At 58.9% G+C, this 112,618-nt stretch carries 111 protein-coding genes, 1 tRNA gene and 7 pseudogenes (2 of these 119 running past the window's edge); 49 read left to right on the top strand and 70 right to left on the bottom strand.

Features of this window, described 5'->3' with window-relative positions:
- The 3 genes in view from MHH62_RS14645 to MHH62_RS14655 are tightly spaced (each overlapping or abutting the next) and all read left to right on the top strand, a layout consistent with a single transcriptional unit that may run on beyond the window.
- On the top strand, positions 1-618 hold the 3' portion of the coding sequence (locus MHH62_RS14645; protein ID WP_020302464.1) for an ABC transporter substrate-binding protein. 393 nt of this gene lie to the left of the window's left edge; only the last 618 of its 1,011 coding nucleotides appear in the window; the start codon falls outside the window, past its left edge; its stop codon occupies positions 616-618.
- The gene (locus MHH62_RS14650) at positions 615-1,619 is read left to right on the top strand and encodes an iron ABC transporter permease (RefSeq protein WP_003192595.1); all 1,005 of its coding nucleotides are present in this window, start codon (positions 615-617) and stop codon (positions 1,617-1,619) included. Before MHH62_RS14645 ends, MHH62_RS14650 begins: the two co-directional genes overlap by 4 nt.
- Complete coding sequence (locus tag MHH62_RS14655; RefSeq protein ID WP_014719176.1) at positions 1,616-2,380, top strand: ABC transporter ATP-binding protein; 765 nt, start codon at positions 1,616-1,618, stop codon at positions 2,378-2,380. Before MHH62_RS14650 ends, MHH62_RS14655 begins: the two co-directional genes overlap by 4 nt.
- Positions 2,381-2,532: 152 nt before the next feature.
- On the opposite strand, the gene MHH62_RS14660 is transcribed toward MHH62_RS14655, so the two are convergent.
- From MHH62_RS14660 to MHH62_RS14670, 3 genes are read right to left on the bottom strand one after another with little or no spacing between them, the layout of a single operon-like run.
- Positions 2,533-3,024, bottom strand: coding sequence for a GNAT family N-acetyltransferase (locus MHH62_RS14660; RefSeq protein WP_137204280.1), 492 nt, complete (start codon positions 3,022-3,024; stop codon positions 2,533-2,535).
- The gene (locus MHH62_RS14665; RefSeq protein ID WP_014719178.1) at positions 3,014-3,943 is read right to left on the bottom strand and encodes an alpha/beta hydrolase; all 930 of its coding nucleotides are present in this window, start codon (positions 3,941-3,943) and stop codon (positions 3,014-3,016) included. The genes MHH62_RS14660 and MHH62_RS14665 overlap by 11 nt, the downstream gene beginning before the upstream one ends.
- The gene (locus tag MHH62_RS14670; RefSeq protein ID WP_014719179.1) at positions 3,943-4,383 is read right to left on the bottom strand and encodes a TspO/MBR family protein; all 441 of its coding nucleotides are present in this window, start codon (positions 4,381-4,383) and stop codon (positions 3,943-3,945) included. Before MHH62_RS14670 ends, MHH62_RS14665 begins: the two co-directional genes overlap by 1 nt.
- Before the next feature lie 165 nt (positions 4,384-4,548).
- Here MHH62_RS14670 and chrA point away from each other — a divergent pair, with 165 nt between their 5' ends.
- Complete coding sequence (chrA, locus tag MHH62_RS14675; protein ID WP_339231208.1) at positions 4,549-5,745, top strand: chromate efflux transporter; 1,197 nt, start codon at positions 4,549-4,551, stop codon at positions 5,743-5,745.
- Positions 5,746-5,874: 129 nt separating this feature from the next.
- Here the strand turns inward: chrA and MHH62_RS14680 are convergent, their stop codons facing one another.
- The 5 genes from MHH62_RS14680 to MHH62_RS14700 form a co-directional block, all read right to left on the bottom strand.
- Positions 5,875-6,387 (bottom strand): hypothetical protein, encoded by a 513-nt coding sequence (locus MHH62_RS14680; protein ID WP_060767750.1) that lies wholly within the window; start codon positions 6,385-6,387, stop codon positions 5,875-5,877.
- Between the two features lie 156 nt (positions 6,388-6,543).
- Positions 6,544-8,076: a hypothetical protein gene (locus MHH62_RS14685; RefSeq protein WP_103452327.1), complete on the bottom strand. Its 1,533-nt coding sequence runs from the start codon at positions 8,074-8,076 to the stop codon at positions 6,544-6,546.
- A 164-nt stretch (positions 8,077-8,240) separates the two neighbouring features.
- Positions 8,241-8,804: a nucleotidyltransferase family protein gene (locus MHH62_RS14690; protein WP_014719181.1), complete on the bottom strand. Its 564-nt coding sequence runs from the start codon at positions 8,802-8,804 to the stop codon at positions 8,241-8,243.
- A gap of 192 nt (positions 8,805-8,996) precedes the next feature.
- Positions 8,997-9,518, bottom strand: a complete 522-nt coding sequence (locus MHH62_RS14695) for a DUF2846 domain-containing protein (RefSeq protein WP_106111511.1) — start codon at positions 9,516-9,518, stop codon at positions 8,997-8,999.
- 63 nt (positions 9,519-9,581) lie between these two features.
- Entirely contained in the window at positions 9,582-10,184 is a 603-nt protein-coding gene (locus MHH62_RS14700; protein ID WP_339231210.1) for a hypothetical protein, read from the bottom strand.
- Positions 10,185-10,697: 513 nt separating this feature from the next.
- On the opposite strand from MHH62_RS14700, the gene MHH62_RS14705 reads away from it, so the two are divergent.
- The gene (locus MHH62_RS14705) at positions 10,698-10,931 is read left to right on the top strand and encodes a DUF6124 family protein (protein ID WP_072433770.1); all 234 of its coding nucleotides are present in this window, start codon (positions 10,698-10,700) and stop codon (positions 10,929-10,931) included.
- Positions 10,932-11,322: 391 nt separating this feature from the next.
- A complete protein-coding gene (locus tag MHH62_RS14710; RefSeq protein ID WP_232964678.1) occupies positions 11,323-11,775 on the top strand; it encodes a hypothetical protein in 453 nt (150 codons plus the stop codon).
- A gap of 295 nt (positions 11,776-12,070) precedes the next feature.
- On the opposite strand, the gene MHH62_RS14715 is transcribed toward MHH62_RS14710, so the two are convergent.
- The 3 genes from MHH62_RS14715 to MHH62_RS14725 all read right to left on the bottom strand — a co-directional run bounded on the left by MHH62_RS14715 (position 12,071) and on the right by MHH62_RS14725 (position 15,534).
- Positions 12,071-13,108: a GGDEF domain-containing protein gene (locus MHH62_RS14715; RefSeq protein ID WP_339231213.1), complete on the bottom strand. Its 1,038-nt coding sequence runs from the start codon at positions 13,106-13,108 to the stop codon at positions 12,071-12,073.
- A gap of 180 nt (positions 13,109-13,288) precedes the next feature.
- On the bottom strand, positions 13,289-14,557 hold the full coding sequence (locus MHH62_RS14720) for a PAS domain-containing methyl-accepting chemotaxis protein (RefSeq protein WP_034136217.1): 1,269 nt from the start codon (positions 14,555-14,557) through the stop codon (positions 13,289-13,291).
- A gap of 83 nt (positions 14,558-14,640) precedes the next feature.
- Complete coding sequence (locus MHH62_RS14725; RefSeq protein ID WP_103452324.1) at positions 14,641-15,534, bottom strand: hypothetical protein; 894 nt, start codon at positions 15,532-15,534, stop codon at positions 14,641-14,643.
- A 298-nt stretch (positions 15,535-15,832) separates the two neighbouring features.
- On the opposite strand from MHH62_RS14725, the pseudogene MHH62_RS14730 reads away from it, so the two are divergent.
- A pseudogene (locus MHH62_RS14730) lies at positions 15,833-15,934 on the top strand (VOC family protein); the annotation flags it as partial.
- A gap of 120 nt (positions 15,935-16,054) precedes the next feature.
- Here the strand turns inward: MHH62_RS14730 and MHH62_RS14735 are convergent.
- Entirely contained in the window at positions 16,055-16,570 is a 516-nt protein-coding gene (locus tag MHH62_RS14735; protein WP_336827482.1) for a GNAT family N-acetyltransferase, read from the bottom strand.
- A gap of 118 nt (positions 16,571-16,688) precedes the next feature.
- On the opposite strand from MHH62_RS14735, the gene MHH62_RS14740 reads away from it, so the two are divergent.
- Complete coding sequence (locus MHH62_RS14740) at positions 16,689-17,183, top strand: GNAT family N-acetyltransferase (RefSeq protein WP_336827481.1); 495 nt, start codon at positions 16,689-16,691, stop codon at positions 17,181-17,183.
- Positions 17,184-17,189: 6 nt separating this feature from the next.
- Here MHH62_RS14740 and MHH62_RS14745 read toward each other — a convergent pair whose 3' ends face one another.
- Positions 17,190-17,423, bottom strand: a complete 234-nt coding sequence (locus tag MHH62_RS14745) for a hypothetical protein (RefSeq protein WP_336827480.1) — start codon at positions 17,421-17,423, stop codon at positions 17,190-17,192.
- 160 nt (positions 17,424-17,583) lie between these two features.
- Here MHH62_RS14745 and MHH62_RS14750 point away from each other — a divergent pair, with 160 nt between their 5' ends.
- From MHH62_RS14750 to MHH62_RS14760, 3 genes are all read left to right on the top strand, one after another.
- The gene (locus tag MHH62_RS14750) at positions 17,584-18,123 is read left to right on the top strand and encodes a GNAT family N-acetyltransferase (RefSeq protein WP_336827479.1); all 540 of its coding nucleotides are present in this window, start codon (positions 17,584-17,586) and stop codon (positions 18,121-18,123) included.
- A 28-nt stretch (positions 18,124-18,151) separates the two neighbouring features.
- Positions 18,152-18,394 carry a hypothetical protein gene (locus MHH62_RS14755; protein WP_057700787.1) on the top strand — a complete coding sequence of 81 codons (243 nt, stop codon included), beginning with the start codon at positions 18,152-18,154 and terminating at the stop codon, positions 18,392-18,394.
- Between the two features lie 840 nt (positions 18,395-19,234).
- A complete protein-coding gene (locus MHH62_RS14760; RefSeq protein WP_339231218.1) occupies positions 19,235-19,600 on the top strand; it encodes a hypothetical protein in 366 nt (121 codons plus the stop codon).
- Between the two features lie 25 nt (positions 19,601-19,625).
- Here MHH62_RS14760 and MHH62_RS14765 read toward each other — a convergent pair whose 3' ends face one another.
- Complete coding sequence (locus MHH62_RS14765) at positions 19,626-20,342, bottom strand: class I SAM-dependent methyltransferase (protein WP_339231219.1); 717 nt, start codon at positions 20,340-20,342, stop codon at positions 19,626-19,628.
- Positions 20,343-20,527: 185 nt separating this feature from the next.
- On the opposite strand from MHH62_RS14765, the gene MHH62_RS14770 reads away from it, so the two are divergent.
- Complete coding sequence (locus tag MHH62_RS14770) at positions 20,528-20,896, top strand: cupin domain-containing protein (RefSeq protein ID WP_005789834.1); 369 nt, start codon at positions 20,528-20,530, stop codon at positions 20,894-20,896.
- Between the two features lie 72 nt (positions 20,897-20,968).
- Here MHH62_RS14770 and MHH62_RS14775 read toward each other — a convergent pair whose 3' ends face one another.
- The 7 genes and pseudogenes from MHH62_RS14775 to MHH62_RS14805 form a co-directional block, all read right to left on the bottom strand.
- Positions 20,969-22,054, bottom strand: coding sequence for a GlxA family transcriptional regulator (locus MHH62_RS14775; RefSeq protein WP_339231221.1), 1,086 nt, complete (start codon positions 22,052-22,054; stop codon positions 20,969-20,971).
- 22 nt (positions 22,055-22,076) lie between these two features.
- Positions 22,077-23,483, bottom strand: a complete 1,407-nt coding sequence (locus MHH62_RS14780) for an amino acid permease (RefSeq protein ID WP_019817557.1) — start codon at positions 23,481-23,483, stop codon at positions 22,077-22,079.
- A 138-nt stretch (positions 23,484-23,621) separates the two neighbouring features.
- Positions 23,622-24,362 (bottom strand): BPL-N domain-containing protein, encoded by a 741-nt coding sequence (locus MHH62_RS14785; RefSeq protein WP_014719200.1) that lies wholly within the window; start codon positions 24,360-24,362, stop codon positions 23,622-23,624.
- Positions 24,363-24,472: 110 nt separating this feature from the next.
- Positions 24,473-26,203: pseudogene (locus MHH62_RS14790) on the bottom strand (OPT family oligopeptide transporter).
- A 242-nt stretch (positions 26,204-26,445) separates the two neighbouring features.
- Positions 26,446-27,072 carry a glutathione S-transferase gene (locus MHH62_RS14795; RefSeq protein ID WP_339231222.1) on the bottom strand — a complete coding sequence of 209 codons (627 nt, stop codon included), beginning with the start codon at positions 27,070-27,072 and terminating at the stop codon, positions 26,446-26,448.
- Between the two features lie 220 nt (positions 27,073-27,292).
- Entirely contained in the window at positions 27,293-27,988 is a 696-nt protein-coding gene (locus tag MHH62_RS14800) for a tRNA (adenine(22)-N(1))-methyltransferase TrmK (protein ID WP_032904114.1), read from the bottom strand.
- 10 nt (positions 27,989-27,998) lie between these two features.
- On the bottom strand, positions 27,999-28,712 hold the full coding sequence (locus MHH62_RS14805; RefSeq protein WP_014719204.1) for a FadR/GntR family transcriptional regulator: 714 nt from the start codon (positions 28,710-28,712) through the stop codon (positions 27,999-28,001).
- 336 nt (positions 28,713-29,048) lie between these two features.
- On the opposite strand from MHH62_RS14805, the gene MHH62_RS14810 reads away from it, so the two are divergent.
- Complete coding sequence (locus MHH62_RS14810) at positions 29,049-30,398, top strand: MFS transporter (protein WP_339231225.1); 1,350 nt, start codon at positions 29,049-29,051, stop codon at positions 30,396-30,398.
- Between the two features lie 19 nt (positions 30,399-30,417).
- Complete coding sequence (gene gudD / locus MHH62_RS14815) at positions 30,418-31,743, top strand: glucarate dehydratase (RefSeq protein WP_014719206.1); 1,326 nt, start codon at positions 30,418-30,420, stop codon at positions 31,741-31,743.
- A 196-nt stretch (positions 31,744-31,939) separates the two neighbouring features.
- On the opposite strand, the pseudogene MHH62_RS14820 reads toward gudD, so the two are convergent.
- From MHH62_RS14820 to MHH62_RS14835, 4 genes and pseudogenes are all read right to left on the bottom strand, one after another.
- Positions 31,940-32,941: pseudogene (locus MHH62_RS14820) on the bottom strand (chitinase); the annotation flags it as partial.
- A 40-nt stretch (positions 32,942-32,981) separates the two neighbouring features.
- A complete protein-coding gene (locus MHH62_RS14825; RefSeq protein ID WP_103452429.1) occupies positions 32,982-33,617 on the bottom strand; it encodes a lytic polysaccharide monooxygenase auxiliary activity family 9 protein in 636 nt (211 codons plus the stop codon).
- A 209-nt stretch (positions 33,618-33,826) separates the two neighbouring features.
- Positions 33,827-34,210: an addiction module antidote protein gene (locus tag MHH62_RS14830; RefSeq protein WP_056785934.1), complete on the bottom strand. Its 384-nt coding sequence runs from the start codon at positions 34,208-34,210 to the stop codon at positions 33,827-33,829.
- A gap of 1 nt (position 34,211) precedes the next feature.
- A complete protein-coding gene (locus tag MHH62_RS14835) occupies positions 34,212-34,514 on the bottom strand; it encodes a type II toxin-antitoxin system RelE/ParE family toxin (RefSeq protein WP_014719210.1) in 303 nt (100 codons plus the stop codon).
- Between the two features lie 627 nt (positions 34,515-35,141).
- Between MHH62_RS14835 and MHH62_RS14840 the strand changes: the two genes are divergently transcribed.
- The 3 genes from MHH62_RS14840 (at position 35,142) to MHH62_RS14850 (ending at position 37,442) form a co-directional block, all read left to right on the top strand.
- On the top strand, positions 35,142-35,477 hold the full coding sequence (locus tag MHH62_RS14840; RefSeq protein WP_019817546.1) for a DUF6124 family protein: 336 nt from the start codon (positions 35,142-35,144) through the stop codon (positions 35,475-35,477).
- 191 nt (positions 35,478-35,668) lie between these two features.
- Positions 35,669-36,409, top strand: coding sequence for a type 1 glutamine amidotransferase domain-containing protein (locus tag MHH62_RS14845; protein ID WP_038450951.1), 741 nt, complete (start codon positions 35,669-35,671; stop codon positions 36,407-36,409).
- A gap of 106 nt (positions 36,410-36,515) precedes the next feature.
- Entirely contained in the window at positions 36,516-37,442 is a 927-nt protein-coding gene (locus MHH62_RS14850; RefSeq protein WP_198833597.1) for an acetoacetate decarboxylase family protein, read from the top strand.
- Positions 37,443-37,456: 14 nt separating this feature from the next.
- Here the strand turns inward: MHH62_RS14850 and MHH62_RS14855 are convergent, their stop codons facing one another.
- A complete protein-coding gene (locus MHH62_RS14855) occupies positions 37,457-37,915 on the bottom strand; it encodes a MerR family transcriptional regulator (RefSeq protein WP_014719214.1) in 459 nt (152 codons plus the stop codon).
- Between the two features lie 177 nt (positions 37,916-38,092).
- Here MHH62_RS14855 and MHH62_RS14860 point away from each other — a divergent pair, with 177 nt between their 5' ends.
- The 3 genes from MHH62_RS14860 (at position 38,093) to MHH62_RS14870 (ending at position 40,257) form a co-directional block, all read left to right on the top strand.
- The gene (locus tag MHH62_RS14860; RefSeq protein WP_103452478.1) at positions 38,093-38,923 is read left to right on the top strand and encodes an alpha/beta hydrolase; all 831 of its coding nucleotides are present in this window, start codon (positions 38,093-38,095) and stop codon (positions 38,921-38,923) included.
- A gap of 94 nt (positions 38,924-39,017) precedes the next feature.
- Complete coding sequence (locus MHH62_RS14865) at positions 39,018-40,043, top strand: alpha/beta fold hydrolase (RefSeq protein ID WP_339231231.1); 1,026 nt, start codon at positions 39,018-39,020, stop codon at positions 40,041-40,043.
- A 43-nt stretch (positions 40,044-40,086) separates the two neighbouring features.
- A complete protein-coding gene (locus MHH62_RS14870) occupies positions 40,087-40,257 on the top strand; it encodes a DUF2986 domain-containing protein (RefSeq protein WP_014719217.1) in 171 nt (56 codons plus the stop codon).
- On the opposite strand, the gene MHH62_RS14875 is transcribed toward MHH62_RS14870, so the two are convergent.
- The 5 genes from MHH62_RS14875 to MHH62_RS14895 all read right to left on the bottom strand — a co-directional run bounded on the left by MHH62_RS14875 (position 40,229) and on the right by MHH62_RS14895 (position 44,932).
- On the bottom strand, positions 40,229-41,224 hold the full coding sequence (locus tag MHH62_RS14875) for a helix-turn-helix domain-containing protein (protein WP_339231232.1): 996 nt from the start codon (positions 41,222-41,224) through the stop codon (positions 40,229-40,231). The two genes, MHH62_RS14870 and MHH62_RS14875, sit on opposite strands and share 29 nt — an antisense overlap.
- 4 nt (positions 41,225-41,228) lie before the next feature.
- Positions 41,229-41,771 carry an isochorismatase family protein gene (locus MHH62_RS14880; protein ID WP_019817539.1) on the bottom strand — a complete coding sequence of 181 codons (543 nt, stop codon included), beginning with the start codon at positions 41,769-41,771 and terminating at the stop codon, positions 41,229-41,231.
- 91 nt (positions 41,772-41,862) lie between these two features.
- Positions 41,863-42,396, bottom strand: a complete 534-nt coding sequence (locus MHH62_RS14885; RefSeq protein WP_339231235.1) for a GNAT family N-acetyltransferase — start codon at positions 42,394-42,396, stop codon at positions 41,863-41,865.
- Positions 42,386-43,597, bottom strand: coding sequence for a YeeE/YedE family protein (locus MHH62_RS14890; RefSeq protein ID WP_019817537.1), 1,212 nt, complete (start codon positions 43,595-43,597; stop codon positions 42,386-42,388). The genes MHH62_RS14885 and MHH62_RS14890 overlap by 11 nt, the downstream gene beginning before the upstream one ends.
- Before the next feature lie 717 nt (positions 43,598-44,314).
- A complete protein-coding gene (locus MHH62_RS14895) occupies positions 44,315-44,932 on the bottom strand; it encodes a TetR/AcrR family transcriptional regulator (RefSeq protein WP_014719222.1) in 618 nt (205 codons plus the stop codon).
- Between the two features lie 134 nt (positions 44,933-45,066).
- On the opposite strand from MHH62_RS14895, the gene MHH62_RS14900 reads away from it, so the two are divergent.
- Together MHH62_RS14900 and MHH62_RS14905 are read left to right on the top strand one after the other, a co-directional pair.
- Positions 45,067-45,507, top strand: a complete 441-nt coding sequence (locus MHH62_RS14900; RefSeq protein ID WP_003192702.1) for a hotdog fold domain-containing protein — start codon at positions 45,067-45,069, stop codon at positions 45,505-45,507.
- A gap of 512 nt (positions 45,508-46,019) precedes the next feature.
- Positions 46,020-47,882 carry a DUF3857 and transglutaminase domain-containing protein gene (locus MHH62_RS14905; RefSeq protein WP_339231237.1) on the top strand — a complete coding sequence of 621 codons (1,863 nt, stop codon included), beginning with the start codon at positions 46,020-46,022 and terminating at the stop codon, positions 47,880-47,882.
- 126 nt (positions 47,883-48,008) lie between these two features.
- On the opposite strand, the gene MHH62_RS14910 is transcribed toward MHH62_RS14905, so the two are convergent.
- The gene (locus MHH62_RS14910; RefSeq protein ID WP_339231238.1) at positions 48,009-49,319 is read right to left on the bottom strand and encodes a HAMP domain-containing sensor histidine kinase; all 1,311 of its coding nucleotides are present in this window, start codon (positions 49,317-49,319) and stop codon (positions 48,009-48,011) included.
- On the bottom strand, positions 49,312-49,986 hold the full coding sequence (locus MHH62_RS14915) for a response regulator transcription factor (protein WP_019817535.1): 675 nt from the start codon (positions 49,984-49,986) through the stop codon (positions 49,312-49,314). Before MHH62_RS14915 ends, MHH62_RS14910 begins: the two co-directional genes overlap by 8 nt.
- 135 nt (positions 49,987-50,121) lie before the next feature.
- Between MHH62_RS14915 and MHH62_RS14920 the strand changes: the two genes are divergently transcribed.
- Both MHH62_RS14920 and MHH62_RS14925 read left to right on the top strand, forming a co-directional pair.
- Positions 50,122-50,295 carry a hypothetical protein gene (locus tag MHH62_RS14920; RefSeq protein WP_014719228.1) on the top strand — a complete coding sequence of 58 codons (174 nt, stop codon included), beginning with the start codon at positions 50,122-50,124 and terminating at the stop codon, positions 50,293-50,295.
- Positions 50,276-50,623 carry a hypothetical protein gene (locus MHH62_RS14925; protein WP_339231241.1) on the top strand — a complete coding sequence of 116 codons (348 nt, stop codon included), beginning with the start codon at positions 50,276-50,278 and terminating at the stop codon, positions 50,621-50,623. The genes MHH62_RS14920 and MHH62_RS14925 overlap by 20 nt, the downstream gene beginning before the upstream one ends.
- 27 nt (positions 50,624-50,650) lie before the next feature.
- Here MHH62_RS14925 and MHH62_RS14930 read toward each other — a convergent pair whose 3' ends face one another.
- Positions 50,651-52,150, bottom strand: coding sequence for a PLP-dependent aminotransferase family protein (locus tag MHH62_RS14930; RefSeq protein WP_014719230.1), 1,500 nt, complete (start codon positions 52,148-52,150; stop codon positions 50,651-50,653).
- Positions 52,151-52,245: 95 nt separating this feature from the next.
- On the opposite strand from MHH62_RS14930, the gene MHH62_RS14935 reads away from it, so the two are divergent.
- The 4 genes and pseudogenes from MHH62_RS14935 to MHH62_RS14950 all read left to right on the top strand — a co-directional run.
- The gene (locus tag MHH62_RS14935; protein ID WP_339231243.1) at positions 52,246-53,469 is read left to right on the top strand and encodes a benzoate/H(+) symporter BenE family transporter; all 1,224 of its coding nucleotides are present in this window, start codon (positions 52,246-52,248) and stop codon (positions 53,467-53,469) included.
- Positions 53,470-53,754: 285 nt separating this feature from the next.
- Positions 53,755-54,120 (top strand): annotated as a pseudogene (locus MHH62_RS14940) (BrnA antitoxin family protein).
- A 211-nt stretch (positions 54,121-54,331) separates the two neighbouring features.
- The gene (locus MHH62_RS14945; RefSeq protein ID WP_019817530.1) at positions 54,332-54,883 is read left to right on the top strand and encodes a hypothetical protein; all 552 of its coding nucleotides are present in this window, start codon (positions 54,332-54,334) and stop codon (positions 54,881-54,883) included.
- A gap of 80 nt (positions 54,884-54,963) precedes the next feature.
- Positions 54,964-55,490: pseudogene (locus tag MHH62_RS14950) on the top strand (NAD(P)-dependent alcohol dehydrogenase); the annotation flags it as partial.
- Here the strand turns inward: MHH62_RS14950 and MHH62_RS14955 are convergent.
- Complete coding sequence (locus tag MHH62_RS14955; protein WP_322255497.1) at positions 55,487-55,621, bottom strand: transposase domain-containing protein; 135 nt, start codon at positions 55,619-55,621, stop codon at positions 55,487-55,489. The pseudogene MHH62_RS14950 and the gene MHH62_RS14955 sit on opposite strands and share 4 nt — an antisense overlap.
- A gap of 254 nt (positions 55,622-55,875) precedes the next feature.
- Positions 55,876-56,469: an SH3 domain-containing protein gene (locus MHH62_RS14960; protein ID WP_306372330.1), complete on the bottom strand. Its 594-nt coding sequence runs from the start codon at positions 56,467-56,469 to the stop codon at positions 55,876-55,878.
- Positions 56,470-56,964: 495 nt separating this feature from the next.
- Here MHH62_RS14960 and MHH62_RS14965 point away from each other — a divergent pair, with 495 nt between their 5' ends.
- The 5 genes and pseudogenes from MHH62_RS14965 to MHH62_RS14985 all read left to right on the top strand — a co-directional run.
- Positions 56,965-57,297 (top strand): carboxymuconolactone decarboxylase family protein, encoded by a 333-nt coding sequence (locus tag MHH62_RS14965; RefSeq protein WP_014719234.1) that lies wholly within the window; start codon positions 56,965-56,967, stop codon positions 57,295-57,297.
- 45 nt (positions 57,298-57,342) lie between these two features.
- A complete protein-coding gene (locus MHH62_RS14970) occupies positions 57,343-58,449 on the top strand; it encodes an alkene reductase (protein ID WP_108538346.1) in 1,107 nt (368 codons plus the stop codon).
- Positions 58,450-58,479: 30 nt separating this feature from the next.
- Positions 58,480-58,698, top strand: a complete 219-nt coding sequence (locus MHH62_RS14975) for a 4-oxalocrotonate tautomerase family protein (RefSeq protein WP_014719236.1) — start codon at positions 58,480-58,482, stop codon at positions 58,696-58,698.
- Between the two features lie 107 nt (positions 58,699-58,805).
- Positions 58,806-59,012 (top strand): annotated as a pseudogene (locus MHH62_RS14980) (NAD(P)H-dependent oxidoreductase); the annotation flags it as partial.
- Between the two features lies 1 nt (position 59,013).
- Positions 59,014-59,344, top strand: a pseudogene (locus tag MHH62_RS14985) (glutathione-regulated potassium-efflux system protein KefC); the annotation flags it as partial.
- 31 nt (positions 59,345-59,375) lie between these two features.
- On the opposite strand, the gene MHH62_RS14990 reads toward MHH62_RS14985, so the two are convergent.
- From MHH62_RS14990 to MHH62_RS15030, 9 genes are all read right to left on the bottom strand, one after another.
- Positions 59,376-59,705 (bottom strand): thioredoxin family protein, encoded by a 330-nt coding sequence (locus MHH62_RS14990; protein WP_103452251.1) that lies wholly within the window; start codon positions 59,703-59,705, stop codon positions 59,376-59,378.
- Between the two features lie 65 nt (positions 59,706-59,770).
- A complete protein-coding gene (locus MHH62_RS14995; RefSeq protein WP_014719238.1) occupies positions 59,771-60,469 on the bottom strand; it encodes a DsbA family oxidoreductase in 699 nt (232 codons plus the stop codon).
- A 168-nt stretch (positions 60,470-60,637) separates the two neighbouring features.
- Positions 60,638-60,865: a hypothetical protein gene (locus MHH62_RS15000; RefSeq protein ID WP_224796956.1), complete on the bottom strand. Its 228-nt coding sequence runs from the start codon at positions 60,863-60,865 to the stop codon at positions 60,638-60,640.
- A gap of 93 nt (positions 60,866-60,958) precedes the next feature.
- The gene (locus tag MHH62_RS15005) at positions 60,959-61,732 is read right to left on the bottom strand and encodes an SDR family oxidoreductase (protein ID WP_019817523.1); all 774 of its coding nucleotides are present in this window, start codon (positions 61,730-61,732) and stop codon (positions 60,959-60,961) included.
- A gap of 72 nt (positions 61,733-61,804) precedes the next feature.
- Complete coding sequence (locus MHH62_RS15010; RefSeq protein ID WP_014719240.1) at positions 61,805-62,359, bottom strand: OsmC family protein; 555 nt, start codon at positions 62,357-62,359, stop codon at positions 61,805-61,807.
- Between the two features lie 697 nt (positions 62,360-63,056).
- Positions 63,057-63,617: a TetR/AcrR family transcriptional regulator gene (locus MHH62_RS15015; protein ID WP_038450970.1), complete on the bottom strand. Its 561-nt coding sequence runs from the start codon at positions 63,615-63,617 to the stop codon at positions 63,057-63,059.
- Positions 63,618-63,975: 358 nt separating this feature from the next.
- Positions 63,976-65,070, bottom strand: coding sequence for an HlyD family secretion protein (locus tag MHH62_RS15020; protein ID WP_038450971.1), 1,095 nt, complete (start codon positions 65,068-65,070; stop codon positions 63,976-63,978).
- Positions 65,063-66,700 (bottom strand): hypothetical protein, encoded by a 1,638-nt coding sequence (locus tag MHH62_RS15025; RefSeq protein WP_019817521.1) that lies wholly within the window; start codon positions 66,698-66,700, stop codon positions 65,063-65,065. The genes MHH62_RS15020 and MHH62_RS15025 overlap by 8 nt, the downstream gene beginning before the upstream one ends.
- Before the next feature lie 39 nt (positions 66,701-66,739).
- A complete protein-coding gene (locus MHH62_RS15030) occupies positions 66,740-69,076 on the bottom strand; it encodes a membrane-bound PQQ-dependent dehydrogenase, glucose/quinate/shikimate family (RefSeq protein WP_339231246.1) in 2,337 nt (778 codons plus the stop codon).
- Between the two features lie 92 nt (positions 69,077-69,168).
- Here MHH62_RS15030 and MHH62_RS15035 point away from each other — a divergent pair, with 92 nt between their 5' ends.
- Entirely contained in the window at positions 69,169-70,074 is a 906-nt protein-coding gene (locus tag MHH62_RS15035) for a LysR family transcriptional regulator (RefSeq protein WP_014719245.1), read from the top strand.
- 93 nt (positions 70,075-70,167) lie between these two features.
- A complete protein-coding gene (locus MHH62_RS15040) occupies positions 70,168-70,842 on the top strand; it encodes a MarC family NAAT transporter (protein ID WP_137270653.1) in 675 nt (224 codons plus the stop codon).
- A 191-nt stretch (positions 70,843-71,033) separates the two neighbouring features.
- Here the strand turns inward: MHH62_RS15040 and MHH62_RS15045 are convergent, their stop codons facing one another.
- The gene (locus MHH62_RS15045) at positions 71,034-71,933 is read right to left on the bottom strand and encodes a LysR family transcriptional regulator (protein ID WP_166405927.1); all 900 of its coding nucleotides are present in this window, start codon (positions 71,931-71,933) and stop codon (positions 71,034-71,036) included.
- Between the two features lie 183 nt (positions 71,934-72,116).
- Here MHH62_RS15045 and MHH62_RS15050 point away from each other — a divergent pair, with 183 nt between their 5' ends.
- Positions 72,117-73,127, top strand: coding sequence for an NAD(P)-dependent alcohol dehydrogenase (locus MHH62_RS15050; RefSeq protein WP_014719248.1), 1,011 nt, complete (start codon positions 72,117-72,119; stop codon positions 73,125-73,127).
- Between the two features lie 178 nt (positions 73,128-73,305).
- Here MHH62_RS15050 and MHH62_RS15055 read toward each other — a convergent pair.
- Positions 73,306-73,381, bottom strand: a tRNA-Asn gene (locus tag MHH62_RS15055).
- A gap of 33 nt (positions 73,382-73,414) precedes the next feature.
- Positions 73,415-74,338 carry a LysR family transcriptional regulator gene (locus tag MHH62_RS15060; protein ID WP_103452180.1) on the bottom strand — a complete coding sequence of 308 codons (924 nt, stop codon included), beginning with the start codon at positions 74,336-74,338 and terminating at the stop codon, positions 73,415-73,417.
- Between the two features lie 100 nt (positions 74,339-74,438).
- Here MHH62_RS15060 and lldD point away from each other — a divergent pair, with 100 nt between their 5' ends.
- Positions 74,439-75,569 (top strand): FMN-dependent L-lactate dehydrogenase LldD, encoded by a 1,131-nt coding sequence (gene lldD / locus MHH62_RS15065; RefSeq protein ID WP_014719250.1) that lies wholly within the window; start codon positions 74,439-74,441, stop codon positions 75,567-75,569.
- 413 nt (positions 75,570-75,982) lie between these two features.
- The gene (locus tag MHH62_RS15070; RefSeq protein WP_014719251.1) at positions 75,983-76,909 is read left to right on the top strand and encodes a GGDEF domain-containing protein; all 927 of its coding nucleotides are present in this window, start codon (positions 75,983-75,985) and stop codon (positions 76,907-76,909) included.
- Positions 76,910-76,953: 44 nt separating this feature from the next.
- On the opposite strand, the gene MHH62_RS15075 is transcribed toward MHH62_RS15070, so the two are convergent.
- The 7 genes from MHH62_RS15075 to MHH62_RS15105 all read right to left on the bottom strand — a co-directional run bounded on the left by MHH62_RS15075 (position 76,954) and on the right by MHH62_RS15105 (position 84,635).
- Positions 76,954-77,760 carry an iron-containing redox enzyme family protein gene (locus tag MHH62_RS15075; RefSeq protein WP_014719252.1) on the bottom strand — a complete coding sequence of 269 codons (807 nt, stop codon included), beginning with the start codon at positions 77,758-77,760 and terminating at the stop codon, positions 76,954-76,956.
- Between the two features lie 45 nt (positions 77,761-77,805).
- Entirely contained in the window at positions 77,806-80,268 is a 2,463-nt protein-coding gene (locus MHH62_RS15080) for an EAL domain-containing protein (RefSeq protein WP_020302253.1), read from the bottom strand.
- Between the two features lie 71 nt (positions 80,269-80,339).
- Positions 80,340-82,142 carry an ABC transporter ATP-binding protein gene (locus MHH62_RS15085; RefSeq protein ID WP_019817586.1) on the bottom strand — a complete coding sequence of 601 codons (1,803 nt, stop codon included), beginning with the start codon at positions 82,140-82,142 and terminating at the stop codon, positions 80,340-80,342.
- A complete protein-coding gene (locus MHH62_RS15090; protein WP_014719255.1) occupies positions 82,135-82,770 on the bottom strand; it encodes a DsbA family protein in 636 nt (211 codons plus the stop codon). The genes MHH62_RS15085 and MHH62_RS15090 overlap by 8 nt, the downstream gene beginning before the upstream one ends.
- A 3-nt stretch (positions 82,771-82,773) precedes the next feature.
- Positions 82,774-83,715, bottom strand: coding sequence for a rhodanese-related sulfurtransferase (locus MHH62_RS15095; RefSeq protein ID WP_014719256.1), 942 nt, complete (start codon positions 83,713-83,715; stop codon positions 82,774-82,776).
- A gap of 101 nt (positions 83,716-83,816) precedes the next feature.
- The gene (locus MHH62_RS15100; RefSeq protein WP_038450988.1) at positions 83,817-84,110 is read right to left on the bottom strand and encodes a BolA family protein; all 294 of its coding nucleotides are present in this window, start codon (positions 84,108-84,110) and stop codon (positions 83,817-83,819) included.
- Between the two features lie 6 nt (positions 84,111-84,116).
- Entirely contained in the window at positions 84,117-84,635 is a 519-nt protein-coding gene (locus MHH62_RS15105) for a DUF2059 domain-containing protein (RefSeq protein WP_014719258.1), read from the bottom strand.
- A gap of 196 nt (positions 84,636-84,831) precedes the next feature.
- Between MHH62_RS15105 and MHH62_RS15110 the strand changes: the two genes are divergently transcribed.
- A complete protein-coding gene (locus tag MHH62_RS15110) occupies positions 84,832-86,214 on the top strand; it encodes a class II fumarate hydratase (protein WP_014719259.1) in 1,383 nt (460 codons plus the stop codon).
- On the opposite strand, the gene MHH62_RS15115 is transcribed toward MHH62_RS15110, so the two are convergent.
- The 3 genes from MHH62_RS15115 to pap all read right to left on the bottom strand — a co-directional run bounded on the left by MHH62_RS15115 (position 86,211) and on the right by pap (position 90,141).
- Complete coding sequence (locus tag MHH62_RS15115) at positions 86,211-87,167, bottom strand: DMT family transporter (protein WP_014719260.1); 957 nt, start codon at positions 87,165-87,167, stop codon at positions 86,211-86,213. The two genes, MHH62_RS15110 and MHH62_RS15115, sit on opposite strands and share 4 nt — an antisense overlap.
- 188 nt (positions 87,168-87,355) lie before the next feature.
- On the bottom strand, positions 87,356-88,540 hold the full coding sequence (locus MHH62_RS15120; RefSeq protein WP_192001673.1) for a thiolase family protein: 1,185 nt from the start codon (positions 88,538-88,540) through the stop codon (positions 87,356-87,358).
- A gap of 92 nt (positions 88,541-88,632) precedes the next feature.
- The gene (pap, locus tag MHH62_RS15125) at positions 88,633-90,141 is read right to left on the bottom strand and encodes a polyphosphate:AMP phosphotransferase (protein ID WP_137270655.1); all 1,509 of its coding nucleotides are present in this window, start codon (positions 90,139-90,141) and stop codon (positions 88,633-88,635) included.
- Positions 90,142-90,295: 154 nt separating this feature from the next.
- On the opposite strand from pap, the gene mnmC reads away from it, so the two are divergent.
- The 5 genes from mnmC to MHH62_RS15150 all read left to right on the top strand — a co-directional run bounded on the left by mnmC (position 90,296) and on the right by MHH62_RS15150 (position 97,574).
- On the top strand, positions 90,296-92,296 hold the full coding sequence (gene mnmC, locus MHH62_RS15130; RefSeq protein WP_339231254.1) for a bifunctional tRNA (5-methylaminomethyl-2-thiouridine)(34)-methyltransferase MnmD/FAD-dependent 5-carboxymethylaminomethyl-2-thiouridine(34) oxidoreductase MnmC: 2,001 nt from the start codon (positions 90,296-90,298) through the stop codon (positions 92,294-92,296).
- Between the two features lie 136 nt (positions 92,297-92,432).
- Positions 92,433-94,205: an N-acetylglutaminylglutamine amidotransferase gene (locus tag MHH62_RS15135; RefSeq protein WP_201914618.1), complete on the top strand. Its 1,773-nt coding sequence runs from the start codon at positions 92,433-92,435 to the stop codon at positions 94,203-94,205.
- A 3-nt stretch (positions 94,206-94,208) separates the two neighbouring features.
- Entirely contained in the window at positions 94,209-95,954 is a 1,746-nt protein-coding gene (gene ngg / locus MHH62_RS15140; protein WP_014719265.1) for an N-acetylglutaminylglutamine synthetase, read from the top strand.
- Between the two features lie 135 nt (positions 95,955-96,089).
- Positions 96,090-97,274 (top strand): osmoprotectant NAGGN system M42 family peptidase, encoded by a 1,185-nt coding sequence (locus MHH62_RS15145; protein WP_014719266.1) that lies wholly within the window; start codon positions 96,090-96,092, stop codon positions 97,272-97,274.
- Between the two features lie 72 nt (positions 97,275-97,346).
- Positions 97,347-97,574, top strand: a complete 228-nt coding sequence (locus MHH62_RS15150; RefSeq protein WP_003192759.1) for a YheU family protein — start codon at positions 97,347-97,349, stop codon at positions 97,572-97,574.
- Positions 97,575-97,581: 7 nt separating this feature from the next.
- Here the strand turns inward: MHH62_RS15150 and csrA are convergent, their stop codons facing one another.
- Together csrA and MHH62_RS15160 are read right to left on the bottom strand one after the other, a co-directional pair.
- Complete coding sequence (gene csrA / locus MHH62_RS15155) at positions 97,582-97,785, bottom strand: carbon storage regulator CsrA (protein WP_014719267.1); 204 nt, start codon at positions 97,783-97,785, stop codon at positions 97,582-97,584.
- A gap of 127 nt (positions 97,786-97,912) precedes the next feature.
- Entirely contained in the window at positions 97,913-98,728 is an 816-nt protein-coding gene (locus MHH62_RS15160; RefSeq protein WP_014719268.1) for an SDR family oxidoreductase, read from the bottom strand.
- Positions 98,729-99,057: 329 nt separating this feature from the next.
- Between MHH62_RS15160 and MHH62_RS15165 the strand changes: the two genes are divergently transcribed.
- Positions 99,058-99,210, top strand: coding sequence for a DUF3309 family protein (locus MHH62_RS15165; protein WP_003192767.1), 153 nt, complete (start codon positions 99,058-99,060; stop codon positions 99,208-99,210).
- A gap of 99 nt (positions 99,211-99,309) precedes the next feature.
- On the opposite strand, the gene MHH62_RS15170 is transcribed toward MHH62_RS15165, so the two are convergent.
- The 5 genes from MHH62_RS15170 to MHH62_RS15190 all read right to left on the bottom strand — a co-directional run bounded on the left by MHH62_RS15170 (position 99,310) and on the right by MHH62_RS15190 (position 105,086).
- Positions 99,310-101,397, bottom strand: a complete 2,088-nt coding sequence (locus MHH62_RS15170) for an LTA synthase family protein (protein ID WP_014719269.1) — start codon at positions 101,395-101,397, stop codon at positions 99,310-99,312.
- Between the two features lie 409 nt (positions 101,398-101,806).
- Complete coding sequence (locus tag MHH62_RS15175; RefSeq protein ID WP_003192770.1) at positions 101,807-101,998, bottom strand: PLDc N-terminal domain-containing protein; 192 nt, start codon at positions 101,996-101,998, stop codon at positions 101,807-101,809.
- A gap of 67 nt (positions 101,999-102,065) precedes the next feature.
- Positions 102,066-102,596 (bottom strand): hypothetical protein, encoded by a 531-nt coding sequence (locus tag MHH62_RS15180; protein ID WP_103451993.1) that lies wholly within the window; start codon positions 102,594-102,596, stop codon positions 102,066-102,068.
- A gap of 41 nt (positions 102,597-102,637) precedes the next feature.
- Positions 102,638-103,153, bottom strand: coding sequence for an ankyrin repeat domain-containing protein (locus MHH62_RS15185; protein WP_060767627.1), 516 nt, complete (start codon positions 103,151-103,153; stop codon positions 102,638-102,640).
- A 106-nt stretch (positions 103,154-103,259) separates the two neighbouring features.
- Positions 103,260-105,086, bottom strand: coding sequence for a long-chain-acyl-CoA synthetase (locus MHH62_RS15190; protein ID WP_198833583.1), 1,827 nt, complete (start codon positions 105,084-105,086; stop codon positions 103,260-103,262).
- Between the two features lie 466 nt (positions 105,087-105,552).
- Between MHH62_RS15190 and MHH62_RS15195 the strand changes: the two genes are divergently transcribed.
- The gene (locus MHH62_RS15195) at positions 105,553-105,831 is read left to right on the top strand and encodes a DUF3509 domain-containing protein (RefSeq protein WP_003172952.1); all 279 of its coding nucleotides are present in this window, start codon (positions 105,553-105,555) and stop codon (positions 105,829-105,831) included.
- 59 nt (positions 105,832-105,890) lie between these two features.
- Here the strand turns inward: MHH62_RS15195 and MHH62_RS15200 are convergent, their stop codons facing one another.
- The 4 genes from MHH62_RS15200 to aroC all read right to left on the bottom strand — a co-directional run bounded on the left by MHH62_RS15200 (position 105,891) and on the right by aroC (position 109,228).
- Positions 105,891-106,160, bottom strand: a complete 270-nt coding sequence (locus MHH62_RS15200) for a helix-turn-helix transcriptional regulator (RefSeq protein ID WP_014719273.1) — start codon at positions 106,158-106,160, stop codon at positions 105,891-105,893.
- A gap of 209 nt (positions 106,161-106,369) precedes the next feature.
- On the bottom strand, positions 106,370-106,900 hold the full coding sequence (locus tag MHH62_RS15205) for an acireductone dioxygenase (RefSeq protein WP_032903740.1): 531 nt from the start codon (positions 106,898-106,900) through the stop codon (positions 106,370-106,372).
- Positions 106,897-108,060 (bottom strand): MFS transporter, encoded by a 1,164-nt coding sequence (locus MHH62_RS15210; RefSeq protein ID WP_103451994.1) that lies wholly within the window; start codon positions 108,058-108,060, stop codon positions 106,897-106,899. The genes MHH62_RS15205 and MHH62_RS15210 overlap by 4 nt, the downstream gene beginning before the upstream one ends.
- A gap of 76 nt (positions 108,061-108,136) precedes the next feature.
- Positions 108,137-109,228 carry a chorismate synthase gene (gene aroC / locus MHH62_RS15215; RefSeq protein ID WP_014719276.1) on the bottom strand — a complete coding sequence of 364 codons (1,092 nt, stop codon included), beginning with the start codon at positions 109,226-109,228 and terminating at the stop codon, positions 108,137-108,139.
- 143 nt (positions 109,229-109,371) lie between these two features.
- Between aroC and MHH62_RS15220 the strand changes: the two genes are divergently transcribed.
- Together MHH62_RS15220 and MHH62_RS15225 are read left to right on the top strand one after the other, a co-directional pair.
- Positions 109,372-110,334, top strand: coding sequence for an alpha/beta fold hydrolase (locus tag MHH62_RS15220; RefSeq protein WP_019818577.1), 963 nt, complete (start codon positions 109,372-109,374; stop codon positions 110,332-110,334).
- Between the two features lie 99 nt (positions 110,335-110,433).
- Positions 110,434-111,237, top strand: coding sequence for a hypothetical protein (locus tag MHH62_RS15225; protein ID WP_019818578.1), 804 nt, complete (start codon positions 110,434-110,436; stop codon positions 111,235-111,237).
- Between the two features lie 128 nt (positions 111,238-111,365).
- Here MHH62_RS15225 and prmB read toward each other — a convergent pair whose 3' ends face one another.
- Positions 111,366-112,274: a 50S ribosomal protein L3 N(5)-glutamine methyltransferase gene (prmB, locus tag MHH62_RS15230; RefSeq protein ID WP_014719279.1), complete on the bottom strand. Its 909-nt coding sequence runs from the start codon at positions 112,272-112,274 to the stop codon at positions 111,366-111,368.
- Positions 112,275-112,514: 240 nt separating this feature from the next.
- Here prmB and MHH62_RS15235 point away from each other — a divergent pair, with 240 nt between their 5' ends.
- Positions 112,515-112,618 carry the 5' portion of a cysteine hydrolase family protein gene (locus MHH62_RS15235; RefSeq protein WP_014719280.1) on the top strand. 487 nt of this gene lie beyond the right edge of the window, so only the first 104 of its 591 coding nucleotides appear in the window; it begins with the start codon at positions 112,515-112,517; its stop codon lies off the right edge, out of view.

Raw genomic sequence — 112,618 nt, forward strand, 5'->3', positions numbered from 1 at the left:
ATCCCCACCTACCTGTTGCCGTCCGACTGCGAAGGCAAGGACAACCTGGTGGGCGCCGATGGCACGCGATTGGAGCCCTTTCGCATCGAGACGATCTACCAGAGCCTCCAGCAACTGGCGCAGATTTTCGACGTGCAGGATCGCGGCCAACAACTGACCGACGAACTCAAGGCGCGCCTGGCCAAGTCCGTCGCCACGGCCCAGGGCAAGGGCTTGCAGCAAGCCAGTGCACTGGTGTGGTTCTCCAGCGCCGAAATGGCCAGCGACCCTTACGTAGCCGGCCACAAAGGCGTGCCGCAATTCATGCTGCAAACCCTTGGCCTGCGTAACGTGGTGCAGTCCGATGAGGAGTGGCCTGCCGTCGGCTGGGAAACCATCGCCAAGGCCAACCCCACCTTCCTGGTGATCGCACGCATGGACCGCCGCCGCTACCCGGCCGACGACCATGAAAAGAAACTCGCCTTCCTGCGCAGCGACCCCGTGACCCGCAACATGGACGCGGTGAAGAACAACCGCATCATCATCCTCGACGCCCTTGCCTTGCAGGCGAGCCTGCGCACCTTCGAGGGCCTTGAACAACTGGCGGCCGCCATCGACGGCTACCACCTGGGCAAATGATGCGCACCCTACTCGCCCTGGCGCTGCTGTTGCTCGCCCTGCTCGCTGGCGTCGCCATCGGTGAAACCGCCATCGAACCGCAGGTGGTGCTGCAGGTGCTCGCCAATAAACTCTGGGCCGCCGGCTACGTACTGGACCCCATCGACGAAGGCGTGGTGTGGAACTACCGCCTCACCCGCGCCCTGGTGGCCGCAGCCTGCGGCGCAGGGTTGGCAACGTGCGGCGTGATCCTGCAATCACTGCTGCGTAACCCGCTGGCCGACCCGTACCTGCTGGGCATCAGCGCCGGCGCGTCAACCGGCGCAGTGCTCGTCGCCTTGATCGGCGTGGGCGGTGGCTTGGTGTCGTTGTCGGCGGGCGCGTTTGTGGGGGCGATGGCGGCATTTGCGCTGGTGACGCTGCTGGCGCGGGCCAGCGGATCGTCCAGCGGTACCGGGCAGATCATCCTCGCGGGCATCGCCGGTTCACAGTTGTTCAATGCCCTGACCGCCTTCCTGATCACCAAGTCGGCCAGTTCCGAACAAGCCCGCGGCATTATGTTCTGGCTGCTGGGCAACCTCAGCGGCGTACGCTGGCCGTCGGTGTGGTTGGCGGTGCCGGTGGCGGTCGTGGGGCTCGCGGTGTGCCTGTGGCACCGGCGTGCACTGGATGCGTTCACCTTCGGCAGCGACTCGGCGGCCTCCCTCGGCATCCCGGTGCGCCGCGTGCAATTTGTGCTGGTGGCCTGCGCCGCGCTGGTGACGGCGGTGATGGTGTCCATCGTCGGCTCCATCGGGTTTGTCGGCTTGGTGATTCCCCATGCGGTGCGCCTGTTGCTTGGCACCGGGCATTCGCGCTTGCTGCCGGCCAGCGCCTTGGGGGGCGCGCTGTTTCTGATCGCTGCAGACGTGCTGTCGCGCACCTTGATCAAGGGCCAGGTGATTCCGGTGGGGGTGGTGACCGCATTGGTAGGCGCGCCGGTGTTTGCGCTGATCCTGATTGGCCGGAGGAATGCGCGATGAGCGTGCTCAGTTGCCGCGGCCTGGGCTTCAAAGTGCGTGACGCGCAGTTGCTGCGCGACATTGACCTGGACGTGCAGTTGGGTGAGACCCTGGGTATCGTCGGGCCCAATGGTTCAGGCAAATCCACCCTGCTCAAATTGCTGGCTGGTTTGCGTGTGCCGGCCAGCGGTGAGGTTCGCCTGGGTGGCAAGCGGCTCGGTGAGTTGTCGCGCCGCACCATCGCGCAGCAATTGGCGGTCGTGGAGCAACAGGCCGACACCGACGACGCGATCCGCGTGTTCGATGCCGTGGCCCTGGGCCGCACGCCATGGCTGTCGGCGTTGAGCCCGTGGTCACGCGAGGACGACGCCATCGTGCACCAGGCCCTGCATGACGTAGACGCCACCCACCTGAGCCAACGCGCCTGGCGCAGCCTCTCGGGGGGCGAACGCCAGCGCGTGCACATCGCCCGCGCCCTGGCGCAACGCCCGCAGATTTTATTGCTGGATGAGCCGACCAATCACCTGGATATCCAACATCAACTGGCGATCCTCAAAGGCGTGCAAGGCTTGCCAGTGACCACCTTGATTGCGCTGCATGATTTGAACCAGGCGTTGACCTGTGATCGCCTGGCCGTGCTGGATCGCGGGCAACTGGTGGCCCTGGGCGCGCCGCTGCAAGTGCTGACGCCACAGCGCTTGCAGGAGACCTTCGGCGTGCAGGGGCATTACCTGACGGACCCGTTCGACGGCGCGCAAATCCTGCGCCTGCGCTCCAACTGAATCCGTAGGTTGGGGCAGCTTGCTCTGGTGACGGTCTGACGGCCAACTGTGGTCCAAATGTGGGAGGGGCTTGCCCCTGATGAGGGAGTGTCAGCAAATACATCGGTGATTGGCCGACCGCTATCGGGGGCAAGCCCCCTCCCACACTTCACCTACAGAGGCCGATGCATGTGGGTGGTTTGCCATATCGGGTCGGCCTCGACATCCACCACCTCAAACCCCTGCCTGCGCCAGAAATCAATCGCACCGGGCAGAAACGGATGGGTATGCAAGTACATCATCTCTACGCCATCGGCCCGCGCCAGCGCCTCCAGCGAGCGGTATAACCGGCCCGCCAGGCCCAAGCGTCGCGCTGCCGGGAGCACATACAGGCGCACCACTTCCACCGTCTTGCGCCCCTGGTAGTTCAACTGCGGGAAGCGGCCGTCGTAGGGCCGATAAGCCACCGAGGCAACGATCCGGCCTTCGGCACGAGCAATCAAAAACCGCCCGCCCCCCTCAAGGTAGATCGCTTCAAACTGCGCCAGATCGTGGGGGACGCCGGTGGCACTGAGCGTGGGAAACAGTTCATCCCGCGCCAGCAAAGCGAAGCTCAGCACCTGGGGAATGTCAGCGGCCTGCACCGCCTCGATACTAACGCTCATCGCCAAGGATGCGGCTCGTTATCCACTGGCGAGCGTAAGCCAACACGCGATCGGCCATCGCCACCGGAAAGTGAATAAACCCGTGGGCCGCTTCTGGCAGCAAATGAGCCTCCACCGTTGGCCATCGCTCGGCAATCAGCAGAGTGTCATCCTTGAGCGGGTCCAGTTCACCCACAAACATCAACGCGGGCGGCAGCCCTTCAAAGTCCCCATACAAGGGCGACAACGGTGGCTGACGGCGCGTCTCGTCGCTGATCCCCGGCGTCAGCAGGCGCAGCGCCTGGACCATGCCCGGCCCGTCCAGCAACAAGGTGTCCGGCCCGGCCGTGCGCACACTGGGCGTGCCGGTCAAATCGTAGACGCCGTAATACAACACCGCGCCGCTCACCCGCTGGAGCAACTCGGGCCATTGCTTGAGCGCCAACAAAGTGGCCGCCGCCAGGTGCCCGCCGGCCGATTCACCGACAAAAAACACCGGCAGGCCGGCAAACTCCGGGCAGTCCGCCAAAAGCCAGCGCGCAGCCGTCAGGCAGTCATCCAACAGCCCTTCAATTGGCGTATCCACCGCCAGTCGATAATCCACCGACACTACGGCCACGTCGCACGCATTCACCATGCCGAGGTTAAGGTCGTCATCCATTTGCGCATTGCCAATCACCCAGCCACCGCCATGGATGTCCAGCACTACGCCTCTGGGCGGGCCTGCCGGGCGCAGGATGCGCAAGGGGATCGCCCCGAGCATTTTGCGTTCCGCCAGGGGCGCCTTCTTGAAGGTCTGGCTGGCACGCAACAGCGCCTGGATCAGACGCGGCATCACGCGGTTGCGGACCTTGAAGCGCGGCATCCACGCCAGTGTGCGATTGAAGCGCCGCATCTGGGCCAGTTCGGGCTCGCTGGCAGGCCAATGCTGGTAGGCCATCAGCGGTTATTACGCAGGATCGAGAAGTTCAACGCCGCGGCCACGCACAGCCACACCAGATACGGAAACAGGATCAGGCCGGTAATCAAATCCAGGCGCACGGCCAGCAGCACCATCGCTGCCACGGTGAGCCACAAGAGCACGATAATCACCATCCCGGCGAACAACCGATGGGCACCAAAGAACACCGGCGTCCACAGGGTGTTCAACGCAATTTGCGCCGCCCACAGGGCCAACACCATTTCGCTGCCGGGGATCAGGGTCAAGCGGTAACCGGCCCAGGCCAGCAGCAGGTAGATGATCGTCCAGGCCACTGGGAACAGCCAATTGGGTGGGGTGAAACTGGGCTTGACCAGGGATTCGTACCAGGCGCCCGGTTTGAAGATCACGCCAGTGCTGGCGGCGGCGGCGCAGGCAAGCAGGAAGATGAAAAAGGTCATGATCGGTCCTTGAGGTCCAGTGGATGGAAAACAGTACACTGCTTTTAAGTGACTCAAGCAACCGCGGATAAATTCAATGGGGGGCGGCGAAATACCCGCGCTTCTACGCGTCATGAAAATTGGTTATGGTCGGCAACATCCAGCACCGTTGCCCGAGACATCCCCTTGCCCCAGCTTACCGATCACCGCAGCCGCCCCTGGTCAGTGTTCCTGATCTTCCTGCGCCTGGGCCTCACCTCTTTCGGCGGGCCGATTGCGCACCTGGGCTATTTTCGCCAAGAGTTCGTCACCCGCCGCAGCTGGCTCAGCGAGCGCAGCTATGCCGAACTGGTCGCCCTGTGCCAGTTCCTCCCAGGCCCGGCCAGCAGCCAGGTCGGTATCGCGTTGGGCCTGTCCCAAGCAGGTTACCGGGGCGCGGCGGCAGCCTGGGCCGGGTTCACCTTGCCGTCGGCCATCGCCCTGATTCTGTTTGCCCTGGGGCTGGCCCACTACGGCGGCGCCCTCCCCCATGGCGCGCTGCACGGCCTCAAGGTTGTCGCCGTGGCGGTGGTGGCCCAGGCCGTGTGGGGCATGGCACGCAACCTGTGCCGAGGCGTTTTACGGGTGGCGTTGATGTTGATCGCCGCCTGCGTGGTGCTGCTGCAACCCTCCGCCTGGGCTCAGGTCGGGGTCATGGTGGCTGCAGGCGTGGCTGGCCTGCTGTTGTTCAAGCCCGAGAGCAGTGCCGAGCCCGACGCCCTGCCCATCGCCATCAGCCGCCGCACCGGAGCCCTGTGGTTGATGCTGTTTTTGCTGTTGCTGGTGGCCTTGCCACTCCTCGCCGCATGGGCGCTCAACCCCACGCTGGCGCTGGTGGACGCCTTCTACCGCACCGGCGCGCTGGTATTCGGCGGCGGCCACGTGGTGTTGCCATTGCTGCAAGCCGAAGTGGTGCCCAGCCAATGGGTCAGCAACGATGTATTCCTCGCCGGTTACGGCGCCACTCAAGCTGTGCCCGGCCCACTATTCACCTTCGCCGCCTTCCTCGGCGCCTCCATGACCCACGCCCCGAGCGGTTGGCCTGGCGGGGTGATCGCGCTGCTGGCGATCTTCGCCCCGTCGTTCCTGCTGATCTTCGGCGCCTTGCCCTTCTGGGCCAACCTGCGCAAAAGCCCGCGTACCCAGGCGGCGCTCGCCGGGGTGAACGCGGCGGTGGTTGGCCTGTTGTTGGCGGCGCTGTACCAGCCGGTGTGGACCAGTGCGGTTTTCAACGGCTATGACGTGGCGTTGGCGTTGCTCGCACTGGTCGCGTTGATGGTGTGGAAGCTGCCGCCATGGCTGGTGGTGATAGGTTGCGGCGCACTGGGCGGCTTACTGGGCTAGCGCAGGCCTGTGTGGAGGATGATCGTTAACACCCGCCCCCCATCAGAGATTCAATGAAAGCCCGAATGACGAGAGCGGCAATTGCGTTCGACCTGTTCCGTCATGCCAAGAGCACGGCATCTGCTGTCGTTACTCCACCTCCCAAAGTAACAAGCACACTTCTCCCTGCTCACCATCACTAAAGTCTTTTTTCGAGTCTGGCGCGGCCCAAAAGGGCATATCCTCAAACCAGTAGGCCCACTGGGTCTGAAGGTCTGTTTCTACATCACTGCACAACAACATTAGCTGAACCTTGCGAACCCCTTGTGCAACGGCGCCTTGGAGTTTTGCCCGATCTTCTGTGATTTTGGCTTTCCATTTGTTTTGCGTATAGGCATGCACCAACGACGTTTCCACCAACCAGGTTGTGCCATCCTTCGCCGAAATCGCGATGTCACCCAATTGGCCGGATGCGTGGCCAGTAAAGTGTGTCCTGTAGCCAGGTTTGGGATTGCACTCGAACGCTAGAGCGGTAAACGCGCTGAATTGTTCCCAGTTGAACCACTCTTCAAACGAGTAGCCGGTGCCTGCAAAGCGCGTGATGTCACGGGCCTTGGGCCTGAAGTGGTCTTCCAGAATCTGAGCGAGATCGCCTAGGGTCATGTGCATCGTCCTTGTATTGCCAATGGGGTAACACCCAGCGTGCGCCTAAAGGTGCCGCCTTGTGGAACCCATTAACTATTTTGTAAGGCGCGGCACACAGCCGCTACCTCATAGGTCGGAAAGAACCAGGCCCCAAAAGATTATTGGCGTGGTAGATCAGTTCACCGCCGCCTTGCTCAACCGCACCAGTCCGAGGATGGCTTCGCTTAGGCTGGTCGCGCCTTTGTTGCTTTGGGTCAGCACCACATCCACATTGGTTCCGTCACGCTTGGCCATCGTCAGCTTTTTATTCATTAGACCGCTGATGGTCACGTCGGCAATATCGGCAAGTGCCACGCGGTGCGACTCCTTGAATTGCAGGCGCACGTATACGTACTCAAGATCAACCAGTACGCCCTTGTCGCCAGAGCCGAACACTGTTTCGTCGAAGAAGAACACCACCTCGTCCTTGGCAATGTTCAACGCGTTCTTGGATTCGAAGGTCAGGACCTTCTTCGTCGGCAAGTCCGGCGCCACATAGAACTTGTGATCGGCGTTGGACCTGAAACCTTGGGCGGCAGTCGCCACGGTCAACCCGCAGCCGCCGCGTTTCGCTGAGCCTGGTAGTACAGGCGTAACAACCGATAGCGCGCTTGCCTGCGTCTCGCGCGCCACGATTTTCTCGATCACTCGCTCACAGTGTTCATCGAAACGTTCATAATTGATAAATTGCGCATAGCGCTCGATGTCCGGGCGACTGGCGCTGAAACTTTCCACAGTGCTGAGGTCGCACTGGCGCAATTGCTCCTGGATCAGAGCTTGCTTTTCCTTGAGCAGGCCGCCCATACCGAAGTACTCCACAACACCATCGAGTCGCCCTTGATCACCCCCAAACTTTCGTAGCAGGATCGGATAGATACGCTCGTTGTAGGGATAAGCGCTGATCGCCTTGACCGCCGACGGCAACACGGCCTCGTCGGGGATCAGGCCTTTTTCAATATTCTCGGTAATCGCCTGGGACTTTCTGATCTCGTCCTTTGAATAGCTGTGCAACTTACCGGGCGAATCGGCATTGATGGCATCGAGGGTCGCAAGGTAGGCCGCATTAACGATATTGCTGGCACCGTCTGCGAACGCCTTGACCGTTGCCGGGCGCTTGAAAATCTCGTCTTTCTTAAACGAGTCGCCGAGTGCGCTGACCCCTTTGGCCATCAGGTTGAATACCCCATGACCAATATTGGACATCAGGTTTTTGGCGTCGGCATCGTATACCGCCTTCTCTGAACCATAGCCTACCCATTGGCGACGACCACGGCGACGATTGGTGCGATGCGCATCCACCTCGGCTGAACGCTCGACAATGGCTTCGTATTGCTCGGCCAATACGCCGAAATCTTCATCCCATGAGTCGTAGCGCTGCATGAACGCGTCGTAGAAGCGCTCTTCGTCGATATCGTAGATCCCGTGGGCCACGGTGAGCTTGATACTTTGGCCTATTGCCTGGAGGCGGATCTTATCTGCTAGATCATCGCCGCCTTCGTAGACGCTATCCAGGTTGGAAAACAGATCGTAAAAGCCCGCATTGATTTTCTGCGACCACGTCGCGGCAATCGTCGAGAATGCTTGCCTGACCTGGTTTGTATCAAGCTTGCTTTGCGGTGTCTCAAGGGTGTGGCCGTAAAGTTCAATCGGCTGAATGCTTGCATCCATTGCGTGTCACCGTTCCAAGATCGCGGGTAGAAGGAGGGAGTAAGTCAGCTTCATCAAAGGCGAGGTGCAGCCCTCAATAAAGGTAGCACAGAGCCACTATATGATACCTGTATTACTCCCCGTCCCCTTTTCCGCGCTGCGTCTTAACTGGCCGGCATTGGGGCTCAGCCCGGCTCGACAATCTTGAGCCACGGCCAACGCGCCTGATAACTCCTGGCCTTGTGCAAAAACAGCGCCGGCTCCGGATGCAAAGGGTTGATGCGCAAGACACCCTGCTCCACATCCTCCAAGCCATAAGGCGCATACACCTCGCCCGAGGCAATATCCAGCGCAATGCACGTACCCGCCACCAGGTAACGGTCAACCCCCTGCCGAGCCGAATGCAACTGCGGGTAAGGCCGGCCAAACCGCTGCCCATACCAAAGGTGCACCCGCGCCTGATTCCTGACCTCCACATTCACCCCCAGGTCTTGGAATAGCACCTGCGCCGCACGAATTACCGCGTCTTCCGCCTCGTAGGACAGGTCCTCGTCAAAGTAAAAAACGTCATAGTCCTTCACGCCCTGAGCCGCCGGCAGATTCGCCTGATGGTTCCACACCGCCTGGAACAAACAGCCCGCCGTGAGCAAGCACTGCTGCACACCAAGCTCCGGCAGGCGCGCGGTGATGTGCGCATTGATAGGGTTGGCCATGGCCAATTCGAGCAAGGTGTCGACAGTCAATGTCATGTTCAGTCCTCCATCGTCAGCGCCAACCATAACACCTGAATATGGCCCTCCTGTAGGAGCAAGCTTGCCCGCCAAGCGCCCTGCCCTGGCTGATGATTATCCCTTCACACAATAGCTCGGCCACTCGCCGCGTCTTCCTAATCCACGTAAAACGACTCGGCGAGTTGGATGTTGATGAAGTGGGGCGGGGGGTTACCGTGCGGTTGCCGGCAGCTCCTGGCACCACTTGATAGAACGCAGCGCTTCCTCGGCAGGCACAAGCGCATAGCGCGAGTAAAACATTGTTCCGCTGAAACGACGGCCGTCGACTTCACCCAAGGTCTGCCCATCCTTGTAGTCAGAGGTGCTGAGTTGATCGGCGATGTAATACACCTTGCCATTCTCGACGGTGATATCGAAACGCTGGTTAACCATACCGCTGATGATCGGTGGCGAAGTGGAGGCGACGCTGTGCTTACCAGCGGGAATGCCGGCCTTGAAAAAACTACCGGAAGGCAAGCTGCCGACGGTGCGGCCATCGACCTGAATAGTCGGGGCGACCCCGCTACCGATGCTCGCCGCCGTGCGATAAAAGTAAACCGTGGCCTCATCCGCACGAGGTTCCGCCGGTGACGTGAAGAACGGTTGGCCTTTGAGGTCCGGACCGCTGATGCAACCGGTCAGTGAGGCCAGGGCTGCGAACAGGCCGACCCAGAGTAGCGTAGAGCGCTTCATGCATGAATTCCTTGAACGTGGATCAATGGGCGTCGGGTTTGATGACTGTCACCGGTACCGGCTTCAAATCGTGCACAACCCTTTACCGAAGTCAGTGGCATCAGAACTCGGCCAAGGCGCAAAACCACTCTTCGGTGTCAGATTCACGATGTTCCGGTCCTTGAGCATCGGGTACTTGCGCTTGAGCGCCTGCACCGTGTCATCGGCATTGTTCACGTTTGACAGGCAAAAGCGCAGGGCATCGACGCGCAGATCACCGATATAGAGAGTTTCCCCGGCCTTCACCGAGAAAACCGCAGGCACCGGGCGCGGCATCGACTTACCCGCGTAATACACGTAATGCCACTGCGTGTACTCATACTCACCCGGTGGCACTTCATACATGAAGTAATGGCCCAGCAAATGGAGTGATGGCTGATCATCTTCATTGCCCAGCGTCGTCAGCCGTAATACGGTGCCCGGGGCTCCCTGTTGCTTGATCTCAACCACCAGCCCATGGGGCTGCATCATCGGAAAGCTCTCACCAACCGAACCCACGATGATCGCCTTACTTGGGTCCGGTGCGTGCTTGCCGTCGTAGCGTGACGTCGCGCAGCCGGACAAAAGGGTCGCGCAAAGTGCGACTGCGCCCCAGACGAGATGTTTACTGCTGACTTTCCCTAGCATTGGTTTTTTTCCGATCAGTAATCTTGCAGTTCGTGGAGCCCAGCCGAGCGAACCAAACGTTCGCACATCTGATGCTTCGTTGCTGGCTCGTCGGCCTCTATTGTCCAGCTACCCGCACCCTGATAACAACCCACTCCTGTAGGAGCGAGCTTGCTCGCGAAAAACCCAAACGATCACGCAGCGCCTGAAGGCAAAATCCGATTCCCCTGCCGCACCTTGCTCCATTGCCTACGCCTGCGTCAGAATCCGCCGGCTTGTGCGCTGAGGTGGCCGTCTCTAAGGTGGCTCGGTCGCTGAATTGTTCAGTGATTCGGGTTTAGTAGCCTGAGCTTGGGTATCTATTAGTGCATGAGTTTCATCAATCAGACAGTGCGTCTGTGCTTGATGGTGGCTGTGCGTAGGGCGTCTTCGGGCGCGCCGGCTTTAGATATCCACCGGTCTACTAACCTGCGTACAGCTGCCACCCACTGTTTAGTAGCGGAAAGGTGGTGGCATCACTCAGGATGTCTACTCATGCCAAAAGCAGATTCAACAACGCTCTTCACCGTCGCCCCCAACACCAGCAACGAAACCCTCATCACCAACAGCTACGAAACCTTCACCAGCGTCAGCACCCTGCTGCTCGACCTGTCCGAAGACCTCAACGGCAAACACCGCGACATCGCCCTCGCCATACACCAACTGAGCGAACTGGGCGTACTCCTCACCGCCAGACTCCTGGACCGCGAAGCGCCCTGCCCTGGCTGATGATCAGCTCTTCAATTCATTAGATCGATGATCTCGTCGCGTCGTTGTAAGCCACATACAACGACTCGACGATTTGGCGCTTGATGGCTTTGGTGGATTCAGCCTCAGCACAAAGCCCTCTGCGATGACGAGAGCGACGACTGCTTTAAAAGTGCGCTTGTACTTTCGCTGGCTCGAAACTGATGGGCGATGAGTTTCCTAATCCGCTCAAGTACTAGCTGGCTTCGCGATGCGGTATCCTAACCAACTCGTTAAACAAGGAAGAATAACGCGCTCGTCGTCATTTCTGTCGTATCTCAAACTCCCAGCTGTTCTGCTGATTGCCGGTCTCACAACCGCTTGTTCCAACTACCACTACAAGGATTACCAAGGCGATTGGGCACCGGAGTTGATGACGCCATATGACCTGTCCAATAACGCGGCCAATGCGCCAGTGGTGTATTTCGCCACCACCCGTTTTCGCGGATTGGGAGTAAAATTCCATCGATTGCTGCTGGCCACGCATGTGGACGACCAACTACTAGAGGGTTCCGGGCGGCGCTCAATCCTTGACGTTTCCGGCAAGCAGGCACTGCGCTTGACCCCAGGCAAACACTCCTTGAGCTGGTGTTGGGTATCGATGAATGCCTTGGGTACCGGTGGCGCCAAGTGCGGCTTCGGTGCTCGCGATGTGGAATTCCGCGCAGGCCAGCGATATGTCGTGGACTTCACCACCCGCGACGACATCAATGGGCCCCCGGGGCGTCAGGTCTCGACCATTACTATCGAATCCGAGATTCGAAATCTGGACACCCATGAAGTGATCTATCCGGTGAGAGGTATTGCAGAGCTGGAGAAGGAATAACGATTGCGACGATCACCGTCACAAACTGAGTTGGGCGGTGATCGAATGCTACGTGGCAAAGGAGAGCATCCGACACTAACCTGCCCTCCACGAAGGGCAGCAATCGGCCAGAAGCAGACGTTCAGCGATTGGGGCTAAACGATGTCTGCGCCCCCATCAGGAGCTTGAGAAAGCTTTCAGCCTCTGAGCGGTTCTGGAACATTAAAGTGAAGGTGCCCAGAGTAAGCAAGCAGCAAGGGGGAGATTCGATTTCTTCGAAAACGATTTTCACAGACGTCCTCCAGTCAAACCTTAATTACGTAGTTACAGGACGTAGCGGTTTGACCTGCCTTCCATCCTGAAACACCCGATCCTTACCATCATGCTTCGCTTTATACATATTGCTGTCGGCGCATTTGAGCACTGCGGACATGTCCGATGTCGCTCGGAACTGCGCGACGCCCGCGCTGCAAGTGAACTGATGCGGAGGCAATACACTGCAACGGATGTTGCCCAGCAGGCGCAATGCGTACTCATGAGCAACCGCATCATCTTCGCCCAACAACAAGACACCGAATTCCTCACCTCCAATCCGCCCGACACTGTGGCTGCCAGGGGTGGATTTCAGGCACGCGGCCATGGCACACAAAATCTTGTCACCGACATCGTGACCGTACTGATCGTTTTTTAATTTAAATTCGTCAATGTCTAACATTATAAAGTAGCCGCTGCGGCCTTCTGCCAATGCATTTTGGAAGAACCCCATAAAGGCCCGTCGATTAAGTAAGGAGGTGAGAAAATCTGTCTCCGCCAATGTCCTGAATTCACTTTCGACCAACAACACTGAGCGCATGTTTCTTAGATAGGTAAAGCTGAGAGTAAACCCTATGGACATGGAAGCAACGCAAAAAATGACCAGATAAACTTCCAGTTCCCGGTAAAAGCCAACGTCCAAATTGGGCCACATCAGTATCCAGACCAGCAATGTAGAGAGAAGATAGTCCTGAACCGTGACGAATAAGATAGCACTGCTTACCACGATGATCACAGCTAGGGGCAGCGTAAAGACGCGCAGCTGCACATTGGTGTCAATCACATGCGCAAAGCCGAGTGATAAAATCAATATATACACGCCGCCGAGCATTCTCCATATGCGAAAATCAGCAACTACGCGATGAACGTACCATATAATCAACAACGATGCTGTAACCAACATATTTAACAGATTTAACGTTGTCGCAGGCTCAATCAGCAACACACAAAGCCAGGAAACAATTCCCGCCATTTCAATCTTGGTTACCGCTGGTGACAGCAGTGTTCGCATTCTTGGTCTGATTTTGAAATTCGCCGGCATCCCTAAACTCCTTTTCCGAAACGGCCTGAATGTGATGTCAACGTCTGGGCAATACCTAATCAATGAATTAAGTGTGCTTTGGCATCCAAATTCCTGTTATCAATCGGAAAAACCGTACGCAAAAACTTCCATATTGCTTTCACCAAAGGAGGAGGCGTTACCGCGACGCAGATAAAGCGTTCAATGCAGATCGCTGGTGACTCTACCAATGGCTTTCACTACTTGCTTTGCGCCTGACTGGATAGCTGCCATCGCCATACCTGCCTGTTCGGACAGTTCCAATAAAACGTTGGCTTGGTCTCTGCTGCACTGGACATGCAACGCGGCTTCGCCGGCCAATTCTCGATTTTGCCTGACCACACCGTTAATCTCCTGGGTGGCCGCACTGGTACGGCCGGCGAGCTTGCGCACTTCATCCGCCACGACAGCGAATCCTCGTCCATGCACTCCAGCGCGTGCAGCTTCGATAGCGGCGTTAAGCGCCAAGAGATTGGTCTGGGTGGCAATGGCGCCGATCGTGTCGACGATGGAAGCGATCAACTGCGACTGCGATTCAAGCGCGGTCATGCTGTCGGTCACCAAGGCCATCTGTTGGGAAATATTCTGTGTGCCGAGCACGGAGTCGGCGACCAGTTCCATCCCTCGGTTAGCTTTCACATCGGTATCTAGCGACACGTCGTAAGCCATGGTCGCTGCTTGTTTGATTCCGTCGGCTTTTTCAACTTGCTCGGTCACTACGCTGGCGAATTTGGCAATTTTATAAACCCGACCGGAAGCGTCTCTGATGGGATTGTAAGTGGCCTCCAGCCAAACCACTTTTCCGCTTTTATCTACCCGGCGAAAGCGACCAGCGTTAAACACGCCCTTGTTCAGACTCCTCCAGAATTCGTCGTAATGCGCCGACGCCACGTCCTCCGCCAGGCAGAACAGACGGTGATGCTTGCCCTGTATCTCCGCAAGGCTGTAACCCATCGCTTGGACGAACGATTCGTTGGCGTAGACGACCTCACCCGCGAGACTGAACTGGATCATCGCCATCGAGCGGTTCAGTGCGCTGAACATTTCGATAATCTCCTGTTCGTCCCGCGCCAGCGCAGGTGCAACCATGCCGTAGCCTTGAAACGTCCGGTTCGCTGCAGCGATCCAGCCTATATTGAGTGTCACAGCACGGCCGTCGGAGGCACGATAGCGTTGCCGTTCGATGGCGCACAGGTTGGGTGCAAAATCATTCTGCGGTTGCGCGTTGATGTTACTCATTACCATTTTTGAAAGCTGTTCCAGCGAGTATCCCAGCGTTTGCGCAAACCGCTGGTTGGCCGAGATAATCCGGCCAGCTCCATCGACACGAACTGAAAGAAACACCGCTTCGACGTCGGCGACTGTCCCGAGCGCCAGGCACAATTGCTCTTGGCAGGTAAAAAGAGCATTCTTCAACTGGCGATTAAACACGCTGAACTCCGGCATAAAAATTACAACAAAAAGGACATTGCTTAGTGATGAAATCGCTCCCCAAAATAACAAGCGAACTCGCGCTAACGTTCACACACACAGCGAATACCGCCAGGCTCGTTTCCTACTTCGCTCTCATCAACTCCCAACTCCATGCTGACACGGGCAATTGCAAAGTAGATTGACATGGCCCGCCGCATCAATTCGAGAAAGGCCGGACTCAACCCCACCAAACGTTTGTCGCATTTGAAATAGCCCTGTAACTGGCCTTCTTTGATCATGCGCTGCATGTGTGTTTTGGACACGCCCAGACGCGATGAAAGCTCCACGTAAGAGGATACGTTGTAGCCGGTCTCTAACGAGCCGGTGCGCAGGGCATCGGCATAGAGTGCGAGCATCGGCAGATGACCGCCGTCCCGATTGAGAATCCATTTCGCTTCAGGCAACAGCTTGTCGAGCAGGAAGTCCCCTTCAAGTATCTTGGCAAACCCTCGAAAAAATACGCGCAATAGATCAACATTCTTCCCCACAACCGATAACCCACTGTCGTATGGAGAGATCATCTGCGAAGGCAGCAAATAAGATTTGATTAGCTGCACGGTATTGCTTAGCGCTTTTTCCGTAGGTCGGAAACTACGTTGACGCCCGTCCTGCACATGTAACCGAACATCCAGATATCCGGCAAGGGACAAAAATGAACAATAAGAATCCAGGCTATTTCGAGACATATAGCCACGTTCGTAGCAGAATGCCTTTACTCTGGATAAAGGAACTTTCTCGTCTTTGTAGCTGAAGCTCAATAAAGACAGGGCAACCATGAATCGGTCATATTTCAACAAATTTTTATAAAACGAAGGCTTTTCTCGATAGCTTTCCATGACCAAATCGAAATGCAGCAGAACAGCTTCATCTATATTGGCTCGGGTCATTTCCGAACTGGTCTCTTTCAAATACTCAAGCAGATCAGTCTTGTTCATCGAAGTTACACAACCTTTAGCCGGCAATATCAAACTGCTACCATTCGCACTACGCACAGTATATGCGTATTCGAACCGCTGGCAGGTTCACCCCAAAAATGTTTTATGACCTGACGCGCTTCGATCGCAGCTCACCCGAGCGTGTCTGATCGATGCCCACCGGCCTAAAGGTGAGCTGCGTGCAAGAATCTCTTCGACCAATAGCAGCCATCAACGCGTCACTATAATTCCCGCCCTTGCATCATGATGCTCGCCACGATCCCCTCGTGGCACCGAACTATAGTTGGTGCATCTAACCCATCTTGGAGTGGGCCAGCGCGAATTCATCGTCCAGGATCCCGACGGTTATCTCATCAGGTTGGTAGAGCGGTTGGGTGAGAGGCGGATTTGCTCAATCTGAATTTGAATCTGAGCCAAGCCGATATTCAGGTTTGGGGTTCAGCGGACGTAGTTCAACGTCCGCTAATGGCCGATTTCTGCCGTTCGTGCAGGCCAGCAATCGCAAACCCGATGCCCAGAGCTAACCCCCCGGTATCTGATACACAACCGAATCATATTTTTCCGCCGTCCGCCTTTCGATGACGACTCCCCCCAGAGCTTCAGCAATACGTCGACTCGCACGGTTCTGCATCGCAACAGGGTAAATGAAGTGCTTTGCTGCCACCCACTGGCTAGCCCATTGAACAACCGCCCGCACCGCTTCCCCCCCAAAGCCCAACCCATGTTTATCTTCACGGATCCAGATCCCCAACTCCGGTGTTTCACTGCCGGTATGGTGCAGCCCGACCAAGCCGGTAAAACGAGCACCTACCCGCTCCCTGACCGTGAACACAATGTCGCTGCCATCCGCTATCGCAGGCAGCCACCGCCCCCAGACTTGCGCGTACTCTTCCAGCGAGGCAGGCGGTTCCCAGGACATGTAGCGAGTCAGAGTCGGCGTGATACAAGGGAAGGACTCAACAGCGTCCTGCTCACAGAAGGGCTCAATGCTAAGGCGTTGCGAGAGAATGCGGATTGGGTGGGTGTCCACTGGCATGGCCATTTCCTTCCTGGGGCCGTTACTCCATGTATGCCGTGAACATACCATGCGGGTCGCTTCATCAGTATCAGGCTCTCTATACTGAGCCCCCAGGATGGTAGCTAGAGCACCCAATATGCCCGTCGCACCCAATCAAAATTCCCCCATCATTTTGGTCCCGGTTCAACAAAGCGACTTGGATAATCTGGTAGCCATTCGAATCGAGGCCATGCGCGAAAGTCTGGAGCGTGTTGGGCGATTTGATCCAGCCCGTGCGCGGGAGCGGTTTGTTGGCGGCTTTGAAGCTCGCGACACACGCTATATCGAGGCGTCTGGAGAGAGGGTGGGTTTCGTAGTGGTCAAACATCACCCCAATGAACTCTTGCTCGACCACTTGTATGTAAGGCCGAGCGCGCAAGGTTCAGGGGTAGGGTCTGCAGTTCTCTCTCATATTTTCAAAGAGGCGGATGCGGCTGCGCTGCCTATCAAAGTAGGGGCTCTCAAAGAAAGCGCTTCGAATCGCTTTTATACCCGCCATGGCTTCCAGTTCATCGAAAGCAGTGAGTTCGACAATTATTATGTTCGTCAGCCTAGTCCGGCGATTGGCGCTCATTCCGGAACCATGGGCTGACGTGCACTAGCCCTTCAGTTCACACGCCCGATTGCTCGCCGCGTCGTCATACGCCACATACAGCGACTCTGCAATCTGGCTTTTGATCGCCTTGGTGGCCTCCAGCCCCAGCACAAAACCCTCGGCTTTACCGCCAGCACGGTTGAGTTCTTCATGGGTGGAGGCGCCAGTAATGGCGTCAAGCAGCTTGGCGGCGTGGGGGCCGACGCCTTTGGGGAGGGAGATCTGGTCGATGGACATTATCGCTACCTTGAAAAATGGAGTTCGGGAGCGAGTAAAACCACTGCCGGGGCTGGCATGGTAGACCTCTTTGCCATGAAAGGGGTCGCTTTACGCGCAGCGGCGCTATTCTTTGCGGCTACGCAGTGAGATGGGGCCATTGATAAATCTGGAGGGGTTTATGGAGTATTGCGTTGAGGGCTACTGCCTTCGGCAATTGGCATGTGACGATTTCGAGCGGATCAGCCGTTACGAACGCGTCAATCGCAAGCATCTGCAACCCTGGGAGCCGCTCAGGGACGAGGAATATTTCACCACGGGCAACGCCAATGCCAGGGTCGAGCAGCAGGTCAACAATATGCACGCTGACAACGCTCTGTGTTTCCTCTTGCTTGCCGAAAGCGGAGAGGTTCTAGCGCGGTGTAACTACACGAACATTGTGAGGGGCGTTTTTCAGGCCTGTCATCTCGGCTTTTCGTTGGCGGAATCTGCCCAAGGTCGCGGTTTGATGAATAAAACGCTTCAGGTCACTAACCGACACTGTTTTGAGCAGTTGGGTCTTCACCGGATCATGGCCAATCATTTGCCCCGCAATGTGCGGAGTGAACGCCTTCTGGAGTCGCTGGGGTTTGAGAAGGAGGGACATGCGCGAGCCTATCTAAAAATCGCTGGCGTTTGGGAGGACCATACGTTGAGATCGTTGATCAACCCTGAACAATAAGCGCCCCACCCCACTCAGGAAAAAGCTGATGTCTACCGAGCCCCTCTGCCTGGTTTTCGTACCCGCCCTGGCCGCCGTGCTGACCGCCGCCGAATCGAAAAAAGGCGCACCTCTCAGCGAAGTCGAAGTGTGCAATATCCGCGACCAGGCCACTTGCATTGCGGTAACCTTCTCCACCGCGTTGGCGATGGAACAAGAACGGGGTTACCCGGATATCGTTGCCGAGGATTGCTGGAATGAGTGGCAACGCTTGCGTCCCTCGCTTCAATAGCGCCCGCTCTGATCAGCATAGGTATCTACACAACTCTGTAGCGCTCAACGGTAACCACGATGCGAAGCGAGCCGCTGTTGATCTTGATCTACTTTTGATCTTGATCTCAGGCGCCCCGTTAAACCACGCTGGCCGAACGCAGGCTTGAATTCGTGGGTAACCCGGCAGGACGCCGGGTTAGCCGCCCCGCGCCATGGATGGCGCGTGGCGGCGGCCCACGGATTCAAGACTGTGTTCGGGCACACCGAGCCTAGGCGAGGTGCCGAGTGGTGGGGCAAGAGCGCTTTGCTTACTTTCGCCTGGGCCGGCATTCCGGCTTTTCGAAAGTGAGCCGCCGTCAGGGCGGAACCCTAAGTGGCCGTTACCGCAGGAATGGATATGTACTCGGTACAGCTGTGTCGCCTATAAGGCCGCCTTCGCGAGCAAGCCCGCTCCCACAGTTTGATTGCGGGGTGTCAGGTAGATTGGCGTCGGCTGGCAGGCCGCCATCGCAGGCAAGCCAGCTCCCACAGTTGGATCGCTGAGTGTCAGGTAGATTGGCGTGGGCTGGCAGGCCGTCATCGCAGGCAAGCCAGCTCCCACAGTTGGATCGTGGGGGGTCAGGTAGATCGGCGTCGGCTGGCAGGCCGTCTTCGCAGCGATGCGGCGACCCGACAAGCCAGCTCCCACATTTGGATTTCGGAGCGTCAGATGGATATGCGCCGGCTGTCAGGCCGTCACGGGAGCAAGCTCCCTCGCCACAGATTTAGCGTCGTGCCGAAGTTGTGTAAATACCTATGCTCTGATCAGCCTATCGGCTGAAGCCCCAACCCACTCCCAGGATTCACGGACCTCCTTTTTATGCCGCCGGCCTCACGCGACCACGCCCGTATCGAACGCCGCCTCATCGCAGCCCTGACCGACGCCTGCGAGATCGCAAAGGCCGAAATCCCGGGCTTCGACTGGTTGACCCACACCGTCGACTACCGCGCCTTCCCCCAAAGCCTGCGGGTGATCTGGGTGTTCGACAGCGTTGCGAGCAAGGCTCACGCCCTCGCGACCGGCGCGGACGCCCGTATGCGCGAGCTGACTACCGCCGCGCTGGATGACGCTGACGTGCACGTCCCGAACAGCGCCCGCTGCGTCAGTTTCGATTCCGAAGAGGAATGCCACCTTCGGCATGCCGGCGATTGGCGTCGGCGGTTGGCTACTCTCCGGGCGATCTGAATCGTGCCACGGGTTGCTGACTTCGCTATTGCACCTTACACGTCAGCCAAGCCCCCCAGAACAGGCTGCTGAAGAAACGGGTCGCGTCGCCGAAGCCAGCGTCGTGCAACAGCTTCTGCACTGCGGCCTCGGAATGTGGCGGGTCGGCGCCTTGAAGGATTTTGCCGAGCTTGGCCTTCACTTCGTCCGGGGTGGCGCCATGCTGACGCCAGCGTTGGCCCCACGCCGCCAGCAGCAACGGGTGGCTGGCATACGCGTAATGATTGCCCGCGACGATCAGCGGTGCCCCCGGTTTCAGGTGCGCCCGAATCGATCGCAGCATTCGGGCCTTGGCGTCGTCACCCTCCAGATGGTGGAGCACACCGATCAAGGTGGCGGCGTCGTATGATGCGTCTGCTGCCAGGTCTTCAAGCGTCCCGAGATGCAGGGTGGTTCTATCAAGCAAGTGGTTGGCTTCCAACTGCTGCCTTGCCGCGTCGAGCATCGGCTGGGAGGGATCAACCGCCATGAAGCGCCATTCCGGTTCAAGGCTGGCCATGGCGATGATCTCCTGCGCCGTACCGCCGGCGCCGACCACAAGTACCTTGGCCGAAGGGGCATCACCAAGGCTTGCCGCGAGCATGCAGGCTGCCAGATCCTGGCACGCGTCATAGCCCGCCAACGCGATACGGCTTTGTCGTGCGTACTCGTTGGCTCTTGAGGTATCGAATTTGTCAGCAGGATTGGATGAGGATGAGTTCAAGGCGGTTCTCCGTGGCCTTGACGCAAATTACGTTAACCGTGGCAGTAAGAAAAATGCATTAATTTTATGTGCTGCATTCCCGTAGGGAATGCGGGAGCGTACGAGTGGAGAGGTTGCAGGATCGTACAAGCCTGCTGACCGCTTGCTTGGATAGTCTGGCCTTCTCATCGACAGGAAGATCCCGCATGACTCAAGCACAGCCTGTAAACCTTGCTCAAAAAGCCTCGCTCATCGACCAGCAATGGAGCCCAAGAGTGGTCGCCGAAATGAACGACTACCAGTTCAAGGTCGTGCGTATCGAGGGTGAATTCATTTGGCATTCGCACCCCGAAACCGATGAAGCGTTCCTGGTGCTTGAAGGCACGTTGCGTATCGACCTGCCGGATGGCCCGGTGTATGTGAAGCCGGGTGAGTTGTATGTGGTGCCGCGTGGCATTGAGCACAGGACCGCCGCCGAAGGTGAAGCCAGGCTGATGATGATCGAGCCAAGGGGCATTTTGAATACCGGGCATGAAGGCGGTGAGCGTACCGCGTTGAATGACCAGTGGATTTGAGCGCTGAGGCTTATTGCCTTTTGTAGGAGCGGGCTTGCTCGCTCCTACTGGCATTCGGGCAAGCCCCAAGCCCTATCGCCTTTGAATCTGCACCGTAGCAAACGTCGGCTCGTCGCGCGCCTGCTCCAGTGTATTTCTGGGCTGTTGCGGGGCCAGGGATTGCCCCTCTGGCCGTAACGCAGGCGGCGGATGCAGGCGCATGTCCGAGCGCTCATCGCTGGGCGCCACGCCGAAGAAATCCCGGTAGCACTTGGAAAAATGCGGCGTGGAGACAAAGCCGCAAATCACCGCCAGTTCGACAATCGAAATGGGCGTCTGCATCAGCAACTGGCGGGCTCGGGTCAGGCGCAGCTTGAGGTAATAGCGCGATGGCGTGCAGTACAGGTGCTTCTGGAACATACGCTCCAACTGGCGGCGGGACACGTGCACGTAGGCGGCCAGTTCGTCGAGGTCGATGGGTTCTTCCAGGTTGGCTTCCATCAGGGCGACCACTTCTTGCAGCTTGGGCTGTTGCGTGCCCAGCAGGTGCTTGAGCGGCACGCGTTGGTGGTCGCACTCGTTGCGAATGCGCTCGTACACGAACATCTGGGAAATCGCCGCCGACAGCGTGTGCCCGTGATCGCGGCCGATCAGGTGCAGCATCATGTCCAGCGGTGCAGTGCCGCCGGAGCTGGTGAAGCGGTTGCCATCGAGGGTGAACACGCTGGAGCTGACCTTGACGCGGGTGAACGCCTCCTGCATCGACGCCATCAGCTCCCAATGCACGCTGCACTGGAAGCCATCGAGCAAACCCGCCTGGGCCAGCGCCCAACTGCCGGTGCATACCGCGCCGAGACGTTTGCAGTACAGGCGCGCCTGGCTGCGCAACCAAGCGATGAGCGCAGGGCTGATAGCCTGTTGAATGCCGACGCCGCCGCACACGATCACCGCATCAAAACCGCGCTGGTCCTGCGCGCACGCATCCGGGGTCACCGACACGCCATCGCTGGCCCACACCGGCTGGCCGTCCAGGCTCAGGGTTTGCCAACGGTAGAGCTCTTCGCCCGCCAATTGGTTGGCCATGCGCAGCGGCTCGACCGCACACGACAGCGATATCAGCGTGAATTGGTCCAGCAGCAAAAAGCCGATGGTCTGGCAAACAGGTGCCTCGGTTTCCATCACCGCTACCCCACGGGCGTGATCAGGACTGTTCCAGCGCCACCGGCTTGGGTGCCCGGTTGTGCTGGCGCGACGTGACCAGGCCGATAAAGGAAATCACCAACGCCAGGCCAATGGTCGAGGACACTTCGGTGCGGTGTTCCGGCGTCACCATCATCACCCCCAGGGCCAGGCAGATGAACACGATCACCAGGTAAGTCAGCCAGGGAAACAGCCACATGCGAAAGGTCAACTCGACGTTCTGCCGAAGCAGCAAGCGACGCATACGCAGTTGCGAGATAGCGATCACCAGGTACACCAACAACGCGATGGCGCCGGAGCTGGCGAGCAGGAACTGGAACAGACCGGCCGGCATGAAGTAGCTCAGCAACGTAACGCCCGCACCGATGATGGTGCTGGCGATCACCGCCGCCCGAGGCACGCCCGCCTTCGAGGTGATTTTAAGTGCCGGTGGCGCATCGCCGCGTTTGCCCAGGGAAAACAACATGCGCGAGGAAATGTAGATTGAGGAGTTCATGCAACTGGCTACCGCGATCAACACCACCACATCGACCATGAACTTGGCGTTGGGGATGTTCATAATTTCCAGTGCACGCTGATAGGAACCCACGGAGGCCAACAGCGGATCGTTCCAGGGCACCACGGAAATCACGACGGAGATCGACAACAGGTAGAACACGCCGATGCGCCAGATCACCGAGCGCGTGGCCTTGGCGATGTTCTGCGCCGGGTTGCTCGATTCCGCGGCGGCGATGGTCACCGCTTCGGTGCCGATGAAACTGAACATGATGGTAATGAACGCGCCCACCACCGCCGACAGGCCGTTGGGAGCAAACCCGCCATGCTCTTCCATCAAGCGGCTCAAGCCGCTGGCTTCGCGATCCGGGATCCAGCCCATGAGTACGCTGAAGCCCAGGCCGATAAAGCCGACGATGGCGATCACCTTGGCCATGGCGAACCAGAATTCGAATTCGCCGTATTTGGCCACGCTGAACAGATTGGTGATCACCAGCAACACGATTGAGATCAACGCAAACAGCCACGCATCAACCTGAGGGAACCACTGATTGAGCACATGCCCGGCGGCCAACGCTTCGATGGGAATAACCAGCACCCAGAACCACCAATACAACCAGCCGATGGTAAACCCCGCCCACGGGCCGATGGCCTGGTCGGCGTAGGTGGAAAACGAGCCGGTGTCCGGGCGTGCCACCGCCATTTCCCCCAGCATGCGCATGACCAGCACCACCAGCAGGCCGGAGAACAGGTAAGCCAGCAACACCGCTGGCCCTGCTGCGGCGATAGCATGTCCGGAGCCGACAAACAACCCCGCGCCGATGATGCCGGCGATGGACAACATAGTCACGTGGCGGGGCTTGAAGCCTTGCGCCAGCTGACCGTTAGAATCGTTGGGAGTCGGGCTAATCATTGTTTTTGTTGTGCTCAGGCGGCCAATGACCCTCACCTTAAGTGCGCGGGGCCCGGTACAAGTAGCCTGGTTACGCCATCATCGAGTCTGATATCGACATTGGTCATGGCGGTGCACGGGTTTACCGAGCGTCACGCCTTACTCTTGAACGCTGCGTATGAGCGAGCCAAACAGCTCCCCACGCGGCATCTTGTCCAGTGGGATACCGGCATTCTCGAACCACTCCTGGCCGGCTTCCGGATGCGGCCCGCTCAGCACCACAACGCCTTTCTGGTAGGCATAGCGCGCCGCTGCCACATCGCCATTGCGGTAAGTGGCGAGGGTCCTGTAGGGCGCGGCGGCACTGGCCTTGGGAAAGTACGGGCCGTCCTGATAGAACACATGATCAGCCTGGCCGTCCCACGTCACCCGCACAGCAGCGTCGTCGATACCGGTCACTTCAAAACCGGGGCGGCCGGCTTCGGTGTCCAGCGCCTGGGGGATCAGCCCGAGATTGTTGTCGTCCGCCAGGTAGGCGCCCATGCACAGGCCCAGGTAACGGCCACCCTTGGCAACATAGTCGCGGATAGCCTCGGCACGCTCATCACCGAGACTGTCGAGGGCGCCGGGGATGTCCTGGCCGCCGCCGGGTTGTACATAAAGGTCGTAGCGGGCCAGGGTGTGTGGGGTGATGTCGATGGGTTCGTCGGCACCCACGAAGTCGATCTGGTAATTCGGGTTGAGACGCTGCAAGGCGGTTTTCACGTTTTCCGAGCAGTCCGGGCAGCCTGCCGGGCCTCGGTAGATGGCGACATGGGTAATGGGGCCTGCGCCGTGTACGGGTAAAGGGTGCAGCGTCGCAACGGCGAGAAACGTGGCAGCGAGGGCAGGCAGTTTCATGGGCTCGGCTCAACGGTCAGTTGAATGGGTTTGATCCAGTGGTCGCAGCGCCAAGCCTATAACGATGAGCCTTTTGAATTCGTGAAGAGTTGTAAATCCACGGGGGCCACTCATCCACTTCCCAGCATCTGCCATAACGACGCGCCTACGCCGGTAATGCTCTCACCGGCGATCAGCCCCGCCGCTGCCGTGATCGCAAAGCGCTGCGTCACACTTGGCCAGCGACAGCTCACGGCCCAGGTCATGATCGCGCCAAGGGCCATTATCAGCGACACCGACGCAGGCAAGACAAACGCCAGTCCCAAGGCTGCCGCACTCGGCAGGTAGCGGGCGCGATGGGTGGGTAATGTGCTGTCGAGTATGCCCAGCAGCACGCCGAACAAGCTTGCAATGCCGATGGCCCAGCGGATGCTGGGGGACAGTGAATCCAAACCGTGGGTCAGGGTTTGGGCCACGGCTTTCCAGGTGGCGACGGCCGGGGCTGGCCATTGTTCGGTGAGCAGCATGGTTTGCGGGTCGGGGATCAACGCCAGGTACGCGAATACGCCGACGACGCTGCCGACAAAAATCCCAAGAATCTGGGCGATAACCTGTTTGTGCGGCGTCGCGCCAATCGCCTTGCCCACCTTGAAGTCATTCATCAGGTCCGTGCACTGCCCCGCCGAACCGCCAGCGGTGTTGGCGCTCATCAGGTTGATCGGTACCTGGCCGGGCGCAGCGATACCAAAGCTCAGCTGGGACAGTTGCCCGATGGCGCCAATCGGCGGAATACCGGTAGCCCCCACCACCCGCGCCGCGACGGCGGCCAGGCAGATCGCCAGGGGAATGGTCAGCAGCGCCATCCCAAGGTTGATACCGAACAACAGCGCTTGCAGGCTCACCACCAACGCAATCGCCAAGGCAAACCCCACGGCAGGCCCAGGCTTGGGAACCGCCCAGGGCGTGCCGCCAGCCGCTCGGGTTGAGCGATGCAACGCCCACAGGCGAATCGCCAGGGACGCCAGGGTGGAACACACCATCAGGCTCACGCCGGGCCACAGCAGCCATTCCACCAGCGCGGCAAATTGCGGGCCGCTGCTGTCGGCGGGCAGGCTCACCAAGCCATCGGCCAACAGCCACGGCCCCAGCCCGCCCCATGCCAGCAAGGCGCCGAGCAACAGGGTCAGGCCTACGCGAATGCCGATGATGCCGCCGAACCCCAGCAACAGCAGAGAGGGGTCGGCGGTGAAGGTCAGGCGCTCCAACTGGGCGTTCGGCGACTAGCGCGGGAAGGCCCATATAAAGGTATCCACCCACTTGACCAGCCCGGACAACAACGCTGCGCCGAGCAGTACTTTCAAGCGCGTGGCGGCTTCGCGGCCATGGTTGTAGATGTGCAGCAGGGTTTCCAGGGTGGCCATGCCTTCGGGAAATTTCAGCGCCTTGTCATTGAGCAATGAAGGCCGCAGGTACCACGCGATCCAGATCCCCAGGAAGCTCACCGAAAACACCCAGGCGATCATCGGCAGCGCGGCCAGTTGGTTGCCTGTGAGCAAGGTATAGGCCGGGATGGGCGCCACCAGCCCACCGGAGATGATCGATGCCGCAGCCGAGGCCACGGTCTGGTTGATATTGCTCTCGTGCAGGGTCCACGGCAGGTGTTCAGCGGAACGCTGGGCCAGGCCTTGCCAGAGGCCATAACCGATCAGCAAGGCGATGATCGACATATTGAACGACCAGCCGATCTTCAAGCCTGCGTACACATTGGAAGGGGTCAGCAGGATGCCCAGCACGATCCCGGTGATGACTGCCCGCAGGCTCAGTTCGCGCTCTACGGGCGCGATTGACGAGGTGGAGTGCATGCAGATTCCTTTCGAGAAAAGCCAGTGCCACGTTTCAAGTGAGCGCAGGGAGATTCGAAGGTTCACCTGTTGAACCTGGGTCTAAGGCTGTAAATGTGGGAGCGGGCTTGCTCGCGAAGGCGTCGGCCCAGCAAACATCGAGGCTGACTGACCCACCGCTTTCGCGAGCAAGCCCGCTCCCACAGGAGATCTGCGCTTAACTGACTGGCATTAGGGCAAGCCTCCTCCAACATGGCTTCTGGCTATTTGGCGAACGCGTATTCCCCACCCCGCTCCACCGCCTTGCGATAAGCCGGCCGCGCCTGGAGCTTTTGCAGCCACGCCGCGAGGTTCGGGTAGGCCTGCAATTTGCCCTGGGCCTGGGCGACTTCGCCGATAAAGCTCATCTGGATATCCGCGCCGCTGAGTGCGTCGCCCACCAGGTACGGCGTGTGGCCCAGCACATCATTCAGGTAGCCCAGGTAGTTGGCCAGCTCCGATTCAATCCGCGGATGCAGCGGCGCACCTGCGTCACCCAGGCGTCCGACGTAGAGGTTGAGCATCAGCGGCAGCATGGCCGAGCCTTCGGCAAAATGCAGCCATTGCACATAGCTGTCGTAGGCATCGGTGGCCGGGTCGGGTTGCAGTTGGCCGCTGCCGTGGCGACGGATGAGGTAGTCGATGATCGCGGCGGACTCGATCAGCACACGCGAGCCGTCTTCGATCACCGGGGATTTGCCCAGGGGGTGAATGGCCTTGAGTTCAGGCGGCGCCAGGTTGGTCTTGGCGTCGCGCTGGTAGCATTTGATGTCGTAGGGCAGGCCCAATTCTTCAAGCGCCCACAGGATACGTTGTGAGCGGGAATTGTTGAGGTGGTGAACAGTGATCATCGAGGCAACACCTTGGGGGGGGGATTTAAGAGAAGACTACAGCGTAGCGGTGAAGTGCCGCGAATGTCGCCAGGCAGCACCAGCCTGCACGATCGAATGTGGGAGATGTCGAGCTTTAGCGAGGCTTCGAAGGCTGCGGCATTCACGACATGGATGTTGCCTGATACACCGCTCGAAGCCTCGCTAAGGCTCCACATCTCCCACACTGGACCGGTGGCGGTCAGGCGAGCAACTGATCGATCCACTTCACCTGCTGCACGATCTCCTGCACTTTCTGCTCGGGCACCGCCTGCCGCGCCTGTTCGAGGCTGGCCAATGTCTTGCGCTTCTGGCGCAACATCCGTTGCCATTTCGCCACAAACGCCGGGCTGCGGGCCTGCATTTGCAGCGGGCCGAAGTACAGTTGCTCGGCGGTATAGGTGACCGCCTCGGCGCGTTCGGCAACGATGATTTCGTAGTAGAAGCGGTTTTCCAGCAGCAGCTCCTCGTGCAGGATCCGGTAGCCGTTGTCCATCAACCATAGGCGCAGGGGCTGCTCGCCGCCGTTGGGTTGCAGGATCAGGCGTTCCCGGCCATTGAGGTGCGCCTTGCCACTGTCGAGAATGTCGCGGATCGTCTCGCCGCCCATGCCGCACAGGCTGATGGCGGTAATGTCATCGCCGGCTTGAATCGCCGCCAAACCATCGGCCAGGCGCACGGTGATGTGCTGCCTCAGGCCGTTGTCGGCCACGGTACGGCTGGCCGCCTGAAACGGTGTCGCGGCCACTTCCCCCGCCACGGCCGCCGCAATAGCGCCGCGGTGTATCAGGGCCACCGGCAGGTAGGCGTGGTCCGAGCCGATATCGGCCAGGCGGGCACCCGTCGGTATGTGCGTGGCAACGCGCTCCAGGCGCTGGGACAAGGTGTGTTCGTTCAACGGTGATTCCTTAAGAGTGCCCGGAAAATCGATCCCGGCTGTTGGTCAAGTGCAGCACCATGGCCGCCCGTGCGGCGTCCGGGTCCTGGCGCTTGATAGCGTTGTAGATGGCCTCGTGTTCCAGGCTCGCCAACTGCCCCAGTTGGGCAAAGTCCGCGCCGCCGCGCTCGACGGCATTCACCTGGGTGCGCGGAATCATCGCCGTGCCCAGGTGCTGCATGATGTCGGTGAAAAACGTATTGCCGGTGGCTTCGGCGATCAGTTGGTGAAAGCGCTTGTCCTCCTCCACACAGCTGTCGTTGTTGGCCAGGGAGGCTTGGTAGTCGTCCAGTGCCTGGCGCATGTGGGCCAGTTGTGCCTCGCTCCTGCGCAGCGCGGCCAACGCCACCGCTTGCACTTCCAGACCCAGGCGCAATTCGAGCATGTTGCGCACGCTGGCGACCGTGTCCACATGCAAGCGCAGGCCCGGCTGCGTGTGCTGCTCCAGCACAAAGGTGCCGATGCCGTGACGCGTCTCCACCAGCCCCGACGCCTGCAGCTTGGACAAGGCCTCACGCACCACGGTACGGCTCACCCCATGCTCAAGCACGATGGTGGATTCGGACGGCAGTTTTTCACCCGGCTTGAGTTGTCCCAACTGGATGCGCTGGGTCAGTGCCTCGACCACACCCTGGGCCAGGTTGGCGGAACGTTTACGCACAGGCGGTGTGCTTTTAATCGGCATCGAGACGGGTCCACGGGGTTGGGCTGGGGGGAGCTTATCACCCTGAGCGCACGGGGCGACGGGTGGTGGCGAAAAACACCCAACTTGTATGACAACGCACTCATCCCACCTCACCCGACCCTGTCTTCGCTTTGAGAGAAGCGCACACCCCGAGCCGTCACCAGCGAGGCAAAACCCAATAAAACCTGGCAAATAACCAAAATAGCCAATCTCAATACCGGCTTATAAGAACAAAAACAGCCCTCACAGGATTGCGGCCTTCAAAAAACAACTTGTATGATGTCTGTCAACAAAACACCAAGCCCGCATAAAAATAATCAGGGGGAGTTTTCATTCGTGAAGCATTCAAGCCCAGCACCTGCCGTACCCGAAAGTGATTCAGCGCTCGCCCGCGCCGTGAGCAAAGTGAAGCGGCATGTGCTCCCACTGTTCGTGGTCATGTTCATCCTCAACTACATCGACCGGGTCAATATCGGCTTCGTGCGCACGCACATGGAGCATGACCTGGGGATCGGTGCAGCGGCCTACGGCTTCGGCGCCGGGCTGTTCTTCATTGGCTATGCGCTGTTCGAAGTGCCGTCCAACATGCTGCTGCAAAAAGTCGGCGCGCGTATCTGGCTGACCCGCATCATGTTCACCTGGGGCATCGTCGCCACGCTGATGGCGTTTATCCAGAACGAAACCCACTTCTACATCCTGCGTTTCCTGCTGGGTGTGGCGGAAGCAGGATTCTTCCCGGGCGTGATCTATTACTTCACGCGCTGGTTGCCCGGCGTGGAGCGTGGCAAGGCCATCGCGATCTTCCTCAGTGGCTCGGCGGTGGCGTCGTTGATCTCCGGGCCGTTGTCGGGCGCGTTGTTGCAGATCGAAGGCTTTGGTTTGCATGGCTGGCAATGGATGTTCGGCATCGAGGGCCTGGCCTCGGTGGCGCTGGGCTTCTTCGTGTGGTTCTGGCTCGACTCCAAACCCCACGACGCCAAGTGGCTGAGCCGCGAAGAGCAGGATGCGCTGGTGGGCGCCATCGATCAGGAGCAACGTGATCGCGAAGCCCTGACCACGGTGAAACCCACCCTCGGCAAGCTGCTCAAAGACCGCCAGATCCTGCTGTTCTGCGCTCTGTACTTCTGCATTCAATTGACGATCTACGCCGCCACCTTCTGGCTGCCCAGCATCATCAAGAAAATGGGCGACCTAAGTGATGTGCAGGTGGGTTTCTTCAACTCGATCCCCTGGCTGATCTCGATCATTGCCATGTACGCCTTCGCGTCGCTGTCGGGCAAGTTCAAGTTCCAGCAAGCCTGGGTCGCGGCGGCCCTGCTGATAGCGGCGGCCGGCATGTTCATGTCCACCACCGGCGGGCCGATCTTCGCTTTCGTGGCGATCTGTTTTGCCGCCATAGGGTTCAAGTCCGCGTCGTCGCTGTTCTGGCCGATCCCCCAGGGCTACCTGGATGTGCGCATCGCCGCCGCGGTGATCGCGCTGATCAACTCCATTGGCAACCTGGGCGGTTTTGTGGCGCCGACTACCTTCGGCTTTCTCGAACAAACCACCGGCTCGATCCAGGGCGGGCTGTATGGCCTGGCCTGCACCTCGGTGCTCGCGGCCATCCTGGTGTTCTTTGCCAAGACCTCTCCCTCTGCCGTGTTGGCCGTGCCCGACGGTGCCGCCATCAGCAAACCTCTTTGAACTCAGCCAGGAACACGCCATGAATACCCCTGTAGTCACCCACTTCCAAGTCATCCCCGTCGCCGGCCACGACAGCATGTTGCTCAACCTCAGCGGCGCCCACGGGCCTTACTTCACGCGCAATATCGTCATTCTCAAGGACAGCAGCGGCAACACCGGCGTGGGCGAAGTACCCGGCGGCGAGCGCATTCGCCAAACCCTGGAAGACGCCCGCAGCCTGGTGGTCGGCCAGCCGATTGGCCAGTACCAGCGCGTTCTCAACCAGATGCGCAGTACCTTTGCGTCTCGAGACAGCGCGGGCCGCGGCCTGCAAACCTTCGACCTGCGCATCACCATCCACGCCGTCACCGCCATGGAGGCCGCACTGCTCGACCTGCTGGGCCAGTTCCTCGAAGTGCCGGTGGCCGCCTTGCTAGGCGAAGGCCAGCAACGCGACGCAGTGAAGATGCTCGGCTACCTGTTCTATGTGGGGGATCGCAACGCCACCGACCTGGCCTACCGCAACGAGGCCGACGCCGATGACGACTGGTTCCGCCTGCGCCATGAAACAGCCCTGACCGCCGACGCGGTAGTGCGCCTGGCCGAAGCGGCCAAGGCCAAATACGGTTTCAACGATTTCAAGCTCAAGGGCGGCGTATTGAGTGGCGACGCGGAAATCGAAGCCGTCACTGCGCTGGCCGAGCGTTTTCCCGATGCGCGCATCACCCTTGATCCCAACGGCGCATGGTCCTTAAAAGAAGCCATCCGCCTGTGCCGCGACCAGCATCATGTGCTGGCCTACGCCGAAGACCCCTGCGGCGCAGAAAACGGCTACTCGGGCCGCGAAGTCATGGCCGAATTCCGCCGCGCCACGGGCCTGAAAACCGCCACCAACATGATCGCCACCGACTGGCGTGAAATGGGCCATGCCATCCAGTTGCAATCAGTGGACATCCCCCTCGCCGACCCGCACTTCTGGACTATGCAGGGCTCGGTGCGCGTCGCGCAGATGTGCAACGAGTGGGGCCTGACCTGGGGCTCGCACTCCAATAACCACTTCGATATTTCCCTGGCGATGTTTACCCAGGTGGCGGCGGCCGCCCCCGGCGAGATCACCGCCATCGATACCCACTGGATCTGGCAGGACGGCCAGCGCCTGACGCGGGAGCCGTTGAAGATTGAAGGGGGCTATGTGAAGGTGCCGGCCAAGCCTGGCCTGGGTGTGGATATTGATATGGACGCCGTAGCCCAGGCCCATGAGCTGTACAAAGGCATGGGCCTTGGAGCCCGGGATGACAGTGTGGCGATGCAGTTTCTGATCCCGGGTTGGGGCTTTGATAACAAGCGGCCTTGTTTGGTGCGGTAACTCGGTTTGAGGAACGCTCAGCGCAATGTGAGCGTGACGCAAAAAATCCGATGCCCAAACAGGCATCGGATTTTAGTCAGATCAGAAGCTTAGCGGTTTGACCTCTGGCACGTCTGCCAGAGGCCCCTTTGCGCTACTGCCGATTGGCGACCTCCAGATCCGCCGCATCCTGTTCCAGGCCAGAGAGAGCAGTGCCATTGATCATCGGCCCATAACGGCGGCTGAATTCCCAGTTGTAGGGCACATGGTCTTTGCTGATCCCGTTGTCCCAATTCACCGACCAGGTCATCAGGCCCTTGATCGACAATCCTTTGTCGTGCAAACGCTTGAATGTATTGGTCACGGCTGTCGGGTTGATCACATAACCGGTGGCAGCCGCATCGACGTTCGCAGGCAGGCCAATGACGAACTTGTCTGCCGGGATCTTGGTAAACCCGCGCGTTCCGCTCACCAGACTTTCGGTGAGGTAAAACAGGAAGTCCTCCTTCAGCGCGTCGTTGTTCTGGGCAATCCAGGCGCCGTTGCCGCTGTTGACCTCCTGCACCCAGATGCCGTCGCCACCCTGGTTGTAATACTGCGGGGCGATGAAGTCGTAATAGCCTTCCAGCGCCTGGATGTAACCGACGTATTTGCCGGCGGTGGTGAGGTACGGAAACTCCGGCGCCATGCTGATGATGAAGTGTTTGCCTTGAGCCGCGTAGTGGTCCTTGACCAGCTTCAAGGCGGCGGGCAGGACAGTCTTGTTGTCGGCGAAATCAATCGCGCTCTGTTCAAGATCGATATCCAGGCCATCAAAGCCATAGGTTTCCACTAGGCGGATAATTTCGCTGGCCAGTGGCTGTTCATTGCCTTTATGCAGTTCGATGTGTGCATCGGCGCCGCCAAGGGAAATCAGCACCGCCCTGCCCTGGCTGTTCAGCACGCCCACTTGGCGACGAAACTCGGCATCGGACAGGTTGTACGGTTTGAAGGTTGGGATACCGTTGCCCTTCATGAAGGCCACGGCCACCACGTTGTAATCCTTTGGGACATCCGCCAGGCTGATATTGGCGAACTGGCCACGCTGGTAGCCATCGCTCGGGCCGGCAGGCCAGTTATGCCAGAAGCCCATGAGGATCTTTTTGCCGGCAATGCTCGGCATCAGCGAAGCGGCATCGTTGAGCGGCGATTGCAGTGAGGTAAAGTCAATCTTTGACATGTTCTAATCCTTCAGAACGTGTGGGTTTAACGGTGCGGGCTTATTTGAAGTCCACATCGAAGGCTTGATAGAAGGCGTTGCCGGTGTTGGCGACGATCCACATCAACACAATCACATGCTGGCCCTTTTTGTGGGTCGGCAGTTTCACTTCATGATCGACCTTGGCCTTCAGTTCGCCTGCATGGCTGTAGTACGGCACCTGGGCATAGAAGTCTTCAGCGAACGGCTGGGCTTCCAGCTGTGCGCGGGTGATGCGCTGTTTCGGATCCCAGCCATCCTTGGTGATCAGCCAGCGATAGCCACGGGTGGTGTGCGGCGCGGTGTATGCCCAGGTGACCTTGAAGGTCTGACCCGGCTCGACATTGAGCAACGGCCAGGTGAAGGCGCGGCCGAGTTTCTTGGCCATTTCCTCGTGGGTGAAGTTGACGCAGTCACGGGCATCGGTCTTGCCACCGCTGAGGATGACGCCGTCGGCGGGTGGCGTGACGCTGTCACTGTCGGTTTGATAAGGCGCCGGAAACGCACCGGCCGTCAGTGCCGGGAAGTTCTTGCCGCCTTCCATTTCATTGACCTGCCAGGTTTCCAGCAGGCCAAGATCCACGGCGACTGCGCCACGGCTGGAAGGGGATGTGACACGACCATGGCGAAGAGGTGTCTGGGTTTGTGGTTTGTTCATGTTGTGACTCCATTGATTTGATTAAGAACTCTCCTTTCTTGAAGGAGAGGACCTCAACCTAACGGAGTGGCTTTTTTTTGCCACAGGCCCATTTTTCACTCATTTTCGGTTCATGAGCGCGCAGACCTGCAAATACTGGATATATAAACAGTATTATAGGGAAACCCTTACGCTTCCAGAGGTCGATTTCCTACAAGACCATGCGCATTTCAATACAGCTTCTCTGTACCGATGGCAGCCGTTTTTTTAGGGGGGGTCGCAGTAATCGGTCGCACCGTCAGTTCCACCCCCAATGCCAGCATCAGCTTCTGGACCGTCTCATAACGCGTCTTTGAGCCGCCTTTCAGGGTTTTATACAGGCTCTCCCGATTCACCCCCGCCGCTTCGGCAACCTTGTTCACACCCTGGGCCTTGGCAACCTCGGCCAGCGCTTTCATAAGGACTTGCGGGTCATGGCACGCCATGCTTTGCGCAAGATAGGCACTGATGGTTTGCGGGCTATCAAGGAAGCGTGAAGCCTCATAGGCACTGGTGCCGGATGTATCCAGCTCGAGGATCGGCATGTCCTCTGGTTTGAATGTTGACTGACTCATGTCATTGACCTCTCAGGGCATCAAGAATCTCTTTTGCCCGCTTGATTCCTCGTTTCTGGTCGGTTTTATCGCTTCCCCACAGCATCAGGTAAGCGGTGATGCCCGTGCGCACAAAGTAAATCCTGTAGCCGGGCCCGACAAACACACGCATTTCACTCATGCCATCGCCTACAGGCTGGCAATCGCCAAAATTGTTTTCTTCGGCTCGATCCAGGCGGATCAGTACAGCCGTCTTACCCCACACATCCTTCATACCGTCGAGCCATGTATCGAACTCGGGCGTCCTGCCGATCGTATTGGTCACAGATTCAAATGTAGCCTACTGGCTACTCCTTGTAGATGCCAGTGAATTTTTAATGTCGGTGTGCACCGCCAGAAAAAATCCTAGTCCAGCCGCCGCGCAGGCAGCCGAGCAATACTATTAGCGCTTGTGTCCTCAAGACCGAAACGTTGCGTCGCGACTGAGGCATCCTCTCTGTAGGAGCGAGCTTGCTCGCGAAGAACGTAAAGATAATGTGTTCATCCAGAATGAACGCGGCGCCTATGGTTTTTCGCGAGCAAGCTCGCTCCTACAGGGAGTGAGTGAGTGGGCCGGCGTTGATGTAGACCCGTCCTACAGCAAGCTGCACCACCTTGCTCCGTTGCCTACAGTTGCGTCAGAATCCGCCGGCTTGTGCGCTTGGATGGGCGTCTCGAAGGTGGCTCGGTCGCTGACAACTCAGTGATCGGGTTTAGTAGCCCGAGGGTCAATTACACTTAGTGCATGAGCTTCATCTATCAGACGTTCCTGTCTGTGCCTGATGGTGGCTGTGCGTAGGGCGCCTTCGGGCGCGCCGGCTTTGTGTAATTCCCCGGTCTACTAACCTGCGTACAGCTGCCACCCTTTCGTTTAGTAGCGAAACGGTGTCGGCCCCATTCAGGAATTACGCATATGTACAAAGTCACGCCCAACCCTCCAAACGATCCAAACCTGAAGCTTGATCAGGCAGCCCGTCGTGCGATCGATCACGCCCTCAACCCCAACGCCGAGCCCCCTCCTCCACCCTCGACACCGCTGTTCAGCGTTGCCGACGATGCCAGCAACGAAATGCTCGTCGCCAATAGCTATGAAACCTTTTCCTCAGTAACCGCCCTGCTGCTCGACCTGTCAGATGAACTGACCGGTAAACAGCGCGACGTCGCGTTGGCAATTCATCAGTTAAGTGAGCTGGGAATGCTGTTGGTCGATAAGTTGATGGAGCGCGAGGCGGCTGTAGCAGCTGGCTAAACGTTCAACACGCCCAAAAAAGAAGCCGAGCCGTCACGCCCCAAGACGACTCGGTTTTTTTTTGCCAAAGCAGGGGTTGACCTTAAAGCGAGGTTTAAGGTGAGCATGCACCAACCGACAGGATTACTGGACCCTGGATCATGCTCAAAACCCTTATTTCTTTTGCGTTGGTAGCGATAGGTGGCGCGCTTATGACATTTGCACAGGCTGAACCCGGCCCTTCCACGGCCGCTGCGAACAATCGCCAGATCCTGGTGATCATGACCAACCACGCCAGCTACCCCTCAAGGGCCGATACCACGGGCCTCTGGCTGACTGAGCTGACGCATTTCACCGAGGTTGTGGAAGCCGCTGGCTATACGACGGTGTTTGCCAGCCCCAAAGGTGGCGCTGTGCCCCTGGACGAGCGCAGCCTCGGTTGGCTGTACATGGACAAGCCGGCGCGTGAGCAGTTGCAGTCCCCAGCCTTTCGCGCCCGGCTGCAAAACACGCTGCCCATCGCCAATGTCGATCCGTCGCAATTTCGCGCGATCTACTTCACCGGCGGCCACGGTGTCATGTGGGACTTCCCAGGCAACCTCGACCTGCAACGTGTCGCCCAAACCATTTACAACCAGGGCGGCATCGTCTCGGCCGTGTGCCACGGTGTGGCGGGCCTGCTGGACCTGAAGGATGAACAGGGCAACGCGATCATCAAGGGTAAAAACATCACCGGCTTCTCCAACCGCGAAGAACTGCTATCGGGCATGAAGCGTGAGGTGCCGTTCTTGCTTGAAGACCGGCTGCTGAGCCAAGGGGCGCGTTACCGCAAGGGCTGGGTGCCGTTCACCTCATTTGTCATCACCGATGGCCGCCTGATCACGGGCCAGAACCCGCAATCGCCCAAGGCCGTCGCACTCGCCGTAATAACCGAGCTGTCCCACGAACGATAGCGCCTAGCCCCTCTCTGGAGAAAACCGATTGAACATTCCAAGCGCCATTTTAACCGGATTGCTGCTCACCCCTTTTGCCAACCTTGCGTTGGCCGGAACGCCCGAGATGCCCAGCCCCAACGACACAACCCACATCGATATCGCCGGCCAGCAGGTGCCCGTCGTCAAGGGTGGCTTGTACGACCGCTTTCGCTCCAACCCGCCGTTGTCGGTGGTTGCAGCAGAATTACCCGGGGTTGATTTAAGCTGGTTCAAAGGGTTGCAAAAGCACAAGGTCGACATCGGTTTTGAATCCTACTCGCCCAATTTTTACTACCAGAACAGTCGGGTAACAGCAGTCTATACAGCCGACATCGATAAGCTTCGGGCGTTGATGCCACCGCAGGTACTGGCCGCCGTGCAGCCCTTGCAAGTCTGGCCGGGTCGCGGGCTGATCGCGTTTACTGCGTACACCTATGAGCATTGCGATAACGACGCCTATAACGAAGTCGCCGTGTCGATCATCACGAACAAACCTGGCAAAGCCAACCTGGGCCCCTTTACGCTGGTGGGCCAGTCGATGTCGCAGGACTTTTGGGGCTATGTGCTCAAGCTGCCGGTGAATACCGAGCTGGCGCGGGTGCGCGGCGTGGTCGGTTACAACCTGCCGAAATGGCTGACTGGCATTGATCGCAAAGAGGATGGGCACTCGGTGGTGTATGACATTACCGACAGCCAGACCGGCAAGCTGGACGTGTCGTTCAAGGCCAAAAAGCTTGAGAAACTGTCCCATGATGCGGACCTGGTCACCAGCAGTTTCACCAATCTCGATCACCACGGCCAACTGGCCTACGGGTACGCGGTTTCCCGCCAGCTCAGCCATGGCTCCAGCCGTGACGCAGACTCAGCCACCCTCACGCTGGGCGATGGCAGCCTGTCCAATTACCTGCGCGACCTCAAGCTGGGGAAAATGCTGAAGTACGAATACGTACCCGAGTTCCAGAGCGCACTCTATGCGCCAGAGCCGCTCGCCAACCTGATTGGCGAACGCTGACCCTTGTGCGCCGGTCAGGCCCTCGGGGCCCGGCGGGCGCTTTTTCTTGTGGATGAGGCTGGAGCGCCCCCTTCCTCGCGCAGACGGTTAATCAGCATCTGCGCATTCTCCGCACAGGCCATGCCCTCGGGCTTGCCTTCGATGCCCTTGATGACGTTCAGCAACTGAGCCTTGTTCTGGGCCAGCCGTTGTTGCAGCACCTCGATTTCCTCGACCTTGTGCTTGAGCCCGCTGAGCAGCTCGTCATGCTGCCAACCACCGGCACTTCTGGGCATTAACTGCCGGATTTCTTCCAGAGAGAAACCGGCTGCCTGGGCACCCTTGATGATCTCCAACACCGCCTCGGTGCCGGGTGCATAGTCCCGATAGCCGTTGGATTTACGCTCAACCGATTGGATCAGGCCGCTCGCTTCGTAGAAACGGATGCGTGAGGCCGCCAACCCGCTGATTTTTGCCAACTCGCCTATTCTCATGTACCACCCACGAAAAACCATTGACCTTAAAGTTGACTTTAAACCTAAAGTCATTGGGCGGCCAAGGCGGCGATTCGTAGACGGCACGCTTGCCAGACACGAATGGGCTGCAGTGGGTCAATCCAGCGCCATGATCGCGATTCGATCAGGCCATCATTTCATTTGGGAGAGGCGAACATGGGCTACGTCACCACGCGAGACGGTGTTGAAATTTTCTACAAGGACTGGGGCCCACGCGATGCCCAAGTCATTTTCTTTCATCATGGCTGGCCACTGAGCGCAGATGATTGGGACGCGCAAATGCTGTTTTTCCTGGGCGAAGGCTACCGGGTCGTTGCCCACGACCGACGTGGCCACGGGCGTTCCAGCCAGGTTTGGGACGGGCACGATATGGACCACTATGCCGACGACGTTGCGGCGGTGGTCGAGCACCTGGGTATACAAACTGCGGTGCATGTCGGTCACTCCACCGGCGGCGGTGAAGTGGTTCATTACATCGCCCGCCACGGCGAAGACCGCGTCTCGAAGGCCGCCATCATTAGTGCCGTCCCTCCTTTGATGGTCCAGACCCCGAGCAATCCTGGTGGCCTGCCCAAGTCAGTGTTCGACGACTTGCAGGCGCAGCTGAAAGCCAACCGCGCACAGTTCTATCAGGACGTTCCCGCCGGACCTTTCTACGGCTATAACCGCCCAGGCGCCAAGCCGTCCGAGGGCATCATCCTGAACTGGTGGCGGCAAGGCATGATGGGCTGTGCCAAGGCGCACTATGACGGGATCGTGGCGTTTTCCCAGACCGATTTCACCGAAGACCTGAAGAGCATCCAGATTCCCGTATTGGTCATGCATGGCGACGATGATCAGATCGTCCCCCATGAAAATGCCGGGGTGCTGTCCGCCAAATTGTTGAAAAACAGCACGCTGAAAATCTACCCGGGCTTCCCGCATGGCATGCCTACTACCCATGCCGATACGATTAATGCGGATTTGCTGGCGTTTATAAGGAGCTGATTGATTATTGGGGGGGCGGGTGACCGCCTCCCCTCTACCTGAACCGCTCGTTTCAGGTCATGCTGCGTCCTTCATTTCAAGGACGATAAAAACAATGAAAGCCCCCCTCGCCGCCCTGCTCCTGATCAGCCTGACTGGGCCTGCACTCGCCAACGACCCCATCGGTTTCCAAACCACCACCATCCCTGACACTCACAACATTCGCCCACTGGAAATGGCCGTGTGGTACCCCTCCACCAGCACCGCCCAACCCAAGCTGATCGCTGACAACCTGGTGTTCATCGGTGTGCTTGCGGTGCCTGATGCCGCACCGACGCCCGGTAAACATCCGGTGGTGGTGCTCTCCCACGGCTACGGTGGCAATTGGGGCAAGCAGGCGTGGTTGGCCAGTGCGCTGGCCCGGCAGGGGTATATCGTGGCGGCAGTGAATCACCCTGGCACCACCAGCCAGGATCGCAGCGCGCAAGCCGCCGCGCAGTTGTGGCAACGGCCCAAGGATTTGAGCCGGGCCATTGATGCGCTGCTGGTACAGCCCACGCCATTTGGCGCGGTGGACAGCGGCCGGATCGCGGTGATAGGCCATTCCCTGGGGGGCTGGACGGTCATGGAGAGCGCGGGGGCGCGTTTTGACCCGGCGTTGTTTGCCCGGGACTGCGACGCCCATCCGACGTTGGTGGCGTGCAAGGCTTACCGTGAGATGAACCCTGAAGGTACGCCGAGCGGGAAGGCTCAAGTGGCCGCGGACTTGAGCGACAAGCGCGTGACCGCTGTGGTGTCTCTGGACTTGGGCCTGTCGCGCGGCTTTACCGATGCGAGCCTAGCGGCATTGCCGGTGCCGGCGTTGGTAATCGCTGCCGGTGTGCCGTCAGCGGATTTGCCGGCGCAAATGGAATCGGCTGACATGGCCAAGCGGCTACCAAAAATGTCGACTCAGTACGTGGAGATCCAGGACGCCAACCACTTCAGTTTTATGTCTCAGTGCAAACCGGGCGCGGCAGCGGTGCTTGACGCTGATGTGCCCGGCGACAGCATGATTTGCCAGGACGGCGAAGGCGCGCGGCCACGGCCCGTGATCCAGCAGCAAGTGATCACGCTGATCAGCGAGTTCCTGGCGCGCTGAACCGGTAGTATCATCCGCGCCTTTCCCCTTCAGGCAACGAAACATGAACCGCCAGAAAAAACTTCAGCAGCTCTTCAAAGCCAAAGCGAAAAAGGCCAGCGCCAAGCTGGCACCTAAAAGCAAAGACAAATACATCAGCAAGGCGGACCGTTTGAAGCTGGCGACCGAGGCCGGCCAAGAGCCGGTTACGGCTGGCGAGACGCCTGCTGAGTAAGACGCATGGCTGAAGGGGTTGCCGCTTCGTATTTACCCCAGATACGCCGCAAATGCCGCGCCGAGCCAAAGCCTGCGCGCTCGGCGATGGTTTCTGTGTCCAGGGCCGACTCGGCCAGCAGTTCCCGCGCCACCGCCAGGCGCAGGCGATGCAGGTAATCCAGTGGGCTGATGCCGACATGCTCCTGGAACAGGCGCGCCAGGTGTCGGCTGCTGGTGCAGGCCAGGCTTGCCATGCGGGTGAGTGTCCAGGCCTCGCAGGGGGCGGCGGCGATGGCGTCCTGCACACGGTGGAGCGCTGGGTGCAGGTGATTGCGCCCGGTCACCCAAGGCGATAGCTGCGGGTCGCTGCCGCTGCGGCGCAGGTACACCACCATGTCCCGCGCCACGGCGCAGGCCAAGCGTGGCCCGGCCAGTTCGGCAACCAGGTGCAGCATCAGGTCGATACCCGCCGTGATACCGGCGCTGCAACTGACCGGGCCGTCGGTGACGTACAGCCGGTTTTCCAGGACCCGGGCCTTGGGTGCGAGGGCTTGCAAGGTGGCGCACAGCGAATGGTGCGTGGTGCATTGGCGCCCATCGAGCAGCCCGGCCCTGGCGGCGCTCAACGCGCCGGCACACACGCACACCAGGCGTTCGGCCGAGGGCGCGAAGACGTTTTGCAACCACAGGGTGAGCTGCTGGCTGGCCGATTCGAAAGCCTTTTGGTGGGCCTTTGATACGTTCATCGTGGAGCCCACCAGCACCACCAGCGTGCCGGGCGCCAGAGTCTGCGGCAGGGGCGCCAGCCCGGTCAGTGGCAAGCCGATGGAGCTGTGCAGCGACTCCACCGGGCTGACGTACTGCAGGTCGAAATCCACCGCCGCCGGGTCCTCGGCTTGCGCGGCCAGGCGCAACACTTCAGCAGGCCCCGCCAGGTCGAGCATCAGCACATTGGGCAACAGCACGAACAGCACCGGTACGCTCACAGGTTCATCCTTCCAAGGCCTGTTCGACCGTGACGATGCGCGCAAAACGCTCTTCCAGCACCAGCTCCGTGCGTTCGCGGATTTGCGCAGAGGTGTACTCCCGGCCGCTACGCAGGTGGGTCATGGGGAACGTCAATGTCGCTTCACTGACAAAGTCCACCTTGAAGCCGCTGTCCGACGCCTGCCGCGTGGTGGTCTCGCAGCATTGCTCGGTCCGGATGCCACTGATGATCAGCGTGGTGACGTCCATCTCCGTGAGGCGAGCGGCCAGGGGCGTCCCGGCGAAGGCACTGTGGTAACGCTTATGGATCACCAACTGTGGATTGATCGACAGCTCGCTCAAGGCCCTGACGTTGCCCGATTGCATGGAGAAATGCCCTTGGTCTTCAACATGGAAGACTTGTACCACCGGGATGCCGCGCTGAACACAACCATCGATGAGGGCCTGCTGTTTTTCCAGATAGTCGGGCAGGTCGTTTTCGGACCAGTAGGTTGAATGGCGGAAGGAATGTTGGGCGTCGATCACGATCAGGGCTTTATGGGTCATGGACAGTCCTTGTGGCGTGCATCAGTGGGTAAACGATGCACGCCATGGTAAGGACCACCCACAGTGCGCGACAGACGCAAGGCAGACTACTTCAGGACGGATTCGGACATGGCACCGGGCACGCCATGGCACAACGGCTGCCGGGTTCGAAGCCATGGGCGTACTCATCCGCCAGGATCGTTTCCAGACGCGAATCAACGTGAGGCGCAAAGCCCAGGCGCCGGTAGAACGGAGCATTCCAGGGTACATGCTTGAAAGTGGTCAGCGTCACCGCACGCAGGTGTTGGGCGCGGGCATGCTCTATCGCCGTTTCCACCAATCTGCGCCCCCAGCCCTGGCCTTGCAGCGGCTGGGCAACCGACACTTCATGGATATGCAGGTCGTCGCCAAAGCGTTCTGCGCTGAGGAAGCCTTGAGGGTGATCGTGGTCATCAACCACCACCCAACAGGTCGATAGCGCGATCCATTGCCGATGGCGTTCGATGCTGATCGACGCCGCATCCGCCAGCCAAGCCAGCCCTTCGATTGCGCGAAATGCCTGGGCTGCGCACTGCTCGATGGCGGGCAACAAACCGGCATCTTGCGCGCGCGCCAGGCGAATGTGGGTGGACTGCTCAGCAGCCACTCAATGCCACCTGGGGCCGTTCACCCGCAAAGAAGAAGGGCCGTAAACGTACGCCCACGCCGTTGCCGATAAAGGCCGCCACCAGCCACACCCAGCCATGCAGGCTGCCCGAGGCGATGCCACTGAAGTACGCGCCGATGTTGCAGCCATAGGCCAGGCGCGACCCATAGCCGAGCATCAGGCCGCCGATCACCGCCGCGATCAACGAGCGCAGCGGGATGTTCAGGCTGGGCGCGAAACGCCCGGCCAGGCCTGCGGCCAGCAACGCGCCGAGGACAATGCCGATGTCCATGACGCTGGTGATGTCTTCCCACACCGGTGCAGCCAGGGCCTTGGCATTGCCCGGCATCTGCCAGAATGCCCAACTGGCGACATCCACGCCCAGCCCGCTCGCCACCTTGGCGCCCCACAGGGCGAACGCCGAGGTGATGCCCCACGGCCGTCCGGCCAGGGCGAGGGTGGCGTAGTTGAGCAGCGCCAGGCCAATCGCGCCCCACACCAGCGGCCAGGGTCCGCGCAGGAAGCGGCGTAGCCCTTGGTGCTCGCTTTGCACGCCTTGTTCAAGCTGGCCGTGACGGCGCTTTTCCAGGCGCACTGTCACCACTGCAATCAGCGCGAACACCGCCAGGCTCAAGACCAGCGCCGGCAGCACACCGAAACTTTTGACAATGGAAACCGCCGGGAACGATGGCAGTGCAAACCACCAGTCGACATGGTGGGTGGCGATCAACGAGCCGCAGATAAAGAACAGCAGCGTCACCAACATCCGGGCATTACCGCCGCCCACGGTGAACAAAGTACCCGACGCACAACCACCACCCAGCTGCATGCCGATCCCGAAGATGAACGCCCCGAACACCACCGACACACCGGCCGGCGCCACCAGCCCCACGACCGGCTGACCGAACAAAGTGCCCGCGCCCAACGCCGGGAAAAACAACAGCACCGCCACCGCCAGCATCACCATCTGCGCACGCAAGCCAGCGCCACGCCGATCATTAATGAACACACGCCAGGCCGAAGTGAAGCCGAAGGCCGCGTGATACAGCGTCAGGCCCAGCGCGGCGCCGACCACCAGCAGCAACACCTGGCGTGCGCCGACCATGTTTTGCAGGAACAGCGCGCCCGCCACCAGGATGATAAAGGCAATCAGTGGCGCGAGCGGCTTGCGCGCAGGCGTCAGGGAAAGAGAGGTGCTCATGGGGTTCTCGATTGGTTGGAAGGAGGCAAGTATAGCCCTAGACGGAATTTGATCAGATGGCGGCATTGCCGAAAGGCTCATCGCCTGAACCACCGCTATCGCAGCCTCGCTAAAGCTCGACAGCTCCCACAGGGGATCGGCGGTGTATGTGGAATACCGCTTTGCAGGGCCATCGCGACAAGCACAACTCCCGACAGCAACACCGCCCAAATGTGGGAGCTGTCGAGCCCCAGCGAGGCTGCGATGGCGGCGGCACAGGCAACCTCTTCATCGCCTGAACCACCGCTTTCGCAGCCTCGCTGAAGCTCGACAGCTCCCACAGGAGATCGGCGGTGTATGTGGAATATCGGTTTGCAGGGCCATCGCGCCAAACACAACTCTCGACAGCAACACCGCCCAAATGTGGGAGCTGTCGAGCCCCAGCGAGGCTGCGATGGCGGCGGCACAGGCAAAATCTTCAGCGCCTGAACCACCGCTTTCGCAGCCTCGCTAAAGCTCGACAGCTCCCACAGGGGATCGGCGGTGTATGTGGAATATCGGTTTGCAGGGCCATCGCGCCAAACACAATTCTCGACAATAACACCGCCCAAATGTGGGAGCTGTCGAGCCCCAGCGAGGCTGCGATGGCGGCGGCACAGGCAACCTCTTCAGCGCCTGAACCACCGCTTTCGCAGCCTCGCTGAAGCTCGACAGCTCCCACAGGGGATGGAGGACTGACTAACCCAGGCTGATCGACTTCCACGCGGCTTCAGCCAGCAGTTCGCGGTACTCAAAGGGGCTTTTTTTGACCTTCGCCGACAGCCACGCACGCGAGTAGCTTTCGGCCGCGCCAATGATCAGCGAAGGGATAAGTTCTGCGGGCAAATGACTGAAGTGCTCCTTGCGCCCTTCCCCGCCCATCCACTCCTTCAACTGCTGGTTGCGCTGCTTGTTGCGGGCAATCAACTCGTCCTTGAACGGCCCGCTGGACACGGCGAAACGGCTCTGGAAAACAAACCGCGCCCAGTCCGGCTGGGCGGTGACCCACTCAACGTAGCTGTACACCAGGCCGACCACACCGGCATGGGCCGTATCCGCCGCTTGCAGGTAGTGGTCACGCAGGGCGGCTTGGTCTTCCAGCGCAGCGAAGAACAGCGCGGCGACCAGCCCTTCCTTGTTGCCGAAGTGGTGATAGATAGCCCCCACACTGGTGTCGCAGCGCGCACGAATGGTCTCGATGTTGGTCGCCTCGATGCCTGCCTCGTTAAAACAGGCCAGCGCCTCACGCAGGATGGTGCGTTTGAGGTCGCTGCGCCTGCCGGGGAAGGTGCGCTCAATGAGATCGATGGAGTGCATGGGAGAACGCCAAATCGAAATAGTTTATAGGCTGAGCGCCCAGCAGAGAAAGCTCAGGTTGACAGCCATGGAATCTACAGAATATTGTTCTGGTACAGAATATTATTCTGTAACTACCCTTTGAGGATATTCCGATGAGCCAAGCCCTGAGCATGTTCAATAGCGTAGGCCCCGCCGCATTCAGCAACCTGGCGTGCCAAATGGCGCCCTACTTCAGCACCATCACTCCCGAGATCGCGGAGCTCAAACCCAACCATGCGGTGGTCACCGTGCCGTTTCGCAAGGAAATCACCAACCACCTGGCCTCGGTGCATGCCATCGCACTGTGCAACGCCGCCGAACTGGCCGGCGGCATGATGACCGACGCGTCGATCCCCGCAGGCGCACGCTGGATTCCCAAAGGCATGACTGTGGAATACCTGGCCAAGGCGAAAACCGATATCCGCGCTGTTGCCGATGGCAGCGCTATCGATTGGCAGACTGCGGGGGACAAGATCGTGCCGGTCGAGATTTTCGATGCGGGTGGCGTCAAGGTCTTCACCGCCCACATCACCATGAATGTGAAGCTCGCTTAGGTAATCGGCCGGCCCAGGCAGTATCAGCTACGCAGCATCTGCAATGCGTGACTGGACGCCTGGTGCGGTCGACGATGCACTGCGAAGCGGTGCGGATTGCCGTGGTGGTATCGCCGGCGACGTGCGGCATCAATTGCGCATCGGCAATACCGCCAACGGCGAGCTGAACCGGTCTTTTCCAGGGCGAAGGTATCAATGGCGAACGCCTTATCGGCATATCAAATAAGAGGACGGGAAAGATCATCGGCCGTCAAAAAAATACCTCTTCTCCCAAGAGACACGGATCAAAGCTTTTAACTTTCTGATTAACCAGCGCTAAATAAAATCCTTCGAAAACGTCTTACTCAATGGGAAGTTTCGGCACACATAGCGTGCGAGAGAAACCTAAAAATCTTCATAACCCCTGAACGTCAGCCAATTGAGTAGGCGAAGCACTTGCGAGTCCTATCCATCGGCTTATTCAGGAACACACGGCCGGTGAAATGGCGCCCCCCTAGCTCAGAAGGATCTCTATGCAAAGCCTCCCGCTCTCTTCGTTACGCCTGCTCGGTGTGCTGGCAGTCATGGTCTGCGTGCTGTTGACGACGCCAGCCCGTGCCGACTACACCGACCTCTCCCTGACCCACGAAAAAAACATCCAGTCCTACGTCGTGAACCCCGACGGTAGCTTTGTGCTGGATGTCGAACGGGTTATGCGGATCAATGAAGAGCGCGCGATCACCTCCAACGCCCAGCGCTCTGTGACCTACAATCGCACCCTGGAAACTCTGGATATTGTCGAGGCCTACACTCTCAAATCCGATGGCCGCAAAGTCGTGGTAACACCAGACCGGATCAAGGAGCAGCAGGAACTGGAGTCTGCCCAGGCGCCGATGTTTCAGGACTCGCGGGTCAAAGTGGTGATCTTCCCGGAGCTGCAAGTGGGTGATCGCATGGTTCTGCGGTACCAGCGCCATCGCAATACGCCGTTGTTTGCGGGGCAGTTCGAAGACCTTTTCTCGCCGGATTTCTACCAGAATGAGCAGGTGCGCCTGAGCTACGACATGCCCGCCGAAATGAAGCTGTACGCCGACTCACGGGGTTTCAAAGCGTCCACGCCAGCCAACGCCAACGGGCGAACGGTGTACCGCTGGGACGTGGAACAAACCAAGAAAAATCGCGTGGAAGATGGCTCCGTTGCCTACACCGACTACGGGCAACTGCTGGCCGTATCGACGTTCACCGACTACAAACAGTTTGCCCAGGCCTACGCTGCACGCGCACAGGTAGAAGTGACCCCGGCCATGACCCAACTGGCCAAGGAACTCACCGCCAACCTCGACAACCCACGCAGCAAGGCCTTGGTGCTGAGTGACTGGGTACGCAAGAACATTCGCTATGTGGCCGTGTACGTCGGTGCCGGTGGCGTGGTGCCGCATTCAGCGCAGGCGGTGCTGGATAACCGTTATGGCGACTGCAAAGACCATGTAGCCCTGCTTGAAGCGCTGCTCAAAGCCGTCGCCATTGAAAGCTCGCCCGCACTGATCAACGCCGGCAACGCCTACGTACTGCCCCAGGTGCCGACCCTGGGCGTGCTCAACCATGTAATCACTTATGTACCCAGCCTCGATCTGTACCTGGACTCCACCGCGACACCCATCTCCGCTGGCTACCTGCCTCTGCCCGAACTCGGCAAACCGGTATTGCTGACACAGACCGGTGAGCGTAAGCAGACACCGTCCCGCCAGCCTGGCAAAGTGAACACAACCATGGTGTTCAAGGTCAACACCAAAGGCGCTGCAGACTTTACCAATGACTCCACCATCGACGGTTGGGGCGCGGAGCTTAACCGCTTCATGCTCAAGGCCATGCAGCCAGCCGACCGTAATCAGTTGGTGCAACAGGTCCTGAGCATGTTTGGGCAATCCGGTAGCGGCGTGATCGAAACTGACGCTTTGGACAGTACTGCCAATACCTTCAAGTTCGCGATCAATGGCCACACCAGCAACCTGGTGAACCTGCCGGGCCCGACTGGGGTGCCTACCCTATCCAGCCTGGCCGGCGGTATTGGCCAGAGCGTGTTTTCCTTGATGGCCGAAAAGGAACGCACTCAGAACTTCTCCTGCCTTTCGAGTGAGATATCAGAAGTAGCGCGCCTGGAGTTCCCCGCCAAGGTGAAGATCCTCGCGGTGCCCAAGGCGGTGTCGGTGAAACAGGCGGGCTTCGACTATCGCTCGACCTATGTGAAGAAGGCCAATACGGTGCTGATCACGCGCCAATATGTGTTTAGCAAGCCAGAGATTCTCTGCACGCCGGAGGATTTTGCGGCCATGCAGCCGGCGATTGAAGGCATGGTCAACGATTTGAAAAGCCAGGTGATTGTGCAGACGTTGTAACGCCCTGGCCCTTCTTGCGTGTCAGTGGTTATGCACTGGCGCGCGGGAAGCGGGGACTGCATGCTGAGGCGCAGCTATAAAACCGTTCCTAACCCGGTTGGCGCTTCTGTGAGGCGCTATCAGCCTTTAACGTTCTGACTCGACAGCCCGCCCGCTCGTAAAATCAAGAATGACGGTAAACCTCTGTTGCTCACGGATCACCTCAATCTGCCAGCCCAGCTTTGCGCACAATTGCCGCATCAACTGCAACCCAAGACCATATCCATAGTCGTCGGATTCCTGCCGCGGCTTGGCCTCGTTGATGTAATTGGCAATCACCAGCCGGGGGTATTTGAAACTGATATCCACCGTGCCCTCTTCCGCGTATTGCAGCGCATTGCGCAGGAAGTTGCCGATCACGATACGACACGCCGTAGGGGGCAGTCGGCAAGGTTCGTTGTGGATGTCGATGCTCAGCTCAATATCTCGGTGACCGATCAGGTAGCGGTGTTTTTCAATCAGGTCGCCCACCAGCTCGCTCAGGTCAACGTCTTCTTCCGGCAGCGGCTCTGGACGCTCGCGACTCATCCACAGCAATGTCTCGGCGATCAGTTGCATATTCAGCACCGAGCGTTCTATGCGCTGCAATGAGGGTGGCAGCACACCGCCCGATTGCAGGGCCAACAATTCGATTGTGGCCTTGAGCACCGCCAGGGGCGTGCGCAGTTCATGGCTGGTGTAGCGCAACAGGCGGCCTTCGCGCTGGCTGGCGGCCTGCACCTGCTCAACACTTTTGGTCAGGGCATCAGCCAGCATGTTGAACTCCTTGAAACTGAAACCCGGCCGTGTGCCGGTCAGTGCCTCAGGGTCTTTGAGTGTGCCGGACCATTGCACCAGGCGCCCCAGCGGCCGAACCAGCCACCAGACCAGCAAGGCGATGATGATCAGCGCCGGCACGAAGACCGCCAGGCTGATGAACTTGACACTCTCTATGACCTGATCGAAATAGGCGTCAGACAACGGCGTCTCGACCTCTCCCCCTGCTTCCTTATCGTGATCGATGTCGTACATGTAGAGGATTTTGCCGTCACCCAGGGGCTGTTCGAGGATGATCTGGAAGGGCTCGTCGTCGTCATCGGAATAGAGATCGCCAAAGATATTCACCGCGCCGAAGGACAGGCTCGGCGATGTAGTGAGCAACTCGCGCACGTCCTGAGGCAACGCCTCCTTGCCGATGACGCTGGTGTAGAAGTAATTGTGCGGCGTCGGCGTGGTCGGGTCCTGTTTGTAATGCCGGAGAAAATACTGAGCTTCCTCCTCCATCATCGCGCTGGCCGTGTAGAACAGGCCGCGCACGGTGAATTCAGGCAGCAGCTTGCTGTAGATCACCAGCACCACCGCAATCAGACACAGGAAACTGCCGCTGATTACCCACTTCAGACTCAGGCCGTTACGCATGGGGTTTTACCTGAATGCCGACACCCGCCAGGGTATGAATCAACGGCCGGCCAAAGGGTTTGTCTACCGTCTTGCGCAGCCGATGCATATGTACTTTGAGCGAATTACTGTCGGGCGGCTCATCGCCCCAGATCTTCGCCTCCAGGCGCTCCCGAGAGACCGGTTGAGGACTTGCGCGCATCAGGTTTTCCAACAAGGTCCAACAGATGGGCGACAAATGCAGCTCCTGCCCTGCCCGGCTGACTTTACGCGTGGTCAGTTCCATCACCAGGTCGTCCACTTGCAGCCGACTGGTCTGGCCGCTGCGACGCAGGCTCAGGGCACGAATCCTGGCGACCAGTTCGGCCAGTTCGAACGGCTTGACCAGGTAGTCGTCGGCGCCAGCGGCAAAACTGGCGAGCTTGTCGGATAACGCGTCCAGCGAGGTCAGCATCAGGATCGGCGTCTGGATGCCTTGCTGGCGCAACCGATCGCATACCTGCTGGCCATCCAGTCGCGGCAGCATGATATCCAGGAGAATAACGTCGTAATGCTGATTGAGGGCCAGGTTAAGTCCGGTCTGACCATTACTGACGTGATCGCAGACGATGCCGCTGATCTCCAGGTACTCGATGACGGTGGTAGCCAGGTCCAGATTGTCCTCGACCAGCAGCAGATGAATATGCACGGAAAAAACCTCGGGCGGGTAGTGCTCAGCGGTGTGAAGGATAGCGGAAGTCGGGCTGTTTCCCGCGATGTTTACCTGGTGTTAACCCCGTGCTGCTTAGGCTAAGGCTCTTCTTATCCAGAGCTCGTCACCGTCATGAACCTGTATTCGATGATCAAAGGGGTGCTGTTAGCCGTGATTTTCCTCGCGCTGATGGTGGGCATCCTTCCACAGCAAACTCAGCTGGTACGCATGGGAGGCAGTGGCTGGTTTCTGATTGGCCAGAATGTTGAGCAGACAGGGTCGTGTCATGTCGCCCGTGCGTCGTGATGAGATTGGCGCCAGCTATACCGGCCAGTTGGTCGCCTGTGTGGTGCTGGTTATTGGCGTGGCGGTTTCGATGGGTGTCTATATCGCGCGCTTGAATGCGCACCTCGATGAGCAACGCGACCTGTCCTCGGTGTATCTGCCCGACTGCCCTGACGGCCGTGGTGGTTTTATGGTCTATCCCGATGACAGGCGCAGTGGTGATCAGTGCTACACCGCCGGTGAGGATGAATCGATGGATGTCGATCAGGTGCAGCGGCTATCAGGCTCGAACCTGGCGCAATGGTTCGACTCCATCCTGCCTGCGGTTCAAACCCCGAGCAGGCACTAGATACCTCGCGCACTGAACGGCACGGGCCTATTGCTTGCGCAGCGCAGCAGCCAGCCGCCCCATGGCTGTTTCGATTTCATGGGCAGTCAAGGATGAATATCCTAACAGCCAACCTTGTTTCTTCTCCTCGCCGGCGTACAACCGACTGAGTCCGGGCAACTGCACGCCTGCGCTGGCAGCTTGGCGGATGGTGTTTTCCTCCGACCAGCCATCGGCCAAAAGGCAGGGCATCTGCAGCCCGCCATGGGGGCACAAGGCTGTGGCAATCCCCTTCAGGTGTTTGCCGATGGCGGTGAGCATGACGGCCCGGCGCGCAGCGTACAGTTTGCGCATGGCCCGGACATGGCCGTGGTAGTGGCCGTCCTCCATGAAGCGCGCCAGAGTCAGTTGGAGGATCTGTGGCGTGTGACCGTCCATGATGCTTCGCGCATAGGTGAATGCGCTGACCAGTTCGGCAGGCAGCACCATGTAGCCCATCCGCAATCCGGGATAGAGCGTTTTGCTGAAGGTGCCGAGGTAGATCGTGCGCTGGTACGGGTCCAGGCCCTGGACGCAGGCAATCGGCGGCCCGTCGTAGTGGAACTCGCTGTCATAGTCGTCCTCGAGGATCCACTTGCCCTGCTCGGCCGCCCAGTTGATCAGCTCCAACCGGCGCTCCAGCGCTAACGTGGCGCCGGTGGGGTATTGGTGCGAAGGCGTCACATAGACGCAATTGGCGCCGCTGCGGTCTGCCCGCAGCAGGTCGGTGCGGATCCCCAGTGCATCAACTTCAATAGGCACCACCTGGGTCTCGGCCGCTTCAAAAGCCTTCTTGGCACCGTAGTAACCGGGGTTTTCCAGGAGGATGGGCTTGCCGGCATCCACTAATAATTGGGCACACAGGTACAGGGCCTGGCGAGTGCTGCTCAGTACCAGAACCTGGCTGGGTGAGCATTTGGCGCCGCGCTCGAGGTTCAAGTAGGTGGCGATCGCCTTGCGCAAAGGCTCGGCGCCTTGCGGGTCGCCATGCAACAGGACGTTACCCCGGTAGTCCTTCATGGCCTGGCGTTGCAGGCGCTCCCATATATCGACAGGAAAGGTACGGGTTTCCGGCAGCCCGGTGGCGAAGGCCTTCACCGCCTGTTGATCAGTCACGCCACCCGTATCGAACATCATCCGGCCGCGCCGGCTCAAGCCCGCCCCTGGCACTGCATCACTGCGCTGGGTGTCTTGCATGTTGATGCGCTGGCGCGCAGCCCCGCGTAACTCGGTGCCCACTGCCTCCGATACATAGCTGCCCGAGCCCTCGCGCCGCACAATGAAGCCGTCCCGGTGCAAATGCACATAGGCGTTCTCGACCGTGTCGCGGGCAACGCCTAGCGTTTTGGCCAGAACTCGGGTTGCCGGCAGCTTGAGGCCCGCATCAAGGGCCCCCTCAAGAATCAATGCCCGCAAGGCGCGCTGGATTCGCAGGTGCAGATCCAGCCGCTGAAACTCGGCATCGTTGAGCCGGATTTTCAGTGTTTCGAGCTCGAAGGTTTGCGCCATGCGGTCTGCTCTATATGAATAAATTGGCAGGAAGAAGCAGGCCAGTTTATCCGTAGACTCTGCGCTTCGCCATTTGCAAGGAGCAACGTAACGCCATGCCTTCGTCAACACCCAACGCATCGGTTCGCCTCAGCGACCTCATCCCGCCGATTGTCGCCGGCCTGATCTCGGTCATCGTCAATTATGGCGGCACCTTCATTCTGGTGTTCCAGGCCGCCAAGGTCGCTGGGCTGAGCCCTGAGTTGACGGCGTCCTGGGTGTGGTCGGTGTCCATCGGCGTGGGGGTCACCGGGCTGTTTCTCAGCTGGGTTTCCCGCACACCTATCATCACCGCCTGGTCCACACCGGCTGCTGCCTTTCTGGTTGTGGCCCTGTCCACCACGCCCTATGCCGAGGCGGTGGGCGCGTACATGATCTCGGCCGCGGCCTTCGTGCTGCTGGGCTTATCCGGCTATTTCGAAAAAGTCATCCGGCTGATCCCGCCAGGCGTGGCCGCCGGGTTGCTCGCCGGTATTCTGTTGCAGTTCGGCATCGGTGCTTTCGGCGGCATGAGCCTTGACCCGATGCTGGTCGGCTTGCTGATTGTTGCCTACCTCGTGCTCAAACGCCTGACCGCACGCTACGCGGTTGTGGGTATTCTGGCGTTGGGACTGGCCTTCTTGATGGCTCAGGGACGGGTCGACTTGTCGGGCCTGGAACTGCAACTGGCAGCGCCCATATTCACCCGGCCTGAGTTTTCGCTCAACGCCTTGCTCAGCGTCGCGCTGCCGCTGTTTCTGATCACCCTGACCGGCCAGTACATGCCCGGCATGCTGGTGCTGCGCAACGATGGGTTCAACACCAGTGCCAACCCTATCGTGACCATCACCGGGCTGGGCTCCTTGCTTATGGCGCCTTTTGGTTCGCACGCGTTCAATATCGCGGCGATCACCGCCGCCATCTGCACCGGCAAGCAAGCCCACGAAGAGCCCTCCAAGCGCTGGATCGCCGGGATTGCGGCAGGTGTTTTTTACATCCTCGTCGGGGTCTTCGGCGTCACCCTCGCCGCGCTGTTCATGGCCTTTCCGGCCACCTTCATCACCACCCTGGCCGGGCTCGCCCTGCTCGGCACTATCGGCGGCAGCCTGGCCGGCGCCATGGCCGATGCCAGCTCCCGTGAGGCTTCGCTGATTACCTTTCTGGCAGCGGCCGCCAACATCACGTTGTTCGGGATTGGCGGGGCGTTTTGGGGGCTGCTGATTGGGTTGGCGGCGTACGTCGTGCTTAATGGGCAGTTGCCGCGTCGGGGGCTTGATGCTCGTGAGAACGCTGCTAACTGAGGCACCGCGACCTGGGCTCAAACGCAGCCCGCCTACCACTCAAACGCTTCGATATGGCATTCGGTCATGTCTATGCATGCCTTCCGACAAAGCATACAGAACATGGCTACGTAAACAGACGCCCGTTGCGCACGGAAATCCGCAGGCAATCTCTGCAAGATCAAGCTCCAACTGATCGGAGGGAAAATGGCGTGTCCACGATATAGATCGTCACAGCCGATCGTCCATTTCATCGCTTTTCATGCATCCAAAAATGAACGGCGCCAGTACCTGGAGGTTTGAGCCATGAAAGACGAATACGACTTCAGTAACGCCAAGCGCGGCGTCATCGCAAGCAACAAAGGCAAAACCCGTATCACGATCATGCTGGACGATGCTGTGATCGAAGCCGCCCGTGAACGTGCGCAGAGTGCAGGCACCGGCTATCAGACCGTAATCAACAATCTACTGCGGCAGGCATTGGTGTCCCAGGACACCTATAACCTAGCGCCAGCCTCGAAGAAATAAGCCAAAACCTTGCAAGTTCTCAACAATGGCATCAGCGTGTCAGAGGTCGAAGCGTTGGAACAGCAGTTGATAGCGCTCGCTGGAGAATTGAATCGAATGCTTGTTAATCCGCTGCCTGCCAAATCAAAAAGCAAACCTGTCTAAATCGAAGCGCTAGAGTTGGCTTCTTGCGAATCGCGCCATGCAGGCCAAATCCTAGGCAAAAAAAGCCTGCATCTCTGCAGCCCGCCTCCCGAGCAAGAGTCTCTCCCAAGTATCCTAGCTGAGTAAGACGCTACCAAGGCGGCTAGGAAAAAATTCCGTTTTGTGGAAGTCGTTTCTATCAGGTCGATGTAATTCATAGGAAATGAAAGCCATGTACTTCAAGTTCATCACTCTGTTCGCACTCGCATTGCTCACTGGCTGCACGACAATCCCCTACGAAAAACCGCAAGACCAGTTGAACATCCAGAAAGACTTGTTATTAAAGCCTGAGGAAATTGTCACAATGACCCAGGTGAATTGGTGCGCCTACGCCTATGGAGAAGTGACGCCTTGCCACCCTCAGGAAGCGCTGGGGGTTCAGACTCGGACAAAATTGATATTGGCCAGTTACGACAAGCCCCACTACAAAACAGTTGTTGAAGTACGAGCCAGCGACGTCATGTGCGCGCACCTACAAACGCCGGTAGATACCGCTCCCAATCTGCTTTTGTTCGCCCAAGACTATGCCGTGCAGATTTGGCCAGTAGAGCCGAGTTTTAAACCGGATATCGCGAAGAAAAAGCTCATTGTGGAAACCCTGCTCCAACCAGGAAAACGAACCTTGGTGGGCACTGAAAAGGATTATGTAAGGGACACGGGGCGAGGGAGAGCGGGGATGACGATGACCTCTATCGTAAACCTGGTTAATCCTTGTTCGCTTTGAAACTGTAAGGTAACCGTCCGGCCCACTCACCGTAAGCGTCTGCCGAACACATCTTGCACTCGCCCGTCTTGGTGCGCAGGCAAACCGTCTTGGTTCAGGGATCTGGAGGTGTTTCTGTTTTTGCAGCACAAATTGCTACAGCTTTGGGAGCCAAGGTTATCGTCACCTCGAGCCGTGATGACAATCTGGAGGCTGTAAAAAACTGGGCGCTGTTGCGGGTATAAATTATCGCACTACCCCTGAGTGGGCAGAGGAAGTTCTGAAGCTCACTGACGGCAAGGGAGTGGATCTCCTGCTGGATGTGGCAGGCGGTGACGGCATCAATCAATCGATTGCTGCAACAAAGGCAGGTGGACGTATCGCACAGATCGGCTTTCTGACAGGCCAGACCTCTACCTTGAACCTGATGCCTATGATTTTCCGGCAAACAACGATTCGCGGCATAGCCGTTGCTCCACGCTCGGCATTTGACCGAATGAACGAATTCTTGAACGAGCACAAGATTCGCCCGGTAATCGACCACGTGTATCCAGTCGATCAAGCACGCGAAGCGTACGAACATTTGGCCAGAGGCGCCTTTGGTAAGGTAGTAATCAAAATTGCTTAGGACCCAGCCACTTCAATCTCACTCGCCCGCTGCGAAGGCAGGCGCGTGAGCACGCCCTTCAAATAAGCATACGGATCATGCCCGTTGATGGCGTCATGGGAAGCGCGCTGGGTTGCTGGGTCAAATCCCAAGAAAAAAAAGCCTGTATCTCTACAGGCTTTTCTCTATCTGGCTCCACGACCTGGACTCGAACCAGGGACCCAATGATTAACAGTCATTTGCTACCTGTTAGTCACAACGGTGCCACGAAAAACGAGGTGGAGACATAGAAACGCTGTGTAGCGCGAGCGCATGAACGCATCACGCCATGAAAGTTAGTCGCGTTGGATTAGCTTGTCAAAGCAGGGTAACTCATTGGGCTGTAGGAAAAGGAGACGGTAATCGCTCATACGCCATACCGCTTGTTACCGCCAGAGGTAATGCAGTATCGACCACCCCTAGGCCCTATACACACGTTTCCAGAGGAACAGGGGCACGAGGAGCCGTAAGCTGGAGTCTGTTGGCGAGCAGGCTGTACTGGCTGCGTCACTGGTTTGGGTTTCGAAACGAAGTAGCAGCCCGACCCGCTGCACAAGCTTTTTGACGAAAGCCACTTCGGTGATTGACCATCAATACTGATGCGTGCCCAATCGTTGCGCGTCTCGAAAACCTGAACCTTTTCCCCGCGCTTCAGCTTCGAGACGACCTTACCGCTTGGTTGATTCCGGACATTGAGATTATCAGCGCTTACAAAGTGCTCAGTCGCAGAGACAGGGGCCGGCGTTGAGGGTGAGGCTGGAGAAGTCGACTCAAACGTACTCGGCGCGCTCAGAACGCCTGACTGTGCGGGGGCTGAAGGCGTGTCCTTCTTCCCCACTGCCCACAGGACGGCAAAAACAAGCAGGAGCGGGACAAACCATGACCGGGACTTCTTGCGCATATCCATTGCTCTCATTCGGCACGTATTACAACGGGTGTCTTCCTGACCAACCTGACGCATCACCTATTGCGAGCTTAGCCAATCTTCCGTTTTTTGCAGCCAACCTAATTTCGAAAGCTTGGTTTTTCCCTGATCCAGTATCTCGAGCAGACGCTGCGTCGCATCATTAGAAAGAAACCATTTGACTCTTTCTGCATTGCAGTGTTTTGGGTCGCTCCACGCCCATTCACCACCCTGTCCGCCGCAGCTATGTGGTGGTCAGCTATGAAGGTCTGATGCCCTTTGAAAATCCCCAATTGCTCGGTCGCATCAGTGAAGCTGGTGTCACCCAAAAAACGCAGTGGCATGGCATGGTTGAGTTGCTAAACAAGCCTCCAGCTAGCTAAGCGATATTTCTCACTCGAACTCTCCTTCCAAAAAAACAGCGTAAAGCCGCCTATTAAATTGCATTGATATTAAAAATCACCCCAGACTCGTTGAAACCCTACCAACTGGATGGTAGCTTTGTTTCAGATCTTAAATATCTGCAACCAACGACATCCCTGTGAGAATCCCATGCAAGACTGGAAGCAAACCCGAAAAGACATCAACACTCGTTTGATAGAGCTGAATGGCTTGTCACCTGAAACCATGAAGGGTATGGCTGCTCTCGGTGCCGCCGGAAGCAAAACCCATCATCTAGACGCCAAGACTCGCGAACTCATCTCCCTCGCAGTGGCCGTGACGACTCGCTGCGATGGCTGCATTGCATTTCACGCCGCTGAAGCAAAGAAGCTCGGTGTAACCAGTGAAGAGGTCGCCGAAGCACTGGGTGTAGCTATCAACATGAATGCCGGTGCCGCGCTGGTGTACAGCACCCACGTACTCGACGCGTTCGATAAGTCCTAATTCAAACGCCGATGTTCTTCCCCTTCAACGACGTCGAGATTAATTATGAATACGCTGTTCGCACCTTACGATCTGGCCGGTACTCCGCTGAAAAACCGTGTTGTCATGGCCCCAATGACTCGCACCCGAACCTTGAACAACATTCCGAATGAATCCAACGCGCTTTACTACGCGCAACGAGCTTCCGCCGGCTTGCTGATCACAGAAGGCCTGCCTATTTCCGATGAGGCTCGCGGCTATCTGTACACCCCTGGCATTTACGAAGATGTGCACTTACCAGGCTGGCGCAAAGTGACTGACGCGGTGCACGCCAAGGGCGGGAAGATTTTTGCGCAGCTCTGGCACGTAGGCCGTATGTCCCACACCTCGGTACACGGCATGGTGCCAGTCTCCTCGGGCACGGTGCCTGCGGTAGATACCACGGTGTATGCCTGGATCGAGCCCGGTAAATCTGGCCCGGTACAGCCAAGCACACCACGTGCGCTGGAAACTGAAGAAGTGAAACGCGTCATCGCCGACTTCGTGAAGTCCGCAAGGATGGCCATTGACGCCGGCTTTGACGGTATCGAAATCATGGCAGCCAACGGCTTCCTGTTCGACCAATTCCTGAGCAGCGCCCTGAACACTCGTACTGATCAGTACGGAGGCTCTATTGCGAACCGCCAACGCTTCCTGCTGGAGACCATTGATGCGATTGCTGCTGAAATCGGCGGATCGAAGATTGGCGTTCGCTTCTCTCCGTTTGGTCGACTGTATGACTTCGGTGTGTACGAAGGCGAAGAAGAAACCTGGATGAGTATGGCGGCTGCCCTCAACGAAAGAGAGCTGGCATTTGTTCACCTGAACTACCAACCGACCATCCTCGCCGCGCAAACGCCACCAGGTTTCGGCGCTGCATTCCGTGAAGCGTACAAGGGCACCTTGATGGCTGCGGGCGGCTTCACCAAAGAGATTGCAGAGTCTGAGTTGGCCAAAGGCGAGCTAGATCTGATTGCCTTTGGCACCGCCTACATTGCCAACCCTGATCTGGTAGAGCGCATGCAGAACAATTGGCCATTGGCCGAGGGTGATCGCGCGACCTACTACGGCGTAAGCGGTTCGATTGATAAGGGCTACACCGACTATCCGGAATACGCAGCGGCCAAAGCCTGATATTCCTTCACAAACATCTAGGAGAACACCATGCCACTCGTAACTATCAAAGGGATTGAAGGCGTTTTTTCCGACGAGCAAAAAGCTGAGGTGATTCGCAAAGTGACTGACGCTATGGTGTCGGTTGAAGGCGAAAACATGCGCGCTCTCACGTGGGTCATCTTCGAAGAGGTAAAAAGTGGAGACTGGGGTATTGGTGGCAAACCTGTGACCACCCAAGAAGTATTGAAGCTGCAAGCCGGCGAGTAAGGCTTCACCTTCAGATCATTAGCTTCCTGTTATTTGAGTGCGGCCATGCTCAACGAACAGGGAGCTTTTCCGTTCTTGGAGAACGCCAGGTTTGTGGGGACTACTCCGTGATTCTGATCATTTACGCCCATCCTTACCCTGACAAATCCAACGTCAACATGTTGATGCTCAATCTGGCAGCCAGCAATCCCGCTGTCGCAATCCGTTCGCTGTACGACCTCTACCCCGGTTTCAATATCGACGTTCAAGCTGAGCAGAGAGCGGTGGAACAGGCGGATCTCCTCGCTCTGCAACACCCGCTGTACTGGTATAGCTATGGGGCACATCATTACCCTACGTCAGATGGGTGTGGAAGAAGTCGAGCGAGAAACATTTGAAAGCGCATTGCCCCTCGGGCGCCGGGGTTTTGGAGCAACTCGGGATAGGACGCTACGAAGCTCGTGAGCGTGCGGATCGATTCCGCCGCCTGAGTTTGGAGATGCTAGAGGAGATGGCCGCTCAGGCCCAGGACGATACCGAATTCAAGTATGACGCTTACAAACGAGCCAACGCTTTACTAACGGAAATATTCAATGAAGACCGCGCTCATCCAAGTGATGCTGGCCCAGGAAAAGTGAGCCTTGCGCATAGGGAGACAGGTAGCTGATTTGGCTTATAGGTCGCGGAGGGATGCTTGGTTAGCTAACATCTTCCAGCTCAGTGATGATTGCTTTTTTCAAGGCCGAGACCGATTTAGACCCAGCGAAGACTTTCAACAGTCGGCCTTCATGAAACACCGCCAACGACGGCACAGAGCGGATGCCGTACATCTGCGCGATTGTCGGAGACGCCGCGATATCGATCTTCCCAAAAACTGCTAGAGAGTGGAGCTTTTCCTCCAGCTCAATGAAGATTGGCTTCATTTCTTTACAGGGTTTGCACCAAGAGGCTGAGAACATTACGACACTGCTTCCTTTGGCTACGAAGCGGGCAAATTGGGGAGCGCTCAATTCAACGATACGGCTCATTGGGATCTCACATGTTGTGTTAAGGAAAAGGGGGCACCTTCTGAGTACCCCCGTTCCGTTGTCCATCAAATTTCGCAGCCATCAATGCCGCAGACTTGACCCATCAATGAGCTATCCCCGGTTCTCGCTTTAGCAACCATTTGATCCAGCGCTTCAAGAAAGATCGCTTCTGGCTGAGCACCTGACACCGAGAACGCGTTGTTGAAGACAAAAAGTGGCACGCCGGAACCCAGTTGGGCTGCGAAATGCTCGTCCTCTAGCATCTCAACACGCAGCTCCACGGATGACCGCGCCAACTGAATTGATTCATCGGGCACACCTGCCTCCTTCGCAATCGCCTCCAAATTGACGCGATCAAAAAGCGACTTGCCGTGACTGGTACTTTGCTCGTACAGCGCCTCAACAAGGCGCTTTTTCACTGTCGTGTCTTCAACTGCTTTCACCAGGATATGAGCATCCGCTGTGTCACCAAACATCATGGTGTCGAAGCGATAATCCAGCCCGTCAGCCTGGCCATATTTACTGACCGTACTCATCATCGCCGCTGCGGAGTCTGGGTTGCCGAGTTTACGTTTCAGTGCCGCGATCATCGGTTCAGGGGCGTGATTTGCAGCCAGTCGATAGGCCCGAATGTTGACCTGTACATCGTCCTTCTGCGGTAAGTTTTCGAGTGCTTTTTCAAAACGACGCTTGGCAATCCAGCACCAGGGACACACATAATCAGACCAGATATCGACTACATATTTTTTCGAAGGGGTTTGCATATTTTATCCTGCACGGAGAAGTGAAGATTGCATTGCGGCCATTTCAAGCAAATGGTTAAAGCCAGCCAACGGGTCGGCTGAGCGACCCAATGTCCAATCAATGAGGCTTGCTCCCTCCAACATGCTCAGAAGCATGAAAGCGAAGTGCTCAACAGATGTTCCCAGCGATCAGCTGTGCTGCCGGACGGCGTCATTGAGGGTGCTTTGGAGCCAAGTGAGCTGCGAATTGAAGAATTCCCTTGTGAGCCCTTGGAGCGACAAAGGCAACGCAGCGATTTGCGCCGCCAAGGCGCCGCATAACGGCAGCAGCCCCTCATTCGCGCTGATCACAAAAAGTCGGGAAAAAGCCTGTAAGCGGTTTCCGCGTAGCTCAGCAGCGCGGCTTTTGATGGACACTTGAAACTCCTACAACCAGCACCCTTGTCACCGGAGCGGCGTGCTGCAGAGCGCCCCAATGAGAGGCGCTACACGCAGAGCTTGCCTCGGTGTTTAGGCACGCACCGCCATCACCCCTGCATCGACGTCCCAGATAGCACCAGTCACCCAGGAGGTTTTATCGGAGAGTAAGAAGAGGATGGTGTTGGCGACGTCTTCAGGAACACCGACTCGACCCAGTGGGTGGAAGTCGTTCAGCGACTTCATCGCATCCGGGATCGCGTCCTTATCCATGAAACCTTCATAGATCGAGGTGTGAACGATGCCTGGCGAAACGGCATTGACTCGGATACCTGAGGGAGCCAATTCAATTGCCAGGTTTCGGGTGACTGCGTGCAGGCCCGCCTTGGCCATCGAATAAGCGGTTGCTGGAGAGCCGGCCAGCGCGGCCTGCGCGCCAATCGAACCGACGTTAACAATGGAGCCTTCGCGCTTGGCAGCAAGCATATTCTTGACCACGGCCTGCGTGATAAAGAATGTGGCGCGGTTCAGATCCAGGTACATGTCGTAGTCAGCCTCATCGTGCTCGATGAAAGGCTTCGGAATGAATATGCCTGCAGAGTTCACCATGAAGCCGATGTCACTGTGGTTGGCATTGATTTCGTTGCGTACATGATTCATCCCTTCCTCGGTCATGAGGTTGGCAACGATCACTGATACGGTCCCCAACTGACTCAGCTCGGCGCGCACAGCATCGGCTTTATCCTGTTTGCTGCCGGTGAGAACCACGCTGCCACCTGCCTTTAAAAACTGGCGCGCTGTTTCCAGGCCCATGCCGCTCGTGCCGCCAACAACCAACAGTTTTTTACCTGCAAAAAAATCGCTCATTACAGACTCCGGTATTAGATTCGTAAGAGGTCGCCAGCGGCAAGGTGCCGCGCTGACCTATGGCCAGAACGGTTAGCCTTCGATGACTTCGAGCTTAGGGAGCATGCGAATGGCTTTAGAGAAGTTTGCGTAGTTGACCGAAGTCTTGAGCACTACGTTGTGCAGCTCCTCTACACGCTCACGGGAGGCGTCGGTTTGCAGGCGAATGACGACACTCACCTCGTCGTAGCCTGGGTTAACGCTTTCGTCGATGCCTAGGAAACCGCGCAGGTCGAGGGTGCCGTCAGTCTCGATCTCCAGGCTGTGAATCTTGATGCCCATCATCGCGGCATTGGCGGCATAGCCGACCGACATGCAGGCGTTGAGAGCAGCCATCAGCAGCTCCTGAGGGTTGGGCGCGGTGTTCTCGCCAAGCAATTCATTCGGCTCATCGGCTGCAATTTCAAAATCGCGGGAATAGGTTTCACCAGCCAAGCTGTAACGGCTGACTTTGGCTACAGAACGGGTCTGCCCCTTCCAAGCAGTCTTAACGTTGAAGCTTGCGTGGCGCTTAGTCGCATCACCAGCAACGCCTTCGGCGAAATTCTGGAGTGCGGCGACATCGATACCATTCAGATTGCTGCTCATTGGACGTTCCTCTTCAGATAAGCCGGACGATTCGACCGGAAGAGAAACAAGCCTACCAAGTAGTAGGTTGGCTTACAAGGAAGATGACGATACCAATAGCTTCGAAAAGCTAGGCTGCATAGAGGATTTGGGAATATTGATGACAACACAGTGGGAGTCGTGACCGACAGAATCACTCCGAGAGTGACGCCAGCACAGGTCATCTCACAGCTCTAAGCATCAGGTTTGTTTTATGTAACTGTACGAATTGATGGCACAAGACCGTCTCCGCATAGATATAAAATCAAGGAGGTTTATCGCTGTTTATGCCCCAGGCCACGTATTGGGACGAGATGGAGCTTCGTTTCAAGAGGTCACTTTGAACGCAGCCAAGAGCGCGGTCGCCGCTAAACATGGGCGGTACTGTACAATTCGCGGTCAGGAAAAAGCGCCGCCTACAAGCAAACCTCCCCGTCATTGGATGCAAATCTACCGCACACCAGATAATACCGAGTGATCTATCTGGTAGTTTTAGTCTGCGCTAATTAAAACAGCGTAGATTGGCTCGCGACCCCGAATCAAATAACTCAAGGCCGCCTGCTCTTGGCAGGCGATCAAGTCGAGAGACTATTGGAATATGTACCAAAGATACAGCGATGAAAGACGCCCCCGGGCAGAGAGTGCAGCGGTAGAGTCTATAAACGTACTTGCTACGTCTTTAGTGACGAAGGGTAGATAAAATCAAATCAAATCCCGAAGATTTCTCGTAATCATCGCTCATCGCCCAAGAAACAAAGCTCGCACCTTCTAAAGTGTTCAATATGAACCTTGAAACCCGGGTTACATCCAGTTCGGCTTTAAGCTCTCCTCGATCTTGACCCTGCTTAATATTTTCCTGGAGCCAAGTGAGATGGATCTCAAAGAATTCCTTTGTCATTTCTTTGAGGCTTTCAGGCAGGGCCATAAGCTCTGCGGCCAAGGCTCCACAGAGTGGAAGCATCCCGTTCAGGCTGCTGTGAGCGAACATCAAGGCGAAGGCATTCAGCCGGTCGACAACACTGACGTGTTCATCATTGATAGCGTCCAGCTGCTTTTTAAACCGGAACAGGTAGCTCTCGACGATGGCAATTGCCAAGCCTTCCTTGGTGGGGAAGTGATGATGAATACTCGCCTTTTTAATGCCGATGTCGTCCGCAAGGTCGGCATAGCTGAAGGCCGCATAGCCTTTCGTGCGCAGCAGAACCTCGGCGCTGGTCAAAAGGTCTGAACGTGTACTCATGATGCTGCATCCAAATTTATCATCCTGGCATCATAAATTAGTCACACCTCATAAGACAGCGTTCGCCGAACGCTGAACTGAGCTACCGATGTGATTGCCGATTTCGAGTGCATGCCCTAAGCCGCATGAACCTCCTCGAATAGCCAATCTTGAAACGCTTTCAACCTCGGCACGCTCGCATATTTTTTACACGGGACAACGTCGTGGCAAAGTAAAGCACCCTCCGATTACGGGGCACCTGTTCCCTAAGGGAAAGCCGGGCCTGGAACCCAATGATTAACAGTCGTTTGCTACCTGCCCATACGCTCCAGGGGGCTCTCAACAGCAACTGAATGCTGATGGTCCACTACCCGCCTCCTCACCGATGACGCGTATCGACATCGACCTCAACCGACATGCCCGGGCGCAGCGAAGACTCGAAAGGCTGGTCCGGATCAACAGATATGCGCACCCCGATACGCTGCGGTACCTTGACGAAATTGCCCGTTGCATTGTCCGGCTTGAGCACCGCGAATTCCGAGCCCGTCGCTGGTGAGAGCCGCTCGACATGCCCCGTTAGCGTCGCCCCTCCTAACGCATCAATCCTGAGCGTCGCGATCTGGCCGGGCGCAATAGCCTTAGTCTGCGCCTCCTTGTAGTTCGCGACTATCCAGTGATCAGCGGGCACTACCGACATCAATTGTGTGCCGTGGGTCACGAATTGGCCCAACCGCACGCCCACTTCTCCGAGCACGCCATCCTCCGGCGCCTGGATGACCGTGTGATTAAGATCAATCTGAGCCGCACGCAGTTTTGCCTGTGCCACCCGCACCTGGGCTTCCAGACCTTCACGGCCGACATCCACGGTACGCAACTCCTCCCGAGCAATCGACTCTTGCGCACCCGCCTGCTGTACCTCGGCCTGGGCTTGACTGAAATCGGCTCGTGCCTGGTCGCGCTCGCGCGTAGAAATGGCGCCATCCATGACCAACGCGTTTGCGCGCTGCATGTCAGCGCGGGCACGCAATAAGCGCGCCTGCGCACCGGCCATAGCTGCAACATGACTCTCGATGCCCGCCATGCGAGCAGCGTGCGCCTGCTGGTTGTTGGAGAGGTCGGCATTGGCGACGCCAAGATTGGCCGTCGCCTCATCTACCTGCGCCTGATAGACCTCATCGTCAATACGCACAAGGACCTCGCCTCGCTTGACCTGCGCGAAATCTTGCCCGGCCACCTGGACGATATAGCCGCTGACCTGAGGGGCAATCACCGTGGTTCGCCCCCTCACATAGGCGTTATCTGTCTGTTGCAGACCTGCGTCAAAAGGCGGCAACTTCCAGATGTACAGGACGATCGTAATAACGCCAATCGCAGCCAGCACCATGATGATGCCTTGCAAACGGCCCCGGGGCGGGGGCGACCAATGAAAAGCAGTGTGTTCAACATCCGATGGAACAGTCATGGAATCAGTCATTTACGTTCTCAGGCTCGCGACGGATGCGCGAGAGGAAAAAAGCCGACATCTGCAGATAAAACACATACATCGCGGTGCCAAAAGCCAGCACTGACACCATGCGAAAGACGTCATTGAATGCCAGTACGCTAGCCTGTTGCTGCAACGCTTGTCCTAGCAGCTTGCTGCTCTGTTTCTGGCGCTGTTCCGGGTCGGCTATATGACTCGAAAGCAACGCCTCGCCAATGCCGAGGCGCGCTACGACAAGGGGATTGGTGATCGGCGCACTGTCCGCCAGGCTAGCGATATGGGACTGGGTTCTGATGAACTCGTAGCTGCCCATTACAGCCGACCCTGCCAGGCTGCCGATACTCTGGCTCGCCCCGTACAGGACCACGAGCGTGATCATGTACTGAGGTCCCTTCGCGAACAGTTTGAGAAAGCCAAAGATCAAGGCAGGCCCGATGAACAGCGTCGCACCGAACCCAATCAAACACTGGCTCAGGTACAGTTGCGGCGCACGCGTGAGGCTGGTGGATTGCGAGTCCAGATACGCTCCCGTTGCGATAAACAAAGCCGCGACCATGACCTGCCAGGGGATACGTTTGGGCGACAACGTCAGGCAAGCGACGACGATCCCCATCAGCATCGACACCAGTACGCACGCAAACAGGACACGCAACTGATCGTTATTAAGCCCGCCCATTGATAGCAAACCTACCGAGCCGAAAGTCTGCTCGGCCAGCGATAGCCGAACCAGCAGCGCAATCGCAACAAAACGCATCAAGTCGAAACTGCCCAGCCATTCCAATTGCAACAGCGGCTGACGCCGACGTCGTTCAATGAACACCACCGTCACCAGCAACGAGATAGCCGCCACCAGCATCCAGCCGAGAAAGGGCGCGTCGGTCCACCAATAGCTCCGGCCGAGGCCAAGCACACCGGCAAACAGCAGGAAGGATGAAACCAGCAATACAATCACCACTGCGTCCGAGGCAGCAAACACGCTGGCCCTATCACTGCGTGGCAAAGGCACCGCCAACGTCACACCCAACACCGCCATACCAATGCCCAGATTCAACAAGTGCAGCCCCAGCCAATGTTCCGAGGCGAGAAATTCCACGGGAATCATGCGCGCCACCGGCGATCCTATCTGGGTAAGCCCTACGCTGATAATCAGGGCCATCGGCTGGGCCGATGGGGCTATGGCCTGCATCAGATAATAGGTACTCAAGGCGATCAACGTCGCGCACATCAAGCCGTTGATCGCCGTGGCAATGACCGCAGTTGTCAAAGTGGGCCACAGTAACTGCAGCACACAGGCAGCGATGTAGGTACCGACAATGCTTGCCGTGACCAAAGGGATTCCGAACTGCATCCGGGCCTTGACCAAGGTCAGGTTGGCGCTGGCATTGATCGCCAAAAAAACTGCCACCAACCATGAGACCTGAGCCGTGTACTCGCCAATAGAGCCAGAGATTACGCCTAGATTGCTCGCCACCAGGCCGTTGCACAGCGTCGTGCAGGTCCCGAGGAATAAGCCTACGACAAAATATATGCCACGCCTGGCCGGCGACAGCCTGGGCTTATAAGGACTGCCCGCCATCGCCGGTTTCTCGTCAGCTTTGAACACGTATTCAGCGCTGGCCATGTACAGGTAACGCCTTCTTTTGCTGTCGCTGCAGACGCTTCACGGTTGGGATGTCGGAAGGCTGAAGGCCATTACATAGTCACCGGTGTCGGGAGAATGCGCTGCCCCGCCTACGGAAATGACAACGTACTGTTTGCCCGTCGTCGGCGAGACGTAGGAGATCGGCGTGGCGCTGGCGCCGACCGGTAATTCATGTTCCCAGACGAGTTTGCCACTTTGCCCGTCGTATGCCCGGATGTAGTAGTCCTGATAACCGGCAAAGAATACTAGGCCGCCTGCCGTGGTCATCGTTCCTGCATAAGTTGGCATGCCCATGGGCATGGGCAGGTGTGATGCGATACCCAGTGGCCCCAATTGCTCTGTGGTGCCAGCCGGCACTTGCCAGGCCACCTTGTGCGTATTCAGATCGACCGCCGTGACGGTCCCATAGGGCGGCTGGTTGCACGGAACCCCTAGGGATGACATCCAGATATAAATGGCTTGACCGTAAGGTGTTTTCAACTGCGGTGACGGCCCATGTCCGCTCACCTCGATCTGGTGGGTTTTTGTCCAAGTATTGAATTCATCACGAGGCATCAGCCAAAAGATGTTCGGCACCCGGATATCGTTCATATAAGCCAGATGATTAACGGGGTCGTAGGAGACGCTACCCCAGTTGAATCCTCCGATATTGCCGGGCTGATCCAGCGCCTTGGTCAGACCGATCGGCGTGAAGTCGCCCTCGTAGCGCAGTTGCTTGAACATGATGCGGCACATGAGTTGGTCGAACATGGTTGCCCCCCACATCTTCTTCTCGGTGAGGTGTTCGGCACCGATAGTCGGCATCCCTACCGAATAAGGCTGTGTAGGCGAAAGCTTTTCTTCAGGTACCGCACCGGCCGTAGGCACGGGCTTTTCGACGACGTCCGCAATCGGCTCTCCGGTGGCGCGATTTAACAGGAAAAGCTGGCCACGCTTGGTGGTTTGCAATACCCCGGGGATGGTTCCGCCTTGGCCGTCAGGCAAATCGACCAGCGCGGGTTGAGAAGGCAAGTCGTAGTCCCAGATGTCGTGATGGACGGTCTGGAATTTCCATTTCGGGCGGCCCGTCATGATATCGAGGGCGACAAGGGAAGAGTTGTATTCATCCGAGTGCGGTGGTCGCTCCATGCCGAAAAAGTCCGGCGTGGCATTTCCCAGCGGCGCATAGATAAGACCCAACTGGTCGTCATAGGCAGCGGCGGTCCACATGTTGGGCGTGCCGGGCGTGTAGGTCTGCCCCGCCGGTGGCAAGCCGGTTATGTCCGGGTTGCCCAGGTCCCACGCCCATGCCAGTGCGCCGGTGCGGGCATCAAAGGCGCGGATCACGCCTGACGGCTCACCGCGGCTGTAGTTATCAACTACCCAGCCACTGATAATAATGTAGTCGCGCGCCACCAGCGGCGCGGAAGTCTGAAAGTAGAACCCAGGCTTAACGTCGCCCATGCCCTGCTTCAGGTCGACGACGCCGTCGCTGCCAAAACCTGGGCACTGCTTGCCGGTCTTGGCATCTAGTTCGATCAGGCGCGCATCGATGGTGGAATTGACGATTCGTTCCGCACAGACGCCATCAGCCGGCGCCTCCTTGAGCTTGTAGTAACCCAGGCCGCGGCAACGGTTCCAGATAGGAGATGCACTATGGGTATCGAATTTCCAACGTTCTACCCCCGTATCTGCATCGATGGCAGCAATGCGATCATCGGGTGTGCAAGTGAACAACGTATCTTCAATTTGCAATGGGGTGTTCGAATCCACGGCGCCCTTGTCCAACTGGATCTTCGCGCCGGTACGATAGGTCCAGGCCACTTTCAGGTCCTGAACGTTGTCACGGTTGATCTGCGTAAAGGGCGCGTAGCGCGTACCCGCAGTGGTTCGGCCATATGCGGACCAATTTGAAGGCGTGGTGTTTGTGGCTGCTGCAGTAAAAGGTGTGCCCGAGACAGGCGAGACGACACCATGTGGAGTAAAGGCAAACCCAAAGAACACAGCCGTCCCTAATAGCGCTAGTACACCCAGGCCGCGTATCCGGCGCCGGGAGTCCGCAGGCGACCAAGTGGATAACAGGAGCAAGCCGATGCTCGCCATCGCTGCCGGTACGAGCAGGCGTGGAAACAGCGCCCAATAGAACGTGCCTGACTCCCAGAGCGCCCATGGAACACTCAGCACGGCAACCGCTACCAGCAGCCATACTCCACAAACTTGCCTACGCCAAAGCATGACGCCAGCGCTCAGATAGGCCCATCCGGCCAGCACGTAATAAAACGATCCGCCAAGGGTTAAGAGGTAAGCTCCACCTGACAATAGCCCCAGCCCCATCAAGGCAACTAGGCTGGCAAAAATACGATTTATCGAGGTCACAGTTGAACTCCTATACGCTAAATGGCTCTCAGACTTGGTGATGATAGTGTTAGTCTATTAATTTTAGCCATGCCATATGGAGCAACTATACATTGCATAAAAGCAACGCCATGTGGAGCGAATACCACACCTTCCTCGTTGCCGCGCAAACATTGAACTTCAGCCGTGCGGCTGAACGGCTTGGGCAGAACACTTCAAGCATCAGTCGCGCCGTGACCCGGCTGGAGGAGCACCTGGGTCTGCGCTTGTTCAATCGGATGCCCTCTATGCGATTGACGGACCCGGGCGAGCGGCTCTATAGCGAAATCGCGCCCTTGTTCGAAGGCCTTCAGGAGGTTGAAAGCGCGATCAAGTCGGATGATGGAAAAATTAGAGGACGTATCCGGGTCGTCGGATCGCCCGAGGTTGTGCACTGGTTTATCAACCCGGCTATCGCTCGAATGCTGGAAGAACAGCACGAAATTCATTTTGAAGTGGAGGCCAGCACACGCGTGCCAAACCCCATTGAAGAGCCAGTGGATGTCTACTTCAGTCATCGCCGCGCCGAAGTGATTAACAAGTCGCTGGTTGCTCGGCCAATCTGTTCAATGCCACAAGGGTTATTCGCTTCTCCCCTGTTACTGGCCGGCAGGAAACCTCCCCGTGTACCGGACGATCTCCTGCAATGGCCCTGCCTTGGGCGTCAGGGAGAACCCGAGTGGGAGCTCATCGACCCCCAAGGACATAAACACCTGATGCCGGTGCAAGCCATCCTGCTTGCCACACCGAACGATGCGCGCATGGATCTTACTCTGCGCGGACTTGGCATCGCGCAGTTCAATTTGCCCAGCGCCAATGAGGCCGTTGAGAGCGGAAAACTGGTACGTATTTTACCTGGCTATACCCTCCAGAACATGTCGTTGTATGCTTTTCTACTGTCACGGCGCTTGATTCCGCAGGCGGTGCAGATCTTTCTGCGCTATACCACGGAAGAGGCAAAAAAATACTTTCCCGATTGAGTCCTGACTTGATATCGGTTCGTTAGGGCAGATGACGTACGACCTTAATAATCTTATAGCCTCCTATTCGTTGCATAACCGAGTAAAAACACTATGGGCAATTACTTACATCATGTTCTTATTGGACTATTAGCCCTGCTTCCTATGGCCAATCCTCTAACTAGCATCTCCCTTTTACTAGGCCTTGGAGGAAAGCTGCCTACAGTAGAGCGTAACCGGCAAATCCTGAAGGCAAGCTTATATGTAGCTCTGATTATGTTTGTCAGCTTCTACGGAGGCAGCCTGGTAATGCAGGTATTCGGAATATCTGTCCCCGGCTTGAGAATAGCCGGAGGCCTGATCGTTACCTACATCGGTTTCGCCATGCTTTTTCCAGCAACGACACCTGACGAAACAGAGGTTCAGAAAGATTTCCTTTCAGAGAAAGAGAAATCAACCCCACATTTCCGCGATCTGTCATTTGTACCTTTAGCTCTTCCTGGTGCAGCAGGCCCCGGCACGATAGCGTTGCTTATCAGCTCCGCCTCTACCCTGCAGTCGACCTACCAGACCCTGCCACTCGTCATTCACCTTGCAGCCGCAACCGTATTCATCATTACTGCGCTTATTTTCTGGATAGCTTTACGATGTTCGGGGCGAATCATGAAAGTGCTTGGTGAGTCAGGAATCGATGCAATTTCCCGAGTCGTTGGTTTTCTACTGGTTTGTATGGGCGTTCAGTTCGTTATCAATGGTGGTTTTGAGTTAGCGTCTACACCTATGCACTGATCATAGTTCTCATAATAGTGAATTATTAAAGGCCGTTGATATTCCCGCGGCCACATTCGCTAGCACCAGGTGAATGGGTGTTCCTACGCCTATGGAGAACTGACGCCTTGCCCCCCTCAGGAAGCTAGGGGGCCAGACTCGGACAAAATCAACATTGGCCAGTTACGACTAGCCCCACTACAAAACAATGGTTAGTGCGCTGTGAACCAGTTGGGGTGTAGCACCGGAAAATGTTCCTTCAGCCAATCCACAAATGCCTCGACCTGAGGCGCAAGATGCGTTCTGCTTGGATAAAGCACGGAAACCAGGCGAGGCTTTGGACGAAATGCCTTGAGCACTTCGATCAGTTCTCCGCTTGCGAGGAATGTCTCAACGGCAATTCCAGGCGCTTGAACAATGCCGAAGCCTGCAACACCGCATTGAACGTAGGCATTCGACTCATTCACGGTGATTCCACGCCGAGGCGTATGTGGACGATCTTCGCCGTCTACCGAGAAGTGCCAAGGCAGCGGTCTGTTATTTTGACCGGAAAGGAAGCTGACACATTGGTGGTCTACTAGATCTTGTAGGGTTATGGGTGCACCGCAGGCTTGGAGATAACCTGCAGACGCACAGGTCACCATGGTGGCGGTGCCAATTTCTCTAGCCACTATGCTTGAATCCGGAAGTTCACCCATTCGCAATACACAGTCGATGCCCTCGGCTACGAGATCTACCGTACGGTCGGTCACGCCTAGCACAAGCTCGATGTCGGGAAATGCCTCGGTAAACCTCCTAAGGCTTTCCATGAAGCTGTGCTGGGAAAATGCAGTAGGGATGTCAATTCGAAGCCGCCCTCGCAACGTCGATCCACTACGGTCGAACATGGAAGTGGTTTCTGCGATGGTTGCTAAAATCTCTTTGACGCGTTCGTAAAACCGCTCTCCCTCAGCAGTCAGTTTTACTTTACGCGTAGTGCGCTGGAACAGACGGACACCCAGCGAGGCTTCCAGATCCTGAATGGTGCGTGTGACGTGCGGTCGCCCGGCCTGCATTGCCTCAGCGACTTTGGTGAAGCTCCCCAACTCCGCTAGCTTGGCGAATACTTGCATCGACTGTAGAAGCTCCATAAGTCTCTTCTCGGGAAGCGAGTTAACTGGATGATTGTTGCTTATCAGGATAACAATCCTGTTGCTTTCTGCACATTTATCTAGGGCCGCGAAACCTTAACAATGTCCTCAGCGTAAAGGAGGAGCTTTGCTCCCCTGCACATTCAAAATTGTTGGAGACAGAAAATGAAAGCGTGGCTTCTAAAAGATTTCGGCTTGGATAATCTCGTGCAGGGCGAAACGGAAACCCCCGTGCCCCGAGCGGGTGAGCTGCTGGTTAAAGTAGGCGCTGTATCACTCAATTTCCGGGACAAGGCCATCGTTGACGGCATCTATGAACCTCACATGGTGCCCAAGCCGCTGATCCCCGTCAGCGATGCGGCGGGAACTGTCGTGGCAGTAGGTGAAGGTGTCAGCCGCTTTGCTATCGGAGATCGGGTCAACTCACACCTCTACTCCCGTTGGTTGGACGGCATGCCTGGGCCAGATGAACCCAACTACTGCTTCGGCTCGCCATTGCCTGGTGGTCTGGCGCAATACATGATCATCCATGAAGACAGCGCGGTACGTGCCCCCGACAATATGTCTGATGAGGAAGCAGCGACCCTTCCAATTGCTGCTCTGACGGCGTGGTATGCGCTCGTCGACTATGGCCAGATAGAGGCCGGCCAAACCGTTTTGGTTCAGGGTTCTGGAGGTGTTTCTGTTTTTGCAGCACAAATTGCTACCGCTTTGGGAGCCAAGGTTATCGTCACCTCCAGCCGTGATGACAATCTGGAAGCTGTAAAAAAACTGGGCGCGGTTGCGGGTGTGAATTATCGCACCACCCCTGAGTGGGCAGAGGAAGTTCTGAAGCTCACTGACGGCAAGGGAGTGGATCTGCTGCTGGATGTGGCGGGCGGGGACGGCATCAACCAATCGATTGCTGCGACAAAGGCAGGTGGACGTATTGCACAGATCGGCTTTCTGACAGGCCAGACCTCCGCCTTGAACCTGATGCCTATGATTTTCCGGCAAACAACGATTCGCGGCATAGCCGTTGCTCCACGCTCGTCATTTGACCGAATGAACGAATTCTTGAACGAGCACAAGATTCGCCCGGTAATCGACCACGTGTATCCATTCGATCAAGCACGCGAAGCGTACGAACATCTGGCCAGAGGCGCCTTTGGTAAGGTAGTAATCAAAATCGCGTAGGACCCAGCCGCTTCAATCTCACTCGCCCGCTGCAACGGCAGGCGCGTGAGCACGGCCTTCAAATAAGCATGCGGATCATGCCCGCTGATGGCGCCATACGAAGCGCGCTAAGCGTCTGGATTGCCGGGTCAAATTCAAGGCAAAAAAAAGCCTGCATCTCTGCAGGCTTTTCTCTATCTGGCTCCACGACCTGGACTCGAACCAGGGACCCAATGATTAACAGTCATTTGCTCTACCAACTGAGCTATCGCGGAATGCGCCGTATGTTACTGATTAAAAAGAAGAAGTCAAGCGCCATCAGAAATTTTCCGCAAATCCCCCCCCTGTTCGCTTGAATACGACGGTTCCCTGGCCAGTTCCAACCAGGCCCGCGCTGCCGGTGGCAGGTGGGCGCTGGCGCGCCAGGCCAGGGCGATGTGCCAATCGGTGTGGGGCTCGTCCAGGGGGATCAAGGCGATGCCGGGGTGTTGGTGTTTGTGCGCCAGCATCCGGGGCAGGAAGGCGACGCCCAGCCCGGCGGTGACCAGGTCGACGATAAAGTCTATTTGCCCACTGCGAGCGGTGACTTTAGGTGTCACGCCTTTACGTTCGCAGGCGCTGAGGATCTTGGCGTTGAGGGCAAAGCCGGCTTCGAACAGGATGAACGGCGAGTCGGCCAGGTCGGTGAAGTCGATGCGCTTGCGCCGGGCCAATGGGTGGCCCATGGGCAACACGGCGATCAATGGCTCGTTGCGCACCGGTTGGTAGTCGAAGCCTTCATCAACCGGTAGCAGCAAGGCGGCGAGGTCAACCTCCCCCGCTTCCAGGCATTCGCGCAGCCTTTTACTGCCGTATTCGGTCAGTTCGATGTCGATGCCCGGGTAGCGGCTGCGGTAAGTGGCAAACATGGCCGCGAACAGCACGCCGCACCCTACCGGCGGCAGACCGATGCGCAGCACGCCGCGCTTGAGACCGCGCAGGTCGTTGATTTCAGCCATCAGGTCGGTGCGTTCGGCGAGCATTACCAAGGCGCGGCGGTAGGCAATTTCGCCGGCGGCGGTGAGTTCGTTCTTGTGGCCAAGGCGATTGAGCAGCGGCATGCCTAATTCGTCCTCAAGGGTCTTGACCGCTTTGCTGACGGTGGACTGGGTCAGGGCAACCACTTCGGCCGCCTGGGAGAACCCACCCTGGCGCACCACTTCGACAAACGCACGCAGTGTTCGTAGGTTCATCAGTATTCCTGTAACGACTGGATGGAAGTGATAAAAGTTGTTTTCATCATGGCATAACTTTGCTTAGGGTGTAGCACTTTGCCCTGTGGAGACACCGTCGATGATCATCTCGTCCGCTTCCGACTACCGCGCTGCGGCCAAGCGCAAGTTGCCGCGCTTTCTGTTCGATTACATCGACGGCGGCGCCTACGCCGAGCACACGCTGCGCGCCAACAGTTCGGACCTGGCCGAGATCAGCCTGCGCCAACGCATCCTGCGCAATGTCGACAACCTGAGCCTGAGCACCCATTTGTTCGGCACGGAACTGGCGATGCCGGTCATCCTCAGCCCCGTCGGGCTGACCGGCATGTATGCGCGACGCGGTGAAGTGCAAGCAGCCAAGGCGGCGGCCAACAAAAACATCCCTTTTTGCCTGTCGACAGTGTCGGTGTGTTCGATTGAGGAAGTGGCCTCGCAAAGCCCGCAGTCGATCTGGTTCCAGCTGTATGTGCTCAAGGATCGCGGCTTCATGCGCAACGCCCTGGAGCGGGCGCAGGCCGCCGGGGTGACAACGCTGGTGTTCACCGTTGACATGCCGACACCGGGCGCACGCTACCGTGACGCTCACTCCGGTATGTCCGGCCCCTACGCGGCGCAGCGGCGCATGTTGCAGGCAGTGACCAAGCCGCAATGGGCCTTCGATGTGGGCTTGATGGGCCGCCCCCACGACTTGGGCAATATCTCCAAATATCTGGGCAAACCCACCCACCTGGAGGACTACATTGGCTGGCTGGCCAACAACTTCGACCCGTCGATCAGTTGGAAAGACCTGGAATGGATCCGCGAATTCTGGAAAGGCCCGATGATCATCAAGGGCATCCTCGACCCGCAGGACGCCAAGGACGCGGTGAGTTTCGGGGCCGACGGCATCGTGGTCTCCAACCATGGCGGACGCCAGCTCGACGGGGTGCTCTCCACGGCCAAGGCGTTGCCGCCGATTGCCGAAGCGGTAGGCGATGACCTGACCGTGCTGGTGGACTCGGGCATTCGCTCCGGGCTCGACGTGGTGCGCATGCTAGCCCTGGGTGCCAAGGCGTGCCTGCTAGGGCGTGCCACCGCCTATGCGCTGGCCGCCGAGGGCCAGCATGGGGTAGAGAACCTGCTGGACATCTTCGCCAAGGAAATGCGCGTGGCCATGACCCTGACCGGGGTCACCTCCATCGCGCAGATCGACCGTACCACCTTGGTCTAGTAGTGATGAGGGATGGTGTACGTTGTGTGCGGATAACCGAAGCGTTGTTTATTTGCGACAAACAACTCGCCCCACCGAAACAGTAAGGTTAACCGGGCCGGCAGTAATGCCGGCCCCAATCAGCCAAATAACTGGCGCCATGCTTTAACAGACTTTTCTTACTTAAAAATTAGTTAATTGATTTATAAGGATTTTTACCAACCAAATACACTTGGCATGAATCTCGCTCCAGTACTGTTCAAGCAGGTTCGGCGATGACAAGACGTGCGGCAGTGCCCCGGGGTTATAACCCAAAGAAAAGCGGTTTAAACTGTTTCCAATGTTTTACGGAGCTGAAGGATCAGTAAGACGCTTGGCACTCGCCACTCTCATCCCGCCTGTAAGACAGCCCAGTGCTTAGAGGCCACCCGCTTATGAAAACCCCCACCCAGACCAACGCAATTGACTTTGACAGTGCCAAATTGCAACGCCTGGGATTTGGCCAGCCATCCTTACGCCCACGTCGCCCCGCCACCCTTGCCGAACTTCGCCAGCAACTGAACCAGCAGTTGCAGACCAGCCTGGAGCCGGAGCGCATCCTGGGCCTGTTCTTTCGTGAAGTTCAGCGCCTGGTGCCGCTGGACGCGTTGCAATACCGTCACGCCGCCAGCGACCTGCGCCTGGAGTTTGGCCACCGGGGTCATCACTCCGTCAGCTACACCCTGAGCCATGAAGGCGAGCACCTGGGGGAACTGGTCTTTCGTCGCAACCAGCGGTTGCTTGAAGAAGAACTGAGCCAGCTCGAACTCCTGCTGGTGACCTTGCTTTATCCGATGCGCAACGCCCTGCTCTACCGCGCCGCCACCCGCAGCGCCCTGCGTGACCCGTTGACCGAAACCGGCAACCGTGTGGCCATGGACCAGACGCTGCAGCGAGAAATCGACATGGCACGCCGGCATTTGCACCCGCTGTCGTTGTTGATGCTGGACATCGACCACTTCAAGAAAATCAACGACACCCATGGGCATGCCGCGGGCGACAGCGTGCTGCGCGCCGTGGCCGGGGCGATCAAACGCCAGCTGCGCAACGTGGACATGGTGTTCCGGTTTGGCGGGGAGGAGTTTTTGATCCTGCTGTCCAACACCGGTCGCGATGCCGCGAGGATGGTGGGAGAGCGCCTTCGCCAGGCGGCACAAGCCCAGGACTACTGGGTGGAGGGCACGCGAATAGAACTGACCGTGAGCCTCGGCTGCTCGACGCTGCTGGCGGCCGAGTCGGCTGAAAGCCTGCTGCGTCGGGCCGACAATGCGTTGTATGTGGCCAAGCGCGAAGGTCGTAACCGCTTGGCGATGGCGGGGTAAAGTCAATTGTGGCGAGGGAGATTGCTCCCTCGCCACAGTTACCGCTACGCCTCGCTGGCGATGCGCACAGGGCGCTCGCGAACGGCTGGCGCCTTGTCTTTCTCTGTATGCTCTAGACGCATGCAGCTTTCCAGGAACAAGTGCATGTAGTCGTAGCTCTTGCATACCGCCTGGCGCAACTCTTCCTGCAGGGCCTTGCTCGGGTTGGTCCCGGCCAGCGTGCAGATGATTTCCAGGGCTTCCCAAGGGTGGGCGTCATCGTACTGGGCGTGCATCTTCAGCCACTTCATCGCCCGCTTGCGATCTTCCTCAGGGAAGGCGGCAGCATACACACCGGTAGAGCAGACCACGGCGGACCACTCCCCCGTCGCCCCCTCGATCGCGTAGTTGGTGGCGGCAATCGCGACGATCAACGCATCCGCCGAGCTGGTGTGCCAGCACCAATGACTCAGGGCGTGCAACTCAGGCGGCACCTCCTGCGCTTGCAGTTCTTCAAGGCTGACGCCGTGAGCCCGCGCCCAATTGACCCAATAGTCGGCATGGTTGAGCTCCACGCGGATATTGCGCATGAGCCAACGGCGCGCCATATCCTCCCCAGGATGACGGGCAAACTTGGTCTTGGTCAGGTTCTGCGCCATGTACAAGGCAAACTGTTCCACCACCGGCCAACCACCAATCAGGTAGTGGCGCATGGTCTTGGCGCTGAGGGCGTTGTCACGCATGCGCTGATACAGTTCGTGCTCGACAACCCGACGCTTGCTCTCGCTACAGTCCTGGATCAATTGCTGCGCCCAGGCGGGGTAACTGGAGGCTTCCATAAGCGGGCCGGTTCTGTTGAATGTGTCGATCACTGTGGGGCTCCTTTTCAAGTGTGATTGTACAGACCAGCAAATGTTTCAGCGGAAAGTGCCGGGCGCCTTGAATAACAGTGGCTGCGGCCGCTCAGGTCGGCACTGCAAGCTATCAAAGGTAAACAATTGCGGGCGTTCAATCAGGTAGCCCTGAGCGTAATCCACACCTATCTCAAGTAAAGCCTGTTCGATCTGGGGTGTTTCAACAAACTCGGCAATCGTGCGCTTACCCATGACGTGGCCGATGTGGTTGATCACTTCGACCATGGCGCGGTTAATCGGGTCGTCCAGCATATCCTTTACGAAACTTCCATCGATCTTCAGGAAGTCTACAGGTAAATGTTTCAAATATGCGAATGAGGACATTCCGGCGCAAAAATCATCGAGTGAGAAATGGCACCCTAACGCTTTGAGTTCATTAATAAACCGAATCGCGCTGCCCAAATTGGCTATAGCGCTGGTTTCAGTTATTTCAAAACAAATCATTTCCGGTGGAATGTTGTAAGTATCGAATTTCTGACGCAAAAAACCTAAAAAGTCATCATCGCCAATGGTTATGCCTGACAGATTAATCGCACACATGGCCATGGGGCGGCCCGGGCGCTCATGCATGCAACGGGCGATAATCTTGAATACGTTTTCCACTACCCAACGATCCAGGGACGTCATCAACCCGTAGCGTTCGGCCGCCGGAATAAAACTGTTGGGCAAAATGATCCGCCCCGCTTCGTCATGCAGGCGCAGGAGAATTTCGATGTGCCCACTGCCGGCGTCGGTAGGGCCCAAAGGCGCAATTTCCTGGGCGTAAAGGCAAAAGCGGTCTTCCTCAAGCGCAATATGCAGCCGCTGTACCCAGGCCATCTCGCCAAACCGCAGAGACAACTCCGAGTCGTCGACATGGTAGACCTGCACCCGGTTGCGCCCCTTTTCCTTGGCCATGTAGCACGCCATGTCGGCGGCACGCAGGGAGGTTTCCAGGGTGGTCGGGGTTTGCGAGATATGCACCAGGCCGATGCTGACGGTGGTCATGAAGGGCCGACCCTTCCACACGAAGTGCAAGTTCTGCACAGTGTGGCGCAGGCTCTCGGCGATTTTTTCCGCCACCGGCGCCGGGCAGTTCTCCAGCAGGATACCAAACTCGTCGCCGCCCAACCGAGCCAGGGTGTCGCCCTCGCGCAGGTCCGACTGCAGCAACGCGCAGATGTGGCGCAGCAGTTCATCGCCCGCGGCATGGCCACAGGTGTCATTGACCAGCTTGAACTGGTCGAGGTCGAGGAACATCAAGGCATGTCGCCCACTTTGCTGGCGCGCGACCTGTTGCAGCACCTGTTCAAGGCGGAACTCGAACTCGCGACGGTTAGCCAGGCCAGTCAACGCGTCGTGGGTGGCCTGCCAGGAAAGGTTGGCGATGTACTGGCGTTCCTGGGTCATGTCATGCAGCACCAGGACCGCACCGCTGACCTTGCCGGCACTGCGGATCGGCGCGCCCACCAGGGTGACCGAGACGGTGCTGCCGTCCAGGCGCTGGATCAGCTTGGAATGCTCGCTGCCGCCGCTGAACTGGCCTTTGACGATGTGTTCAATCAGTGTGAAACCGTCGGGCTCGGCGTTTTCATTCAAAAGCTTGAACAGCGCCGCCAGCGGCAGGCCCTGGGCTTGCTCCGAGCGCCAGTGGGTCAACGCTTCGGCTGCAGGGTTCATATAGGCAATGGCCCCGTCGACGTCGGTGGTAATCACCCCGTCGCCAATCGACTCCAATGTGATCTGCGCCCGCTCCTTCTCCGCTTGCAGCGCATCGGCAAAGGCATGACGCTGGGCCAGCAGCTTGTGGGTGCGCAGCAGCGCCAACACGATCAGGCCCAAGGCAGTCGCCAGGTTGGTGATCAACAACAGGCGCAGGATCATCCGCGAACCTTCGCCCAGGGCATCGCTGAACGCCTTGGCAGCGGGCGTCACCCCTTCATTGATGGCCGTGATGCGCGCCTTCCAATGATGGACATCGTCACTGCTGACGTAGCCGGAGGTAATGGCGCCGTGCATCTCCTGAGCCAGCTCATCGAGCTGCACGAGGTAGCCGTCGCCCACCGTCCACAGCTCAATGGCTTTTTCCAGGTAGCTGAAATGACGGAAGTTGAGGTATAGCCAGATCAGGCTGGAAACGTCGTCCGGATGATTACCGCCCTTGAGAATGCCCAAGCGGGCCGCGTCCGTATCGGGGGTGGGACGGTCCAGAGCAATGCGCAATTCATGCCCACCCTGGGGCACGGCAATGGCCTGCTGGTATTTGAGGTAGGTGGCGTCGTTGCGGTTATCGGCGTAGAGGGTCAGGTAGTAGATGGCATCCTTCTGGCCCTTGGACCACAGGCTTTCGCCCGCCACATAGCCCCGCACTGCCGAAAGCACGTAGAGACTGACGCAGCCTAACAATGCCTGGAACAACACGACGGCGATAAAGGGCCAGACAATACCCAGCAGGCGTGGCGTTCCGAGAGTCCGCTTTTGCTTCATGAAGTCCCTTACACATGCACAGCTTGATACGCACGCGAAAATCCGCTCCCGATAGCACAGCCTAAGCTAAATCAACGTACTTGTTGCAAGTGTCCGTACAGTTTGGCGTACAACCCGCCATCGGCAATCAACTGCTGATGGTCGCCGTCCTCGGCGATGTGCCCGCCATCGAACACCAGCACTCGGTCAGCCTGCTTCACCGCAGACAGCCGGTGGGCGATGATGAGTGTAGTACGCCCGCTGAGAAACCGCGCCAGTGCCTGGTGCAGGTTGTACTCGGTCGCCGCGTCCAATGCGGAGGTGGCCTCGTCCAGAATCACCACTTTAGGCTCGGCGAGCACCATGCGGGCAATGGCCAGGCGTTGCCGCTGTCCACCGGAAAAGCGCACGCCCGAACGCCCGACCACGCTGTCCAGGCCCAAGGGCAATGCCTTGACAGTAGCATCCAGTTGGGCGATTTCCAGCGCCTGCCAGCAGGCTTGATCGGTGCGGGTGCGGCCCATGGTCAGGTTGGCGCGCACGGTATCGTTGAACAGCGCAGGATGTTGCAGCACCACCGCGACGTTTTCGCGGATGGTCTCCAGGCCGATCTCCTGCTGGGTGGCAGTGCCAAAACGAATGCTGCCGGCCTGCGGCGTGTAGAGCCCCAGCAACAGTTGCACCAGGGTGCTTTTACCGCCGCCGCTGGCGCCGACAATTGCCACCTTTTCACCCGGTGCGATGGCCAGGTTCAACTGGTTGAGTACCAGCTCTTCGCCGTAGCCGAAGTCGAGGCCACGCACTTCGATGCCGACCGTCTCGCGCCCGCTGAACGGATCTGCGCCGCCTGGGTATTGCGGCTCATCGGCACGCGCCAGCAGCTCGTTGATGCGCGACAGCGCGCCGCCTGCCGCGTAATAGGCGTATTGCAGGTTCAGCAATTGTTCCACCGGGCCAATCATGAACCACAGGTAACTGAACACCGCGAGCATCTGGCCGATGGACAGGTCGGAAAACAGCACGGTGAGCATGGCCGCGGCGCGGAAGATGTCGATACCGAACTGGAACAGCAAGCCACTGGCGCGGCTCGACGCGTCGGTTTTCCATTGGGAATGAATGGCGTAGTCACGCACTTCCTGGGCACGCTGGCCCAGCCGCCCGAGGAAAAAGCCCTGGCGGTTGCCGGCACGTACTTCCTGGATGGCATCGAGGGTTTCGGTCAGCGCCTGGGTAAAGCGTGAAGTACTGTCGTTTTCCAACTTCTTGAGGTGCTTGACGCGCTTGCCCAATTGCACCGTGGCGTAGATCACCAACGGGTTGAACAACAGGATCAACAACGCCAGCTGCCAATGCATCCACACCAGGATCGCCGAGGTGCCGACCAGGGTCAGCATCGCCACCAGGAAGCGGCTGAGGGTTTCGCCGACGAATTTGTCCAGGGTGTCCAGGTCGGTCACCAAGTGGGTGGTGACCGTACCGCTGCCCAGGCTTTCGTACTCACCCAGGGAGATACGCTTGAGACGCTCAATCAGACGCACGCGGATGCGGTACACGATGTCCTTGGCCAAGCGCGCAAACAGCCGCGCCTGCACCACGTTGAACACCAGCGCGCCGCAACGCAGGGCCAGGGTGACCAAGAGCATCAGGCCGATATAGCCAGCCGCTTTTTGCCAGCCCAGGGGCAGCGCGTGGTTCATCACCTTGAGGGCGGCATCGCCATGGCCCAGTAGCACTTCGTCGACCAGCAACGGCAACAACAGCGGGATAGGCACGCTGCACAGGGTGGCGAGCACGGCGACGCCGTTGGCGACCCACAGGGATTTTTTGTGACGCAGGGCCAGGCGGCGAATTTCCGCCCAGGTCAGGCGGTCGGTGCGTGGAGGCTGTTCATACACAGGCAGCTCGCTCCAACCATCGAGCCAGTAACGGCGACAGCTCGGACAGCGGCTGGTAACCATTGGTCAGCAAGGCCAACTGGCCGTTGCGCTCGGCCAGCAGGGTCGGAAACCCGGCAATGCCCAGGTCCTGCACCCAAGTGAAATCGGCCGCCGTGGCCGCGTGCTGATCGGCACGGTCGAACTCGCCGGCAAACTCGATACGTGGAATACCGGCCTGTTCGGCGAGCTCTACCAGCACAGGGGCGAGCGTCACGTCCCGGCCTTCGACATAGAACGCGCGCTGGATCAGCCCCAGCAGCGTCCAGGCGCAATCCGGCGCCAGGCTGCGTGCGGTGACGATAGCGCGGCACGCAGGCTCGGTGTCGTAGACAAACCCGTCGGGCAATGCGCCTTCTCGCTTGAACGGCTGGCCGGTGGCGTCGGTGACGGCCTGCCAGTGTTCAAGGATGTAGCGCCGGGTCGTCGGCTCCAGCGCCGCGCCGCTGCCGGTGCGCAAGCCGCCCACCACCAGGTGCACGTCCACGCCGGCCGCCTGGGCCTGCTCCACCAGCGCTTGTGCCACCGGGGCAAAGCCCCAGCACCAGGAACACATCGGGTCCATTACATAGAGCAGGCGCGCAGACATGGCTCAGGCCTCGGAAGGGGTTTGCTTGTAGTTGTAACCAATCGGGTGCGGCATGTTGCGGGCCTTGGCCAGTTCGATCTGCTTCTGGCGGTCGATCGCACTGCGACGGGTCTTCTCCGGCAGCTTATCCCAGCAATGGGGGCAACTGATGCCAGCCACATAATGCTCGGAGGCACGGTCTTCTACGCTCACCGGTGTGCGGCAGGCATGACATTGATCGTAGTCGCCTTCGCTCAAGTCGTGGCGCACGGTCACGCGATTGTCGAACACAAAGCAGTCGCCCTGCCATTTGGTTTCTTCCTGGGGCACCTCTTCGAGGTACTTCAGGATACCGCCCTTGAGGTGGTAGACCTCATCGAAGCCTTCGCTGAGCATGTAGCTCGACGCCTTCTCACAGCGAATGCCGCCAGTGCAGAACATGGCGACCTTCTTGTGCTTGGCCGGGTCGAAGTTGGCTTTGATGTAGTCGGGAAATTCGCGAAAACTGGTGGTTTTCGGGTCGATTGCGCCTTCAAAGGTGCCGATGGACACTTCGTAGTCGTTACGGGTGTCGATCAACAATACTTCCGGGTCGCTGATCAGCGCGTTCCAATCCTGCGGGTCGACGTAAGTACCCACCTTTTTGTTCGGGTCCACGCCTTCGACACCCAGGGTCACGATCTCTTTCTTGAGTTTGACCTTGGTGCGGTAGAACGGCTGGTCGTCGCAGTAAGACTCTTTGTGGTCGATGTCGACCATGCGTGGGTCTTTCTTGAGCCAGGCCATCAGGCCGTCAATGCCTTCGCGGCTGCCGGAAACGGTGCCGTTGATGCCTTCTTCGGCGATCAGCAAGGTGCCTTTGATGCCGTTATCGACCATCGCCTGCAACAGGGGCTCGCGCAGGGCGACGTAATCTTCGAGGGTGACGAACTTGTACAGTGCCGCCACGACAATCGGTTGAGTCATGGGTGTTCTCTCCAGGTGGCTACCCTCGTAAGGGGTGAACCGGATGCAAAAAAAACGCGCCGGCTAAGCGGCGCGTTGCGGATTCTATCAGGGTTACCCCATCAATGTCCGCCGGCGCAGGTCGGCGAGGCCGGGGCTGCGTCGATTGTCGCCCATTCTTCGGGCGTATAGGTATGCAGCGCCAGCGCATGAAATTCGCTCATCAGGCTACCCAGGGTGGCGTAGACCTTCTGGTGGCGCTTGACGCGGTTAAGTCCCTCGAACTGCTGGCTGACCAGCACGGCCTTGAAGTGGGTCTGCAACCCACGACTGTGCATGTGGCTTTCATCCAGCACGCTCAAATGCTCCGGGGCCAGGGCGGCAAGGGCCGTTTCGATACGCTGTTGCATGGTCATTCCTGCTTACTTCTTCTTGGCCGGTGCGGCGGCTTTTGGCGCCAGCTCGTTGGTCATGTCTTCCAACAGCTTGTTCACCACCGGTACGGCGCTTTCCAGCTTGGCCTGGGTCATCTGGGCCGACTGCTGGGTCAGCTGGGGCATTTTTTCCAGGACTTTCTTGCCAAGTGGCGACTGGTAGAACGCTACCAGGTCCTTGAGCTCGGATTCGCTGAAGTTGGTGGTGTAGAGCTTGACCATGTCGGGCTTGAGCTTCGGCCAGCCGATGGCCTGGTCCAGAGCGGCGTTGGCCTTGGCCTGGTAGCTGTCCAGTACGGACTGCTTGGCGGCAGGCGCCTTGGTCTGTTCGAAACGCTGGGCGAACATTTGCTGCACTTGCATGTACACCGGGGTCCCCAGCTTGTCAGCATGGGCCAGGGTAAGGAAGGCTTCGGCACTGGCGTTGTGGCTGGCGGTATCGGCAAGAACCTGGCCGCTGGCGCAAACCAGAGCAACCGCGGTACAGATGGCACGAAGACGAGTCATCGAGTTTCCTTTTCTAGCAGGCGAGGTAAGACCCCAAGGGCGACCATTCTGCGCCTAAAAAACCTCGCGGCTCAACCCCACCCCTCGGCAAGCCCTGGTTTCACGGGGCACGAGGGCACAAATGCGCTTTTAGGGAACCCACGCTGGCCGCCAGGGCCTAAACTGACCAATCACGACTGGATAAGGAGGGTGACCGATGAGCCGTATCGAAACCGACAGCCTGGGGGAAGTACAGGTCCCTGATGACGCCTATTGGGGTGCGCAAACCCAACGTTCGCTGGTCAATTTCGCGATTGGCGAGCAGCGCATGCCGCTGGCGGTATTGCATGCCTTGGCCTTGATCAAGAAGGCTGCGGCACGGGTCAACGACCGTAACGGCGACCTGCCCGCCGATATTGCCCGCCTGATCGAGCAAGCTGCCGACGAGGTTCTGGACGGCCAGCACGACGACCAGTTCCCGCTGGTGGTCTGGCAGACCGGCAGTGGCACCCAGAGCAACATGAACGCCAACGAAGTGATCGCTGGCCGCGCCAACGAACTGGCCGGCAACAACCGCGGCGGCAAGAGCCCGGTGCACCCCAACGATCACGTCAACCGTTCCCAGAGTTCCAACGACTGCTTCCCTACTGCCATGAGCATTGCTGCGGTGCAAGCGGTGAACAAGCAACTGCTGCCGGCGATCGCCACCTTGTCCGGTGGCCTGGCGGAATTGGCCGCGCGGCATATGAAACTGGTCAAGACCGGCCGTACCCACATGATGGATGCCACGCCGATCACCTTCGGCCAGGAGCTTTCGGCGTTTATCGCCCAGCTCGATTACGCCGAGCGTGCGATCCGCAGCGCCCTGCCCGCGGTGTGCGAGCTGGCCCAGGGCGGCACTGCCGTCGGCACCGGCCTCAATGCCCCTCATGGCTTTGGCGAGGCGATTGCTTCCGAACTGGCCGCGTTGTCAGGTTTACCCTTTGTGACCGCGCCGAACAAATTCGCCGCCCTCTCCGGCCATGAGCCGCTGGTGACCCTGCACGGCGCGCTGAAAACCCTGGCCGTGGCGCTGATGAAAATCGCCAACGACCTGCGCCTGCTGGGTTCGGGCCCTCGCGCCGGGCTGGCCGAAGTCAAGTTGCCGGCCAACGAACCGGGCAGTTCGATCATGCCCGGCAAGGTCAATCCGACCCAGTGCGAAGCGCTGTCGATGCTGGCCTGCCAGGTACTGGGCAACGACGTGACCATCGGCATGGCCGCCAGCCAAGGGCACTTGCAGTTGAACGTGTACAAGCCGGTGATCATCCACAACCTGCTGGAGTCGATCCGCCTGCTGGCCGATGGCTGCAACAATTTCCAGGAGCATTGCATTGCCGGCCTCGAACCCGACGCCGAGCAAATGGCCCAGCACCTGGAACGCGGGCTGATGCTGGTCACCGCCCTCAACCCGCATATCGGCTACGACAAGTCAGCCGAAATCGCCAAGAAGGCTTACGCCGAAGGGCTGACACTGCGTGAGGCTGCACTGGAGCTGGGCTACCTCACCGATGCCGAGTTTGACCAATGGGTGCGCCCGGAAAACATGCTCGGCGCTTAAACCGACATCCGCAGCCGCCGGGCCCTGAGCCCGGCGAGCAGCGAAGGCGCCAGCGCCACCATCGCCGAGCCCGTCACCACCACTAGCGCCCCCACATACCCCAAGGCATTGATCTCTTCGGCTTGCACATAGTCCGGCCATAGCCACGCCGCTACCGCCACGGCTACGAAGGTCACCAGGGGCGTCAACGCCAGGGTTGCACTGACCCGCGAAGCTTCCCAATGCGCCAGGGCTTCGGCAAATGCGCCGTAGGCCACCAGCGTATTCATGCAGCACGCCAGCAGCAGCCAGCCTTGCAGCGGGCTCAACTGCAACGCCTCCAGCGGATGTGCCCAAGGGGTGAGCAACAGCGCGCACGACAGATAGATCACCATCATCACCTGCAGCGAATTCCACACCGTCAGCAACTGCTTCTGACCCAGTGCATAGAACACCCAGATGGTGGTGGCGAGCAGGATCGTCAGCACACCGGCGGTGTAGGTGCCCATGGACGTCAGCAATTCCACCAGACGTTGGTTGAAGAACAAACCAAAGCCTGCGATCAGCACCAACAACCCCACTCCCTGCCCCAGGCTGAAGCGCTCCTTGAACACAAACACACTGGCTACCATCAGAAAGATCGGCCCCATCTGCACCACCAACTGCGCCGTGCCCGGGCTGAGCATTTTCAGGCCCACCAGGTACAACACGTAGTTGCCCACCAGGCCACACACCGCCATGCCCACCAGCCACCCACCCTTGGGGCCAAGCACTTTGCGGCTGGGCAGGCGTTTGGTGGCGGCCAGGTAAACGAACAGGCACGTGCCCGCTACCATGAGGCGAAACCAAGTCACAGTGATCGGGTCCATCACCTGCAACACTTGCTTGAGCTTGATCGGGAGAATGCCCCACAGAAACGCGGTCAGCAGGGTCAGGAAGAAACCGTAGACCCAGCGGCCGGAAGAGATGTGCATGAGTGCCCCAGATGCCAGAGGAAGTGGAGCAGGCATTCTAGGGGCAAGTCACTGAGTTCGGATACGTCACAGTCTTGAATGGGGGAGCTGGCTTGCCTGCGATGGCGGTTTATTTGTGCCCAATCTGTCGCTGGCCCACCGCTATCGTAGGCAAGCCAGCTCCCACATTGGCCGTATTCCAAGCCGACTCAGCGTACGGCTTCGAAGAGTCCGGTGGCGCCCATCCCGCCCCCCACGCACATGGTGACAATCCCGTAACGCAGGTTGCGCCGTTGCAGCTCGCGCACCAGGTGCCCCACCTGCCGCGAGCCGGTCATGCCGAACGGGTGCCCGATGGAAATCGAGCCGCCGTTGACATTGTATTTGGCATTATCGATCTCCAGGCGATTGCGTGCGTAAAGGCACTGGGAAGCAAAGGCCTCATTGAGTTCCCACACGTCGATGTCCGCCACCTGCAAGCCCTTGGCCTTGAGCAACTTGGGCACCGAGAACACCGGGCCAATGCCCATTTCATCCGGTTCGCAACCGGCCACGGTAAAGCCCCGGAAGAACGCCTTGGGCTTGAGCCCCAGTGCCAAGGCTTTTTCCAGGCTCATCACCAAGGTCATCGACGCACCGTCGGAAAGCTGCGAGGAGTTACCTGCCGTCACCGAGCCATCCTCGGCAAATACCGGCTTCAGGCCGCTGAGGCTGGCCAGGGTGGTGTCCGGGCGGTTGCAATCGTCACGGTCGACTACGCCATCCAGGATCTGCACCGCGCCAGTGTTCTTGTCCTCGACCTTGTACTTGACCGCCATCGGCACGATTTCATCGTTGAACAAGCCATCAGCCTGGGCCTGGGCGGTGCGCTGCTGGCTTTGCAGCGCGTAAAGATCCTGGTCTTCGCGGCTGACGTGATAGCGGCGCGCAACAATTTCGGCGGTCTGGCCCATGGGGAAGTAAATGCCCGGCACCTGTTCCTTAAGCAGCGGGTTGATCAGGTTATCGGTGTTGACGCTCTTCATGGTCAGGCTGATGGACTCCACGCCACCGGCAACAATGATGTCGCTGCAGCCCGAAGCGATCTGGTTGGCGGCAATGGCAATCGCCTGCAAGCCCGACGAACAGAAACGGTTGAGGGTCATGCCCGCCGTACCGGTGCCCAGTTGCGAGAGCACCGCCACGTTACGCCCGATGTTATAGCCCTGGGCGCCTTCGTTGGAGCCGGCACCGACGATGCAGTCTTCTACCGTCGCAGGGTCGATACCGTTGCGGGCCAGCAGCGCATTGACACAATGGGCCGCCATGTCATCGGGGCGGGTCTGGTTGAACTTGCCGCGAAAGGACTTGGCCAGGCCGGTTCGCACGCTGTCGACGATCACTACTTCACGCATGGGCTACCTCGATCTTGTGGTTGTTGATCGAGGATAGAGCCGGGCCAGGCCGACCGCGATGATCATTCACTGCGTGGATGCAAAAGCATGGGCTATTTCTTTTTGTCGTGCTTGTCGCTTTTATCAAACGCCTCTTCCAGCGCACGGTTGATGGTGCGCAGCACCTTGACCCGCGCCCAGCGTTTGTCGTTGGCTTCTACCAGGGTCCAAGGCGCCACCTCGGTGCTGGTGCGGTCAACCATGTCGCCCACCGCCGCGCGGTAGTCGTCCCACTTGTCGCGATTGCGCCAGTCGTCTTCAGTAATCTTGAAGCGCTTGAAGGGAATTTCTTCACGGGCCTGGAAGCGTTCCAGCTGCGTCTCCTTGTCGATGGCCAGCCAGAACTTGACCACGATCACGCCCGCATCGCGCAGTTGCTCTTCGAAGTCATTGATCTCGCCATAGGCGCGCATCCAGTCCGCTGGGGTACAGAAGCCTTCGATGCGCTCCACCAGCACGCGACCGTACCAGGAGCGGTCAAACACGGTGAACATGCCGCGCGCCGGGATCTTCTGCCAGAACCGCCACAGATAAGGCTGGGCCCGTTCGTCTTCGCTGGGCGCGGCAATCGGCACGATGTGGTACTGGCGTGGGTCCAGTGCTGCCGCCACACGGCGGATCGCCCCGCCCTTGCCTGCCGCGTCGTTGCCCTCGAATACACTCACCAACGCGTGCTTGCGCATGCGTTTGTCGCGCATCAGCCCAGAGAAGCGCGCCTGCTCGGTAATCAGTTGTTCTTCGTAATCATCCTTGTCCAGGCGCAGGGTCATGTCGAGGCTGTCGAGCAGGCTCTTTTGGTCCACCGAGGCAAGCAACGGCGCCGGGTTCATGCCGCTGGCCTTGACCTTGGCCTGCTTCAGGGCACTTTGCAGCCCATCGAGCAGGATCTTGCCCACGGTCAGCCCACGGTAATGGGGGTCGACGCCTTCGATCACATGCCACGGCGCGTAATCGCGGCTGGTGCGGCGCAGCACACGCTCACCGAAATGCACGAACTTGTCGTAGGTCCTGGACTGCTGCCAGTCCAATGGGCTGATGCGCCAGCTGTGCAGCGGGTCGTCGGCCAGAGCCTTGAGGCGCGCCTTCATCTGTTTTTTTGACAGGTGGAACCAGAACTTGAAGATCAGCGCACCTTCATCGCAGAGCATCTTTTCCAGGCGTTCGGCGCCGGCAATGGCCTGGTCCAGCCGCGCATCCTTGATCTGCCCATGCACGCGGCCTTGGAGCATCTGGCTGTACCAGTTGCCGAAGAAAATGCCCATGCGGCCCTTGGCCGGCAGTTGCCGCCAGTAGCGCCAGGCCGGTGGGCGCGCCAGTTCTTCGTCGGTCTGCTGGTCGAAGGTGCGCACTTCGATCAGGCGCGGGTCCATCCATTCATTGAGCAGCTTGACGGTTTCACCCTTGCCCGCGCCCTCGATGCCGTTGATGAGGATGATCACCGGGAAGCGCTTCTGCTGTTGCAGCTCGTACTGAACTTCCAGCAAGGCTTCACGCAGGGCCGGCACTTCGGCGTCGTAGGTGTCTTTGTCGATGGCGTGACCGATTTCGGCGGATTCGAACATGGGCAGCTCCGTTTCAAGATGGCTCAAGACTAGCGGATTGGGCCAAGACACGCGCAAGGAAATACACCCCAGCCTTGCCATGGATCAATTCAACGCCTGTTGATCGGCTAGAATGGCCGCCTTGTCTTTGCCCGCTTTCATTTTATGAGCCGCCATGAACCCCATCACCCACGCCCAGCTCGACTGGGATGATCAAGGCCGCCCGCATTCGCGGGTATTCGACGACGTGTATTTTTCCGACCAGTCGGGCCTGGAAGAAACCCGCTACGTGTTCCTGGAGCAGAACCGCTTGCAGGAACGCTTCGCCGCCTTGCCAACAGGTGGGCGCCTGGTGATTGGCGAGACCGGCTTCGGCACCGGTTTGAACTTCCTCTGCGCCTGGCAGTTGTTCGAACAGCACGCAGTCGCCGGTGCGCGGCTGCACTTTGTCAGCGTGGAAAAATACCCCCTCAGCCATGCCGACCTGCAACGCGCCCTCGCCCTCTGGCCCGAACTGCAACCCTTGGCCGAGCAATTGCTGGCGCAATACATTGCCATCCACCAGGGTTTTCAGCGCCTGGTATTGGACAATGGCCGCGTGACCCTGACCCTGTTGATCGGTGATGCGCTGGAACAATTGCCGCAACTGGACGCCCAGGTCGATGCGTGGTTTCTCGACGGGTTCGCCCCGGCGAAAAACCCCGACATGTGGACCGCTGAGCTGTTCGCCCAACTGGCGCGCCTGGCGGCACCGGGCTCGACCATCAGCACCTTCACCAGCACCGGCTGGGTAAGGCGGCTGATCAATGCCGCCGGGTTCAAGATGAAACGCACGCCGGGCATCGGCCATAAATGGGAGATCCTGCGTGGGGAGTTTGTCGGTTGGCCCGCCGACTTACCCGCGCCGGCCCCACGTAAACCCTGGTTCGCCCGACCACCCGCCATCAAGGGTGAACGCCACGCCCTGGTCATCGGCGGTGGCCTGGCCGGTTGCGCGACCGCCGCCAGCCTGGCCGCCCGGGGTTGGCGTGTCAGTCTTCTGGAGCGCCACGCCGGCCTGGCACAGGAAGCTTCGGGCAACCCACAGGGTGTGTTGTACCTCAAGCTTTCGGCCCATGGCACGGCCTTGTCCCAACTGATAGTCAGCGGTTTTGGCCACACCCGACGCCTGCTGGAACATTTGCACCGAGGTGTCGATTGGGACGGCTGTGGCGTGTTGCAACTGGCGTTTGACGCCAAAGAGATCCAGCGTCAGGCTCAATTGGCAAACGCCTTTGCTCCGGACCTGCTGCATCTGCTGGACCGCGAGCAAGCGCAGCAAAAGGCGGGAATCGAACTGGCCCACGGCGGGTTGTTTTTTCCACAGGGCGGTTGGGTGCATCCGCCCGCGCTGTGTCAGTGGCAGGCGAAACATCCACTGATTGAAGTGCTCACCCACCACGAGGCCCTGGAACTGCGCCGGCTCGACGACCAATGGCAAGCCCGCGCCGGTGACCGCGTATTGGCCAGCGCCAGTGTCGTGGTGCTCGCCGGGGCTGCGGAGATCAAGCGTTTCCCCTTCAGTGCAGACATACCGCTCAAGCGCATCCGTGGGCAGATCACTCGGCTGGCGCAAACCTGCGCGAGTAAAGCGCTGGCCACGGTGGTCTGTGCCGAAGGCTACGTCGCGCCGGCCCGGCTTGGCGAACACACCCTGGGCGCGAGTTTCGACTTCAACAATCAAGACCTCACGCCCACGCCCGCCGAACACCATGGCAACCTGCAGATGCTGGGTGAGATTTCTACCGACCTGCTGCAACGCCTGGGTGCTGATCGCTTGACACCTGAACAGCTGGAGGGCCGTGCCGCGTTTCGTTGTACCAGCCCTGACTACCTGCCCATCGTTGGGCCACTGGCTGACCATGCGGCGTTTGAGCAGGCTTATGCGGTACTGGGCAAAGATGCCCGGCAAGTACCGCAAACGCCCTGCCCGTGGCTGCCAGGTCTGTTTCTCAATAGCGGCCATGGCTCGCGTGGATTGATCACTGCGCCGTTGTGCGGCGAACTATTGGCTGCGTGGCTGAGTGATGAGCCCCTGCCCGTGCCCACCAGCGTGGCCGAGGCTTGCCACCCCAATCGATTTGCCCTGCGCGCGTTGGTGCGAGGCCAGGGCGCTGCACAAAAAAAGCCGGATTAAAGGCAAGGCGGCGATCTGGCTTATAACTTATCGGTCTAAAACTCCACGCATAGCACTGGGTCAGTTTCTGGGTACGCGCCCTTTTGGGCGTATTGAGTGTTGACCCCTCCCCAACGGAAAAACCGGTAAGGAACTTATGTGTGGATTAGCTGGCGAGTTACGCTTTGATTATCAACCTGCCGACCTGGCAGCCGTAGAACGCATCACCCATCACCTCGCCCCCCGAGGCCCCGACGCCTGGGGCTTTCATGCCCAAGGGCCGATTGCCCTGGGCCACCGCCGCCTGAAGATCATGGACCTGTCGGACGGCTCTGCCCAACCGATGGTCGACGCCCATCTGGGGCTGTCCCTGGCGTTCAATGGCGCTATCTATAATTTCCCGGAGCTGCGCCAAGAGCTGGAAGCCCTGGGTTACGCCTTCTATTCCGGTGGCGACACCGAAGTGTTGCTCAAGGGTTATCACGCCTGGGGCGAAGCGCTGCTGCCCAAGCTCAACGGGATGTTCGCCTTTGCCATTTGGGAGCGTGATGCCCAGCGCCTGTTCATCGCCCGCGACCGTCTGGGGGTCAAACCTTTGTACCTGTCGCGCACCGGCCAACGCCTGCGCTTTGCCTCGGCGCTACCCGCGTTGCTCAAGGGCGGCGACATCAACCCGATCCTCGATCCGGTCGCCCTCAACCACTACCTGAATTTCCACGCCGTGGTCCCCGCGCCGCGCACGCTGTTGGCCGGCATCGAAAAGCTGCCGCCCGCCAGCTGGATGCGCATCGACGCCAGCGGCAAGACCGAACAGAAAACCTGGTGGACCCTGCCCTACGGCCCCCATGAGGACGAAAAACACCTGACCCTGGAAGACTGGACCGACCGCGTGCTCGACAGCACCCGCGAAGCCGTGGCCATTCGCCAACGTGCGGCGGTGGATGTGGGGGTGCTGCTGTCAGGCGGCGTCGATTCGAGCATGCTCGTCGGCCTGCTGCGTGAAGTGGGCGTGGAGGATTTGTCGACCTTCTCCATCGGCTTTGAAGACGCCGGCGGCGAACGTGGCGATGAGTTCCAGTACTCAGACCTGATCGCCAAACACTACGGCACCCATCACCACCAACTGCGCATCGCCGAAAGCGAGATCATCGAGCAACTGCCAGCAGCCTTCCGCGCCATGAGCGAGCCGATGGTCAGCCATGACTGCATCGCCTTCTACCTGCTGTCGCGGGAAGTGGCCAAGCATTGCAAAGTGGTGCAGAGCGGCCAGGGCGCCGATGAACTGTTCGCCGGTTACCACTGGTACCCGCAAGTGGACGGTGCCAGCGACCCGTACGCGGCCTACCGCGAGGCGTTTTTCGACCGCAGCTACGACGACTACGCGGCGACCGTCGCGCCCCAATGGCTGACCGCCAACGACGCTGCCGGCGACTTCGTGCGCGAGCATTTCGCGATGCCGGGCGCCGACGCGGCGGTGGACAAGGCCCTGCGTCTGGACAGCACGGTGATGCTGGTGGACGACCCGGTCAAACGCGTCGACAACATGACCATGGCCTGGGGCCTGGAAGCGCGCACACCGTTCCTCGACTACCGCCTGGTAGAACTGTCGGCCCGTGTGCCGGCCCAGTTCAAGCTGCCCGACGGCGGCAAACAGGTGCTCAAGGAAGCGGCGCGTCGGGTGATCCCCAGCGAAGTCATCGACCGCAAGAAAGGCTACTTCCCCGTGCCCGGCCTCAAGCACCTGCAGGGCGATACCTTGAATTGGGTGCGCGAGTTGCTGCTGGACCCGAGCCAGGACCGCGGGCTGTTCAACCCGGCCATGCTCGACCGCTTGCTCACCGACCCGCAAGGCCAATTGACCCCGCTGCGCGGCTCCAAGCTGTGGCAGCTGGCGGCGCTGAACCTGTGGCTGAGCGAACAAGGAATCTGATCCATGAAACCGAATGCCGCGGCTTACAGCCAACGCTTACTCAAGGGCCAGGCGCCGACCTACGAGCGCCTGCAAGCGCGCCTGGCCGAAGATGGCAGCGCACTGGCCGCCGACCCGATTGCCGTGCATTGCGGCTGGGGCCGGTTGTTGATTGGCCACACCTTTCCCGACCCGGCAAGCCTGGCCCAGGAACTGCTCAACGAGCAGCCTGGCGAGCGCGATATCGCCCTGTACGTGGCAGCGCCCCAGCAAATCCTGGGCATTGACCCGCAGCAACTGTTCCTCGACCCGTCCGACACCCTGCGCCTGTGGTTCACCGACTACCGCCCGGCCACCCGGGTGTTTCGCGGCTTTCGTATTCGCCGGGTACAGAGCGAGGCCGACTGGCAAGCGGTCAACCACTTGTACCAGGGCCGCGGGATGCTGCCCATCGACCCGGAACGCCTCACCCCACGTCATCAAGGCGGCCCGGTGTACTGGCTGGCCGAAGATGAAGACAGCGGCGCGGTGATTGGCAGCGTGATGGGCCTCAACCATCACAAGGCCTTCCACGACCCGGAGAACGGTTGCAGCCTCTGGTGTTTGGCCGTCGACCCTCAATGCACCCGCCCTGGCGTCGGTGAAGTGTTGGTGCGCCACTTGGTGGAGCACTTCATGAGCCGAGGCTTGAGCTACCTGGACTTGTCGGTGCTGCACGATAACCGCCAGGCCAAGAGCCTTTACGCCAAGCTCGGCTTTCGGGCGTTGACCACCTTTGCAATCAAGCGCAAGAACGGCATCAATCAACCGCTGTTTCTGGGCCCGGGGCCTCAGGCAGAGTTCAACCCTTACGCGCGCATCATTGTCGAAGAAGCCCACCGACGCGGTATTGATGTGCACGTTGACGACGCCGATGCGGGTTTGTTCACCCTTAGCCACGGCGGGCGTCGCGTGCGTTGCCGTGAGTCCCTGAGCGACCTGACCAGCGCCATCAGCATGACCCTGTGCCAGGACAAGAGCCTCACCCACAAGGTGCTCAAGGCGGCGGGCCTGCAGGTGCCGGTGCAACAGTTGGCGGGCAGTGCCGACGACAACCTGGAGTTTCTCGACGAACACCAGCGCATCGTGGTCAAGCCGCTGGATGGCGAGCAAGGCCATGGCGTCGCCGTGGATCTGCGCAGCATCGAAGAGGTGCAGCAGGCGATCGAAGCGGCGCGCCAGTTCGACAGCCGCGTGTTGCTGGAAAGCTTCCACGAAGGCCTGGACCTGCGCATTCTGGTGATCGGTTTTGAAGTGGTCGCGGCTGCGATTCGTCGCCCTGCCGAAGTGATCGGCGACGGCCAGCATTCGATTCGCGCGTTGATCCAGGCGCAAAGCCGTCGTCGCCAGGCGGCCACCGACGGCGAGAGCAAAATCCCGCTGGATGCAGAAACCGAGCGCACCCTCAAAGCCGCAGGTTACGACTACAACAGCATCCTGCCCCGTGGCGTGCAACTGGCCGTGCGACGCACCGCCAACCTGCACACCGGGGGTTGCCTGGAAGATGTCACGGCGATCCTGCACCCGACACTGGTGGATGCAGCCGTGCGTGCGGCCCGTGCCCTGGATATCCCCATGGTCGGCCTGGACCTGATGGTGCCTGCGGCCGACCAGCCAGAGTATGTGTTTATCGAAGCCAACGAACGGGCCGGCCTGGCCAACCATGAACCGCAACCCACGGCTGAGAAGTTTGTGGATTTGTTGTTCCCACACAGTCAGCCGGCTACCTGACTACCGATCGTTCCCACGCTCCGCGTGGGAATGCAGCCTGTGACGCTCTGCGTCACCACAGCGGACGCAAAGCGTCCCTGAGGCGTTCCCACGCAGAGCGTGGGAACGATCGCCCTCAACTCATCAGGAGTTTCCATGACCCGAACCATTCCCGAACCCGATCTCGCGTACCTGCAAAAAGTGCTGCTGGAAATGCTCGCCATTCCCAGCCCCACCGGTTTTACCGACACCATCGTGCGTTACGTCGCCGAACGCCTGGAAGAGCTCGGCATTCCGTTTGAAATGACCCGACGCGGCACCATTCGCGCCACCCTCAAGGGCCAGAAAAACAGCCCTGACCGCGCCGTCTCCGCCCACCTGGACACCATCGGCGCCGCCGTGCGTGCGATCAAGGACAACGGGCGCCTGACCCTGGCGCCGGTGGGCTGCTGGTCGAGCCGCTTTGCCGAAGGTAGCCGGGTCAGCCTGTTCACCGACAACGGCGTGATTCGCGGCAGCGTATTACCGCTGATGGCCTCCGGGCACGCATTCAACACCGCCGTGGATGAAATGCCGGTGAGCTGGGACCATGTCGAGCTGCGCCTGGACGCCTACTGCGCCACGCGTGCCGACTGCGACTCCCTGGGCATCAGTGTGGGTGACTACGTGGCGTTCGACCCACTGCCCGAGTTCACCGAGAGCGGGCATATCAGCGCTCGCCACCTGGACGACAAGGCCGGCGTCGCCGCCCTGCTCGCCGCGCTCAAGGCCATCGTCGACAGTGGCGAACCCTTGCTGATCGACTGCCACCCGCTGTTCACCATTACCGAGGAAACCGGCAGTGGCGCAGCGGCCGCCCTGCCCTGGGATGTGAGTGAGTTTGTCGGCATCGATATCGCCCCGGTCGCCCCCGGCCAGCACTCCAGCGAACATGCGGTGAGCGTGGCCATGCAGGACTCCGGCGGGCCCTATGACTATCACCTGTCCCGCCACTTGCTGCGCCTGGCGTCGGACAACGACCTGCCGGTACGCCGCGATCTGTTCCGCTATTACTTCAGCGATGCGCACTCGGCGGTCACCGCCGGCCATGACATTCGCACTGCATTACTGGCCTTCGGTTGTGACGCCACCCATGGTTACGAGCGTACCCATATCGACAGCCTCGCCGCCCTGAGCCGCTTATTGGGCGCCTATATCCTCAGCCCGCCGGTGTTTGCCAGCGATGCGCAACCGGCCCAGGGCTCACTGGATCGGTTCAGTCATCAGATCGAGCATGAAACGCAAATGGAGAGCGACACCCGCGTGCCGTCGGTAGACAGCCTGGTCGGCCAGAAGTCCTGACGCGGTGAGTTGATACTGGCAACAAAGGTCCCGGCACAGTAGCATCGCCGGGACCTGACACCTGAGGCTTGTATGCTGATTCCCTACGATGCACTTGAAGTCGACACCCTGACCCGCCTCATCGAAGACTTCGTCACCCGCGACGGCACCGACAATGGCGACGACACGCCCCTGGAAACCCGCGTGCTGCGCGTGCGCCAGGCGCTGACCAAAGGCCAGGCGCTGATCGTCTTCGATCCCGAGAGCGAGCAATGCCAGTTGATGCTCAAGCACGATGTGCCCAAGCACCTGTTCGACTGAAGCCTGCCTAAGGGTTGGGCACCGGCACGGGGTGGGTAGCCTGGCCCTCGCCTTTGAGAATCTTGCGGTACACCTCGGCACGGTACACGTTGACGCCCACCGGCGCCTCGATGCCGAATTTCACGTGAGTACCGTTCACTTCAAGGATATGCACGGTGATGTCATCGCCAATGGCGATGGCTTCGCCTATAGCACGGCTTAAGACCAGCATGGCGGTAGTCCTTTTCCAGTAACAGGACCTCGACCATGCCCCCTTCGCGCTGGACCGACAATGGCTTGCGGGCAAATCAGGCATCTCCTACACAGGTAGGTAATTTGCCTGACAGACCCCAGTCAAATCAGGCCTTAACAGCCTGCGCCTTGGCGCGCATCTTGTCGGCCATCAGGGTCATTTCGTCATACAGCAGTTGCGGATTTTTTTGCTTCAACGCCCAAGCCATCCGGCCTTGCTCGTGGGGCAGGATCATGAATTCGCCTTCGGCCACGCGCTGGTAAATGTAGTCGGCAATATCCGCCGCCGAGATGGGCGAACTCTCAAGCAACTTGCCCACTTGAGCCTTCATGGCTGGGGTTGGCCCACGGAACGAGTCGAGCAGGTTGGTCTGGAAAAACGACGGGCACACCACATGCACGCCCACTTCCTGTTGCTTGAGTTCCACCAACAGGCTCTCGGATAACGCCACCACGCCCGCCTTGGCCACGTTGTAGTTGCTCATGGCCGGGCCCTGCATCAGCGCTGCCATTGACGCGATGTTGATGATGCGCCCCTTGCTCTTTTCCAACAGCGGCAGGAACGCCTTGCAGCCTTTGACGACGCCCATCAGGTTGATTGCGATCTGCCAGTCCCAATCCTCCAGGGACAGTTCAGCGAAGAACCCGCCCGAGGCCACGCCGGCGTTGTTGACGATCACATCGATGCCCCCGAGCTTCACCTCACAGGCCTGGGCAAAGGCCGTTAGCTGGCTATAGTCACGCACGTCGCAGCGCTGGGTAAAGCCATCCCCCCCGGCTTCGCGAACCTGCTTGAGGGTTTCCTGCAAACCGGGCTCGCTGACATCAGACAACGCCAACTGCCAGCCTTCACGGGCCCAGCGCAGAGCGATTTCGCGACCCAGGCCAGACCCGGCGCCAGTGATCATCATGCGGTTTTGCATAGGAAGTAGCCTTGTGGTTCACGAAAGAAGTGACCGGCAGTGTAGCGAAGGTTTTTGCTCTACCCACGCACCATCAGGGTGATGAATGCCCCGGGCAAACCGTGGGCTCGGTCGCAGGCGTGCCTATAGATTAAGTTCAATTTTTTTCAACTGATTAGTTCAAGTTGCGCACGCGTTAAAAGAAATAAGCGACCCATCAAAATGTTTTATAAAAACAATGAATTTTTTACGAAGTGGCAGAGTCGGAATGGGTAAGGCGTCCCACTGTACATGGACGAACCAACGGTTAAACAGCCGGTTTTTGCAAAGAACCTATAAGGAATAAAACCATGAGCCTCATTCTGATTATTATCCTGATCCTGCTGCTGGTCGGTGGTCTGCCGGTGTTCCCGCACTCGCGTAACTGGGGTTATGGACCGTCGGGTATCCTGGGTGTGGTACTGGTTGTTCTGCTGGTGCTGTTGTTGCTCGGCAAGATATAAACACCGCGCTACGGTGTTTGTCGGAGCGAGCAAGCGCTCCTACAATTGAGAAGCAAAAAAAGAGGCCTTCTAGAAGGCCTCTTTTTTATTGTCGGTCAGTTAGTCCGGCTTACCGTCCACGACACCTGCGGTGTTATCCAACAAGCTCTTGGTCGCGGTCTGCAGGAACGACTCGAGTTTCTGCTTGAGTGCAGCTTCGTCCGGCGACTCCGGAATCACCTTGCCAGTCGGCTCGGCGCCCAGTGTGTATTCCCACAACTTGGGTGGCATTTCCTTGGGCAATACCAGTACGCGGTCGCCGGTGAGCAAGGCCACGGTCTGGTCGCTGCCCGATGGCTTGATCACGCCGAAACCCTTGTCACCTTCGGGCAGGTTCAGCAGGTCGCGGCCCCAGCACTGGTGCAAGGTATCGCCGCCCAGGCGGCCCATGATGGTCGGCACGATGTCGATCTGGGTGCCCACAGTGTGGTCACGCTCACCGAACTTCTCGCGCATGCCCGGTGCAATCATCAGCATCGGCACGTTGAAGCGACCCAGGTCCATCTCGGTGATCTGCTGCTCATTGCCAAAGCCGTGGTCACCGACGATCACAAACAGGGTTTCCTTGAAGTACGGCTCTTTGCGGGCCTTTTCAAAGAACTGGCCCAAGGCCCAGTCGGAGTAACGCATGGCCGTCAAATGCTCGTTGAGGCTGCCACGGTCGGTGACCTTCTCAACCGGCAATGGGGTCGGCAATGCGTACGGCGTGTGGTTGGACAGGGTTTGCAGCAGTGCGTAGAACGGCTTGCCGCCTTCGCGCGCCTTCAGTTCTTCCAGGCCACGGTTGAACATGTCCTGGTCGGACACGCCCCAGGTCGGGTCGGAGAACACCGGGTCGACGAAGTCATTGCGGCCGATGAAGTTGGTCATGCCCTGGTTGCTGAAGAAGCCCGACTGGTTGTCCCAGGCGAAATCGCCGTTGTAGACATACACATCGTCGAAATCACGCGCACTGAGCAACTGCGGCAGGCCCGACAGCTTGTGGCTGCCTTCCGGGGTCTGCATCAGGTATTCGAAACCCGGCAGGTTCGGGAAGCAGGCCATGGTGGCGAACATACCCTGGTGGGTGTGGGTGCCGTTGGAGAAGAAGCGGTCGAACAGCAAGCCCTCGTGGGTCAACTTGTCGAAGTACGGGGTGATATTGCCCGGACGTCCCAATGCGCCCACCGAATGACCGGCGAAGCTTTCCATCAGGATCACCACGACGTTCTTGATCGGCAGGGTTTTCTCGGCCGGTGGCGTGAAGTCACGGCGCACGGCAGCGGTGTCGGTGTCTACCAGCTTCTCTTGCGGCAGCACCAGCATGTCGCGCACGGTCTGGGTGGCCAGTGGTTGTTCCAGCGTCGCCTTCCAGATGTTGGCGCGGTCTTCACCGAAGCGCGCCTTGGCCGCCGCGATCAGCGACAAGGTGCCATTGAGGCCTAACTGGTTGGCGAAGTTCGAGTCAGTGGTGTAGACGTCACCCCAACGCAGCGGTGGCCCTTGGCGCAGGGTGCCACGGATGGCAACCACGGCAACCAGCAGGCAAACCATGAACACTGCGATGCGGCTGTACCACGGCGCCACCTGGCGCGTGCTGACAGTGCCGCCGCTGAACGGGCCCCGTGGGCGCGTTGCGCGGTCAGCGCCCTTGAAGGCCATGCTCAGGATCAGCGTGCCCACGGCCCAGGCCAGCAGGTAACGCACCACCGGGAAACCGTACCAGAGCATGCTCATCACGGTTTTCGGGTCTTCCTTCACATACTGGAAGACCAGGCCGTTGAGGCGCTGGTGGAATTCGCGGTAGAAGTCCATCTCCATCAAGCCCAGGAACAAGGCGATGCTGGACGCGACGGTCAGCCACAAACGGAAGAACCCGCGCGCCGCCATGGCCCGCACGCTGAACAGCGCCAACAGCAGCGGAATCAGCAGGTACATCACCAGGCGAATGTCCAGGCGCAAGCCGTTGGCGAACGCTTCAAGGAACGTCGAGGCCGGCGTATCGAGGATCATCTCGCGGTTGTAGACCAGCAACGCCAGGCGCAGCAGGGAAAACATCACCATCATGACCAATGCGCAGAGCAGCGTGTACGCCAGATGGGATTTGACGGTCGGTTGCAGCAGGCGATTTGAAGCTCGCTGCTGATTCAGGGCGTCCGGGTTTGCCATGTCGTTTTAGGACCCATTGGAAGTTTAAGTTGCGAAATAATGCAGTGGCGTCCGTCCCTCGCCCAGGCTGGCTGGGGTAGGCGGTTAACGCGGTGGCACAAATGGTGCCCGATCGAGGCCGGCAAGGCTATTAATTACTGAACGTAAGGCACGGCCCTGCCTTTAAGGGCACTGGAGATAGAGCCCTGGCAGCCGGATAAAGCCGGCGAATTGTCTTGGATGGGATGTGAAAATTTCGTGCGGCGAATAGTTTCGACACACAAATTTAATTAACGCCGTAAACCCCACTGTGGGAGCTGGATTGCCTGCGATAGCGGTGTGTCAACCAATACAATGCAAGCTGACCCACCGCTATCGCAGGCAAGCCAGCTCCCACATTGACTGTGCCCGCTCCAAATCGAGTGGGTCGTCAGATCCGCACGTTACCGCGCGGCCCGGCGATAGCCCAGATGATCAGGCCCAGCACTGGCAACAGCAGGATCAACAGAATCCACAGCACTTTGGCGCCGGTGCTGGCGCCGCTTTTGAACACGTTGATGATCGCCCAGATATCCAGCGCGAGGATGATCAGGCCAATCAGACTATTAAACGTGGAACCCATGGTGTCGCTCCTAAGTGAGGGCATGCACTTGTAGGATAGTCAGCCTTGGCGCGGGTTCCGTTTTATTTCAGACGTGTACGGCAATCTTCAAGGCTTCCAATGATGGTTCGGCCTTGATGCCGACTTCGGCACACAGTTCCAGTACCCGCGCCAGGTCGTTGCCGAACACCAGCACTGCCTGGATCTCGTCGTCCAGCAACTGGCTGAAGTTCATCAGCACATAACCGCCGTCTTCCGGGCTCAGGGCGCTCATCTGGATCTGGATGCGGTTGAGCGCGGTCAGGTCTTCGGTCTTGGCCAGTTGCTTGGGCTTGAGGTTGAACGCCACGCCCGGACCGAACGACGCGACGATCTGGGCAAACAGGTCGCCATAGGTATCGGCCTGGAACAACACCGTGTCTGGCAGGCTACCGACCACCACCCACTCTCCCAGCGGAATCGGGAAACTGTCGTCGTAGTTGATATCCGGATTGGCCGCCAGGAACGCCGCCGGGTCCGCGTAGGCATGGGCCGCTTCGTCGGCAATACGCGCTACTTCATCCTCCCCCATGACGCCGGCGCTGATTTTGCTGATGAGTTCGACGAGGGCGGTTTTCATGGGGCGATCCTGTAACGGGCAAGTTTTGAAGGGCGCGTAGCCTACACCAGTTTCTGCAACTGCGCCGCCGTATCCACCGCGCCCATGGTCTGCGCCGCGGCCAGTGCCGTCGCGCCTTGTGCATCGGTGGCCTTGGGGTTTGCGCCTTTACCGAGCAGGTAATCAACCATGTCAACGCGGTTGAACATCGCCGCCATCATCAAGGCCGTACGCCCGTCCGAGGAGGCCGCCTCAACCGGCGTGCCGCCTTCGATCAACGCCTGCACCACCGGCAGGTTGCCTTTGAACGCCGCCCCGGCAATCGGCAACTGGTTCTTGTCGTTGGCAATCAATGGGTCGGCCTTGAACTCCAGCAGCACTTTGACCGCCTCGGCATGGCCGTGGTACGCCGCAAGCATCAACAGGGTGTCGCCATTGTGATTACGAAAGTTGGCCGGCAGGCCTTTCGCCAACAATGCGGCAAGCATGGCGGCGTCGCCGCGTCGGGCGACGTCAAAGACTTGCTCGGCAAACTCGGCGGCTTCGTCTTCGGTCATTTGTTTAGGCTGATCTGACATGGGGGCTCCTTGCTGAGGCGACGGACATAACTGTTTAAGGCGCCCAGTGTCGCGATGGAGTTCCCCGGTGTCATGGCTTTTTTGTCAAAAGCCGCCATAGCCAGAATCAATAACGGAATTGGCCGCCCTGGATCTGCGCCAGCAATTGCCCGGTCACCGGCACATAGCTGTCCGAACCCGGCAACCAGGCGTAGACCGGGTCATTGCCAGCCTTGTCCGGGTCGAACCCTTGCTCCTTGAGCTTCACTTTCTGGTACTTGAACGTGCCGGTGGTTTCCATCTTCACCTTGATCCGCAAAAACAACGGCACCGCATAAGGGGGCAACTGGCCGTGGGCGAATTGCAGCAGTTCGCGCATGTCCAGGCTGGCCAGGGATTCGCTGGGGGTGATGGCGACCATGCCGGCGCGGCCGTTGGTGTTGTCGATCTCGACGCCATAGGCCACCACTTCAGCGATCTGCGGGTGTTTCAGCAGGACGTTTTCCACCTCGGTGGTCGAGACGTTTTCGCCCTTCCAGCGATAGGTATCCCCCAGGCGATCGACAAATTGCGCATGCCCGAAACCGATGCTGCGCACCAGGTCGCCGGTGTTGAAATAGCGGTCGCCTTTTTCGAATACGTCGGTCAGTACCACCTTGCGGTTCTTTTCCGGGTCGGTGTAACCGTCGAAGGGCGACTTATCATCAATGCGCGCCAATAACAGGCCCTGCCCGCCGGTGGGCACCTTGACCATGAACCCGTTGCTGCCGCGCAGCGGTTCACCAGTGTCATGGGCGTAGTCCACCAGCGCCCAATGCTGCAGGCAAAAGCCGATGGTGTTGTCAAAGTTCAGCACGTTGGTAAAGCCGATATTGCCGTCGCTGGCGGCATACAGTTCGCAGATATGCTCCACACCATAGCGCTGCTTGAACTGCGCCCACACACCGGGGCGCAGGCCGTTGCCGACCATCTTGGTCACCTGGTTATCACGGTCCTGCGCACTCGCGGGCTGGTCGAGCAGATAGCGGCACAACTCACCGACATAGCCCAGGGTGGTCGCCTTGAACTTGCGTGCATCGTCCCAGAACTGGCTGGCGCTGAATTTGCGCCGAATGGCAAAGCCGGACGCACCGATAATCGCCGCCCCCCAGCACACGCACAGGCCGGTGGCGTGGTACAGCGGCAAGGTGCAATAGAGGACGTCCTGTGGCCCCATGTCCAGGGCGATACTGCCGAAGCTCACGGCGGTTTTGGTCCAGCGCCCGTGCTTCATGATGCCGGCCTTGGGCAAGCCGGTGGTGCCGGAGGTGTAGATATAGAAGCAGGGATCGTGGAAGAACACCTGCGCGGAACTCGCCGGGTCGTCCACCGGGCTTTCGGCACTGGCGGCCATCAGGTCGATGTAGCCGTCGGGCACCCTACTGCCCGGCTGATCGGCCACGAACCAAGTGCGCTCGGCCGGGATCTGGACTTGATCGCGCACTGCTGCGTAAGGGCTCAGCAATTCGGCACCGACCACAATGGCAACCGGCTTGACCAGGGTCAGGCTGTGTACCAGCGCCCCTTGAGTTTGCGCCGTGTTGAGCATGGCGCAGATGCCGCCCAGCTTGGCCACGGCCAGCACGTTGAGCAGCAACTCGGGGCGATTCTCGATAAACAGCGCTACCACATCGCCCTTGCGGATGCCCTGGGCCTGCAAGTGATGGGCAATGCGATTGGCGCACTGATTGGCGTCGCGGTAGCTGATCACGCTGTCCCCATACAGCAGGGCAGCACCGTCAGGGTTACGCAAGGTGGCTTGTTCGAAATGCCAGCCCAGGCCGCAGGGTTGGTTGGGGTCGGTGACGTTGGCCGCACGCATGCCGCGCACCACCCGTGGGAGCGCCCGAACAATGGCAGGCACCTTACGCAGCATCATGCGCCAGGTGATCATGTCGACTTGCTGATGAGTCATGGAGGGACGTCCCTTTTCTTATTCTTGGTCTGGTCCAGGTACATCGACTGGTGTAGCGGAAAATACGTCAGCGGTTCTTTGGCTGTACACGCGGGATTTGAAAAGTTTTGTATCTCGTGGCGGCCGGCCGATGCTATCTCCCTGACACCCCACCCTCAAATGTAGGAGCTGGCTTGTCGGGTCGGCGCATCGCTGCGATGACGACCTCCCAGCCGACCGGGATTTTTCCGAGCAAAAGACGGTCAGTATCATTACAGCCCTCCCCCTTCCTGCCGGAAAAATCACCGGGCAGATAGCGCAAAATGCAGGATGCACGATGGCCCTTCATGCAAATTGCACGAAAACGAAAATCCTATAAATTTATAACTTGCTGATTTATAACGATTTTTTAGAATATCCAATACTGGCACAATCACTGCACCTATCACTCCATGCTTGCCAACTTGAGCCAATGGAGCTGATAGACATGAGCCTGATCCAAGATAAATTCGCTTCAGTATTCTCCAACTACGACGTCACCACCCAGCCACGTCCGGACGGCGGTATCCTGTTGACCCTGCGCAACAGCGAAGGTAAGCAGGTCAAGCGCTCGATCTCTTATCAGCAGCTGCACACTGCCGACCAACTGACTTGGGTGATTAGCGCTATTCGCCGTGACCTGGCCGAACAAGCCAGCGAACTGCCGCAGATTTCGATGTTGCAAAGCCAGAACCGCTTTGCGCTGCCGACCTATCACTCGGCCTAATCTACACCTCTGAAAAAGGGCCGCGACGCTACTCAGCGTCGCGGCCCTTTTTCATGCCATTAACATAAGCCCTGCCGAACCGCCTCATTCTTTGCCTGCACACGGTTGGTGACATCCAACTTGCCGTAGATGTTGCGCAGATGAAATTTCACCGTGGCTTCAGAGGTGGCGCGAATCTGGCTGATTTCCCAGACAGTCTTGCCCTCGGAGGCCCATCGCAGGATTTCCAGCTCCGTGGGAGTCAGGGGCTTGCCGGACAAGCTCCGGCGTTTTCTGATAGCCGTGGGCACAATAACCGACGGGCGATACGTCTCCTCGGGGCCACTCATTGTTCTCTCCTTATATCTGCTGATGCGCTGCCATCTTTCGGATTCCTCCTATTGACAGATGGCATAAACATTTACGCTGAACAGAGAGTTACATAACGAGTGGAATCAAAGCGCACGGCAGAGAACAAACAGCTTTACCCTACAAATAATTAAGTTTCTTCCCACAGCAACTTCCAACTTCCCAGGGTTGAACATTCAGTTATCTACGCTTAGTCATCCAGTCCTGGAAAGCGAGTGGCAATCGCATCACAGGTCAACGAGGGCACAACGCCTTGGGCCGTGTTGAACAAACGCAGTGTCACACAGTGCGGGTTCTCGCCCATGTCGAACCAGTGCGGCACACCGGCCGGGATGATCAGCAAGTCATTCTTCTCACAGCGCAAGCTGTACACATAGTCGCCTATGTGCAGCGTAAACAGCCCCTGGCCTGCGATGAAGAAACGCACCTCGTCTTCACTGTAGGTACGTTCGCCCAGGAACTGCGCACGTACCACGTCCTTCTGCGGATGGTCTTGGGTCACGCTGACCACTTCCACAGCGGCGTAGCCGAGGGCTTCGATCTGAGCCTGGTAGGCGGCAATCATTTCAGCATCAGTGGCGCCCTTTTCTATCGGGCTGGGCTGCCAGCGCTCAAAACGCACGCCGTGCTCGGCCAGGGTCGACTGGATGTCGTCGGCATGGGTCAACACTTTGTTCGGGGTGTCTGGGGAGGCGATGGAGTAGACGGCTACATAGCTCATTGCACGGTTCCTTGGTTCGGCTCTTGCAATCGAAGGCCAATGATAATGGCGGCGGCCAGGGCCGCGAGGCTGGCGATACTGAACGTGAAGGTGGGCCCCAGCAGGTTCCAGCTGTAACCGGAATAGAGGGCGCCGAGCGCGCCGCCGGTGCCGGCCAGCGCGGCATAAAGGGCCTGACCCTGGCCTTGCTGGCGGTCACCGAAGCTGCGTTGCACAAAGGCAATTGCCGCCGCGTGAAAGCTGCCGAACGTGGCGGCGTGCATCAACTGCGCCACCAGCAGCAGCCAGAAAACTTCGGCAAATGAACCCAGCAGCCACCAGCGCAGCGCGGCCAGCAGGAAACTGGCGAGCAGCACCCGGCGCACCGAAAAGCGCGCAAGAATACGGCTCATGGCCAGGAACATCAGCACTTCCGCCACCACCCCCAGCGCCCACAGTAGGCCGATTACGCCGCGGCTGTAGCCCAAATGCTCCAGGTGCAGGGTGAGGAAGGTGTAATACGGGCCATGGCTCATTTGCATCAGCGCCACGCAGGCATAAAACGCCAGCACGCCGGGGCTGCGCAATTGTTTGAGAAAGCCATCCCCGGCCAGGCGGTTGCCGTGGCTGGCCGGCTGCGCGTTCGGTACCCAAAGGCTGGCGCCGATGATGCCGGCCATGATCACCACGACCGCCACCGGGTAGATATCCAGGCTCAGCCAATCGAACAGGCGCCCCATGATCACCACGGTGAGGATAAAACCAATGGAGCCCCACAGACGGATCTGGCTGTAGCGCGAGGTTTGCTTGTGCAGGTGGGCCAGGGTGATGACTTCAAACTGCGGCAGCACCGCGTGCCAGAAGAAAGCGTGCATGGCCATGACCATCGCCAGCCAGGCGTAGGTCTTGCTGACAAAAATCAGGCAGAAGCTGGCCAGGGTGCACACCGCGCCGAATCGCACAATGGCCAGGCGCCGGCCGGTGTAGTCGCCGATCCAGCCCCACAGGTTGGGGGCCACGCAGCGCATCAGCATGGGAATCGCCACCAGTTCGCCGATGCGCGCGCTGGAGAAACCGAGGTGATCGAAGTACAGCGCCAGGAACGGCGCTGTCGCCCCCAGCAGGGCGAAATAGAACAGGTAGAAGCTGGAGAGGCGCCAGTATGGGAGGGCTGGGTTCATTTTATTCAGGGCTGCTTTGCAGCCCAGCGCGAGCAAGCTCGCTCACCACAATAAGCGCGCTCATTGCCCCAGGCGATCACAGTTGGCCCAGTACCGGGGTACTCACGCGCACATCGGCATTCTGCCCGCGGTTGCGCAGCAGGTGGTCCATCAGCACGATGGCCATCATGGCTTCGGCAATCGGTGTGGCGCGGATGCCGACGCACGGGTCGTGGCGGCCTTTGGTGATCACGTCCACCGGGTTGCCGTGCACATCGATCGAACGGCCAGGCGTGGTAATGCTCGACGTGGCCTTGAGCGCCAGGTGCGCCACGATCGGCTGGCCGGAAGAAATACCGCCGAGGATGCCGCCCGCGTTGTTGCTGAGGAAACCTTCAGGGGTCATCTCATCGCGATGCTCGGTACCGCGCTGGGATACGCAGGCGAAGCCGGCGCCGATTTCCACACCTTTCACCGCGTTGATGCTCATCAGCGCATGGGCCAGTTCGGCGTCGAGGCGATCAAAGATCGGCTCGCCCAGGCCCGGCTTCACGCCTTCGGCCACCACGGTGATCTTCGCGCCGACCGAGTCCTGGTCGCGGCGCAACTGGTCCATGTAGGCTTCCAGTTCCGGCACCTTGTCCGGGTCGGGGCAGAAGAAGGCGTTGTCTTCGACGCTGTCCCAGGTCTTGAACGGGATTTCAATCGGCCCCAACTGGCTCATGTAGCCACGGATGACGATGCCCTGGGTGGCCAGGTATTTCTTGGCGATGGCGCCGGCGGCCACGCGCATGGCGGTTTCACGCGCCGAGCTGCGGCCACCGCCACGGTAGTCGCGTTCGCCGTATTTGTGGTGGTAGGTGTAGTCGGCATGGGCCGGGCGGAACAGGTCCTTGATCGCCGAGTAGTCCTTGGACTTCTGGTCGGTGTTGCGAATCAACAGGCCAATGGCGCAGCCGGTAGTGCGGCCCTCGAACACCCCGGAAAGGATTTCGACTTCGTCCGGCTCCTGGCGCTGGGTGGTGTGGCGGCTGGTGCCGGGCTTGCGGCGGTCGAGATCACGCTGCAGGTCGTCCAGGCTCAGCTCCAGGCCTGGCGGGCAGCCGTCGACAATGGCGACCAACGCCGGGCCATGGCTTTCGCCCGCGGTGGTGACAGTGAACAGCTTGCCGAAGGTATTGCCGGACATGCAGGGCGCTCCGTGAAATCAGTTGAATCAAGTCAACCGTAATAACTTAAGGCGGCCAGTATACGCAGGCTAACCGACTAGTTCATCCTCGAAACCTTACCGGTAGACGTTGGTCCAACCGGCACCTCTCCAATGATGGCGCTATGATGCTGCGAGTTCTGCTGTTCACCCTCACCCTGTTCACCGCCGTGGCCCAGGCCGCCTCCCCTGTCGTCTTGCAACGCCCGATCAGCCTGGACACCGGCAGCGGCCAACTCTTTGGCTCGCTGCTGTTGCCGCAATCGGATAAACCGGTGCCGGTGGTGCTGATCATCGCCGGCTCCGGCCCCACCGACCGCAACGGCAACAGCGCCGACGGCGCGCGCAACGACAGCCTCAAGCGCCTGGCCTGGGTACTGGCCCGGCATAACATCGCCAGCGTGCGCTACGACAAGCGCGGCGTGGCTGCAAGCCTGGCGGCCACGCCGGATGAGCGCAACCTGACCCTGGAGGCGTATGTGGCCGACGCCGTGGCCTGGGGCAAGTTACTCAAGGCCGACAAGCGCATGGGCCCGCTGATTGTGCTGGGCCACAGCGAGGGCGCGCTGGTCGCCGCCCTCGCCGCGCCGCAACTTGAACCGGCCGGGGTCATTTCCTTGTCTGGCAGCGCCCGCCCGGTGGACCAGGTGATCCGTCAGCAACTGGCCGATCACTTGCCCCCTGCCCTGCTGCTGCGCAGCAATGAAATACTCGATCACCTCAAGGCCGGCCAGGTGGACGCCGACGTGCCGCGCCCATTGGAGGGCATTTTCCGACCCAGCGTGCAGCCGTATCTGATCAGCCTGTTCCGCGCCGATCCGTCGGCCGCCTTTGCGCGCTTGGACATGCCGGCGCTGATTATCCAAGGCACCAACGATATCCAGGTTGGCGTAGGTGATGCCCGGCAACTGAAGCAGGCCAAGCCCGACGCGCAGTTGACGGTGATCGAAGGCATGAACCACGTGATGCGCATCGTGCCCAATAACGTGAAGCAGCAACTGGCCTCCTACAACGACCCGAAACTGCCGCTGGCTGCGGAGCTGGGCCAACGTATCGTCAGCTTTATCGAAGGACTTCAACCCCGTTAAGCGGCAATTGGCCTCCAGTCCTGGGAAAAACGGCCGATAAGTCCAGAGTCGACAGTAAAAAGACTGTCGGCTCGCAGGGCTTGGACAGGATCGCGCCGCATGACAACCACCGAAACAACACCCGAATCGACCGCCGAGACCCCGGCCGCAACCGAAGCTGGCGCCGCAGCGGCCCTGCCGTGGGCCGACGTTCACGCCGAACATTTCAAGATGCTGCGCCTGGCCCCGCTGGCCACCGACCGCGCGACCGGCGCACGGCCGTTGCGCTTTGTGCAGTTCGGCTATGCCGAGCGCCATGATAAACACCACAGCCTGTTGCGCATGGTCATCCAGTTACCGGGCCAGCGAGTACGGCGCGAACAGAACCACCTGGATATCTGGGTCGATCACGATAAACACCGCGTGCACTTCGGGCCCGGCAACAGTCTGGAAATCGAGCCGGCCAACCGCGGCATCGGGCGCTTCCTGGTGGCCCAAGGCGCCGCCTGGGCGAAGAAGAAGTGGTCCCACTACCGCGTCGACGGCGTGGACCTGGCCAACAAGGACGCCCTCAACGAAGCCACGCGCCTGCGCCGCGATCATTTCCTGCGTATCCAGGGTTTCGATGTGGCCTACGCCGATGTGCAGCACCTCAAAGGCAATGTGCAGCCCGGCAAGGTCAGCGAGGTGCTGGACAGCTGGAACACCGAGAAAGTGCAGTTCGTGGAGATCCTTGAAGCCGCACAGATGCTGCAACAGGCCGAGCAGAACCTGGCGGAGCAGGAAGTGAAGCTGCGCAAGGAAGAGGAGAAAGTCACCAAGTTCAAGCGTGAGGACAGCGGGCTGCGCTTTACCATCACTTGTCTGGTGGCGTTTACGGTGTTCCAGGCGGGGTTGTTGATCTGGATTGCCACGCACCGCTGATAGATTGAAATGCAATCAAAATGGGGGAGCTGGCTTGCCTGCGATAGCGATGTATCAGTAGCACAAGTGCAAGCTGACCCACCGCTATCGCAGGCAAGCCAGCTCCCACATTGACCGAGTTTCTGCAGTTATATCCGGGCAGCGAAAACGGCCTGGTGTTGGCGGCACTGCTCAGCCGTCAACATAAACACCCCATGCCCACCGCGCTTGAAGTCCAGCCAGGCGAAGTCCACTTCCGGGTACAGCGCCTCGACATGCACCTGGCTGTTGCCCACTTCGACAATCAGCAAGCCCTTCTCGGTCAGGTGGTCCGCCGCTTCGGCCAGCATCCGGCGTACCAGGTTCAGGCCGTCTTCACCGCAGGCCAGGCCCAGTTCCGGTTCGTGCTGGTATTCATCGGGCATGTCGGCGAAATCTTCGGCATCCACGTAGGGCGGGTTCGACACGATGAGGTCGAAACGCTGGCCGGGTAACCCGTCAAAACCATCGCCCTGCACGGTGTAGACGCGCTCGTCGACGCCATGGCGCTCGATGTTCTGGTTCGCCACTTCCAGGGCTTCGAAGGACAAGTCTCCCAGCACCACTTCGGCCTCGGGGAACTCATAGGCACAGGCGATGCCGATGCAACCGGAGCCGGTGCACAGGTCGAGGATGCGTGCCGGCGGCTGGGCCAGCCAGGGTTCGAAGCGGTCTTCAATCAGCTCGCCTATGGGTGAACGCGGGATCAATACGCGCTCATCGACGATAAACGACATGCCGCAAAACCAGGCTTCGTTCAACAGGTAGGCCGTCGGCACTCGCTCATGGATACGGCGATGCAGCAAGCGCTGCACGTGGGAGATTTCCTCTTCTTCCAGGTTGCAATCCAAATAGCTGTCGGCGATTTCCCACGGCAGGTGCAAGGCGCCCAGCACCAACTGTCGGGCTTCGTCCCAGGCATTATCGGTGCCATGGCCAAAAAACAGCTCTTCCCCATGGAAACGGCTGACAGCCCAACGGATATGGTCGCGCAAGGTGCGCAGGCGGGAAGTGATCACGGGGGCAAGCTCCTGGAAAAAACGACTGGCGATTCTAACAGCCTTCACCTGTACCGACGATGTACGAAAAACCTGGCGCCGTACGTCGGATTTCATCCAATTTGCCCGCATTGTGTTAAACAGGCCTGCCTCTTGACATGGCTGCACGCCAGCAACGGCGTACCTTACGATAGTAGCGATTCACAGAAGCGCTCAGCCAGTGGACAATGTCGCAAAAGCCCCACTCACAGGAGCCCCAGAATGTCCGTTCCAAAGACGATGTTTCAACTCAGCGGTCGCGGTTACGCAGCAGCCAACCTCAATCATGCGACCCTGGTGATCATCGACGCCCAGAAAGAATACCT

The sequence above is a fragment of the Pseudomonas sp. FSL L8-0168 genome, from assembly GCF_037976155.1.
In the GTDB taxonomy this organism is placed as follows: Bacteria; Pseudomonadota; Gammaproteobacteria; order Pseudomonadales; family Pseudomonadaceae; genus Aquipseudomonas; species Aquipseudomonas paracarnis.

Bases quoted from the DNA above. Each gene is read 5' to 3' on its own strand.
- MHH62_RS14650 (WP_003192595.1), top strand. From the start codon at position 615: ATGATGCGCACCCTACTCGCCCTGGCGCTGCTGTTGCTCGCCCTGCTC.
- MHH62_RS14655 (WP_014719176.1), top strand. From the start codon at position 1,616: ATGAGCGTGCTCAGTTGCCGCGGCCTGGGCTTCAAAGTGCGTGACGCG.
- MHH62_RS14660 (WP_137204280.1), bottom strand. From the start codon at position 3,024: ATGAGCGTTAGTATCGAGGCGGTGCAGGCCGCTGACATTCCCCAGGTG.
- MHH62_RS14665 (WP_014719178.1), bottom strand. From the start codon at position 3,943: ATGGCCTACCAGCATTGGCCTGCCAGCGAGCCCGAACTGGCCCAGATG.
- MHH62_RS14670 (WP_014719179.1), bottom strand. From the start codon at position 4,383: ATGACCTTTTTCATCTTCCTGCTTGCCTGCGCCGCCGCCGCCAGCACT.
- MHH62_RS14680 (WP_060767750.1), bottom strand. From the start codon at position 6,387: ATGACCCTAGGCGATCTCGCTCAGATTCTGGAAGACCACTTCAGGCCC.
- MHH62_RS14685 (WP_103452327.1), bottom strand. From the start codon at position 8,076: ATGGATGCAAGCATTCAGCCGATTGAACTTTACGGCCACACCCTTGAG.
- MHH62_RS14690 (WP_014719181.1), bottom strand. From the start codon at position 8,804: ATGACATTGACTGTCGACACCTTGCTCGAATTGGCCATGGCCAACCCT.
- MHH62_RS14695 (WP_106111511.1), bottom strand. From the start codon at position 9,518: ATGAAGCGCTCTACGCTACTCTGGGTCGGCCTGTTCGCAGCCCTGGCC.
- MHH62_RS14700 (WP_339231210.1), bottom strand. From the start codon at position 10,184: ATGCTAGGGAAAGTCAGCAGTAAACATCTCGTCTGGGGCGCAGTCGCA.
- MHH62_RS14705 (WP_072433770.1), top strand. From the start codon at position 10,698: ATGCCAAAAGCAGATTCAACAACGCTCTTCACCGTCGCCCCCAACACC.
- MHH62_RS14710 (WP_232964678.1), top strand. From the start codon at position 11,323: ATGACGCCATATGACCTGTCCAATAACGCGGCCAATGCGCCAGTGGTG.
- MHH62_RS14715 (WP_339231213.1), bottom strand. From the start codon at position 13,108: ATGCCGGCGAATTTCAAAATCAGACCAAGAATGCGAACACTGCTGTCA.
- MHH62_RS14725 (WP_103452324.1), bottom strand. From the start codon at position 15,534: ATGAACAAGACTGATCTGCTTGAGTATTTGAAAGAGACCAGTTCGGAA.
- MHH62_RS14735 (WP_336827482.1), bottom strand. From the start codon at position 16,570: ATGCCAGTGGACACCCACCCAATCCGCATTCTCTCGCAACGCCTTAGC.
- MHH62_RS14740 (WP_336827481.1), top strand. From the start codon at position 16,689: ATGCCCGTCGCACCCAATCAAAATTCCCCCATCATTTTGGTCCCGGTT.
- MHH62_RS14745 (WP_336827480.1), bottom strand. From the start codon at position 17,423: ATGTCCATCGACCAGATCTCCCTCCCCAAAGGCGTCGGCCCCCACGCC.
- MHH62_RS14750 (WP_336827479.1), top strand. From the start codon at position 17,584: ATGGAGTATTGCGTTGAGGGCTACTGCCTTCGGCAATTGGCATGTGAC.
- MHH62_RS14755 (WP_057700787.1), top strand. From the start codon at position 18,152: ATGTCTACCGAGCCCCTCTGCCTGGTTTTCGTACCCGCCCTGGCCGCC.
- MHH62_RS14760 (WP_339231218.1), top strand. From the start codon at position 19,235: ATGCCGCCGGCCTCACGCGACCACGCCCGTATCGAACGCCGCCTCATC.
- MHH62_RS14770 (WP_005789834.1), top strand. From the start codon at position 20,528: ATGACTCAAGCACAGCCTGTAAACCTTGCTCAAAAAGCCTCGCTCATC.
- MHH62_RS14775 (WP_339231221.1), bottom strand. From the start codon at position 22,054: ATGGAAACCGAGGCACCTGTTTGCCAGACCATCGGCTTTTTGCTGCTG.
- MHH62_RS14780 (WP_019817557.1), bottom strand. From the start codon at position 23,483: ATGATTAGCCCGACTCCCAACGATTCTAACGGTCAGCTGGCGCAAGGC.
- MHH62_RS14785 (WP_014719200.1), bottom strand. From the start codon at position 24,362: ATGAAACTGCCTGCCCTCGCTGCCACGTTTCTCGCCGTTGCGACGCTG.
- MHH62_RS14795 (WP_339231222.1), bottom strand. From the start codon at position 27,072: ATGATCACTGTTCACCACCTCAACAATTCCCGCTCACAACGTATCCTG.
- MHH62_RS14805 (WP_014719204.1), bottom strand. From the start codon at position 28,712: ATGCCGATTAAAAGCACACCGCCTGTGCGTAAACGTTCCGCCAACCTG.
- gudD (WP_014719206.1), top strand. From the start codon at position 30,418: ATGAATACCCCTGTAGTCACCCACTTCCAAGTCATCCCCGTCGCCGGC.
- MHH62_RS14825 (WP_103452429.1), bottom strand. From the start codon at position 33,617: ATGAACAAACCACAAACCCAGACACCTCTTCGCCATGGTCGTGTCACA.
- MHH62_RS14830 (WP_056785934.1), bottom strand. From the start codon at position 34,210: ATGAGTCAGTCAACATTCAAACCAGAGGACATGCCGATCCTCGAGCTG.
- MHH62_RS14840 (WP_019817546.1), top strand. From the start codon at position 35,142: ATGTACAAAGTCACGCCCAACCCTCCAAACGATCCAAACCTGAAGCTT.
- MHH62_RS14845 (WP_038450951.1), top strand. From the start codon at position 35,669: ATGACATTTGCACAGGCTGAACCCGGCCCTTCCACGGCCGCTGCGAAC.
- MHH62_RS14850 (WP_198833597.1), top strand. From the start codon at position 36,516: ATGCCCAGCCCCAACGACACAACCCACATCGATATCGCCGGCCAGCAG.
- MHH62_RS14855 (WP_014719214.1), bottom strand. From the start codon at position 37,915: ATGAGAATAGGCGAGTTGGCAAAAATCAGCGGGTTGGCGGCCTCACGC.
- MHH62_RS14860 (WP_103452478.1), top strand. From the start codon at position 38,093: ATGGGCTACGTCACCACGCGAGACGGTGTTGAAATTTTCTACAAGGAC.
- MHH62_RS14865 (WP_339231231.1), top strand. From the start codon at position 39,018: ATGAAAGCCCCCCTCGCCGCCCTGCTCCTGATCAGCCTGACTGGGCCT.
- MHH62_RS14870 (WP_014719217.1), top strand. From the start codon at position 40,087: ATGAACCGCCAGAAAAAACTTCAGCAGCTCTTCAAAGCCAAAGCGAAA.
- MHH62_RS14880 (WP_019817539.1), bottom strand. From the start codon at position 41,771: ATGACCCATAAAGCCCTGATCGTGATCGACGCCCAACATTCCTTCCGC.
- MHH62_RS14890 (WP_019817537.1), bottom strand. From the start codon at position 43,597: ATGAGCACCTCTCTTTCCCTGACGCCTGCGCGCAAGCCGCTCGCGCCA.
- MHH62_RS14895 (WP_014719222.1), bottom strand. From the start codon at position 44,932: ATGCACTCCATCGATCTCATTGAGCGCACCTTCCCCGGCAGGCGCAGC.
- MHH62_RS14900 (WP_003192702.1), top strand. From the start codon at position 45,067: ATGAGCCAAGCCCTGAGCATGTTCAATAGCGTAGGCCCCGCCGCATTC.
- MHH62_RS14905 (WP_339231237.1), top strand. From the start codon at position 46,020: ATGCAAAGCCTCCCGCTCTCTTCGTTACGCCTGCTCGGTGTGCTGGCA.
- MHH62_RS14910 (WP_339231238.1), bottom strand. From the start codon at position 49,319: ATGCGTAACGGCCTGAGTCTGAAGTGGGTAATCAGCGGCAGTTTCCTG.
- MHH62_RS14920 (WP_014719228.1), top strand. From the start codon at position 50,122: ATGAACCTGTATTCGATGATCAAAGGGGTGCTGTTAGCCGTGATTTTC.
- MHH62_RS14925 (WP_339231241.1), top strand. From the start codon at position 50,276: ATGTCGCCCGTGCGTCGTGATGAGATTGGCGCCAGCTATACCGGCCAG.
- MHH62_RS14930 (WP_014719230.1), bottom strand. From the start codon at position 52,150: ATGGCGCAAACCTTCGAGCTCGAAACACTGAAAATCCGGCTCAACGAT.
- MHH62_RS14935 (WP_339231243.1), top strand. From the start codon at position 52,246: ATGCCTTCGTCAACACCCAACGCATCGGTTCGCCTCAGCGACCTCATC.
- MHH62_RS14945 (WP_019817530.1), top strand. From the start codon at position 54,332: ATGTACTTCAAGTTCATCACTCTGTTCGCACTCGCATTGCTCACTGGC.
- MHH62_RS14960 (WP_306372330.1), bottom strand. From the start codon at position 56,469: ATGCGTCAGGTTGGTCAGGAAGACACCCGTTGTAATACGTGCCGAATG.
- MHH62_RS14965 (WP_014719234.1), top strand. From the start codon at position 56,965: ATGCAAGACTGGAAGCAAACCCGAAAAGACATCAACACTCGTTTGATA.
- MHH62_RS14970 (WP_108538346.1), top strand. From the start codon at position 57,343: ATGAATACGCTGTTCGCACCTTACGATCTGGCCGGTACTCCGCTGAAA.
- MHH62_RS14975 (WP_014719236.1), top strand. From the start codon at position 58,480: ATGCCACTCGTAACTATCAAAGGGATTGAAGGCGTTTTTTCCGACGAG.
- MHH62_RS14990 (WP_103452251.1), bottom strand. From the start codon at position 59,705: ATGAGCCGTATCGTTGAATTGAGCGCTCCCCAATTTGCCCGCTTCGTA.
- MHH62_RS14995 (WP_014719238.1), bottom strand. From the start codon at position 60,469: ATGCAAACCCCTTCGAAAAAATATGTAGTCGATATCTGGTCTGATTAT.
- MHH62_RS15005 (WP_019817523.1), bottom strand. From the start codon at position 61,732: ATGAGCGATTTTTTTGCAGGTAAAAAACTGTTGGTTGTTGGCGGCACG.
- MHH62_RS15010 (WP_014719240.1), bottom strand. From the start codon at position 62,359: ATGAGCAGCAATCTGAATGGTATCGATGTCGCCGCACTCCAGAATTTC.
- MHH62_RS15015 (WP_038450970.1), bottom strand. From the start codon at position 63,617: ATGAGTACACGTTCAGACCTTTTGACCAGCGCCGAGGTTCTGCTGCGC.
- MHH62_RS15020 (WP_038450971.1), bottom strand. From the start codon at position 65,070: ATGACTGATTCCATGACTGTTCCATCGGATGTTGAACACACTGCTTTT.
- MHH62_RS15025 (WP_019817521.1), bottom strand. From the start codon at position 66,700: ATGGCCAGCGCTGAATACGTGTTCAAAGCTGACGAGAAACCGGCGATG.
- MHH62_RS15040 (WP_137270653.1), top strand. From the start codon at position 70,168: ATGGGCAATTACTTACATCATGTTCTTATTGGACTATTAGCCCTGCTT.
- MHH62_RS15045 (WP_166405927.1), bottom strand. From the start codon at position 71,933: ATGCAAGTATTCGCCAAGCTAGCGGAGTTGGGGAGCTTCACCAAAGTC.
- MHH62_RS15050 (WP_014719248.1), top strand. From the start codon at position 72,117: ATGAAAGCGTGGCTTCTAAAAGATTTCGGCTTGGATAATCTCGTGCAG.
- MHH62_RS15060 (WP_103452180.1), bottom strand. From the start codon at position 74,338: ATGAACCTACGAACACTGCGTGCGTTTGTCGAAGTGGTGCGCCAGGGT.
- lldD (WP_014719250.1), top strand. From the start codon at position 74,439: ATGATCATCTCGTCCGCTTCCGACTACCGCGCTGCGGCCAAGCGCAAG.
- MHH62_RS15070 (WP_014719251.1), top strand. From the start codon at position 75,983: ATGAAAACCCCCACCCAGACCAACGCAATTGACTTTGACAGTGCCAAA.
- MHH62_RS15080 (WP_020302253.1), bottom strand. From the start codon at position 80,268: ATGAAGCAAAAGCGGACTCTCGGAACGCCACGCCTGCTGGGTATTGTC.
- MHH62_RS15090 (WP_014719255.1), bottom strand. From the start codon at position 82,770: ATGTCTGCGCGCCTGCTCTATGTAATGGACCCGATGTGTTCCTGGTGC.
- MHH62_RS15095 (WP_014719256.1), bottom strand. From the start codon at position 83,715: ATGACTCAACCGATTGTCGTGGCGGCACTGTACAAGTTCGTCACCCTC.
- MHH62_RS15100 (WP_038450988.1), bottom strand. From the start codon at position 84,110: ATGACCATGCAACAGCGTATCGAAACGGCCCTTGCCGCCCTGGCCCCG.
- MHH62_RS15105 (WP_014719258.1), bottom strand. From the start codon at position 84,635: ATGACTCGTCTTCGTGCCATCTGTACCGCGGTTGCTCTGGTTTGCGCC.
- MHH62_RS15110 (WP_014719259.1), top strand. From the start codon at position 84,832: ATGAGCCGTATCGAAACCGACAGCCTGGGGGAAGTACAGGTCCCTGAT.
- MHH62_RS15115 (WP_014719260.1), bottom strand. From the start codon at position 87,167: ATGCACATCTCTTCCGGCCGCTGGGTCTACGGTTTCTTCCTGACCCTG.
- MHH62_RS15120 (WP_192001673.1), bottom strand. From the start codon at position 88,540: ATGCGTGAAGTAGTGATCGTCGACAGCGTGCGAACCGGCCTGGCCAAG.
- pap (WP_137270655.1), bottom strand. From the start codon at position 90,141: ATGTTCGAATCCGCCGAAATCGGTCACGCCATCGACAAAGACACCTAC.
- mnmC (WP_339231254.1), top strand. From the start codon at position 90,296: ATGAACCCCATCACCCACGCCCAGCTCGACTGGGATGATCAAGGCCGC.
- MHH62_RS15135 (WP_201914618.1), top strand. From the start codon at position 92,433: ATGTGTGGATTAGCTGGCGAGTTACGCTTTGATTATCAACCTGCCGAC.
- ngg (WP_014719265.1), top strand. From the start codon at position 94,209: ATGAAACCGAATGCCGCGGCTTACAGCCAACGCTTACTCAAGGGCCAG.
- MHH62_RS15145 (WP_014719266.1), top strand. From the start codon at position 96,090: ATGACCCGAACCATTCCCGAACCCGATCTCGCGTACCTGCAAAAAGTG.
- MHH62_RS15150 (WP_003192759.1), top strand. From the start codon at position 97,347: ATGCTGATTCCCTACGATGCACTTGAAGTCGACACCCTGACCCGCCTC.
- csrA (WP_014719267.1), bottom strand. From the start codon at position 97,785: ATGCTGGTCTTAAGCCGTGCTATAGGCGAAGCCATCGCCATTGGCGAT.
- MHH62_RS15160 (WP_014719268.1), bottom strand. From the start codon at position 98,728: ATGCAAAACCGCATGATGATCACTGGCGCCGGGTCTGGCCTGGGTCGC.
- MHH62_RS15165 (WP_003192767.1), top strand. From the start codon at position 99,058: ATGAGCCTCATTCTGATTATTATCCTGATCCTGCTGCTGGTCGGTGGT.
- MHH62_RS15170 (WP_014719269.1), bottom strand. From the start codon at position 101,397: ATGGCAAACCCGGACGCCCTGAATCAGCAGCGAGCTTCAAATCGCCTG.
- MHH62_RS15175 (WP_003192770.1), bottom strand. From the start codon at position 101,998: ATGGGTTCCACGTTTAATAGTCTGATTGGCCTGATCATCCTCGCGCTG.
- MHH62_RS15180 (WP_103451993.1), bottom strand. From the start codon at position 102,596: ATGAAAACCGCCCTCGTCGAACTCATCAGCAAAATCAGCGCCGGCGTC.
- MHH62_RS15185 (WP_060767627.1), bottom strand. From the start codon at position 103,153: ATGTCAGATCAGCCTAAACAAATGACCGAAGACGAAGCCGCCGAGTTT.
- MHH62_RS15190 (WP_198833583.1), bottom strand. From the start codon at position 105,086: ATGACTCATCAGCAAGTCGACATGATCACCTGGCGCATGATGCTGCGT.
- MHH62_RS15195 (WP_003172952.1), top strand. From the start codon at position 105,553: ATGAGCCTGATCCAAGATAAATTCGCTTCAGTATTCTCCAACTACGAC.
- MHH62_RS15200 (WP_014719273.1), bottom strand. From the start codon at position 106,160: ATGAGTGGCCCCGAGGAGACGTATCGCCCGTCGGTTATTGTGCCCACG.
- MHH62_RS15205 (WP_032903740.1), bottom strand. From the start codon at position 106,900: ATGAGCTATGTAGCCGTCTACTCCATCGCCTCCCCAGACACCCCGAAC.
- MHH62_RS15210 (WP_103451994.1), bottom strand. From the start codon at position 108,060: ATGAACCCAGCCCTCCCATACTGGCGCCTCTCCAGCTTCTACCTGTTC.
- aroC (WP_014719276.1), bottom strand. From the start codon at position 109,228: ATGTCCGGCAATACCTTCGGCAAGCTGTTCACTGTCACCACCGCGGGC.
- MHH62_RS15220 (WP_019818577.1), top strand. From the start codon at position 109,372: ATGATGCTGCGAGTTCTGCTGTTCACCCTCACCCTGTTCACCGCCGTG.
- MHH62_RS15225 (WP_019818578.1), top strand. From the start codon at position 110,434: ATGACAACCACCGAAACAACACCCGAATCGACCGCCGAGACCCCGGCC.